The following is a 115,343-nucleotide window of genomic DNA, read 5'->3' on the forward strand; positions in this document are numbered from 1 at the left end:
AGCATCGACCTTATCATCAAAATTAAGCTTACTCACATTACTTAGCATCAATAACCCCACATACATCAGAGCAGGCGCAGTAGCATAAGCTGGGACCAAATAGCTTAATGGCGCTAAGAACATCATCACCAAGAAGAGCAGGCCAACGATAGTCGCGGTTAAACCCGTTTTACCACCAGCGGCAGTTCCCGCAGCGGATTCGATATACACAGCTGCGGGTGCGCCACCCACAACTCCGGCAAAAATACTGCTAACAGAATCTGACGTTAACGCTTTGCCCCCACCCACAATATTATCATCCTTATCTAACAGGTTGGCTTGACCAGCAACTGCCCTAATAGTCCCTGTAGCATCAAATATTGCCGTCATGACTAAGGCCAAAACGATGGGTAATACCACAGGACTAAGGGCTCCCATAATATCCATTTTTCCGATCAGTGACTGCTCAGACATGATATCAGGCCAAGCGAAGAGCCCTTGATATTTCACACTCGGATCGAAAATCAAACCAAACACAGATAAGGCAACGATCACAATCAAAATACCACCCGGAACGCCGCGGCGCTCAAGGCCGATAGTAGCAGCTAGGCCAACAATTGCAGCAATGACAGGTAGACTATGAATATCACCTAGCTTTACAGGCAAGCCCACATCGCTAGCTACGATTAATTGCACGCTATTCGTTGCAATCAACAAGAGAAATAAACCAATCCCTATGCCAGTACCATGTGCAATACCCTTAGGCAAGTTAGTGAGTATCCACTGACGAAGACCTGTCACACTGACAAAGGTAAATACAATACCCATTAAAAAGATGGCGCCCAAGGTCACAGGAATAGAGATCCCTTGCCCGAGTACCATACTAAAAGCGGTAAAAGCCGTTAATGAAATGGCGCAACCGATCGCCATCGGCAGATTGGCCCAAAGCCCCATAATCAATGAGCCAAAGGCCGCTATCATACAGGTGGCAATGAATACTGCGCCGGAGTCAAAGCCTGCTGTGCCAAGCATATTCGGTACCACAATGACCGAATAGACCATGGCAAGGAATGTCGTCAAGCCAGCAATCACTTCTCGCTTGAGAGTGCTGCCTCGTTGAGTAATATTGAAGTAACGATCGAGCATTGAACCCGACGGTAATGAAGTAGATTGCACTGGAGTAGAGCTAGCCTGTTCAGACTGCATAATTATTGACCCTTTTGATCTCTTAAGTTTATAAGGCTGTGGCAGGTGAGAGCCCCGAAATAATATCGGGTGAGAGATCCACTAATACTTAATGTATTTTATAGTGACCTGCGAATATGAAATTCTATGTTTCAATATCATTAGTATATAAACACTAAAACACAGCCTTTTCTGGCGGCGGAGTCTACATCATTCAGTACTTTTGACCTAGTGTCTTTGTAGCAAATTCACAATTGTTCTAAAAAAAGAACAGGTATGACACTTTAGTTATGCTATATCAATTGGTATTAGCCCTGTACCTAGGCTGACAGATTATTATTCAATCCCCTCACCATTGAACTTCCCTCTTCACCGTCCCTCAAACCAAGTCAGTATTTCATTTTAAATTCTTATGTGACTCTAATCATAAGCATTGTTAATATATTGTTTATTAAGCTAGTTATGTTTTTTTACTAAAAAAAAGGATGGGTTAATGTCACTCCCGATACCAGTGCTGAACGTCACCCCTTCAGGTTTGGCCCATGGAAGGTTTATCAAAACAAGCAAGCTAGCTATAGTGCTAATGGCTCTACTCAGTGTTTCAGGAAACGCACAAGCTGGTATGTTCGATGAATTGATTGACCCTAAAGATGGTCAATTAGATGCCAGTAGTTATATCCTTAATAATGCTCATGGATTTATGCCAGTGCCGTTTCTGATCACTGAGCCAGCCGTAGGTACTGGAGGTGGAGCCGCCTTGCTTTTCTTCCATGAAACCGATGAACAAAAAGTAATCAGATTAGAAAACCCAGATAAAGTCTCCGGAATTCCTCCCAGCGTGACTGGAGTCGTTGGTGGTGCAACCAGCAATGGCAGCAAGCTTGCGGGTGTGTTTCACTCCGGTAACTGGAGACAAGACAGTATTCGCTACCTTGGTGGCTTGTTTGGCGGGTCATTTAATCTAAAGTACTATGCTGGTTCGAGTAATATCGCTAACAACTTTAATATTGAGGGCCTGTACTTTCTACAAGATATCGACTTTAGACTGAGCGACTCAAACTTTTTCTTCGGCGCTAATTACGTCAATATGGGTTCAAGTTCTACTTTTCATTTTTCCGGAGACATTCCCGGTATCGACCCGATTGAGTTAGATAGCAGAGATGCTTCGGCCGCACTTAAGTTGACTTATGACAGCCGTGACAATCAGTTTTCTCCCCGAAGTGGCATCAAGGCAGGCATTAAGGCCAGTTTTCACGATAAAAATCTCGGTGGTGATTTTGATTACCATGAGTACACAGGGTTTGTGCACACCTATTCCCGTCTCTCTGAGAAATGGGGACTGGGTTTCAGAGGCGATATAAAGTCAGTCTCAGGTGGCGTCCCCTTCTATGCAAAACCCTTTCTCGATATGCGCGGCATGCCAGCCATGCGTTACCAGGGCGACCGAACAGCGCTAGTCGAAATCCAGCTTAGCTATGATATTGATGAGCGCTGGACGCTAATCGGTTTTACCGGAACCGGTAAAGCCATTGAAGATGGAAATAGCTTTGACGATGCGCACTGGCAAACATCGAAAGGGGCAGGCTTTAGGTATCTAATCGCCAGACAACTTGGCCTAAGAACCGGTATCGATATCGCTAAAGGCCCAGAGGAGTGGACGATGTACATTCAATTCGGTGGTGCTTGGCGGTAAATAGGTCCTAGCCCCCTTGTCCCAGGCCGATACCAGATACTTGACTTGCTCCTCTGTCAGACCTGTCATGATCATTTTAGCGCCTAACTGCATTTGTACTGTCGCAACATTAATAATGTCACCATCAAGTAAAGTCGCCATCTGCTCACCAATATTCTTTGCTGTTTCCCTTGATAAATTAGCTGCGCCCAGCTCAGTCAGCTCTATCCTCACAGTATTCTCAGAGTGAACTTCAAGGCTTAATATATCTTGGTTACTAATGATTTCACTTCCAAGCAGGCGGTATTGCTCACCGCGATACTCAATGACTGGCGTGAAGTTTTTTGCGCTCTCCTCAACACTCTTAAGGCTTTTATCTACCCGTGCAACCCAGACCAAACTCAGTGCTGCCACCTTTACGTTTTCAGCGTTTATATCATCAGTTTTCTTTTCATCATGACTAAAAGCACTAAAAGAAAAAATGCTGAATATCAAAATAAATACATATGTGCCAAAGCCTTTCATCACCAGTCATTACCTTAACGAATTGCAGAATTGAGCTGAAGCTTATCTCAACTTCACAGCTCTCGATAGGCATCCTCGCATCAAAATAATCAATATCCCTATTTAAAGTCAGTCACCGATCGATTTTGTTCATATTCTTTCATATATTGTCAAAACTCATTCATTCATGGTCTGACTCCTGTTCACATCCCTGCTCTATATTAGTGTCATCGAAGATAAGATCACTTAAGAGAGCCCGTTATGACACAGCAAACGTCATCAGAAACAGCCAAGCAAGTTAAAACTAAGGAGCTTAAAGCCCTTGGTTTTATCATTTTTTTGCTATTCCCCATCATCACCATAACGGGTATCAGCGCCTATGGTTTCATCCTCTGGATGTATCAGGCATTTGGTGGTGTCGTCGGGCACTAATTTAGCCTAAGACATCAATCAAGATTAAAGACAAATATAAAACCAATTTAAAGATTTAAAGGATACAGTTATGAAGTGGTTACTTAACATCTGGCGTACACTGACTCAGCCAGCCAAATATCTCACCTTAGGCATGGTCAGCCTATCCGCCTTTTTGATGGGCGTTATCTTTTGGGGTGGGTTTAACACCGCACTTGAACTAACCAACACCGAAGAGTTCTGCATCAGCTGTCACAGCATGGAAAGCATGCCGTACAAAGAACTGCAGGAAACAGTGCATTGGTCAAATCACTCAGGCGTTCGTGCAACCTGTCCAGATTGTCATGTACCTCATGACTGGAGCCGTAAGATAGCGCGAAAAATAGAAGCCTCTCACGATATGTGGGGTTGGATGCTGCAGACGGTCAATACACCGGAGAAGTTTGAAGATAAGCGTCTGGAAATGGCTAGCCGTGAATGGAAACGCTTCGACCGAGATAACTCTCTTGCTTGTAAAAACTGTCACAACTATGACTCAATGAAGTGGGAAGACATGTCTAAGCTGGCTCAAAAGCAGATGAAGCGCGCTGCAGAGCTAGACCAAAGCTGTATCGATTGCCACAAAGGTATCGCACATAAGCTACCCGATATGGGCACCTCTCGTGCACCAGAATTGATTGCACAAGTCGGCTCAGGCGAACGCTCACCTCAAGCAAAGAAAATTTACTTTACAGCCTTAACCAAGCCACTTTTCTACAATGAAAAGACCGATGTTGAAGCGGGCACCTTAAACATAGCAACCAAGGTAAAGGTACTCGAAACTAAAGGTAATCGTGTCAAAGTTGGTATCGATGGCTGGCGTAAGAAGATAGGCGCAGGCCGCGTGATCTACTACGATTTTGGTCTCAATATTCTATCGGCTCAACTGACTAAAGATGCCGCACTCGAAGAGGGCGTGATGCAAGTCTTCGAAGAGAAAGAAGATCCGATGACAGGCCTAACTTGGCAACGTGTTGAAGCTAAGATCTGGACAGAAAAAGACTACCTAGTCACAGACCTACAACCACTTTGGGATTACGCCCGTGAAACCTACACCACCAGCTGTAGCGTCTGTCACACCCAGCCAGAAGAAGCGCATTTTGATGCTAACTCTTGGCCAGGTATGTTCCAGGGCATGATAGCGTTCGTTAACATGGATCAGGATACTCAAGCACTCGTACAGAAGTACCTGCAAGAGCATTCATCAACGTTCGATAAATCAGCCCACTAGCACCGGTAAAGAATCAGAATTAGGATAAGAACTATGAACAGAAGAGACTTTTTAAAAGGCCTAGTTTCAACATCTTATGTTGTGCTAAGTGGTGCATCGGTGCTGGCCCCATTGAACGCTTTAGCCGCTGCAGGCGCTAAATCTAAAGACGGTTGGTTAACCACAGGCACCCATTTCGGCGCCTTTAAAATCAAACGTAAAAATGGGATTATCGATCAGGTTAAGCCATTCGACTCAGATAAGTATCCAACAGATATGATCAATGGCATCAAAGGCTTGGTCTATAACCCTTCTCGTGTTCGTTACCCTATGGTGCGTCTCGACTTTCTACTCAAGGGGCATAAGAGTGACACCACACAGCGCGGAGACTTCCGTTTCGTCCGTGTCACTTGGGATAAGGCATTACACCTGCTAAAAGACTCGCTTGATGAAGTACAGACTAAATACGGCCCATCAGGCTTACACGCAGGTCAAACAGGCTGGCGTGCAACAGGTCAGCTGCATTCGAGTACTAGCCACATGCAACGCGCTATCGGTATGCATGGCAACTTCGTCAAGAAGATTGGAGATTACTCGACAGGTGCCGGTCAAACCATCTTGCCATACATTTTAGGTTCGACCGAAGTGTACGCACAAGGTACCTCTTGGCCATTAATTCTTGAAGAATCTAAGACCATTATTTTATGGTCAAATGATCCTTACAAGAACTTGCAAGTTGGCTGGAATGCAGAGACTCATGAGTCATTCGCTTACCTAGCCGAGCTTAAAGAAAAGGTAAAACAGGGCAAGATCCGCGTGATCAGTATCGACCCAGTGGTGACCAAGACCCAGAAGTATTTAGGCTGTGAGCAGCTTTACGTCAACCCACAAACTGACGTTGCACTGATGCTAGGCATAGCTCATGAAATGGTGACTAAGGGCATGCACGACACTCAATTTATCGATGGCTACAGCTTAGGCTTCGATAGATTCTTACCCTATCTGCTTGGCGAAAGCGACGGCGTGGCAAAAACGCCTGAGTGGGCCAGTGAGATCACGAGTGTCAGCCCAGAGATCATCCGTGACCTTGCAAAAGTCATGACCAAAGACCGTACTCAGCTAATGATGGGCTGGTGTATCCAACGTCAACAACACGGTGAACAGCCTTACTGGATGGCCGCGGTACTTGCGACCATGATAGGTCAAATCGGCCTACCTGGTGGTGGCATAAGCTATGGTCATCACTACTCAAGTATTGGTGTACCTTCATCGGGGGCCGCCGCACCTGGTGCCTTCCCACGTAACTTAGATGAAGATCAGAAACCTTTATTTGATAGCAATGATTTTAAAGGCGCGAGTAGCACTATACCTGTCGCTCGCTGGATTGATGCCATCATGGAGCCAGGAAAAACCATTGACGCTAATGGTTCTAAAGTCACTTTCCCGGATATAAAGATGATGGTGTTCTCAGGCAATAACCCATGGAACCATCATCAAGATAGAAACCGCATGAAGCAAGCCTTCCACAAGCTGGAGTGTGTGGTCACTATCGACATGAACTGGACCGCTACATGTCGTTTCTCAGACATCGTACTGCCAGCTTGTACCACACTCGAGCGAAACGATATCGACGTGTATGGCTCGTATGCCAATCGCGGTATCTTAGCGATGCATAAAATGGTTGAGCCACTGTTTGAAAGTCTGTCTGACTTTGAAATCTTCACTCGCTTTGCCGCTGTCATGGGTAAAGATAAAGAATACACCCGTGATATGGACGAATTTGATTGGCTTAATAAGCTTTACACAGATTGTAAAAAGGCCAATGAAGGTAACTTCGACATGCCTGATTTCGAGACATTTTGGAAAGACGGCTATGTCCACTTTGGCGAAGGTAAGCCATGGACACGTCACGCTGACTTCAGAGACGACCCTGAGATTAATCCACTAGGCACTCCATCGGGCTTGATTGAAATATTTAGCCGTAAGATTGCCCAATATGAATATGATGATTGTCCGGGTCACCCAACCTGGATGGAAAAAACCGAGCGCAGTCATGGTGGACCGGGTTCAAACAAGTTCCCTGTTTGGATGCAGTCTTGTCACCCAGATAAGCGACTTCATTCACAGATGTGTGAGTCTAAAGAGTATCGCGAAACATACACGGTTCAAGGACGTGAGCCTGTATACTTAAGCCCTGAAGATGCTAAAACACGTGGCATTAAAGATGGCGATATAGTGCGTGTATTTAACGACCGCGGTCAGTTACTTGCCGGTGCGGTAGTATCTGATAGCTTCCCGAAAGGGATCATCCGAATCCACGAAGGCGCATGGTATGGCCCCGTTGGCGAAGATGGTAGCAAAGAGGGCGGCGCTGAAATCGGTGCACTCTGTAGTTATGGTGATCCGAATACGCTGACACAAGATATCGGTACCTCTAAACTTGCTCAAGCATGCGCTGCGTACACTTGCTTAGTTGAATTTGAGAAGTATCGCGGTAAAGTACCTGAAGTCAGCTCATTTAATGGCCCAGTTGAGACGCTTATCTAGCAGCTTAAGAACTAAAGATTGAAACTAAGGCCTGCAACGTGTCACTGACGAGTATCAAACATGGCAGCCTTAGTTTCCTCTCTCAAATTTACGGTCTGTAATCAATACGCTAAAAGATGAATACGCTAATAAATGGAGTGTTCAGATATGGATAACAGCATGAGTAACCCAACAATGGCAGAAAAACAGATGAGCACAGATTCAATCAATCAAGCAAGAGGCATGGTCTATGGATTGCTCTCTTCGCTGTTCGCTAAAGAGATAGATCACCAACTACTCCATGAGCTTACCAGTGAAAAGGCTAAAGCCTTCTGGACCCAGTTAGCCAGTGAATCAGCATTCAAGCAAGATGTCGATGCCATGGTTAAGGTACTTGAAAACCTTAAATCTGATAAGGCTCTGATGGAGTTAGCTGCCGATTATTGTGGCCTGTTCCTGGTGGGCACTAAACATAGCGCCTCTCCTTATGCCAGCCTCTATCTTCAAGACACTTCATCTGAGTCCCAAGATGAACCAACCTTATTCGGCGAACAACATCAGCTAATGGTGCAGTTTCTTAAGCAAAGCCAACTTCAGGTGCAAACCAGCTTTCCTGAGCCAGCCGATCATTTAGCAGTGATCTTGGCCTATGTGGAACACTTGTGCAAAACAACTGATGATACAGAGCAGCTTAAGTTTATTGAAAGCTACCTGGCAATCTGGCTTGGCAATTTTGCAGCTAAAGTCACTCAATGTGACAGTGGTGAATTTTACTGCGCCCTCGCCCGCTTAACCCAGAGCTGGGTTGAAGCAGACCTAAAAGGTTTAAGAGAAGAAGTATAAATTTTAGTACCTAGTACCTAGAGCTTAGGTACTAGGTACTAGGTACTAGGTACTAGGTACTAGGTACTAGCTTGATATGACCCCAGTAAAGTGGACACAGGGTTTAAATTCTTGATTCAAATACTATGGGACTCACTCCATTTAGAGTCCCATGTCTTCTCACCATATTATAATAATCATCGATATAAAATCGACACTGTGTTGTCATTTCTTTTCTGCTTAGCTCTTCTAAGTTAGAGAACCATTCTTTCTTTAACTGAGCAAAAAAGCTTTCTGAGCAAGCATTATCCCAGCAATTCCCCTTTCTCGACATACTCACTGTGACCTTACGCTTCGTTAGCCACTTAAGTACTTCAAAGCTTCTGTATTGAGCCCCCTGGTCAGAGTGAAACATCAGCTCACTCCCATTTGGCCTTCGTTCTACCCAAGCTTGTTTGAGTGACTTCATCACCAGTTCGCTCGAATTTATGTAGCTCGTTGCCCAGCCCACCACTTTACGTGAGTACAAATCGATGATGACACATAGATACTGCCAGCCCTCTTTGCACCTAATTTGTGTAATATCTGATACCCAAACAGTATTAGGTTTAGCTACTTCAAACTCTCTGTTTAAGTAATTCGGCGCTCTTGTTTCAATCAACCTAGGCTTCACTACACCGAACTTCCTTTTACATGCTTTAGACCTGTAATCAAACACCTGTAACAAGCTTTGTACTCGCTTTTTATTACAATCGAAACCATTAGCTACAGCATCCAGCCATAACTTCCTATAACCCGCTATGCTCCTGTGCTCAGCTATCTTTTCTTTGAGAAAGTCAGACAGTACTTCGTTATCTTTATCGCGTTGAGAAGGCTTACGAACAAGCCAGCTGTAATAGCCTGAGCGAGATACACCAAAAATATCACAGAGCAATTTTATCGTTCTTCGAGTTGAGCAATAACCTTGGATAAACTGAAACTTTATCCCTGGTGTTTGTCGAAGAACTCCTTCGCCTTTTTTAAGATATCGTTCTCCAACTCTGCACGCTCTAATCGTTTTTTTAGCCCACGGTTTTCACGTTCAAGTTCAGCTAGCCCCTTATTAGGACCGACATTTTTAATAGGTTTAGAAGTGTGTTTCTTCGACGTCAATTGAGCTCTCCATTTACTGAGCAAAGCGGGATGGATACCTAATTTACCAGCTAAAGCCTTTACTGTATCGGGAGAGTTTAAGGATTGTTGAACAGCAGCTAATTTGAAGGCTGCTGTGTGGGTCTTACGAGTTATTATTTTCATGGCACCTTATCGCTTATATAAGGTGTCCACTTTTAGGGGGTCATATCAGCTAGACTAAATCACTTTCAACTTGCCCTTGACTGCAGCAATGCTTGAATATTGCTTAGCGGCCATTAAGCTCTGCAGCTCTTGAGCAATCCTATCGAAGCATTCAACCCCTTCCTTTTCAAAGCAAGTCGCTACCTGAACCGCAGATGCGCCAGCGAGTAGATACTCAAACGCATCCGTGCCCGTTTTTATGCCACCGACGCCGATAATATCTATATTGTCAGGTAACAGCTGTCGAAATGCCCTGACATTAGCCAGCCCAATAGGTTTAATATAATCGCCACACAGACCGCCAAATCCTCCTTTGGGTTTGATGATCGCAGTTTCTGTTTCAGCATCAATCACTAAAGTATTACCCACAGAGTTTATACAGGTGATAAAGCTCACTGGGAACTTTTTGATAATGTCGGCCATAGTGATGAAGTGAGAAAAATCAAAATAGGGCGGCAGTTTCAACCCAATCGGCTTATCCCCTAGCTGACAAATAGCCTCTAATGCTTGCTCTGTTTGCTCAAAATCATACCCTAGCTGAGGCTTACCTTCGATGTTCGGGCAAGAAAAGTTCACTTCGATAAGATCGGCGCAGCTGGATTGAAATGCCTTAACCATAGTCACATTATCAGCAACAGAGAAGCCTGAAACACTCACTACAATAGGTTTATTGCCCGCTTTTTTTAGCCTAGGCAACATCTCCAGATATGCCTGATAGCCTAGATTTGGCAACCCCATAGATTGAATGGAGCCTAACGGCAATGCTTGGTATCTAGGTTCGGCATTGCCCTCTCTTGGTAAGATAGTGCAAGACTTGGTCATAACTGCTGCTGATGCCGAACCCGCTAATCGAATAAGCTCCTCTTCTGAGGTGCAAAGTGGTCCAGAGGCATTAAAAATATAACTGTCTAATGGCAATTGCCCGATATGAGTGTTCAAACAAGGCTGAGACTGAGAGTGCTCTGATGGTGAAACTGATGGTAAAAGAGTATCGAGGTGAGTCTGGCTAGGCATAGATCTGGGCTCCGTATGCTGCGCTAAATAGCGCGGAATGAGTGGTCACAAACGGGACAATAGATTAGCAGCTATCAAAAGCTAAAAACTTGATCTTAAGCTAAGTTTAAACAAGGGCTTGAGATACAGGTTTCAATGAAGATGAAGAGCTCACCCAGCGATATAACATCACCTTAGTATCGTCAACAAAAGGCCTCTCTGTCATCCTCACCTGATCGTGTGAAGTAACCAGCGCTTACTTTCGAGTCTTGCCACCACGATAAGCACGTTGCTTAGCACGCTGTTTTTGCGCGTTTCTGCCACCTTTTTTGGGTGTCTCAATGCTCTTAGTCAGATCAGGCTCAAAACCCTCTAACCACTGTTGAGGCAGACGCTTATCTAGCACCACTTCAACCTCCTCGAGCAGGTGTTCATCTTCACGGCTAAGTAAGGTGATTGCCACGCCCTTATTACCAGCGCGGCCCGTACGACCAATACGGTGAATATAATCTTCTGCTTTGTAGGGCAATTCATAATTAACCACATAGTTAAGGCTGATAATATCGATACCACGTGCAGCAACATCGGTGGCCACCAGCACCCTTAACTCACCTTGCTTGAACGCCTGCAAGACTTTCTCGCGAGCACCTTGTGACAAGTCCCCATGAAAAGCTTGCGCAGTAATATCTGCCTTAGATAAATTAGCCGCGAGTTTATCTGCCGCGATTTTTTTCCGACTGAAGATAAGTACTTGCTGTAACTCTCCAGATTTTATCAGGTGAGTAACGAGTTCAAGCTTCCTGTCACTATCAACCGCATAGACTCGCTGCTCAATCTCAACTGCCGCAGCATTACGCTCACCCACTTCAATCAGTTTAGGATCACGTAATAAAGTTTTGCTCAGGCTGTAGATAGATTCATCGAAGGTGGCAGAAAATAACAAGGTTTGCCGAGTCTTAGGCAGTTGGCTCACTAGCGCATCTATCTCGTCTTTAAAGCCCATATCTAACATGCGGTCGGCTTCATCGAAAACTAAGAAATCAATGCTGTCTAACGTCAGTGAGCCACGCCTTAGATGATCCAGTAAACGGCCAGGTGTCGCAATTAAGATATCAACACCCGCACTTAATACCTTTGCCTGGGCATCGATACTCACTCCGCCATACACTAATGCTGATTTAAGCTGAGTATGCTTACCGTATTTGACGAAACTGCTGTGTACCTGCAGAGCAAGCTCACGAGTTGGCGTTAAGATAAGAGCACGTATGGGGGCTTGCTCACTGAGCGACTCACTGAGTTTCTGTGTGCTTAGCTGATTAAGAATAGGTAAGGCAAACGCTGCAGTCTTACCCGAACCAGTTTGCGCACCGGCCATGATATCTTGCCCGGCTAAAATGGCTGGGATCCCTTGTGCTTGAATCGGCGTCGCATGCTCATAGCCCAGACTTTGCAAGGCTTGCTGTAACTCAGGTAATAAGCCTAGAGAGGCGAAGGTTGTAGCCGTTGAGGTAATGGGTTCTGACATTGGAATACCTGAATAAAGCGTTGCAAGGAAAACTGCCGCGCAGTTTATCATTGTTTTGCGGCATTATGGGCTCAAAGTTGCCTATCTAAGATAACCAGCCAAAGTGTCGACAGAGCGGGTTAACATCAAGCCTAACGCTTGATGTTCCTCAGCTTGATATTCCACAGCTTCCAGGGTTTTGCATAAACCAGATAGTGCCAGTAAGCCCATACTCGCACTACTTCCCTTTAAGGCATGCAATAACTGTTTAATATTGCTTTCTCTGTTGGAGTCTACGCTTTTCTCTAAGCGTTCAAGTTTAGATATTTGAACTTGGCTACTTTCCCTGAACAGCTGCAACATTTCAAGTACCGCCTCTTTACCCAGGTATTCGAGATCTTGATCTATCTGAGTGAGATCTAATAGCTGCGGCTCCACTTGATGACTTTGAGCACTCGGGGCTGTGACCGTTAACACTTGCTCCTGATCTTTCATCGGTGAACTTTGTTTAGCTGGCAGGGCTGCAAGACCAAGCCATTCGGCTAACGACTGCATATTAAGCGGCTTACCTAACACAATATCAAAACCGACCTGCTGATAATGATGCAGATCATCTGATTGTAGCTGGGCGGTAAAGGCGGCAATGGGTAACTGATGTTTGGCGAGATGATTAATGCTCTTAAGTTCATTGAGTAGTTCAAAGCCTGAGCCATCACCTAACTGGATATCCAACATAATGGCATCGAAGCTGTTCGCGCTATCTAGATGATATACATTGCGCGCTTGTTCACAGCTTCCTGCCAACACGGACTCATGGCCTAAGTGTGCAAGGAACCCCTGAGCAACCATGGCATTGACTTTATTATCCTCAATAACTAAAACGCGTTTTTTCGCCACGTTATCTAATTGCTCAGCTTGCTCATCATGCACCTGCTGACACTCTATGAGCGGAACGCTAAAACCAAAACAACTACCAATATTAACCTCACTCTTCAGCCATAAAGGCGATGTTGATTCCGCCTCTGTGCGATTATTTTCATCATAGGGATTTGCGCTTCTATTCATCAATTCAACCAGCTCTTTACAGATAGCAAGTCCGAGTCCGGTACCGCGAGAGCGTCCCTGATTAGGCTGTGAGCTGTAAGCTTTAAAGAGCTGTTGCTTGGCATCATGACTGATCCCGACACCTGTATCGCTGACCTCAAAATTAAGCTGTTCCCCATCAGATGACACCTTAAGTTTTACCTCTCCTTGAGGGGTAAATTTGATGGCATTACCAATTAAATTAAACAATATCTGACGTAACTTGGGTCCATCTAAGTTAACCCAAAGTGGCAGCTGTGGACTCTCGAGTACTAAGCGTAAGCCTGCAAGTCCAGCCCCAGCCAACATTATCGACACCACTTCGTCTAGAAGGTCGTTTATCGCCACTGGTCTTGGCTCATTGGCCAACTTTCCTTGCTCTAGGCGAGAAAAATCTAAAATATCATTGAGTACCGTCTGCAGCAGCGTGCCGCTATATTGTGACAGAGCCAACATCTGTTTTTGCGCAACCGGAAGCTCTGAGTGCCCAAGCAAGGTTAAGGTACCTAGCAACCCATTCAGCGGCGTACGAATTTCATGGCTCATGGTGGCCAAAAACAATGACTTGGCCTGACTGGCTTCTTCAGCCATATTTCTTGCTTGCGCATGACCTTTCGCCTCCGCGTCGAGGCGCTTATTTGCTATAGCCAGCTCTTGTGTTCGTGCCTCAACGGTGATCTCTAGTGCCGCTTTATGCTCTGTTAATTCTGAGGCACTGGATCTTAGTTCAGATTGCAGTTTTTGGTTGTGAGCCGTTTTATCCTTAAAGGCTTTAATCGCATTCGCCATGGCCGTCAATTCATCATCACCATGGGAGTTAATGGTCACATTAGTATCACCGAGACTCAGGCGGGATAAGGCTTCAGAAGCCTCGTTTAATCTTAAGGCTATACCTTTATAAATCACCAGATACATGACAGATAGAATGACTAAAAGCATCAGAACACCTGTGCCCCACAAGCCTGTTTTCGCCCAAAATAGCTGGCGTAAATAGTCAACTCTTGCCAGATCGGCTTGGCCTTGTTGGCTTGCCATTGCATTATCTAATGAACGATTTACCCCGGCTAATTTATCAGAAAGCAGCTGCAGTTGTTTCGCTTGGTCTTTGAGCAATTTAACGTACTGATACTGCACTCTTAATCCTTCAGAGACCTGACGAAGCATACTCAACTCTATAGAAAGTTCTTCTGCTCTGGCTGGATCTCTAATCAAGCCTTTAAGCAGTTCTAAGGGCATCATGTCAATTTGCGGTCCAGCATTATTGAAGCTTGTAGAGTTAGGAGGGCTGAGGTTAGCACCTTGAACTTGATAACGAAGAGGAAAGCTAGCCAAAGGTTGTTGTGACATAGCATTGAGTAAGGTCACTAATGCCCTCTCTTGCTCAGGGGACTGTAACAACTGGCCAATCAAGGCAATATTATGAATCAACTTCAGCGCTCGATTTAGCCTCTCTTGAATGTCTAGGTCTTGCTCTATCACCGCATCCAGCAGTTGAGCGCTACTTTCATTACCTGCGATTTCAGGATATGCCAAGCTCAGCTTAGCGATAATAGCCGAATTAACCACGGCTAATTCAGCCTCAAGCAGCGCTGTGCTATGACTTGAAGAGCTCACCAAGGCAGAGCCTAAGGCTGACAGGTCTCCAGCCACCTTTAAACGCTTACCCACACTTTGGCCTAAGGCTGAAAGTTCATGGATGATCTCTCCTGCCGACCACTCCAATCGATGATCGCTTTGTACACCTATGGCTTTGAGCTGAGCAATAGAACTTAATAGATTTGTACTGTTAATAGACAGCATACGACCAATAAACTGTCGCTGAACTTCTTCCTCTACCGTACCTAGTGACTGTGCATTTTCGGCTAACGCATTAGAAGACTGTACGAGTTCTCTAGCCACTTGAGATGCCGGTAAGGCTTCATCATAAAGATATTTATCGGCTTGTTTCACCCAATATAAGCTCAGGCTACCTAGGGATATGAGCAGTAAAAGTAAAAAACCCAGTAAGCAAAACGCTAGCATTAAACGTCCAACCAAACTTTTACGCGATAATGATAAAGGGCCCATCTTTTTCCTTAAACTGATACAATCTGCTGAGATAACTCACTGCATATGATGACATTTTAGATGATGGCTAAACAATGCAAAATTGCACTCAATATATTCTGGTTAATCTTGCTGGTTAGCAGCACACTCACAGTGGCTGCACCGGGAGAATCGACCTGGTCATTAGAGCAGCGCAGTCCATTCAATGTCAAAGAACAACTCAGCGAGTCACTGGAATATTCCCCCTTACTTGAAGCCAAGCAAGATTGGAAAATTTGCGTCCTAGTTCCCCACCTAAAAGATGCCTATTGGATTGGTATCGATTATGGACTCGTTGAGCGAGCTAACGCACTGAATATTACCTTAGAGCTGTTTGAAGCCGGTAGTTATTATGGACAAAAAAAGCAACTCAAACAGCTATCTCGCTGTATGCAAGAAGATTATGATGCCATCTTACTCGGTAGCGTTCATCCAAAATTATTATCTTCTTTCCATGACCCCATCACCAAACCATTAATCGCCTTAGTCAATAGAATCGATAGCCATAAAGTTGATACCCGAATAGGCGTAAACTGGTACCAAATGGGCTACAATGCCGCTCAGTTTATCAGGCAAGATGTTGAACGTGCCAATCTGCAAGATGCCAATGTTGCTCTACTCACTGGACCGGAGAAACAAGGAGGAAGTGATTGGGTCGAACAAGGGATCACGGCAGCGCTAAACCCTCTAGTCTCAAACAACAAACAGTCAGCAAAGGCGCAGCCCAGTAAAGCGCAAAACAAGATCCACATTTCATCTATCAGACACGCCGATAACAATCGCAATCTCTACCGCGACCAGCTTCATCATCTACTCAATGACCAAACACCCGATTATATTTTAGGTAGCGCAGTGGCCATTGAAGCCGCTATTGGCGAACTCACGCTAAGACATATCAATGATATTAATACACAAGCCGATCAGCCGACGGTAAAGCTGGTTAGCAGCTATCTATCACCCGCCGTATTGCGTGGTCTGTTTAGAGGTAAAGTGGCCTTTAGCAGTGACGACTTAGTGGTATTACAAGGAAAGCTGGCGATTGATGTGACAGTCAGAGAACTTGAAGGTGCCAAGCCATTTGGAGATATAGGGCCAAGAATTCAAGGCTTACAGCGGGATGTATTAAAGAAACATCATCTAGAGGACAGTCTGGCACCCGCAGACTTTTATCCGATATATCGAGTAGGACCTAGCTCCTAGAGCCTAGGTCCTAGAGCCTAGGTCCTAGGAAGATAATTTAATCTTCTACTTTTGCTGAAAATAGATAACCTTCACCATGGATAGTCGCGAAGAGTTCAGGGTTTAACTTGTTTCTGAGTCTTCTGATTATCACATCTATGGTTCTATCATTCACATCTTGATTTCTATGGCTCGTCTGCTGCATCAAACGCTCACGGGTCAGTACTTGCTGAGGATGTAATGCAAACGCAGCTAATAGCTCAAACTCTGCTTTAGTCAGCTTGATTATATCTTCACCATGCTTCAACTTGCGGCTATTAAGCTCTAAAATATAACCATCGAATGCTATCACGTCATCACTCTGCTCAAGCTGCTCGACGACTTCTTTTTTAGCCTTTTGTACCAATGAGATACGCCAAAGTAAGTTTTTAACTCTGACCAGTAGCTCTCGAAGCTCGAAAGGCTTAGTCACATAATCATCGGCGCCCATCTCTAGACCAATGATCTTATCTATCGTTTCATCGCGTCCGGTCACTAAAATAATCCCGACATCCGAGCGACTCCTAAGCTCTCTGGCTAAACTCAAACCATCGACACCCGGCAGATTAATATCGAGCATGACTAAATCAATGTGTTGACGACCAAACTGATACCACATCTGCTCACCATCTTGCGCCTCAATGACACGGTAACCCTCTTTTTCGAAGTAACCTTTCAGACGCGCCCTGATAACGGCTTCGTCATCAACAACCAATACTGTATGAGGCGTAGAGTGTAGAACTGAATTAGCCATAAAGTATGAACCCTGTTGCTATCAATAGATAATGACGAATAGATGGTTATGAGCCAAAGATTATAACGCCTACGTTTAAGCATGCCATATACAGCAAGCTAACGTGACTAAATGTTCATCAAGTCGTCGATGAAAAAAGCGCTGCCATCATTATTCACACTTTTTAATATTTGCATATAAGCAATAGTGAAAATATGAGATATCACCATGATTTTTTGGCCACAGCATCAATAAAACAGGGATAATTTCAGTTAACAGACTTATTTATTGTATAAAGTAATAAGATTTTTTACTCTCATAGTAAGTTGGCATATGCTTATACTAATGCCATGCTGTAGCTGAGCTACTGCATTTAACATTAAAGCCGAAAGCCTACTGGCAAAGGGTAAAAATTAAAGGAAGCATTATGGACGAGAAACGTAAATTTTCAAGGATCTCATTTGCAACTGGCGCTCAGCTGACACAAGCAGATAAGGTCTGGACAACAAATATTCTCGACCTAAGCCTCAACGGTGCCTTAGTAGAAGAGCCTGCCAATTTTTCAGCAGAAAAGTCCCCCATAGTGCTCAGTTTTAGCCTACAAGGTTCCGATATTCAAGTTCAGATGGAAACCAGTCTCATCCATCAAAAATCAGGACACCTAGGCCTTCGATGTCAGCACATTGATGTCGAAAGCATCAGCCACTTACGTCGAATGATAGAGCTCAATGTCGGTGACTCATTATTGCTTAATCGAGAGTTAGAGCTATTTATTGCCGACCACGAAAGCAGCTAATAACGAAAGTACATAGCAACTAAAGTACAGGGTAACTCAAAGATAATTCCCTATTTTAAAAAGACAAAGCACTCCTAAGACGTGTGCTTTGTCTTCATTAAGTGAAGTTTAATCAGCAATCACAGTCTCTAAAGCCAACTCCATCATTTGATTAAAGCTTGTCTGACGCTCTAGCGTACTCATCTCCCCACCTTTAACCACATGGTCAGAAACAGTCAAAATACTCAAGGCTTGCACACGATTTTCTGCGGCAATAGCAAACAGCGCAGCCGATTCCATATCTAACGCCAAGATATTCATCTTAAGTAGAACTGGCAGCAGATTCTCCGGATCACCATAGAAGAAATCATTGGTAAAAATACCACCATAGCGGACCGGTGTTTTTAGGCTGTCAGCCGTTTGCCAGCAAGTCCTAAGTAGCTCAAAATCTGGCACTGCTGCATAATCATAACCGCCAAAACGTAAACGGTTGGTCGCAGACCCAGTCGAAGCGGCATTAACCACTATGATGTCTCTAAGATCGATATCTTCAGCGACACCGCCGCAGCTGCCGACTCTAACCAGCTTCTTCACATCATACTCATGGATAAGCTCGTGAGTATAGATAGACACAGAAGGTATGCCCATACCATGACCCATTACAGAAAGGCGCACACCTTTGTAAAAACCGGTAAAAGCCAACATATTGCGTACATCACTGACTTGTTTAGCATCGGTCAGATAAGTTTCTGCAATATACTTAGCCCTGAGTGGATCGCCTGGCATTAATACTATCTCAGCGATATCATCTTTTGCGGCGTTAATATGTGGCGTCATGGTGAGTCCTCTTAAATCATGTTTTCTAACTAATTTAAGAGATATATTATCTGTGACAGCGTATAAATCTCAGGACAATTGTCTGGGTATAAGATATGTATATGACATTGCTGAAAAATTGAGTAAAAGAGGGAATAAAAGTAAAGATGACAAATATTAATAAATTAGCAATGCAAGGCTTCGACATTTTTTGTCGTGAAATTGAACGGCAACCACTAAAATCCAGAACATTTCAGCCCTTAGAGTATCTACTGCATCAAGGCCAAGATATCCTTGAACTCTACTGGGTAGGATCGGGGGAGTTTACTATCGGCTATACCGCCAACAACGGGAGAAATTACAGCCTAGGCCTTAACCTTGTCGACAATCACCTATTTGGTGAAGTCGAGTACTTAACTAGCAGCCCTTGCCAATTTAATATTCAAGCCAGTGAACTTGCCGAAGCGAAAGTATTGCCCATAAAGGTGATGACTGAAATACTGCAGCTCGATCCTAAAGTTGGAATTTGGATGAGTCAGGCACTGTCAAGCCGTTATCAAACCGGCATGACGATGACCATGAATCGCTTTCTTCACCCGCTCATCTACAACATCGCCTGGGACATGCAACAACGTTGTATCGGTGCAAGGCCCGCAGTTAACTTCTCCCATGTTTACAAAGAAGCTGAACGTTTCGGCTGCTCGGAGCGAGTATACAGCCGAGTGGTGAATCAACTACTCGACATGGATCTTATCGAGAAACGAGACAACCAACTTCACGTCAAGGATTTGCAAAAGCTAGCGCAATTCCTTGAGATGAAATAAGTCATAAACGCTACTACTTACATTACATCTGTCACGATACAAAGGCCTGTAACAGCCTCTTCGCCATAAACTTGTACTGTAGCAAACAACTTGTGGTCAGCTAACGGATATTGGTTGTATGAGAGATAGGTAGGCGTTTCGCTAATATCTTGACCATCAACCCCATCGATTCGATAAATGTTACCCAGTATAGGTGACTTGTACCCACCAACATTAACTACCGACTCATTCGAACGCAGAATAGTAATATTAGTCATAGTGATATCATCACCACCTTTTACCTTGCACGATAGGTCACTTGCCTGCGCTACACCTGTCACTGCGGCTATGCTTAAAGTTGAGGCTAGTAATACTGTATTGAATAGATTCATTGGGTGTTATCTCATTATATAGAATGGTTGGTATGTACTTACACTGGTTAACTCGTTTTTGCCATGAATTTAGCGTCATACAAAAAGGGGGTTAAACAGTGATACCTAAGAATGTGCTTAATATGGCATAAAACCATCACCCTATGTGTTAGGTAGATCAATATTCTTTAGACCGCCTTAGCCAAAACGAGTTAATTTCGCTTTTTTCAGCATATTTAACTGTACAGCTATGATTAACACCTCCTTGTTATCTATCGCTTGCAGCGGGCTTATATGCAGATGCTTCTGCAAAACACTGTAGATATGTCCCTATACGCTCTGCGGCTTAGCCGCTGTCTTTCTCCGTGTGCTCCGTGATCTCCGTAGTGAATAGTTTTGGATTTGATGCTTTACCAAGAAACAGGCTCTCTTACCACGGAGCGCTTCGCTTCCACGAAGAACACGGAGGTAAAGATTGAGCTAAAAGTTGAGAGTTGCAAAAACTTTCGCTGTTGCCTTTCTCCGTGCCCTCAGTGTTCTCCGTGGTGAATCGCTTTTGTTCATTTTTTAAATTTATTTTGAGTTAGTGCGAGTGGTCTAGCTCATTTATGCCCCAAAGTGTGTTTGCCTTCGAATGAAGGCTGATTACATTTTCTCTTGCTTCATTTGGCTGGTTTTATATTTGGAAGTGGGTTTGAAGGTCGACCCTTCATTGCAATCTACCGCCTGCCCGGCGAGGAATGTGCAGATGCTTCTGCGAGACGCTGTAAATATGTCCCTATACGCTCTGCGATTTCATCCCTGAAACCGAAGCTCGCAGCCGCATCCACACTGGGTTATTCAAAGGAAGGTTATTTATTTAACCTTCCTTGTAAACAATTTTGAATCATGAGACCTACCTAATTCGCTATGACCCTTTACTCCTAGTTATATGTTTTACTAAAACTATATTTTTCAATAAAATAACGGTCTTCATATTGAAACCCACAATAAAAGTAGGTTAATGTGTGTGCAGTTAGGGGAACGCAGGCGAGACTCAACTTCATAAGTAAGGGGTAGAAAGTAGCCATTCAGGGATGAAGATAAGCTAGCAGCACTCACTCTTTGCAGAAAAGAAGAAAAGCAGAGAGAACAGCGCAAGCAATTGATTCATATCAATCTTCCCCCCTATTTGTCCACGCTTTGCAACGAAAGCCTTTCCCCAAAAACACCCCATCAGTTAGATTTAACAATGGGTGTCTTAGTTATTCTTTTCTGATGTGCCCACACTCAACGATTCACTGCGAATCTCAACCTACACCAACGTAATAGGGTGGCAAATGCAAGAGCTGCAAATCTCTAATATTCTCCTTGGATTAGCTGTGACGACTGTCATTATTGCGATAATCGCGGTCATTCTTTTCAAGAAGCTACAATCTGCACGTTACGAAATAGCAACTCAAACAGATAAGGTTACCGAGGATCGCCATAATGGAATTGTAGAACTGGACAATCAAACAGCGTCTATGAAGACCGATTATGCGTCTAAGAAAGAAATATACGATTCACTTGTTAGGCAGATCGCTATTTACTCCGATGATATCGAGCTAATAGAGCTGGGTTTCTATGAGCCAATCTTCGATTTTGACGCCTCAGACAAATACAAAGAAGAGATTAATAAGTGTAAAGAACAACAGAAAGGCCTGCTTCGCATAAAAGATACTGCAGGTGCCATCTACTGCACCATTGAGTGGAAAGTCGGAGGTTCTTCTGCTGAAGGCCGTAAGATGACCCAAAGAGGGATTCGTCTTACTGCACGCGCGTTCAACAATGAATGTGACGCAGCCATTGCAAACTGTACATGGAAGAATATGGTCAAGATGCAGGAACGCATCACCAAGGCGTTTGAAGCTATTAATAAGCTTAACGAGTCTAACCACATATTGATCTCTGAAGCGTACCTGCAACTGAAAATAGATGAGATCCGGCTCAATTTTGAGTATAAAGAGAAGAAACAGCGAGAACGCGAAGAGCAAGCAGAAATCAAAGCTCAGATGCGCGAAGAGGCAAAAATTGAGGCTGAGATATTAAAAGCTGAGAAGGAAGCCATCAAAGAAGAGGCACGATATAAGAAAGCACTTGATGAGGCCAAGCACGAACTTGAGACTGCTAACGATGATTCGCGTGCTGAATTAGAGGCTAAGATAGCGGCACTTCAGGCAAATTTAGTTGAAGCGGAGCAAAAACATCAACGAGCTGAAAGCATGGCCCAGCAAACTAAACGTGGGCACGTATACGTGATTAGTAATATAGGTTCCTTTGGTGAAGACGTCTATAAAGTTGGCATGACCCGCAGACTAGAGCCTATGGATCGAGTTAAAGAACTTGGAGATGCGTCGGTACCATTCTCGTTTGACGTGCATGCAATGATTCACACAAAAGATGCTCCAACTCTAGAGAGGGAGCTGCATAACATCTTTGACCAGAAGCGAGTTAACATGGTGAACAGACGCAAAGAGTTCTTTGTGATCAGCTTAGATGAGATTAAGAAAGCCGTCAGCTCAATACTTGGTGATGAAGCGGAGTTTGTTGAGACTGCTGTTGCTCAGGATTACCATGAAACCAAGGCCATGAGACAGCAAGCGCAATTAAAACAAGACATTGCAAATGGCCAAGTCGTAGAAAGCCAACACTCTGCACCTCAATTTGCAGACGCCATTTAGTGTTGTAATGTTGTAGCTCACAGCCGCATCCACACTGGTTTTTTTTACAGAAAGGGGCATCTTCAACTCGAGCATAATATCACCACGGAGCGCTTCGCTTCCACGAAGAACACGGAGGTAAAGATTGAGCTAAAAGTTGAGAGTTGCAAAGACTTTAGCTGTTGCCTTTCTCCGTGCCCTCTGTGTTCTCCGTGGTGAAACGCTTTTGTTCAGTTTTAAAATATCTGTTGAGTTAGGCCGAATGCTCTAACACGCTTTGTCCAGAAGTTAGTTACGAATCGTGAACCCCAATCGAAGAGATGAATAACCTGATGTAGATGCAGCTGTGGGCTTCGGTTTCAGGGTGAGGCTTAACTTAGTGAAGCTCTTCGAACGAGAGGCCAGGATGCCGAACAGGCCTTTAAACATGGAAGTTGTTTAAAAGCGCAGAGCGGCCAGGATGACTCTATATGAAATCAAGAGCCGGCGACCCACAGGAGTAGCTACATATGAGGTCACTCATTCACATCCATGTGATCGTGACATTCGTAAATCCATTTACAGCACCTGCTGCAAGCAATAAACACCAATGAAGCTTTGGTACTTAGCAAGCTGACTAAGTACCAAAACTGCCCAATGAACCAAACAAAAAATGAGTAGAGTTAATTTATTAACTCAAGCAACTCATGGATAGTCCTTACCGGATTGATCTTAGCTCCGAGCCCTTCCATCGACTTGTGATAATTTCTAAACGGGATCAAGATTTCAGTAAATCCGTGTTGAACCGCTTCTTTGACCCGTGGAACACCGCTGTCTATCGGACGCACGTCACCATTTAAGCTGAGTTCGCCCATGATGCAGGTGGTTCTTGGCACCACGAAATCGTTTAAACTGCTTAATAATGCTGCCACTAACGCTAAGTCGATACAGGTTTCAGATTCATCAATTTTCAAACCGCCGACTAAGTTGAAATAAGTATCATGAAAAATTTTGGTTTTGGTATGTTTACGTAATATTCCCGTCAACATTTTAATGCGGTTCATATTAAGGCCCACACACACACGTTGTGGAAACTCACCTTCGGTTTCAGTGGTTAAACACTGGATCTCAATTAATAAATTGCGATTACCTTTTCGAATACAGGTAATTGCAGCCCCAGGGGACTCGGTCGATGAGCCAGACAAAAATATTTCGCTGGGATTATCAACACTAAGCATGCCCCGCTCTGTCATTCTAAAAATGCCAACGGTATCGACATCACCAAAACGGTTTTTATTGGCTCTGAGTGTTCGAATCTGTCCATCGTTACACTCAAGATGGGTCAGACAATCAACAATATGGATTAATGTCTGTGGGCCGGCTGTTTCATTGTTTTTATTAACATGAGCCACTAGAAACATAGTCACATTATTTTGCTTGCAGTACTGCGTTAAAGCCTGAGCACTACTCTTCACTTGTGATGGCGAACCTGGGCTGCCATTCGCCAGCTCAGTCACCACAGCCTGTATCGAATCGATAACGGCAAACTTCACTTGCTTAGCATCAAGCTCTGCAATGATAGCTTCGACGCTGGTTTCAGCCATTAGAAATAAGTTATCTTCGTTGCAGTCCAATTTAAGCCGATTCACACGGTTCTTAAACTGCGACAATGACTCCTCTGCAGTACAGTAGAGTGATGGCATGCTCTGCGACATACGCGAGACTAAATCCGATAATAAGGTTGTCTTACCAGCACCAGGATCACCAGAAATGATATTGACAGAGCCTGTGGTTAAGCCGCCACAAAGTACGCGATCGAGTTCACCTATGCCGGTTAACATTTTCTCGGCTTCAAACTCTTTTATTTCACTGAGTTTTTTTGAACCACCGCCGACAGCGCCAGCATAACCCGATACTGAAGTGCCTACAGACTTGCTGGCACTTAAGCGCACTTCAGTAATGGTATTCCATTCCTGACATGCACTGCATTGCCCCTGCCAACGTGGGAAATCTTGTCCACACTCATTACATACAAACGCTTTTTTAATTTTCGCCATAGCTCTTAATTACATGTGTTGAAATATCGAGTTAATCTGCTGAGCAACTCTTAAGGTAAAACTGAATTAGTTACACTGTAAGCCAATAATGGCTTAAGATAACCTAAAATGAACTTAAAACGATTGGCTATCATTCAATGCCTCAAATATCTTAGAATGATGCGAACGATTAGGTGTTCATGAGTAATAATAAAGACTTAAATATGCTTGTTAGTCAGTTTTCTTATCAAGTAATATCACTTTATGCCGACATGATACTATTAACCGCTTGAGTTTTCAGCCAGCAAGATGACCGATCAAAACATAATATGAATTCTTAGAAGAAGCCAGTAAATGAGTTTAGACGACCACAGTGCCTTAATTGAGCAGCTAAAGCCCCTGTTAATGGAACCCAATTTCCAGGAGCTATTTGAAAATCTAACATCAGATGAATCGAACTCCACTCGTTTTTTACTCAAGATGGAGCTTAATCGCATCTCGTCGCTGTGTACTCGTGTTATAGATCTCCGGGATAAATCAGAACTTCCCTGTGAACAGGTCGTCCATGGCAAGCAGCAGCATTACTTAGATCAACCCGCTAAAGAAAGCTTCATAGAAGCAATCGCGCTATATCAAAACCAATATACTTTAGGCGTCTATGAAAGTGTCCTCGAGGCGCATAAACAAAGAAAGCTAAAATTCAGAGATCGTGGCAAAGGCCAAGATGATAGCTTATTCGATCCCTATATGGCGCAGGGTGTTGTGCTAGGTAGCTACTTTAACCGCAGTGAAGAAAGGATGAATTACAGTATTCGGATTGCTGTTTTACAACCTGGCCGCAACGAAATTCAAGGGATAACTGTCGACCTATCTGTCGGTGGTGCCAGAATACGCCTACCACTGCAACATCATTTCGAGCTCGATAAGCCTATCAGAGTTAAATTACTCGAACTCGGTGAAGAGTATTATTATGAAGACCTGCAGCAAGGCGTCGACTATGAAGTCGTCGATACTCAAACTAACCATGAATATTGCTGGATGCGCCTCAAGCGTGTAGGCGGTTCTGAAGCCCTGTCTCAGATGCTCTCAAACCTAATAAAAGGCTATAAGTTCAGATATAAAGTCGATGTAAATGATATATTAGTAGCAGCAAAAGGCTTAGGCTTCGAGCGACATTACTTGCCTCACCTGCCCCACTTACCCCTGTATTTGGAGCAAAATGACGGACAATTTCAAATAACACATAAGCTGCTTAGCCGCGACAACCAACAGCTGCAGTCCTATTTTCAAGATGAGAGAGATGTCAGTCAGTTATCGGGCATGTTATCGCCATCACGCTTAAACTCCTTAATTAGTGCACCTGATAATAAAGATCACAGCCTGTTTTTTTGTTTTACCTTTCACACTCAAGGACATGTTTATTTCTACTCTGCGACCCTGGCAGAACTGAAACAACATAATTTAATGGCCCTGTTTTTTAGTTTTGGTGCCAATAAGTCATCATGGAAAATATTTAGACTGACTCATCACAAAATAGACCATGAAAAATCTTACAAGGCCTCGATATTGCCTGGTGATGACAGCAACTATAGCGCGCTAACAGAAGCACAACTCAAACAATTTACTCATGTTATGCAGCTAATTGATCTGACTTCAAAAAATGTCCAAGAAGATTATTTAGCTTGGGGGGAACACTGTCAAAACCAGGCCAATGAACTTAAAGTATTTGGCCAGGAAAAAGTGATCTCGAACTCTACTAAACTGCTATCACTACAATTCAGCGAGCGAAGAAATGAAGCCCGCTACTCTTTCAAAACACCGGTTATTTTAGCGCAAGGTAAGCATTCAATAACAGCATCGACCCATGATATTTCAAGTAAAGGTTTGCAACTGACTTTAGCGGAAGCGACACAGTTTGATAAAACTGCCCCTATTCAATTGGGCTTCCCTAAACTGCAGCAGATAGCCGGTAAGGTGCAACTCAACCACTTGCCTTACCACTTAATTAAAAGCAGAAAAAAAGGTACAGCGATACACCTTGCTGCTGTAATGGGACATACCCCCCATGTAGGCGTCGAGTTTATGAACAAACTTATTATTCATAATCGCTCTAAGCTTGAGAAAATCACTGAGGCCAACAGTGAGATGAAAGAGCTCGCAGATGGCCTAAAAAACTTGTTGATGCGTCACTTAGACTCAGTGCCCTATTTTGTAGAAAAGACACCCAAATCGGCGACACTTTCTCTGCTTGGAGTCGGTACACATAAGAATGTTATCACTGATATTTTCGCGGGATCAGCCACGCAATCACTCGAATATAATTTAGCCTCTTTACTCAAAGATGGTCGATTGAAATCGATGTTTATCGAACCCATTCGAGCTTTGAAACCTCAAGATGGACTAGAGTATTTTGAAGTGTACTTGCAAGTTTCGAGACAATCCCAGGGGCAAGTCAAGGTGAAGTGCCAAACTCCCGGCGAAATAGGCGATCTTAATGCGAGACAACACTTTATTCACCAAAGTAATAACTTAGGTAAGTTTATGGCGTTAAGGGTTTATCGCGGTGCCACAGGAAAACCTGATCTGTCCTATATTCGACGTGAAATTGAATACATAGGTATACACGCTCAGCATAAATCTAAAAAACTTGAAGAGCTATTATGGCGCATCGTAGGCACAGGTGAGCTATTAGACATTACCCAAGAGGTACAACTCAGGTACCCAGCATTACATGAAACAGATTCAAATATCACAGCCAATGAGAGTTGAAAAATGATATAAGTTCCTAGGTCCTAAGCACTAGCACTAAGAACTTACAATCCCTGATACCACTGCTTTACCTGACGAAAATGATCATCGGCAGCATCTTTATGGGTTAACATATCAGCATGACCGTAATCATGCTTATAACCTTGCTCCTTAGACAGTAAGGTATATTTAAAATCTGCAAACTGGCATTCCTGCAGCATTCGGAACACATCTTCCGGGTGGCCAAGTACATCATCTCCTTGCCCGGCAATAAACCAAGCTTTAGGCCACTTATCTTGCCTGGCAATATTTGCCGCCGACTTGCCGTAATCAAAACCATCATCATGATCGACCCAATCCCCCCTCACCCAATCGATACTCTGTGACAGTGAAGCACGGCTTTCATTGTCCATCCCCATCCGCCATCGGTCGGCGGCAAGGTAGCCATGTGACCAAGCAATCGCTGGTGCCAACTTATTCCAACCAATATCAACCATTAGCCACTTCTTAAGAGACTTAACCTTTATCTGGCGTTTACTGCCAAAAGTGAGCAAAGAAGCCACACAATCCTGAAACAAAGGATACCTAGAAATAGCGCTCGCCATTAAAACGCCTCCCCATGAGTGCCCACACCAATGTATTTGAGAAACACCAGGATGTAAGGAGATAATGAAATGATGTATCAAGGGAAGTTGGTCACGGATCACCTGGCCCTGCCCAGGCTTAGAGCCACGCTGAAGTTTGGGAGTGCTCAGTCCCCTGCCGTGAATATCGAGCACATACACAACGAAGCCAGATGCCGCCAGGAAACAGGCTAGCCCTTTGCCATTATCACTGTAAAACACTCGACCATTAGACATGGCACCATGCAACATAAAAATGGGCGGCTTAGACATGTCGGCATCGACAGGTCTTATCTGCCTAAGGTGCAACTTGCCATCGAGGTAGGGGATAAATAACGAATCTTGTTCAATAGTCACGGCATACAATCTTATGTAATATTTGACTATTAAACTACTGAGTCAATTGTCAAAAAACAAGAGTGATGACGCTGATATAAACAAGTCAAACAAGGGGGATATGATAATCCCCCATCGAGTAAGGTATATAACAGAGAGTTTTAAACGAAAATTTATATGAGAAATAATACATGAGACAGTCTAAAGCTGGAAGTGAACGACCTCCAGCTTAGATAAAACAACGGTTAGCTTAAGAGCAATAAGAATGGCAGCACCTTGAGATTAAGCTTGCTAATAACCACATCGGCCGCTTGCTCAAGTTTAGGTTTAGCATGATAAGCAATACCGTAATCTGCCACCTCAATCATAGGGATATCGTTAGCACCATCGCCGATAGCGAGACGCTGACCATCTGGAATATTCCACTCTTTAGCACAACGAAGCACAGTGTCGGCTTTAAACTGTGCATCAACAACTTGCCCCGTCACAGTTCCCTTTAGCTTACCATTTTCGACAACCAGTTCATTGGCAAAAGCGGCATCTAACCCGAGTAACTGTTTCAAATGGCCGACAAATGGCGTAAAACCACCAGATGCCACGACTAAGCGCCAGCCATGTTTTTGTAACTCATTAACGGATTCAATCAAGCCTGGCATCAAAGGGAGCTTGTCGCACAAAGTCTGAATAATGCTCGCGTCAGCACCTTGCAGTTTAGCAACACGTGCTCGCAGACTCTCTTCAAAGTCCAATTCACCTTGCATCGCTCGCTCCGTCACCTCGGCAACCGCTTCACCCACGCCAGCCATCACCGCCAGTTCATCAATACACTCTATTTCAATGGCGGTAGAGTCCATATCCATCACAAGTAAACCTGGCTCATTAAGCTTGGCTTGTGTATTGGAGATAGAAAACGTTTCAACACCGCTAACAGAAGAGATAACTTGCAGTTGCGTCAGGCTAAACGGCACGTCAGCACATAACTCAACACAATATAGGCCTGAGTCACGCTCAATAATCGCCAAGCTTAAATCCAGTTCTAGCCTGCCTATCGCGGCTGACAGCTCAGCCTCTTGCACCTTATCTTCATAAACACAACGTAGGCGCGACACGCAATCTGGTGCCAGCGTTTCGTGGTGTTTCGACAAAGTCTTACTTTGGTATTGAAAACGGCTATTTTCACCATTTGATAACCATGAGAACAACAAGGTATGACTCAGACTTTCCATTAGTAATGCTTCTCCAACTACCGGGCAAGACGATAATCAATTATGATTAGCTAAACCCTTCAAAAATTCAGGTATATAGTGTTTTTTCTTAAAGGTCTGAAAAAGAGCCATAGAATTAGCAGGCTAGTGCAGATGGCAATTGCGATCACCTTAGCTGTGGGTCTTATCCAATTATGGGAAACTAGCCTACTACAAGGACAGCAGCTTCTAAAGTCCCAAACACAAAAGATGGCCAGATTACTGGTTCAACAAACGGCATATGGCGCTGCACCTGCGCTACAACTGCAAAATGATGAGCAACTTCAATGGCTCGCCAGTGCATTAGTGTTAGACCCTAAAGTGATGTCCGCAAGCATATTCAGTGAAGACGGCCAACGACTCGCTTTTGCTCAAAGTGTATCAGATGAAGAGTTGGAGCCAGAATCTGAGGAGCTAGAGGCACTGCTGGAACGTTATCCGCCGTATGTAGAAGCGGTGAGCCAAGATGGTAATAACTTAGGTTTTATTGAAGTTAGGCTAGAGCCAAGACTGTTTTTTAATGAAATAAAAGAAGCTCATCAAATCCATATGGAGCAACAGCAGATGATGTTAATCATCGCCGGATTGATAGGTTTACTTTTGTCGCGATCCCTTTCATTTAAACGCGCCGACTTTGATCGACGTAAGACACGTGCAAAGCTAAGAAAGAAACCGAAGAAGTTAAAGAAAACCTAGTTCCTAGGTTCTAGAATCTCGGGGCTGAAGCCCCTCCTACACAGACACAAAAAAGGGCTCTAATGAGCCCTTTTGTACATGGATGTGCTTATCCCCGATCGCAGGATAGCGATGGAGGGGATTATGAACAACTAAAAGCGTAATTACAGAGTAATTGCCGCTTCTAGTGTCATCACGATCATTTCGTTGAAGGTGGTTTGACGCTCTTCAGCAGAGGTCTTTTCACCGGTACGGATGTGATCAGATACAGTACAAACACAAAGTGCTTTAGCACCGAACTCAGCAGCAACACCGTAAAGACCGGCAGCTTCCATTTCGACACCTAAGATATCCATCTTTTCCATAACGTCGAACATTTCTGGATCTGGCGTGTAGAAAAGATCAGCTGAGAATACGTTACCTACGCGGTACTTAATTCCTTTTGCGTCAGCTGCTTTAACGACTGCGCTTAGTAGACCGTAATCAGCGATAGCTGCAAAATCTTGGCCTTTGAAACGTAGACGGTTCACTTGTGAATCAGTACATGCACCCATACCGATCAATACGTCACGAACTTTAACGTCAGTGCTTACTGCGCCACAAGTTCCAACACGGATAAGGTTCTTAACACCGTAGTCTTTGATCAACTCAGTAGCATAGATTGAAGCAGAAGGAATACCCATGCCAGAACCCATTACAGAGATGCGAACACCCTTGTATGTACCAGTAAAACCAAACATGTTACGAACATCAGTAACTTGCTCAACGTTCTCTAGGAAGGTTTCAGCAATGTATTTAGCACGTAGTGGATCGCCTGGAAATAGCACTGTATCTGCGAATGCACCGTCAACAGCATTAATATGTGGTGTAGCCATCTATATAACCCCTTATATATTTGTAACTTAAACTAGTACTAGAATTAGTATTAAGTCTTATTTATGGCGGCCATCATCTAAACCGCCAAACTTAAAAGCAGCACTAAGCTAATCGATATCAGCTTAGTACTAAAATGTATTACTTAACGAACGACTCACCATATTCCATCGGCTCAAGTTTAAAGTAACTCGCGATGGATTGGCCAATATCGGCGAAACTTTTACGACGGCCCAATGAGCCAGCCGCTAGACCTGCGCCAAGTGCTAATACAGGTACACGTTCACGAGTATGATCTGTCCCCTTCCAGCTAGGATCACAGCCATGATCGGCTGTTAATATTAGCAAGTCATCTTCGTTGAGCAGTTCGAGCATCTCAGGCATACGGGAATCGAAATATTCCAGCGCCTTGGCATAACCAGCGATATCGCGGCGATGACCGTAGTGAGAGTCAAAATCGACAAAGTTAGTGAACACTATGGTTCTGTCACCCGCTTGTTTAACTTGCTCAAGCGTGGCATCAAACAAGGCTTCAAGCCCAGTAGCCTTCACCTTCTTGGTAATACCGCAGTGTGCGTAGATATCGGCAATCTTACCGACACTAACCACTTCACCGCCTGCAGCAGCAAGCTTGTCGAGTACCGTCTTTGCTGGTGGCTCAACGGCATAGTCACGACGATTTCCGGTACGTTCGAAATTACTGGCGTCAGTCCCCACGAAAGCACGCGCAATCACGCGGCCAATATTATACGGTTCAAGCTCTTCACGAGCAATAATGCATAAATTGTAAAGGTTTTCTAAGCCAAAGCTCTCTTCATGACAAGCGATTTGAAACACTGAATCAGCCGAAGTATAGAAGATTGGCTGGCCAGTGCGCATATGCTCTTCACCAAGCTCTTCTAAAATAGCCGTACCAGATGCATGACAGTTACCCATATAGCCATCGAGACCAGCTCGAGCCAGAATTTTATCGGTCAGCTCTTTTGGAAAAGAATTAGTCAGATCAGAGAAATATCCCCACTCGTATAAGACTGGCACGCCCGCCATTTCCCAATGACCGCTAGGTGTGTCTTTACCCGTGCTCAGTTCATCTGCATGACCATAGGCACCGATAATTTCAACATTGTCACTGAAACCTGCGGCAAACTCACCCGTACTCTCTTTACCCGCCATGGCCAAACCTAAGCGTGAAAGATTAGGTAGCTTTAGTGGCCCTTCACGGCCAATATCTGCTTTACCTTCGGCACAAGCTTTGGCTATGCTGCCAAAAGTGTCAGACCCGATATCGCCGAAAGACTCTGCATCACTTGCAGCGCCAACACCGAATGAGTCCATCATCATGATGATTGTTCTTTTCATAAAAACCTCTTACGCAGCCTTGTTACAGATCTTCTGCGCGAATATAACGATAAATTTCAGGCGTTTTCTCAGGACGGCTATCGGCGATCTTAATCGCACCTCTAACAGCCGCCGCAGCTTCTTCAAATGCCGAGTCACTCTGTGCGTGGATCATAGCAATCGGTTTGTCAGTCGTGATCTCATCACCCAAAGCACAAACTTCGGTTAGACCTACGCTGTAATCGAGTGCATCTCCAGGTTTGCGGCGACCACCACCTAAGCTAACGACTGCAAGCCCAAGTTCACGGGTATCCATGGATGAGGCGAAACCAGCCTGTTCTGCATATACCGGACGCACTATCTTCGACTCAGGTAAGTATAAACCTGGGTTTTCAACAAAGTCAGTCGGACCACCAAGTCCTGAAATCATCCGGCCAAAAATTTCAGCGGCCTTACCATTATCAAGCACTTGATTAAGCTTTTGTCTGGCTTCAGCTTCGCTTGACGCTATGCCACCTAATTGCAGCATCTCGGCACATAATCCCATGGTCACTTCATACAAACGTGGGTTACGATATTTGCCAGTCAGAAAATCAACAGCCTCTTTCACTTCTACCGCATTGCCGGCACAAGATGCGAGTACTTGATTCATGTCTGTCAGCAATGCAGTGGTTTTAGTCCCAGCACCGTTGGCCACAGCAGTAATACTGCGAGCAAGATCTTCAGAGTCTTTGTAAGTAGGCATAAATGCGCCACTACCCACTTTTACATCCATCGCCAATGCATCTAAACCAGCAGCTAGCTTCTTAGATAATATTGAGGCAACAATTAGCGGAATGGATTCAACGGTAGCGGTGTTATCACGAATAGAATAGAAACGCTTGTCTGCAGGAACTAGATCGCCAGTTTGACCAATAATGGCTACACCAGCTTCTTTAACGACTTTTCTGAATAATGCACTATCTGGTTCAGTTTGATAACCAGGAATGGCATCAAATTTATCTAAAGTGCCACCAGTATGGCCTAGGCCACGTCCAGATATCATTGGCACATAGCCGCCACATGCAGCCGCCATTGGGCCAAGCATGAGACTAATAACATCACCGACACCACCAGTACTGTGCTTGTCGATGATAGGGCCGTCTAGATCTAAGCTCTGCCAGTTAAGTACTGTGCCAGAGTCACGCATGCCAGTAGTGATAGCAATACGCTCATCCATATTCATATCATTGAAGTAAACCGCCATACCAAAGGCTGCTATTTGCCCCTCTGATACACTGCCATCTGTGATGCCATTAACGAAGAACTGGATCTCTTCATTCGATAGAACTTCAGCATTACGCTTTTTACGAATAATCTCTTGTGCTAGAAACATGGTACTGCCTCCGAATTTGTAACTAAAATTCAGTTTTAAGCCACAAACTCTTTTATAAAACACCAAAACTGTAACTTTGCTACATTTGATACTAGCCCAGTTTTGATGTCTTCAATTAGATTTAGATCACACTTAACTAAAAAGATTAGCCTTATTCTGCATATTTAAACAATAAGGCTGTTTGACATAGCTGTTGTGACTTAGTAACCCTGTGGACCTTTAGCGGCATCGCCAAGTTCTAAAGTGTGCAGTAAGTTAACGAGCAAGCTTGAGGCACCAAAACGGAAGGTACGCGGAGTCGCCCAGTCATCACCAAGAAGACGAGCAGCAACAGCCAAGAACTCACCAGCAGCCGCGGCATCACGAACGCCACCGGCAGGCTTAAAGCCAACCTTAGTGTTCTTTTCGCTGATCACTGTCATCATGATCTCAGCCGCTTCTAAAGTGGCATTAACGGCAACTTTACCGGTAGATGTTTTAATAAAATCGGCGCCTGCATCGATACAAAGCTCTGATGCTTTACGAATAAGAGCGGCATCGGCTAATACACCTGATTCGATGATAACTTTTAACAGAACTTCTTCGCCACACGCTTCTTTACAAGCTTTAACAAGTTCGAAACCAACAGTTTCATTACCGGCCATTAGTGCACGGTATGGAAAAACCACATCAACTTCGTCAGCGCCATAAGCAACGGCTGCACGAGTTTCTAATACGGCGATTGCGATATCATCGTTGCCATGTGGGAAGTTAGTCACTGTTGCGATACGAACGCTTTCAGCGCCCATGTCGTTCAATGTCTTACGGGCAATAGGAATGAAGCGAGGATAGATACAGATAGCGGCAGTGTTACCGGCAGCGGTCTGCGCCTTATGACAAAGTTCGATCACTTTCTGATCGGTATCATCGTCATTAAGAGTTGTTAAATCCATCAGTTCAATGGCTTTTTGTGCAGCTTTTTTTAAATCGCTCATAATAGTTCTCCGAAACAATATTCAATGTGTAAAAGTTAAAATAGTAAAATTGAAATAGTAAAATTGAAATAGAAGTCTACTTATGGCAGTGCCAATAGGGGCATTTTTGATTATTTTTATGGCCGGGCCTTCGGGCATTGCCTTAGATATCACCATAGGCGATATCTGATAATTCAGGTATTCAGTTCGCTATATACAATATAGCTATTATCCTGACACAAGGTCACGACTTGAATCCTTGAAGACCGGGAAGGGGAACTGAATCGTTACACTATAGTGTAAGGTTCCTGCCTTTCCGCGAAAAATCCATTTTAGCGCGTAAAACGTGTTTAACATTTACGTAAATATGCCATTGAATCTTGCATGCTTAAGTAAATATTAACACTCAATACCGAACTCGATTCCGCGTATTGAGTGTTAAGTAGAGCCAGTATCTGGCTCTATATCTGCTTACTTATTGCTAAGTACGAGTCTAAGACAAATGTCTATGAATCGATCTTAGAACTTGTAAGTAGCTGTTAGGTAGTGAGCAACACCAGTTGTTTCTAGACCAACGATACCAGCACCATCTTCAAGAAGGTATACATCGTTGTAAGCTTTTAGACCGTAACCTAAAGCGTAGTTGTCTGAATGCCAGTGAGCACCGAAGTACGCAGCGCCACCGCTAGAAGTCATAGGTACGAACTCGTTACCGTATTGATCGTCAGCACCGAACTGGTAATCAACATAACCCTGGAAAGAAACGAATGAACCGTTTTCGAAGAAGTAAAAAGGCTTGAACCAGTTCATTGAGAATTGGTAACCATTCCACTCTTTACCGTTCATGTCGTAATGAGCGTAAAGGTTTACGCCAGTCTTACCTAACCATGGAACCATAACATCAGCACCGACACCCCAGAAAGATGCATTTACATCTTCACCGATTATGCCGCCACCCCAGTTAAATAGAGTCGAGAAGTAAACTTCCTGGATTGGACCAACTGAAAGGTCTAGGCCAGTGATCGCATCGATAGAGAAGCGAGGTGCAAACTTCATGAACATTTTGCTTGAGCCAGAACCAGTCGCCTTGTCGCCTGAATCGCCTGTCGCTAGGTTGAATACATCAACATAACCATACAGGTCAACAACACCAGCGCGGCCGCCAAATTCCATTTCTAGGTAATCATGTCCGCTTTCGCCACCAGATGGAAGCTCGTCAAACGCGTACATTGCGTTGAACTGCATCCAGCTGTAATCGCCAGAACGAATATCTTCGCCGCGATCTGCTGCGAAAGTTGGTGCAGCCATTGCAGCTGTTGCTGCTAGCGCTGTAGCTAGTGCTATAGTTTTAACGTTTTTCATCATCAACCCCATTTATTTATGGTTTGCTGTTTTTATGAAACAGCGTTCTTTTCTTATGGCGCCGCATTTTACCCAAATTTACGTAAATCACAATATAATTTAAGTTAAAATGCGAACACAAAATTCTAACATTAGAACAAACACCTGATTATTCATGCTATTTGAGTCATAGCTTCAGAAAAAATCATATTTTAATCAATGTCTGTCTAACCACATTCCGCTCTGAATGTTAATAAAGAGCGCAGTGTTGTAAATGGTAATACTTCGAAAAATGGTTGAGCTAACTTGAACCCTGCCCCCATGAACAGAGTCCAGTAGTGGGAAGACCCACTGGATTTACCTTAGACATAAAAAGCAGCCCCTAGAGGCTGCCTTGAGATTATAACGCTAAGAATAGACCCGCTAGTGTCGCACTCATCAAGTTTGCAAGTGATGCTGCGATAACCGCACGAACACCAAGCTTAGCAAGGTCATGACGACGGCTTGGAGCCATTGCGCCTAGGCCACCAAGTAGAATTGCGATTGAAGATAGGTTAGCAAATCCACATAGTGCGAATGAGATGATAGCTTTAGTTCTATCAGTCATAGCAACACCAGTTTCAGCAACAACCATACCGCCATCAGCAATATCTTTTAGGTAAGGAGCGAAGTTTAGGTAAGCAACGAATTCGTTAACAATGATCTTCTGACCGATGAAAGAACCAGCAACAAGTGCTTCGCTCCAAGGTACACCGATAAGGAATGCTAGAGGCATGAAGATGTAACCAAGGATAAGTTCCAGAGTTAGGTTTTCAAAACCAACAAGACCACCAAGACCACCGATCATGCCGTTAAGCATGGCGATAAGGCCAACGAAAGCAAGTAGCATAGCACCAACGTTAAGTGCTAAATGCATACCAGAAGCAGCACCAGCAGCAGCAGCGTCAATGACGTTAGCTGGCTTGTCTGCATCTTCAGGCAAGTCGTTCATGTCGTTGTTAGTTTCTTCAGTCTCTGGATGCATAAGCTTAGCCATCATAAGACCGCCAGGAGCCGCCATGAATGATGCAGCAACTAGATACTCAATTTTAACGCCCATACCTGCATAACCAGCAAGTACCGCACCAGCAATTGATGCAAGACCACCAACCATGATAGCGAATAGCTCTGAGTTGGTCATAGTCGCGATAAACGGACGAACAACTAGAGGAGCTTCAGTTTGGCCGACGAAGATGTTTGCAGTAGCAGACATAGATTCTGTACGGCTTGTACCTAGTGCTTTTTGCAATCCACCACCGATGAACTTGATGACAAGTTGCATGATGCCTAGATAGTAAAGTACAGCAATCAAAGAAGAGAAGAAGATAATGACAGGTAGAACGCGGATAGCGAAGACGAAGCCCACACCGTTTGCGAACATTGCGTCAGTACCCAAACCGCCGAAGAGGAAGTTGATACCCGCTTGAGAGTAACCAATGACACTGGCTACACCCATTGAAACGCCACCTAGTACTTCTTGACCAATTGGAACGTAAAGAACGAAGCCACCGAAAGCAGCTTGAATAGCTAACGCACCACCAACGGTACGGTAGTTTATTGACTTCTTACCATTTGAAAGTAAAAAAGCAATTGTAAGTAAGGTGACCACCCCTACTAGACTCATTAAAATATCCATTAACCATCACCCTATATGTTAATACTTTTTAATTATGTTGTTAACCAACCTTTTTCGAGCTCGATTATACCCGAGCAATAGCTCAAAAGCGTCGTTTCGATCATGTTTTTGAAGTTTAATTTCAGTATCTTAGTCACAAACTACGATGCGACTGACACCTGTTTAAATTAATTTTAATTTAAGGTCAAAGAGTTGCACCACATTTCGAAACGCATGTTCTGAAATAAGAACACTCGATTTTTTTTGTAAATTTGCTATTTCGACGATAATTGACTGCAAAATAAGGGGGGTGTTGCGTGTTTCTGCTGAATTACTTGGTGTCATAGCAGGAGAATCTGTCTCAATGAGGAAAGAATCTAAGGGTAAATGAGCGACGCAATTTTTTAATTTCTGAGTATTGTGATTTAAAATTAACCCGCCTATCCCTAGTTTAAAGCCTAGTTTTATATACTCGTTGGCGATCTCCACGCTGCCATAAAAGCCATGTATCACACCCGCTTTTGGTAATGCATGTTTCCTTAATATAGAAAGCATCTCATTATGTGCTTTTACAACATGTAAAATAACTGGCAGTTCTAACTGTTTCGCCATCGTGAGCTGTGCTTCGAGTGACACTATCTGAGCTTGCCAATTTTTATTACGCAGTTTATCTAAGCCACACTCACCGATAGCCACTAATTTTGGATCAAATTGATACTTTTCGAGTTTCAGTTTTAGCTCAGCTAAGCTGACGGTTATTTCTTCATCACAAAACCAGGGATGGATCCCGAGTCCAAATGGACATACATACTCTTTAGCTATAGCTAACTGTTGATCCCAATGTGCGGGAGATACCCCTGGAATAACGGCCGTTTCTATCCCGGCTTGTTTCATTGAGTCAAACAGCTGTTTTCTGTCTGAGTCAAACTCAGCAAAATCTAAATGCGCGTGACTGTCGATTATCCGCATAAACTAGTCTCCCTTCTCATCGCCTCTTACTGTACGTAGAAGGTTTGTTTTTAAAGGCGGGTCTTGTAACCTAGGCGCACAACTGCGGCGGTTCTCAAGTGTTAGCCCCATGCGATCACACCAATTGGTGTAAGCTGTCCAACATTGCTTTATCCATTTCACCCTGCAGTCCTCACATATTGAATTCGATTTCGCCTCACCTCATGATAATCGTTATTCATAAAAAAAGCCCCAATCTCACGAGTGGGGCTTAATGACTAACAAGTCATGCTAACGATTAGTTTTCACGAGTCTTGGCAAACTTGATATCAGGATAACGCTCCATCGATAAGTTCAGATTCACCATAGTCGGTGCGATGTAGGTAAGATTATCACCACCATCGAGCGCTAAATTATTACTACACTTACGTCTAAAGTCTTCCAGTTTGCGTTCATCATCACAATAAACCCAACGAGCCGTTGAAACGCTAATGGCTTCGTAGATGGCCTCAACCTTATATTCTGTCTTTAAGCGTCCAACAACAACTTCAAATTGCAGCACACCCACGGCGCCTACAATCAAGTCATTTGAATCTATAGGTCTGAAAACCTGCACAGCCCCTTCTTCAGAAAGTTGTACTAATCCCTTAAGCAACTGCTTCTGCTTCAGTGGATCTCTCAAACGAATGCGACGGAACATTTCTGGTGCGAAATTAGGGATCCCCGTAAAACGCAGCTTTTCACCTTGAGTAAAGGTATCTCCAATTCGCATCGTGCCGTGGTTATGCAGACCAATAATATCACCAGGATAAGAAACGACAGCGCGATGACGATCGCCGGCCATAAAGGTCAATGCATCACTGACATTAACATCTTTGCCTAGACGCACATGGTGCATCTTCATACCTTGTTCATAGCGACCTGAACAGATCCGCATAAAGGCGACTCTATCTCTGTGCTTAGGATCCATGTTTGCCTGGATCTTAAACACAAAACCACTGAACTTTTCATCTTCAGGCTGAACAGCACGAGCTTCTGTCTCGCGTGGCTGTGGAGTCGGTGCCCACTCAACGATGCCATCCAGAATATGATCGACACCAAAGTTACCCAATGCCGTACCGAAATACACAGGGGTGAGTTCACCAGCAAGAAACATTTCGTGATCGAATTCGTTTGATGCACCACGTACAAGCTCTAGCTCTTCACGTACTTCACTCGCATAAGCGCCAATAACATCATCAAGCGCCGGATTATCTAGGCCTTTAATGACAACTGAATCTTGTATGGTGTGCCCTTGCCCACTCTGATAAAGGATCACTTCATCACGCAGTAAGTGATAAACACCTTTAAATTCCTTACCACTGCCGATTGGCCAAGTGATAGGCGCACAAGCAATATTCAAGACCTGTTCGACTTCATCCATTAATTCAAGCGGATCACGAATATCACGGTCACATTTATTCATGAAAGTCACGATAGGCGTATCACGCAAACGAGTCACTTCCATTAACTTAATCGTTCTTTGTTCAACACCTTTGGCTGAATCGATAACCATTAAGCAAGAATCTACCGCAGTTAGGGTACGATAAGTATCTTCGGAGAAGTCTTCGTGACCCGGTGTATCGAGTAAATTGATTAAGGCATCACTGTAGGGAAACTGCATCACAGACGTAGTAATAGAAATACCACGTTCTTTCTCCATCTCCATCCAGTCAGACTTGGCATGCTGCCCTGACTTCTTACCTTTTACCGTACCAGCCTTTTGTAGGGCGTTTCCGAACAAAAGTACCTTCTCGGTAATAGTGGTTTTACCCGCATCCGGGTGAGAAATGATGGCGAAAGTACGACGCTTGTCGACTTCAACTTTATAGCCTGACATGATTACCTGCAGATTCGTGGAGTGCTAAAAGCCGGCAATTATAGCGCCTAGTGTACAAATTAGCTAGATGACTGACCGTTGAAATATCACTTGTTCAGAACCCAGAGACGATAAAGCTCAGAGCTAACAATTAAAAACTGATAAATACAAAAATGCCACTTAAAAAAGTGGCATTTCTTACTCGACACTTAGACTTATTTATTCAGACTGCTGCTTCATTTTAGCATTAAGCTGCGCTAACTCGACTCTCGCATACCTGTGCTCAACAAAATCATAGATGTTGGTGGCGAGTGTCAAACGGAAATAATTCGCTGCATCACTGTATTGTCCTTGCTGTTGGGCAATTTTGGCAATATAAAAATAAGCTTCACATAAGCGTTCAGCATATTCATTTGGGTGTGACAGCCCCTGTTTTGCTGCAGTAAATACCTGCTCTTTACTGTTTTTACCTAAATAATAGTCAACCAGTATACTAGACCATGCATTGTTGGCTAACTGAGTACGGTTCTCTGCCAGATGTGTCTTGGCGACCTCTATACCTTGCTTGCTTTCGGTTAAGTACAACCATAAGGCGCGATAACCATCCTTAGGCTCTAAAGAATAGAATGATTGCATATCTGCTATAGCCAACTCATCACGCTCGCCATAATAAAGTGCGATACCCCGATTTAAGAAAGCATAATCATATTCTGGAGACAGCTCTAATACAGCATCAAATGCTTCATAAGCACTCTCAAACTCGCCTTCTTGAGTATAGTAAATGCCGATAAAGTTATAAGCATCAGCAAGATTTGGCTGCAGTTTCAGCGCCTGATGAAAGTCTATACGGCTTAAAATTCGTAATCCTACGCTATCGTAGATCACCCCGCGGTCATAATGAAAACGCGCTCTTTGTCCATCAGTTAAATCGACAGCAGATAAAATTTCATTTAACTTGGCTAACGTTATTTCAAGTTTATAGTCAGGAGTAACTGGTGAGACCATCACTTTCCCTAGCTCACTACCGCCAGACTGAGTCGATATACATCCAGTCAGAAAAATACTCATACCAGCCAAAACAGCGACTGCGGTGGTCCGCATTTTTTGATTCATCCATTTAACCCTTTGAGTTCTGCTATGCAGCTAATCATAGCAATCCCCTTTCACTACGGCTATCAGGGATTTAATTTTTTATCAATTCATTCAGCTTATTGCTAGAAATCGGCAAAGCTTTACATTGATAAAGCTTAGACAGTAGGTTTTAACACATAAGAAAACGACCAAGCACAAAAAAGGAGACCCTAAGGTCTCCTTTCAATCGTTTTACGAGTTAACGCTTATTCTGCAGCTGGTGCAGCTTCTGCTTTAGGTTGTGCTTCTTTCATTGAAAGACGTACACGACCCTGGCGATCAACTTCCATCACCTTAACTTTCACTTCTTGACCTGTCTGTAGGTAGTCAGAAACATTAGCAACACGCTCTTCAGCAATCTGAGAGATGTGAACTAGACCATCTTTACCTGGAAGAATTGTCACGAATGCACCGAAATCTACGATTCGTACAACTTTACCGTTATAGATAGTACCGACTTCAACTTCAGCTGTGATCTCTTCGATACGACGGATAGCTTCTTTAGTCGCTTCACCGTTAGACGATGCGATCTTAACAGTACCGTCATCATCAAGTTCGATTGTAGTACCAGTCTCTTCAGTAAGCGCACGAATTGTAGCGCCACCTTTACCAATCACATCACGGATCTTCTCAGGGTTGATCTTGATAGTGGTGATACGTGGTGCGTGATCAGAGATATCATCACGATGTGAACCAATAGCCTGGTCCATCACGTTAAGGATATGAACTCGAGCGCCATAAGCTTGCTGAAGTGCGATCTGCATGATCTCTTGCGTGATACCTTCGATCTTGATATCCATCTGCAATGCAGTGATACCATCACGAGTACCGGCAACTTTAAAGTCCATATCACCCAAGTGATCTTCATCACCTAAGATGTCAGAAAGTACGACGAAATCGTCACCCTCTTTAACTAGGCCCATAGCAATACCAGCAACAGAAGTCTTAATTGGTACACCCGCATCCATAAGAGCAAGAGAAGTACCACATACAGAAGCCATAGAGCTTGAACCGTTTGATTCAGTAATTTCTGAAACGACACGAACGCTGTATGGGAATTCTTCAGCAGAAGGCATAACTGCGTTAATACCACGCCAAGCTAGTTTACCGTGACCAATTTCACGACGCTTAGGTGAACCAACAAAACCTGTCTCGCCCACACAGTAAGGAGGGAAGTTATAATGAAGCATAAAGCGGTTAGTGTACTCGCCCATGATGCTGTCAACTTTCTGTGCATCACGCTCGGTACCAAGAGTACAAGTCACTAGTGCTTGAGTCTCACCACGAGTAAATATTGCGCTACCGTGAGTACGTGGAAGTACACCGGCCATCACATTAAGACCACGAACCATATCAGGCTCACGACCATCAATACGTGGGTTACCCGCTATGATGCGGCCACGTACGACTTTTTTCTCTAAACTTCCAAGCAACTTGCCTACTTCACGTAGATCGATATCGGCATTCTCAGCAACAAGCTTCTCGATAGCATCACTCTTAAGTGCGTTAACCGCATCACGACGCTCGCTCTTATCAGCAATCTGGTATGCAGCGGCAAAATTAGCCTCGGCAAGAACACGGATCTTCTCAACCAAGTCTGCATCGGCAACCGGAGCAGACCAATCCCATGCAGGCTTGCCCGCTTCGGCTTTAAGTTCCTTGATGGCAGTGATAACAACTTGCTGTTGCTCATGACCATAGGCAACACTGCCTAGCATCACTTCTTCTGCCAATGATGCAGCTTCAGACTCAACCATCAATACAGCGCCTTCAGTACCTGCGACGATTAGGTCTAGGTCACTTTCGGCTAACTGACTAACTTCAGGGTTAAGTATATATTCGCCGTTGATATAACCAACGCGTGCTACACCCAGTGGACCATTGAATGGCAGACCAGATATAGCTAGGGCTGCAGAAGTACCTATCATAGAGATGACATCAGGGTTGATTTCAGGATCCACAGAAACCACTGTGATGATGACCTGAACTTCATTCTTGAAGCCGTTAGGGAATAATGGACGAATCGGACGGTCAATAAGACGTGCGATCAGCGTTTCACTCTCAGATGGACGACCTTCACGCTTGAAGAAACCACCCGGGATTTTACCCGCTGCGTAAGTTCTTTCCTGGTAATTCACGGTAAGAGGGAAAAAGTCGCGACCCGGCTCTTCTTCTTTCTTTCCAACTACAGTAACCAATACTGTAGTATCGCCCATGCTTGCTAAAACGGCAGCGTCTGCTTGACGTGCTATTACCCCAGTCTCTAATGTGACTGTGTGCTGACCATACTCAAAACTCTTTACGATTGGATTCACGTGAACCATTCCTTAAATTTAATTATCTTAATTACGCGCGTAAGTATACTTCATCTCTATTCAATAGATAAAGGGCACAGATTGATGACAAAGCCGAAACTTTTCTCTAAAGTGAATACTATCAGGATTATTTTGTTATGGAATGCCTAAATAACTGAATATTTTAGTATCAGTTCACTGATAATGGATGAATTAATGACTGCCAAATTTAAATCGCTTACATGGAAACAGACTAGCCTCGTCGTATTTTCGGCATTATTCATCGCGATTGCCATTTTTATAGTAGAGATCGCCCTTGTTGGTACTTCGGCTCGAGATGAACTAAAAGCCTCTCAAATTGAATTGCTCGACTCTGTCGAGCAGCCAGCCTCTAATGCCGTATGGGCGTTAGATGACAACTTGGCAAAGCAAACCTTAGAAGGTGTTTTAAAAGTTGAGCATGTAGGTTCAGCGGTGATTGAACTTGACGATGGCTCGACATTTGTCAATGTCGCCTCACCGTTAACCAGTCCAAACCTATTTGAGCCGCTCAGTAAAAAACTCTTCGGTGATCTTAGAGAGATCTCTCGCACTCTATATCGCCCTCTGTATTTTGAAGAAGATGAGAAACTCCACCTCATCGGTACTTTAACTATCTTCTATGATACCCAAGAACTCACTGATTCACTTTTTTCTCAATTAAGATTTAGTTTACTCGGCACACTAACCCGTGCTTTGTTAATCACACTAATCTTGTCTATTGTGTTTCATCGTTTTTTGACCCGTCCAATTGCACAGATCAGTGAAGCAATAGATAAAATTGATCCTGAATCACCCGATGAAAACTTATTGCCTGTCTCTAAGGCACATATGGATGATGAGCTAGGCTTGGTAACCTCTAAATTTAATCAAATTTTGATACAATTTAGTCAAACACAGAGCAAACTGAGGAAAATGGCAACCAGAGACCCTTTGACTGGCTTGCCTAATCGAACTTTACTGCTAGAAACTATCGCGGTTACCATTCAAAGGGCCCGAGTCCATAAGCAACAATTTTGTATGCTCTTTATCGATCTTGACAGATTTAAGAACGTCAATGACTCCCTAGGACACGCCATAGGCGATCAGTTTCTCGTTCGTATCGCACAAGTGCTTGAACGTGTAGTCGGCGATAATGGTACGGTCGCTCGATTAGGCGGCGATGAGTTTGTGATCCTTGCCGATGAGATCCAAAGTCCCGATCTCGCTGCCGATTTTGTTGAGCGTCTACTTTTTCAACTCAACACGCCGATGCAACTTAACGAACATACTATCCATCCCGCAGCATCTGTGGGGATCTCTATCTACCCTGATGATGGCATGACCGCTGAAGATCTGATCCGTCACTCGGATATTGCTATGTATAGCGCAAAAGCGGCAGGGTCAAACCAGTGGGCTTTCTTCAAACAACAGATGACTGAACGTGCAGCAGTTCGATTACGCACTGAAGCCTCGCTTCATGACGCGCTTAAAAATAATGAATTTGTTCTGCACTTCCAACCTAAGTTCGATATCAAGACTGGCAAAGTTGTCGCCTGTGAAGCGCTCATTCGTTGGCAAAAAGATGGTCGATTGATCAGCCCTATGTCTTTCATCCCCGTTGCCGAAGAGACCGGGATCATCATTCCAATTGGGCGTTGGGTCATAGAGCAAACTTGTAAGACACTTAAAGAGTGGCAAAATAAATATAACTATGCGATGCCAATCGCTCTCAATGTGGCTTCGCAGCAATTTGAAGACCCAAGCTTGGTTCCTGATATTAAACAGCTGTCACTAAGGTATCAGATTAAACCAGAGCTATTAGAGATAGAGATAACTGAAACCTCTTTAATGAATGACATTGAAAAAGCAATCACCAAACTCCAGCAGCTCAAATCAGCTGGTTTCGGTATTGCGGTAGATGATTTTGGAACGGGCTACTCTTCACTGTCCTACTTACGTCATCTACCTATTACCACAATGAAAATAGATCGCTGTTTCGTCACAGATCTGCCGCAAGAGAGCGCCATTGCATCGACTATTTTGATGCTAGGTAAGCAGCTAAACCTTAATATTGTTGCGGAAGGCATAGAAACCGAGGCACAACTTGCCTGGCTAAATGCTAACAACTGTCAGATGGGACAAGGGTTTTATTTCAGTAAACCGCTCTCTCAACAAGAGTTTGAAGATAAGTATATTAAGACGCAAACGGCAAGGATTAGTCAGATTTGATTACAAGGACATAGGTACTAGGTACTAGGTACTAGGTACTCGTCTTTCTCCCTTCTTTTTTACAGACACAAAAAAGGAGGCCTAAGCCTCCTTTATCTAAATCTAATCGTTAAAATTAACGACGTAGACCTAGCTTCTTGATTAGTTCCTGGTAACGAACATTTTCAGTACGCTTTAGGTATGCAAGAAGTTTACGACGTGTGCTAACCATACGTAGTAGACCACGACGTGAATGGTGATCATGGATGTGCTCTTTGAAATGGCCCTGTAGATGGTTAATCTGAGCAGTCAAAAGAGCTACCTGTACTTCAGAAGAACCAGTATCGTTTTCACAACGACCGAATTCAGCCAGGATTTTTGCAGTTTGTTCAGCATTTAGTGACATTTTGTCTCTCCAAATAATGCATTAAAAAAATCTGTAGCCGATCACTAACTCAGCTAAAGTGAGCGCGGCATTTTACCTATTCTGAGTAAAAGACGCAACATAAAAAGCAAATATACTTATAGATAAACATCCAAAGACGTTATCTTTGAACTATTAGACGCTTAGGCGCTAACAAGCCATCGTCGTTGATACTACCCATACCAACAAATTTATGTGACTCACCAATAGTGATCCGCAGTAACTCACCATCACTAAAATCAGCAGTGTTAGGGGCTTGTACTGGATTGCCATTCATTAAATAAGGTTCGACCGATTCAGGAATGTTAATCTCTTTAAACTTAGTCACAGCCGTATCCATAGGCAGCAATAACTCATCGAGTATCGGCTTTGCATCTAGCTCTTCAGCTTCAGCTTGCTCTACCATCTCATTGAGCTGCGCTAGGCTTACCATCCTATCGTAAGGGTAGCCAGCAACTTGAGTACGTCTCAACATAATGACATGAGCACCACAGCCCAGCATTTCACCAAGATCATCGGTGATCGTTCTGATATAGGTGCCTTTAGAACAATGTATATCTAAGGTCAGCTCATCACCTTCAAGTGAAACAAAATTCAACTCAAATACTGTGATAGGGCGAGCTTCTCTTGGCACTTCGATACCTTCACGGGCATACTTATAAAGCGGCTGCCCCTGATGTTTTAATGCTGAGAACATGGAAGGTACTTGCATGGTTTCACCACGAAAATACTCTAATGACTCCATCAGTAACTCTTGTGTAAAATTCATTGGGCGAGTTTGAACCACTTCCCCATCAGAGTCGCTGGTATCTGTACGTACACCTAACTTAGCAGTCACTAAATAGCGTTTATCGGCATCTAGCAGGTGCTGAGAGAACTTAGTTGCTTCACCTAAACAGATAGGCAGCATACCCGTGGCTAGCGGATCTAGCGCACCAGTATGTCCGGCCTTATTGGCATCAAAAAGTCGCTTGACTCTTTGTAGAGCGAAGTTCGAGCTCATACCTGTGTCTTTATCTAAAAGAACAATGCCATCGATAAAACGACCACGTTGACGACGACCCATTAAGCGTCACCTTCCTGCTCTTTGTCACCATTATCTTTGTCATTACCGGCAGCTTTCTGTTTTGCTTCATCATCACTAATCACACGTGTGACTAGGTTTGACATGCGCATACCTTCAACCAATGATGCATCATAGATAAATCTAAGTTCAGGCATCACTCGTAGCTTCATGCGGCCAGCAACCAAAGAGCGAATATAGCCAGCAGCTGTGCTTAATGCTTCAATTTTCTCTTCGATCAGTTTTTCATCTTCTTCAAAGAAGGTGACAAATACTCTGGCGTAGCTTAAGTCACGTGAAACTTCAACATCATTCACTGTCACCATGCCGATACGTGGATCTTTCATATCACGTTGTAACACTTGAGCAAGCTCTTGCTGGAGTTGCTGACCGATTCGACGTGTACGACTAAATTCTTTTGCCATAATAGTTGGCCTTAATAATTATCTGCTTACGCAGGCATAAACAAAAAGGGCGGCTAACGCCGCCCTATTACGCTTTACTCTTCTAAGGAGCGAGCTATCTCGATGGTTTCGAAGACTTCAATCTGATCGCCAACCCTGACGTCATTATAGTTCTTCACACCGATACCACATTCCATACCGTTACGAACATCGGCAACGTCATCTTTGAAACGACGAAGAGACTCAAGCTCACCTTCGTAGATAACAATGTTTTCACGTAGAACACGAATCGGTGCACTCTTCTTAATTGTACCTTCAGTAACCATACAACCAGCAATTGCGCCAATCTTAGGAGACTTAAATACATCACGAACTTCAGCAAGACCAAGAATGACCTGCTTATATTCAGGAGCAAGAAGACCGCTCATCGCGTTTCGAACTTCGTCAATCAAGTTATAAATCACGCTGTAGTAACGTAGATCTACACTTTCGCTATCGATAACTTTACGCGCCTGCGCATCGGCACGAATGTTAAAGCCGATCATGATTGCGTTTGAAGCCGCTGCTAAGGTCGCATCAGTCTCAGTGAGTCCACCTACGCCACGAGCGATGATGTTAACTTTAACTTCATCAGTTGATAGCTTATTCAATGAATCAGCAATCGCTTCAAGAGAACCTTGTACATCGGCCTTAAGCACGATATTAAGTTCCTCTACTTCACCTTCGGTCATGTTAGCAAACATGTTCTCAAGCTTAGCTTTCTGCTGTCTTGCAAGTTTAATATCGCGGAACTTACCTTGACGGTAAAGTGCAACTTCACGAGCCTTACGCTCATCACGAACTACCGTTGCTTCATCACCAGCTGAAGGCACACCTGAAAGACCTAAGATCTCAACAGGAATTGATGGTCCAGCTTCAGTAATTGCAATACCATTCTCATCACGCATGGCACGAACTTTACCGTACTCAAGACCACACAGAACGATATCACCCTGCTTAAGCGTACCTTCCTGTACTAGAACAGTAGCAACTGGGCCACGGCCTTTATCTAGCTTAGACTCGACAACAACACCAGCAGCCATACCCTGTTTGATAGCTTTAAGCTCTAAGACTTCAGCTTCAAGAAGAATACCCTCTAGTAATTCGTCGATACCTTGACCAGTCTTAGCTGAAACGTTAACAAACATGTTGTTTCCGCCCCAATCTTCGGACATTACGCCATGTTGAGAAAGTTCACTCTTAACACGCTCAGGATCCGCTTCTGGCTTATCCATCTTGTTAACAGCAACAATCAAAGGCACTTTACCGGCCTTGGCATGTTGAATCGCTTCGATAGTCTGTGGCATAACACCATCATCGGCTGCAACAACCAAAATAACGATATCAGTTGCCTTAGCACCACGAGCTCGCATTGCGGTAAACGCAGCGTGACCAGGAGTATCTAGGAAGGTGATCATGCCATTTTCAGTTTCAACATGGTAAGCACCGATATGCTGGGTAATACCACCCGCTTCACCAGATGCTACTTTTGCAGCTCTAATATGATCAAGTAGCGATGTCTTACCATGGTCAACATGACCCATGATAGTCACTACTGGCGCACGAGACTCGGCTTCAATATTCGCGTCACGATCAGCAAGTACTTGATGCTCAAGTTCGTTTTCACGAGTAAGAACAACTTTATGACCCATCTCTTCAGCGACTAGCTGAGCAGTTTCTTGGTCAAGTACCTGGTTGATAGTAACCATAGAGCCCATCTTCATCATCGCCTTGATGATTTCAGTGGCTTTAATTGACATTTTTGATGCCAATTCAGAAACCGAAACCGTTTCACCAATGCTCACATCGGTTTTTACGACGGCTACAGGCTTAGTGAATGCATGGTCCATAGACTCAGGTGCAACACTACGATTGTTACGTGCATTACGGCCACCGCGGCTGTTACGTGAATTGCGGGTATCTCTACCGCCACGACGCTTACCTTTACCTGTAGTAGCAGGCGCTGGAGTCGGTGCTTTACGTGGACGACGGTCACGCTTTTCAGCATTAGCATCCGCAGTATCTTCAGCGGCGCGAGCTTCTGTTGAAGTGGTGATATGATGATCACCAGTCTTCTCAGCCTCTTTACGCGACTTTTCTTCTTCAGCCCAACGCGATGAGTTTTCCTCTGCAAGCTTACGAGCTTCTTCGGCAGCAGCTTTTGCTTCACCATCGACTTTCGCTTTTGTGGCTTGCTCTTGTGCAGTTTGTAACTTATCAGCTTCAGCTTTAGCTGCTTTCTCTTCTGCAGTTTCTACAACTGGCTTAGCTTTTTCTACAGCAGATAATTTAGCTTTTTCTTTCACAGCGTCAGCAGCTTTCGCTTTCTCAGCCGCAGCGGCATCAGCAGCTACTTTGGCTACAGCGTCTGCTTTAGCCTTAACTTCGGCAGCCTCAACCGCTTTAGTTTCAGCTTCTGCAGCAGCTTCTGCTTCTGCTGCTGGATCACGTTTAACAAAAGTGCGTTTTTTACGTACTTCAACTTTCACGTCTTTAGTGTCACGGCCAGAGCCTACACTTAAAGTAGAAACAGATTTACGCTGTAGCGTCATCTTAGTCGGAGTAGCATCTCCGCCATGTTGTTTCTTTAAAAACTCAAGAAGCTGTTGCTTCTCTGATTCTGAAACCGTGTCTGCTTTATTTTTCTTAATGCCAGCTTCTGAAAACTGCTCGACTAATCGATCTGCAGTTTTTCCTACTTCACCAGCCAGTTTTTCTACTGTTGTATCTGTCATGTGTTCAATCCCCTCTGTTGAGCGAGTTATTCTTCGTCGCCAAACCAACAGATATTGCGGGCTGCCATGATGAGCTCACCAGCTTTATCTTCTGTCAATTCTTCAATATCTATCAAATCATCTATGCCTTGTTCGGCCAGATCTTCAAGTGTGATTACGCCTTTGCTAGCGAAAACGAAAGCCAAATGTCTTTCAAGGCCTTCTAGAGCAAGCAAGTCTTCACTCGGCTCTGCACCGTCAAGTGCTTCTTCCGTTGCTAACGCTCTGGTCGAGATAGCCGCTTTAGCACGCTCTCTCAATGCTTCGACGGTATCTTCATCGAAACCATCTATGTCCATCAATTCAGCTGCCGGAACATAAGCAACTTCTTCTAGCGATGTAAACCCTTCATCGGCCAGAATTTGAGCGAAATCTTCGTCGATATCTAGATATTCAACGAATAGACTCACAACTTTTGCACTTTCAGCCTGATGCTTAGCCTGCATATCTGCAACCGTCATCACATTCAGTTCCCAACCAGATAACTGGGTGGCCAAACGAACGTTCTGTCCATTACGGCCAATAGCTTGAGCTAAACTGTCGGCTTCGACAGCGATATCCATTGAGTGGGTATCTTCATCAACGATGATAGAAGCAACATCAGCTGGGGCCATACAGTTAATAACGTATTGCGCTGGGTTATCGTCCCAAAGCACGATATCAACACGCTCGCCATTAAGTTCATTAGAAACAGCCTGTACACGTGCACCACGCATACCAACACAAGCACCAATTGGATCAATTCGCTTGTCGTTTGACTTAACAGCAATCTTAGCGCGAGAGCCTGGGTCACGAGCTGCGCCCATGATCTCAATCATCTCATCAGCAATCTCCGGTACTTCAACACGGAAAAGCTCAATAAGCATTTCAGGTCTAGTACGAGATAAGAAAAGCTGAGCACCACGTGCTTCTGGACGTACTGAAAATAGAAAAGCACGAACACGATCACCTGGGCGGAAGTTTTCACGCGCAATGAGGTCTTCTTTAAATAGAACCGCATCAGCATTACTACCAAGATCGACAACAACGCTTTCACGGTTGCTTTTCTTGACTACGCCAGTGATTAACTCGCCTTCTTTATCCTGAAACTGCTCAACAACTTGAGCACGCTCGGCTTCTCTTACCTTTTGAACGATCACCTGCTTAGCAGTTTGAGTCGTAATACGGTCAAAAGTAACAGACTCCATATCATCTTCGATATAATCGCCAAGCTGGATTTCAGGATCTTCGTACTGAGCAGCCTCTAGCGTTATTTCGCCATAAGGATTTTCTAATGGTTCACCTGTGTCTTCAACAACCATCCAGCGACGGAAAGTTTCATACCCGCCGGTTTTACGATCGATTTCGACACGAACTTCGATCTCACCTTCGTGTTTCTTCTTTGTAGCCGTAGCTAAAGCAATTTCCAGCGCTTCGAAAATCTTTTCGCGAGGAACGCCTTTCTCATTTGAAACCGCCTCAGCGACTAGCAGAATCTCTTTATTCATCCTCTTGCCCCGTTGATTTTTGAATCCATCAAAACTTAGCGATTAAGTTGCCTTTGCGGATATTATCCAAGGCAATAATCAATTCGTTACCATCTACAGCAAGAGTAAGCGTCTGCCCCTCAACCCCTGTAACGGTCCCTTTTAAATTACGACTACCTGCAACAGGCATAGTCAGTTGAATTTTTACTGTCTCGTCGATGTAACTAGCATATTGCTCAACCGTAAATAGCGGTCTGTCCACACCGGGAGAAGAAACTTCTAATGTGTATTCGGTTGAAATGGGATCCTCAACATCGAGCACAGCACTGATCTGTCGACTGCTTTCAGCACAATCTTCAATGAAAATGCCTTTGTCATTATCGATATACACTCTTAACGTTGAGTGCTTACCGGCTTGAATATATTCCAAGCCCCAAAGTCTGTGACCCAATGCCTCAACTGGAGATTTGAGCATCTCTTCCAGTCTTTTTTCTATAGTAGCCAATGTGACCCCCCGAAAAACAAAAAAGGGCTAAATAGCCCCAGTACAACACTGCATAAACAGCATTTTATAAGTTTCAGATAACAAAAAACCCCGTAATAACGAGGTCGTTGAATTTAAAACCTGTAACCAATATTAGCCTAAATTACACTAAATATTGGGAAGCTGGTTGCGGGGACCGGATTTGAACCGATGACCTTCGGGTTATGAGCCCGACGAGCTACCAAACTGCTCCACCCCGCGTCAACTGCTGCAAGTATATTGAGTAATCTCGATACTTGCAATAATAAAGCATCAAACACTTCATTATTTTGATTTCAAACGAAATCAAATTTGGTGCGGATGGGGGGACTTGAACCCCCACGAGCTTGCGCTCACCAGCCCCTCAAGCTGGCGTGTCTACCAATTCCACCACATCCGCATGTGCATCTTTTAAATAAAGAGTCTTAATTTACATCTTAAGAGAGATGACTGCTTTTCCTCTATATACAATTAGCTTGAGAATACTAATCAGAGGGCTGCACAGTAACAGCGAGACTAATAGATAAACTTTATAAAACAGTTTACTACTTAGTCAGGAATCTTGTCTTCAGTAGGTTCTTGCTGCTTAGCGTCTTCAGTAACTTGCTCAGTCACCTGCGCTGCACCAGCACCTAAATTATTCCATGCATCTTCAGACTTAGTATGGTTAGCACTTAGGTTACCAATGATAAGACTAAGAGCAAAAAAACCAACTGCCAATACTGCAGTAGAACGAGTCAAAAAGTTACCTGCACCCGATGACCCAAACAAAGTAGCCGAAGCACCTGCACCAAAAGAGGCACCCATGTCAGCACCTTTACCTTGTTGAATAAGGATTAGACCTACTAGGCCAATCGCAACCAACAAGTAAACAACCATTAAAACTTCATACATATTATGCGCTCATCGCTATTGAACATAAACTTAAAAACTCGGTTGAATTTAAGCTTACGCCGCCAATTAATCCACCGTCTACATCAGGTTGAGCAAATAAATCTGCTGCGTTACTTGGTGTTACGCTTCCACCGTACAAAATCCTGATATTTTCTCCAATATATGGAGACACTTCAGAGAGACGCTTGCGTATAAACGCATGAACTTCTTGCGCCTGCTCTGGCGTAGCACTCTTACCCGTCCCTACTGCCCATAATGGTTCGTAAGCGATAATTGCGTTATCAAAAGCCATGGTGCCATTTTTTTGAATGACAATATCTAGCTCTTCTGCGATGACTTCAAAAGTTCTTCTCGCTTCTCTAGCTGGACCTGATTCACCAACACAAAGTATTGGAGTCAAACCATGTTTCTGAGCTGCAGCAAATTTCTCTGCTACTATATTACTCGTCTCTCCGTACATACGGCGACGTTCGGAGTGACCGATAATAACATATCGACATCCTGAATCTTTTAGCATTTGACCTGATACTTCACCGGTGTATGCACCAAAGTCATGTTGACTTAGGTTCTGTGCACCCATTCTAACTAAGCAACCATTTAAGGCTTCTTTGTTGCTATCTAGTTCCTGCCTGACGCTTTCAAGGTAAATACTCGGTGGACATAACACCACTTCCGCTGAATCATTTTGCAGCTTGGTAGCGAATTTCTTGAATAGCTCTTGTGCAAGCTGTGCACTGCCATTCATTTTCCAATTACCAGCGACCATCGGACGTCTTAGTGCCATTACCATCTCCTCTGAAAGCGGCGTGAATAATAGCGAACCACTTGTTAAGTTACAATAGCTAAATCGCTAATTTTTTAGATTAATGGTCGAAGCGTTGTTTTTTCAATCGCCACGACACATTAATTAAACAATCTCAGCCAGTAGAGCAAGAATCAGCCACGAATAAAGCCCATACAGGTCATCGATGATGTCTAGACTAAATTTCTAACTTTATCGGCAATATAGTTGGCATGAGTTAACACATCGGCTTCAACGTCACCTTCAACCATGACTCGAATCAGAGGCTCTGTACCAGATTTACGCAGTAACACTCGACCACGCTCACCGAGTTTACTCTCAACTTCACGTTGAGCAGCCAATACCTCTTCGGACTCGAGTGGATTGTGCTCGCCTTCAAAGCGAACATTGACTAACACCTGTGGCAGCATCTTAATATTTTTAGTCAGCTCTTCAAGGGTCGCATTGCTTCTCCTCATCGCTGCCAATACTAAGATCCCAGCCACAATACCGTCACCAGTAGTGCCATGGTCTAAATTAAGAATATGACCCGAATTCTCACCGCCTATGCGCCAGTTATTCTCTTTTAATAGCTGCATCACGTAACGGTCGCCCACTTTGGAACGCAGGAAGGGAATATCCAGATCAGTTAAAGCCAATTCAAGCCCTAAATTAGACATTAAGGTGCCGACTACGCCACCCTGAAGCACGCCTCTTGATTTAGCATCACACGCCAAAATATAAAGTATTTCATCACCGTCAATCACTCGGCCATAACGATCAACCATCATGATACGGTCACCGTCACCATCCAGGGCAATACCGAGATCGGCCCCTTCAGCTATTACCGTTTCACAGATTTTAGCCATAGAGGTCGCGCCGACCTCGTGATTAATATTTAACCCATCAGGTTTATCGCCAATAGCAATCACATCGGCGCCCAATTCACGAAAGACATTGGGTGCAATATGATAGGTAGCGCCATGGGCACAATCAACCACTATCTTTAAACCATGAAGCGTCTGATCGGCAGGGAAATTACCCTTACAGTATTCGATATATCGGCCAGGGGCATCGTCAATACGTGACACTTTACCTAAAAGGTGTGACTCAACACAGGTCAGTGGCTTATCTAACTCTTTTTCTATCTCCAACTCGATGGCATCATCAAGCTTACTGCCATCAGTGGAGAAGAATTTGATACCATTATCATAATATGGGTTATGGGAAGCACTGATAACCACTCCCGCTTCGGCCCTAAATGTTCGAGTCAAATAAGCGACTGCGGGTGTAGGCATAGGCCCTAGCAACATAACATTCAGACCTGCAGCTGATAAGCCGGCCTCCATTGCTGACTCAAATAGATAGCCAGATATCCGTGTATCTTTACCAATAATGACTTTTTTAGTTCCGCTTCTTGATAGGACCCGTCCCGCGGCCCATCCAAGTTTTAGTGCCAATTCTGGCGTCATTTTACCTGCGCCGACTTTGCCTCGAATACCGTCAGTTCCGAAAAATTTTCTCACTTCATACCCCATAAATTATCCTGTTCTGAGGATAAAATTTTGTACTAGATTACAAGCCGCTTCCATGACATAAGCTGAATAATTCTTATATGGCAGCTTAGCTATTTGTTATTTGTTATTTACTAAACGGTTTACGTTAAGCCAATTGATTGAACTCTTCTGTAGCTGACATCACTTTCAAAATATCGACCGTTTCAGCGACATCGTGCACCCTGAGTATATTCGCTCCTTGCTGCGCAGCGAGTATTGCACCGGCGAGACTTCCAGCAAGACGTTCTTGGGGGGCACGGTTTAATAAGCTTCCCATCATAGACTTTCTCGATAGACCAATGAGTAAGGGTAGTTCTAAAGCCTTAAGCTCTGCTAATCGGTTAAGTATCTCATAATTATGCACTAACGTTTTACCGAAGCCAAAACCGGGATCAAGTAAAATATGTTCTCGTTTAATGCCAGCTTTTAAACACGATGCAAGTCTTTGCTCAAAGAATACCGCAATATCACCAATAACATCTTGATACTCTGGCGCATGCTGCATCGTTCTAGGCCGCCCTTGCATATGCATTAAGCACACAGGAACATTTAACTTAGCAGCCACTTCTACCGCATCTGGTTCTTGTAACGCTCTCACATCATTAATCATATGTGCGCCAGCAAGGATGGCCTGCTCCATGACTTTGGGCTTGCTGGTATCGATTGATATCCAAACATCGTGATGGCTTGCTACATATTGAATTAAAGGGATCACTCTATTGAGTTCATCTGTAAGTGTCACATCGGCTGCACCAGGCCTTGTAGATTCACCTCCGATATCAATGATCTTGGCGCCCTGCTCAACCATAGCGTCTGCATGTTGACAAGCTAGGTCAAAGCTAGAAAATTGACCACCATCAGAGAATGAATCTGGTGTCACATTTAGAATGCCCATCACCACAGGTGAAGTTAATTCCAGAGTTCTCTGTCCACTGCAAATTTGAAACACATAAACTCCATTAGAAAGTTCACGTTGATTGAAATAATAAAATTATCAATTCACGTAAACAAGAAAACCCCATAACGGGGTTTTCTTTACTTCAATTGATGTAATTACTTAGCTGGTGATTCGTCTGCATCTTTAATATCGGTATCAACGTCTGCTTTTTGCTCGGTTTCTGTGCTTTCTTCAGCACTTTCTTCTGAACTTTCTGACTTAGTTGCATTACCTTTATCATCATTGCTTGAGCCGTTATCATCCATATTCCAATCTGCTGGAGCACGAACTTCACGACGTTCCATCAAGTCTTCAATCATGTTTGAATCTATGGTTTCATATTTCATCAATGCATCTTTCATCGCATGAAGAATATCCATATTGTCATTGAGGAATGTCTGGGCACGTTCATAGTTATTATCGATAAGCATTTTGACTTCAGCATCGATTAGACTAGCCGTTTCATCGGACATATGCTGAGTCTTACCCATGCTACGTCCTAAGAAAACTTCATTCTCATCTTCAGCATAGAGCACTGGACCTAACTTTTCAGAGAAGCCCCACTGAGTCACCATGTTACGAGCAATCGATGTGGCATACTTGATGTCTTGTGACGCACCAGTAGATACTCTTTCACGACCATAAATAATCTCTTCAGCAAGACGTCCACCGTAAGCGACTGAGATTTGGCTCTCTAACTTACGACGACTCTGACTAATTGCATCAGCTTCAGGTAAGAAGAAGGTTACACCTAACGCGCGACCACGAGGAATAATGGTCACCTTGTGTACAGGATCGTGTTCAGGAACGAGACAACCTACAATCGCATGACCAGCTTCGTGATAGGCTGTCATCTCTTTATCTTCTTCAGACATAACCATAGTACGGCGCTCTGCACCCATCATGATTTTGTCTTTTGCACTTTCAAACTCTTCCATGCCTACGACACGACGACTACCACGTGCCGCAAATAAAGCAGCCTCGTTAACTAGGTTAGCCAAATCGGCACCGGAGAAGCCTGGTGTACCACGAGCGATAACGCTTGCTTTTACATCATCGGCTAATGGCACTTTACGCATGTGTACTTTAAGGATCTGTTCACGTCCTCGTACATCCGGTAAACCAACCACTACCTGGCGGTCAAATCGACCTGGACGCAATAACGCAGCATCAAGAACATCTGGTCTGTTTGTCGCAGCAATGACGATAACACCTTCATTGCCTTCGAAACCGTCCATCTCAACCAGCAACTGGTTCAGTGTTTGTTCACGTTCATCATGTCCACCACCGACACCAGCGCCACGTTGGCGACCAACGGCATCGATTTCATCGATAAAGATAATACAAGGTGCTGACTTTTTAGCTTGTTCAAACATGTCACGCACACGAGATGCACCAACACCAACAAACATTTCAACAAAATCAGAACCAGAAATAGTAAAGAATGGGACTTTAGCTTCACCCGCAATGGCTTTAGCAATTAGCGTTTTACCGGTACCTGGTGGACCTACTAACAAAACACCAGTAGGAATTCGACCGCCTAACTTTTGGAAACGCGTCGGTTCTTTTAAGTAATCAACCAATTCTTTAACGTCTTCTTTCGCTTCGTCACAACCAGCAACGTCAGCAAAAGTCGTTTTAATTTGGTCTTCGCTCATCAATTTGGCTTTACTCTTACCAAATGACATCGCGCCTTTGCCACCACCGCCTTGCATCTGACGCATGAAGAATATCCACACTCCGATCAGCAATAACATCGGGAACCAAGAGATAAATATTTGAGTCAAAAACCCAGACTCTTCAGCCTCCTGACCCTTCATGCTTACCCCTTTACGATCGAGATCATTAATTAGATCCTGATCATACATGGGCATGATAGTCGTGAACTGTTCCCCTGTACGTTTAGTACCTTCAATCGTACGTTGATCGCTCATGATTTCGACAGTGTTTATCTGACCACTACGAACATCATCTAAGAACGCGGAATAATCCATCTTCGACGCTGTGGAAGAAGAGGGGGAATAGCCCTGAAATACAGACATCAATACTACAGCGATGACTACCCAGAGAATTAAATTTTTTGCCATATCACTCAAAATTACTAGACCTCATACAGTCTTGCGATAACTGACGCTAGGGTACTACAACTTGTACCCAGTCGCCACAAGATAGACTTCTCGCGAACGTGCTCGCGAAGAATCTGGCTTACGTGTTTTAACCGTTTTAAACGCTTCTTTAACAGATTTCATGTATTCTTCAAAACCCTCCCCCTGAAAGACTTTGACAGCAAAACAACCATTAGGTGCCAAAACTTGATGACACATATCTAAGGCTAGCTCGACTAAATACATAGCGCGAGGTTGATCGACACCACCCGTCCCACTCATATTAGGCGCCATATCCGACAATACAACATCGACTTTAGCATCCCCTACACGAGTCAGCAGTGCATCGAGCACTTTCTCCTCTCTAAAATCTCCTTGCAGAAAGTCTACACCAACTATCGGATCCATTGGTAAAATATCACACGCTATGACTTTACCTTTTTCTCCTGCTAGTTTAACTGCGACTTGAGACCAGCCCCCAGGGGCTGCGCCTAAATCAACCACAGTCATACCCGGGCGAATTAACTTATCTTTCTCTTGAAGCTCCTCCATCTTAAACGCTGCACGAGAACGAAATCCTCGTTTTTGAGCTAATTTAACATAGTGATCATCAAAATGTTCTTGCATCCAGCGGGAGGAACTCGCTGTTCTTTTTTTTCCTGACATTCAAAATCCGCAACAAATGAGAGTTACATAATCCATATATAAGGGTAGAATAGCGGCTTTTCAACAGTAACTCAGCATAAAGTTGGTATAAATGAATTTAACAACCAAACAAAAACAGCACTTAAAAGGCTTAGCGCACGATTTGAAGCCCGTAGTGATGCTTGGTGCCAATGGCCTGACTGAAGGTGTACTGGCGGAAATAGATAATGCACTCACATATCACGAACTGATCAAAGTGAAGGTTGCCTCTGGAGACAGAGAGCTAAAAAATGCAATTGTTGACGCCATCATTCGTGAAACTCAAGCTGTAAAAGTACAGCTAATTGGTCATGTTTTAGTACTATTCCGTCAATCAGAAGAGATGAAAATAGCGATTCCGAAAGCTAAGTAATCATTTTTGAACGGCCATTTTCTATCTAACTTAGCAGTGAGATAGAAAAACCTTTAATAAAAGCGGAGCCACTGATTTTTCAGTGGCTCCGCTTTTTTATTACTTATACCTGTTTATGGTGTGTCGTTTACTGGAACTGCCTTATAGTGCTCAGCGTTAATTCCAAGCACTTCAGGCAAACAAGTTCCTATTGAAATTGAAGACCAGGTACCCGTCAAGATGCCAATAAACATGGCAATTGAAAAACTCTCCAGCGGCCCCCCTCCCATGATCCACAGAGCACTCACCGTCATTAAGGTTGTTCCACTGGTCACTAAAGTACGAGAAAAGGTTGCTTTAACGGCACGTGTACACACATCACTGATCGGCATTTTGGGTTTAAGAGTGAGTAACTCTCTAATTCTATCTGCAATAATAATAGAATCATTGAGTGAATAGCCTAATATGGCTAATACCGCGGCAAGTACCGTCAGGTTAACTTCTATTTGTGTTAACGAAAAAAATGCTAATACAAATACCACATCATGAATCAATGCGAACAATGCTCCACTGGCGAGGCGCCACTCAAACCGAAAACTCAGATATCCCAAGATACATAGCATAGCAACAAACAGCGCTAGCCCACCCTGCTCAGCAAGTTCCTGGCCAATTTGAGGCCCGACAATGCTGGTGTTAAGCACCTCGAGATCACTATTCAATGGCGCCAATACCTGTTGAACATCTAGCATATTCATCGTCGTACTAGACTCGGTATCAGTCTGACTGTATCTCAAAACCCAACGCCCTGGCTCACCCGCGGAAATAACACTCACTTCCTGATGTGATTTCCCTTCTAATAATTGCTCAATTTGTGAAGAATTAATGCTACTGTCGAGACGAATTTCACTGACGACACCACCAGTAAAGTCTAAACCCCAATTAAAGCCATTAACAGAAATCACCATTAAAGAGATAACCATTAGAATTATAGATACAATACTCGAAATATAACGGCACAGAGTCACTCTATTTGCAGGGAGATTTCTAAAATTTAAAAATGTCATATTACACCTTCACTTCGCGACTAAAATTATGTCCATAAACCAAATTAATGATTGCTCTTGAAGCAAAAATACCTGTAAACATACTAGTGAGTAGGCCCAGCCCTAAAGTCAAAGCAAAACCTTGAATAGGACCATTACCGATAGAATAGAGCACTACAGCCGTGATCATGGTGGTAAAGTTAGCATCGAAGATCGTCGTGACCGCACTATCAAATCCTTTGTCGATAGCATGGGCAAAGCCCCTTCCCTCCGCTAACTTATCCCTAATTCGCTCGAAAATGAGCACATTAGTGTCCACAGCCATACCAACTGTGAGTACTAGGCCCGCTATCCCGGGTAAAGTGAGTACAGCCCCAGGAATTAACGCCAATAGTCCAAACAAAATGACCATATTGGCAATCAAAGCCACATTCGCCACCCAGCCCAAGCGGCGATACCATAACCCCATAAACACCAATGTCATTGCCATGCCTAAAGCCAATGCAGAAAAACCATTGGTAATATTCTCAGCCCCTAAACTCGGGCCTATGGTTCGTTCTTCCACAATAGTAACGGGTGCAGTCATAGAGCCAGCTCGAAGTAATAAGGCTAATTGCTGCGCCTCGGCATAATCTCCAGCCCCCGTAATACTGAATCTATCCCCTAATTGAGATTGAATCGTGGCAACACTGATAACTTCAGTCGTTTGGCGTACCTTGCCCTTTGTATCCCGAGTGTATTCACTGTATGAGGTCGCCATTGGCTGCCCAATATTGTCGCGCGAAAAGTCAGACATCATTCTTCCTCCCGCTCTATCGAGGTGGATAACAACTTCGGGCAGTCCCATCTCACCTAATCCGGCTCTAGCATCAATGATGTGCTCACCACCTAACACCGGCCTTCTGGCCACATAAACAGGAGATTCAGAAGGCCCCTTGAGTATCTTAGCGTTAATTGAACCAGGAGATTTTACTTCATAAAAAGCTAAGCTGGCTGTTGCACCTATGACGTTTTTAGCTAACGCAGGATCTTGAACACCCGGTAATTCGATGCGGATCCTATGCTCCCCTTGACGCTGAACTACCGCCTCAGTGATCCCTAACTCCTCAATCCGGGTACGCATGATCTGTAAGTTTTGTTTCACCGTCACATCTCTGATTTTAACCTTCTCATCAGACCGAATATCAGCTTTCAATCCTGAATTATCTAAATTCGATACCTGCCAGCTTGGGTAATTTGTCGCGATAAACTCGCTAATGATGTCTTTATCAGCTCCCTCTGATGGAGTTATGACCACATTTAAATCTGAGTTTTGCCGAACGGTTATACCGGTCATTTTTTGCTGCCGAGCAAACTGTCTAACCCCGTCGATAAAAGCGTCATACTGAAGTTGATATACTGGTTCAATTTCGACATCCAGTAAAAATTGCACACCACCACGTAAATCTAAACCGAGTTTGATCGGTTTTACTCCCAAAGATAGCAACCAATCTGGCGCTGCCGCTGATAATGTCAGAGTCAACTTAGCGCCATCCTCGACATTTTCCAGTAAGAGAGCCTTAGCTTGATTTTGTTGATTCTTGTCATTGAGAATAACTAAGGTTTTATCTTCATTTTGTTCGATAGCTTTAACGTCAATCCCACGCTCAGTTAGCACCTGATGTAACTGTTGTGATGTCAGGCTCAAGCCCGCACTAGCACCTATTTGAATTGCAGCATCTTCGCCATACAAGGTGGGTAATGCACTAAATGCCATGATGATAAATGTCACGACTAGGACAATATACTTCCATGCCGAATAGCGATTTAATTGCTTATTGTTTGCTTGTTTTCTCATTGTTAACTCTATTTTTAATGCTGAAAAATTTCTTTTCCCCACAGATAGAACAGCAAACTTCATCCGTTAATAGAATGAATATCTGTTTAATAGAAAGGAAAATTGACCAGATAACCTGGTAGAAAGTCTTAGCTAAGCAGAGCGTGTTTGAGAAAAGCGATAGAGCAGATTTGATTCTTTCCAACCAGAAAGTCGATTGGTATTTTGATTGACTTGCAGTGCCCAATTGAGTGTCGATGCAAAATCAATTCGATAGCCTATTGCAAATGAAGGGCTAAGTGGTGCTGTAAATTCAAAAGCAAGACGATAGTCAGGCTTACGATTAAGCTGTTCGTGGTGAGCAAAGCTGATTAAACGCTGAGGGATAAGCGGAACAAACTTAGGGATGTCGCTATCTTGAGCAGAAAATGTAGTCTGTTTTAAACCACGACTATCTGATTCAGCTTGAGGCGAAGTAGCCAATGAAATTAATCGTTCGACGCTCCTTGTGTCGCTTTGAGCATCTTGAACTGTGTGATTAACTTTGCTTTGACTAACTTTTACGCCATCTGAAAAGCTCGCAGACACAGGAGAGCTAAATATCCCCCCAATGAAAAACAAGATTAATCCGAAACGTAAATAAGCTAACACCAAATGCCTTTCATAGATAAATTGACAAGTCATTTAGTTTAAAGACTGTCACACAAGGACACAAATTAAATTTTCATCATGTTAAAAATAATAAACGAATACAAAAAAACCGCTAAATAGCGGTTTTTTTTGCAAGTGTTTATAGCTTAAATGTATTTCACTGCAATGATTTCATACTCAGTAATACCACCAGGAGTCTGAATATTAACTTCATCGTCAAGGTTCTTGCCGACTAAACCACGTGCAATCGGTGAGGTCACAGAGATAAGATTCTCTTTGATGTTAGCTTCATCCTCACCAACAATTCGGTAAGTAACCTCTTCTTCCGTCTCAACGTTCAAAATAGTCACTGTAGTACCAAAAATAATACGGCCAGTATTTTCCATCTTGGTCACATCGATAATTTGGACGTTAGACAAATTCCCCTCAATGTAACGAATTCTCGCTTCAGATAAACCCTGTTCTTCACGTGCAGCATGGTACTCGGCATTCTCTTTAAGATCGCCAAGTTCTCTCGCTATACCTATTGCTTCAGCAATTTTAGGACGCTTTTCAAACTTTAAGTAGTCTAGCTCTTTGCGCAGCTGCTCAGCACCGACAACGGTCATTGGAACCTTATTCATAATCCTCTTTCGTCTCCTTTAAAACAAAAGCAGTCTCTGTCGGCGTCAATGGCCAACACAGTAAAGTACATTTGGAATTGTCACATTCTATACGTTGATCGCATCAGATGCTATCCCACTGTCTTCTATCTGCGCTTGCTATCTACATTTTATTTTCAGTATTAGTTAATTTTAATGGTAGAGAAGAAATCAAAAGTGCCGTTCTACCCTGGTGGTACAAAACTAATTGTCCTTAATTAGCAATAAGTTAAATCTACACTACACTTCAGGTGTTCTATCCAAACCATACAATTTCGATTTATCTATCTATCGACTTCCAGCCATTGGAATCGAACAAGCTTATAAATACAAATAAGCACTAAATACAAAATAGGGAATGAATATGAAACATCACATTGGATATGCAATTGCTATATGTTCAACACTTAGCTTTGCCCCCCCAGCATTATCGACAGAAGGCTTATCGGCTAACATAGGGGTCACTAACAACTACATCTGGCGAGGCGTCACTCAAACTGATGACAAACCAGCCGTCTCTGGCGGCATTGATTACGCAATCGACAATGGTATTTATATCGGTACTTGGGCTTCAAATGTCGACTTTGGTGATGAGGCAACCACTGAACTCGATCTCTACTTAGGTTTCGGTAACCAAGTCGGTGAATTTAGCTACGACTTAGGCTATGTCTATTATGGCTACCCGGATGGTGAAGACCTCAATTTTGGCGAAGCATACGCCTCCGTAGGCTGGAGCATTCTCTCTATCGGGGTTTCTACGACGGCACATTCTGATTGGTCATCAGATTTTGGTGATGACATCTATGTTGAGGCAAATGTAGCCTTTGAAATTTTAGGTGATGCAGAACTTGGACTCCATTTCGGTAGTTATGATTTCAACGATGGACTCGATTATCAAGATTATAACGTAAGCCTAAGTAAAAATGGTTTTAGCTTCTTAGTCAGTCAGGTGAGCGAGGATGAGATAGATGACGATTACAAGGTTATTGTTTCTTATACCTATGAAATAGATCTATGATCGGTATAGGTGAACAAAATAGAGGCCCAAATCGGGCCTCTATTTAATTACACTCTTTTCCAATTAAACACTTTCAAATAAGACTAAACCTTAATCTCATAAGCCCGATAGAGACGCTCTGTGCTAAAGCTTAAATTCACTCATTTTCTCTTCTAGATTAGTCACTAGCCCACTCAATTTTTCGACATCATCCTTGCTAAGTTCTGCCTTGCTCGATATTTTTAGAGAAGTATCGGCAATCTCTGTAATGTTCTGATTTATATCACCAACCACTGCGCTCTGCTGCTCGGATGCCGTCGCAATCTGCATATTCATATCACTGAGCTGAGAAACAAGCGCCACCACTTCGGACAATATATTTCTGTTTTCTTCACAGGTACCGATACTGGCATTGGCCATCTCGTTAGACGAGGTCACCATCTTGACGGTTATTTCAGTTTCATGCTGCAGCGAATTAATTTTTTCTCGGATATCTTCAGTAGATTGCTGAGTACGAGATGCTAATGTCCTCACTTCATCGGCGACAACCGCAAACCCCCTTCCCTGCTCGCCCGCCCTAGCCGCTTCGATGGCCGCATTAAGTGCCAATAAATTAGTCTGCTCGGCAATAGCCTGAATGACATCTAGCACTGAACCTATTGATTCACTCTCATGAGCCAATTTTTCTATGGATTCTGATGCCGAAGCCATTTGTGCGTTTAGCTCCGCCATATCATGCTCCAGACGCTCGGCACCTTGGGTACTCTCCAAGCACTTATCATTGGTTTCACGCACTGAGTCAGCGGCACCAGCAGCATTGCGCGCCACCTCTTGGATTGTCGCTAATAGCTGGTTTGTCGCCACCGCCACACTATCTGCACTGTTGGATTGCTGCATCGTTTGGTCTGTCGTTTCCTGAATGTCATTCATCATCTTACTCGTCGACTGCAGCAGAGTCGCCGCCAACTCCTCGACACTATTGAGAATACCCTGTAACTCCTGCAGCAACTGATTGAATGAGCTTGCCAAAGAAAACAGCTCATCTTTACCTTGGTAATCGATCCGGGTGGTGAGGTCTTTATTCTGAGTGACTCGATTAACCTGAGCGATAAAATCATTGATTGGATTAGATATTCCCCGACCGACCATGAAGCCTGCTATTAGAGTAATAGGAATTAAGATCAACATGATGACACTGATAGTCAACCAGATAGCCGAGAGCATATCCTCTTTGTCCTGCATTGCCTCGGCGACATCGATTTCACTCAATATGACCCATTTAACCCCAGGAATTTCCAATGGCGCAAATGCCGACAATACCTCTACATTACGATAATCCATGATATTTTTAATTCCAGACTGTCCAGATAATGCCAGTCGAGCCCCCTCACTCTCGACCGTTTGATAACCGATAGCCGAGCCACTGGCCTCAATCTTGTCCACCACACTCGCGTTCATACCCGAAGCTCTGAGTGCCTTAATATAGCCTTTCTTATCATCATGTAAGAATCGGCTCTGACTACGAAGCAAGTGATCATCACCCACTAGATAGGTTTCACCAGAACTCCCAAGCCCGACTTTGGACCATTCTTGATCATAGGTCATTAAACTATTAATCTCATCGATTGGCATCTGAAACACTAACACGCCCAACTTTTCCCCCTCACCGGAGAACACAGGGGAAGAGATAAATGCAGCAGCGGCTTCATAGGAGGGGAAATAGGGCTTGAAATCGACCAAGAAAGTGGCATTTTTATCTGTAGTTTGACTCGCCAAGCGATATGCTTCAGCAAGCCCTGTGTTTTTATAAGGACCATCTAATAGTGATGTCGCAAAATCTAGCTCTTTAAATACTGAATAGACCACGAAACCTGACTCAGGCTCGATGAGAAAAATATCATAAAATCCAAATGCTTCGAGATATTGATTAAAATGTGGATGATACTTTTTATGAGTCTTACTATAGGGAGTCCCATCGTTAGCAAACTCTAAAGAGTTTTTACTGCCAAGAGGATTAGAATTACCACTAATGTAGGCATGTTGAATGGCTTTAGTATTTCGATTTAGCAACGAGAGTTTACTCGTTGCACTGCCTGTGGCCGATGGATTCTGATTACGGTATTGCTTATCGAATTCATTGGTGTAATAACGCTTCAAGGCTGAATCATCTCTCATGCTGGTCTGCTGAGCATAATCGAAAAACTCTTGAGGCAGATGATGCATCACATCGATCACCATCTCGTCGTTAGACAAGGTGATCATCTCTTTCTCAATTGTTGAGAAATACCTTTCTACCTGAGATTTTTGAATTTCTCGAATAGCTACAAGCTGCTCAAATGCCCTCTTCTCTAATGCAACCGATGCAATAGAAGAAGACTTCCAACCAACCAGCGATCCTGCTGTAAAAATGCCAATCCCTGATAACAACACCGAAGCCAACACGATTTTGCTGGAAATTTTCATGAGCCGCTTACCACCTAAACAAGATTAGTCTTTAAAGTTTAGTAGAAATGCAAAAACTCGCTGAAAAGGGGGTATTTGAGAATTAAAAACAATAAAAAAGGCCGCGAAGCGGCCTTTTTTATTAAGTAAATAGTCTTACTTAATGCGTTTATGTAACTCTTGTATAGAAGTCACTGTGCTTCTGTCATCTGCAGCGTGTGCCATACATGTTGCAAATGCAGCGTTTAGGGTTGTCGTGTAATCAACCTTATAACGCAATGCACCGCGACGCAATTGACGTGAATCTTCAATCGCCTGACGGCCTTCAGTGGTATTCACAATATAGGTGTATTCACCGTTCTTGATGCGGTCAAGAATGTGCGGACGTCCTTCATGTACCTTGTTAACCAAGCGAGGGTTAATGCCCGCTTCACCAAGAATAATTGCAGTGCCGTGAGTGGCATCAATTTCATATCCCAGTGCAATCAGGTTCGAAGCTAAGTCCGCTACTCTTTGCTTATCGCTGTCACGAACAGATAAAAGAGCACGTCCAGACTTAGGTACAGCTGCAGTAGCGCCAAGTTGCGCCTTAGCATACGCTTCAGCGAAAGTATTACCGACACCCATCACCTCACCAGTAGAGCGCATCTCAGGGCCAAGCATAGGATCGACACCCGGGAACTTGTTAAACGGTAACACCACTTCTTTCACCGAGAAGAAAGGTGGAATTACTTCCTTGGTAAAGTTTTGTGACTTAAGGCTTTGACCCGCCATCACACGCGCGGCTATCTTAGCTAAAGGTACGCCAGTCGCCTTAGAGACAAATGGCACGGTACGTGCGGCGCGAGGGTTAACTTCGATCATATAGATCTCATCATCCTTCACGGCAAACTGCACATTCATCAAGCCAATGACCCCAAGTTCTATGGCCAGTTTTCCCACCTGCTCACGCATGCGGTTCTGAACATCTTCACTTAGGCTATAAGGAGGCAATGAACAACCTGAATCACCTGAGTGCACCCCAGCTTGCTCGATATGCTCCATGATAGAGCCGATAACCACAGTCTCACCATCACAGATAGCATCGATATCGATCTCAATGGCATTATCTAAGAAACGGTCAAGCAATACTGGAGAGGAGTTTGACACGCTCACGGCTTCGTTGAAGTAGCGACGTAAATCTTGCTCATCATAGACGATTTCCATCGCCCGACCACCGAGTACATAAGACGGACGTACAACTAACGGATAACCGATACGCTCAGCCGAGATAATGGCACTTTCGACTGTCGTCACGGTATCATTTTCTGGCTGTTTCATGTCCAGACGATGAATAGCCTGCTGGAAACGTTCTCTGTCTTCGGCGCGGTCAATCGCATCCGGGCTAGTACCGATTATCGGTACGCCTGCAGCTTCGAGTTCACGGGCTAACTTAAGCGGTGTTTGGCCACCATATTGTACGATAACGCCTTTGGGCTTCTCGATGCGAACAATCTCAAGCACATCTTCCAGAGTGACAGATTCGAAATAGAGTCTGTCGGACGTATCGTAATCAGTTGATACTGTTTCTGGGTTACAGTTGACCATAATGGTCTCATAACCGTCTTCACGCAAAGCAAGAGCCGCATGCACACAACAGTAATCAAACTCGATACCCTGACCTATTCTGTTTGGACCGCCACCTAAGATCATGATCTTGTCACGATTAGATGGGTTTGACTCACACTCTTCCTCATAGGTAGAGTACATATAAGCAGTATCGGTTGAGAACTCGGCGGCACAAGTATCGACGCGCTTGTACACTGGATGTATCTCATGCTTATGACGTAACTTGCGAACTTCTGACTCGCTGACACCGAGCAAATCTGATAAACGTAAATCAGAGAAGCCTTTACGTTTAAGCTGGCGTAGGAAGACCTCATTCAGGCCCGACATGCCAGTATCTTTAACCTGAGTCTCAAAATTAATCAGATCTTGTATCTGTACCAAGAACCAAGGGTCAACATTAGTCAGCTCGAAGATATCATCGACAGAGAGACCCGCACGGAAAGCATCGCCAATATACCAAATTCTGTCTGCGCCAGGTTCTGTGAGTTCGTGGCGAATTCTTTTCATCGCATCGACACTTTCGATATCGATAATAGGATCTAGGCCATTCTTACCGACTTCGAGTCCACGCAATGCTTTTTGCAGTGATTCTTGGAACGTACGCCCAATGGACATCACTTCACCAACCGACTTCATCTGAGTAGTTAGACGGTCATTTGCACCGGCAAACTTCTCGAAGTTGAAGCGCGGCATTTTGGTAACCACATAATCGATAGCAGGCTCAAACGAAGCGGGTGTATTACCACCAGTAATATCGTTTTTAAGCTCATCTAGAGTAAAACCTACTGCTAACTTGGCCGCTATCTTAGCAATCGGGAAACCTGTTGCCTTAGATGCCAATGCAGAAGAGCGTGATACTCTTGGGTTCATCTCGATGATAACCATACGGCCATCTTTTGGATTGATACCGAACTGTACGTTAGAACCGCCCGTCTCCACACCAATCTCACGCAGAACCGCAATAGAAGCGTTACGCATCAACTGATATTCTTTATCCGTCAATGTCTGAGCAGGAGCTACGGTGATCGAGTCACCTGTATGCACGCCCATTGGATCGAAGTTTTCAATAGCGCAGACGATGATACAGTTATCATTTTTGTCACGCACCACTTCCATCTCGTACTCTTTCCAACCGATAAGCGACTCATCGATTAGCAGCTCGCTAGTAGGCGACAGATCCAGCCCTTGAGTACAGATCTCTTCGAATTCTTCGATGTTATAAGCAATACCGCCGCCGCTGCCACCCATTGTGAAAGACGGGCGAATAATACACGGGAATCCCAAAGTTTCCTGCACCGCGAATGCCTCGGCCATCGTATGGGCAAAACCCGCACGTGGACACTCGAGGCCAATGGCTTTCATCGCCTTATCGAAACGGCCACGATCTTCGGCTTTGTCAATAGCATCGGCTGTGGCGCCAATCATTTCGACATTAAACTCTTTCAGCACACCCTTGCTTTCCAGCTCCAGCGCACAGTTAAGCGCCGTCTGGCCACCCATGGTAGGTAGAATCGCATCAGGACGCTCTTTAGCGATAATGTTACGAACAACTTCCCAGTGAATTGGCTCGATATACGTTGCATCGGCCATCTCGGGATCTGTCATTATGGTGGCAGGGTTAGAGTTAACCAGAATAACTCGATAACCCTCTTCACGTAGCGCCTTACACGCCTGGGCACCGGAGTAATCAAACTCACATGCCTGACCGATAACGATCGGACCCGCACCCAGGATAAGAATACTTTTTATATCTGTACGTTTTGGCATTGCTTAAACCTTCTCCTGACTACTTGGCGTTTTGACGATATAGCTCGATAAGTTCAATAAAGTGATTGAACAAAGGCGCTGCATCGTGTGGACCCGGACTTGCTTCAGGATGACCCTGGAAGCTAAACGCAGGTTTATCTGTCAAATGTATACCTTGCAATGAGCCATCAAACAGTGACTTATGAGTCACCTTTATGTTGGCCGGTAGACTAGTTTCATCAGCAGCAAAACCGTGGTTTTGGCTGGTGATCATCACATTACCTTGCTCAAGGTTGCTCACTGGGTGGTTGGCACCATGATGACCAAACTTCATTTTAAGGGTTTTAGCACCGCAGGCGAGAGCCAATAGTTGATGGCCAAGACAGATACCAAATACCGGAATATCTGTTTTCAAGATCTCTTGAATAGCTGTAATGGCATAATCACATGGCTCAGGATCACCAGGGCCATTAGACAAGAACACACCATCAGGCTTCATTGCTAGCACTTCAGCTGCTGATGTCTGAGCTGGCACGACGGTGACATCACAACCACGGTCAACAAGCATACGTAATATATTACGCTTCACACCATAGTCATAAGCGACTATCTTGTATTTAAGCTCTGATTCAGGCTTATCTTCGGGTAAACCACCGACTAAACGCCAGCTACCACTGCGCCACTGATAAGCTTTATCAGTAGTGACTTCTTTGGCTAAATCCATGCCTTTTAAACCAGGGAACGCCTTGGCTTCAGCTAATGCTTTTTCAGCATCATCACCGACTAAGATACAGCCTGCTTGAGCGCCTTTTTCTCGTAAAATACGAGTCAACTTACGTGTATCAATATCGGCAATACCAACAAGCTTATTGGCTTTTAGATATTCACTCAGACCTTGCTGATTACGGAAGTTACTGGCGATTAAAGGAAGATCTCTGATGATCAGACCACGAGCATGGACTGAATCTGATTCTGTATCTTCATCATTGGTACCTGTGTTACCAATATGAGGATAAGTAAGTGTTACGATCTGGCGAGAATAAGAGGGATCTGTAAGGATCTCTTGGTAACCTGTCATTGAAGTGTTAAAAACCACTTCACCAACAGCATGTCCATCGGCACCAATTGCTGTGCCAGAGAATACAGTTCCATCTTCGAGTACGAGTAAGGCAGACTTTGTCAACGCGACCTCCATAAAAAAAAGAGCCAAGCCACTGAAATATATTGTTTTTGTTTACTTTTAAAATACCAACTTCCGTATAAATACGAAATTTTGACAAATTCGGACAACTATATACGTGTTCTTTAAGCTTGTCTACAGATTAAAAATTTAAATTATCAACACATTTTGATAAAACATAACTCCCCTCCTACACCACTTTGGTGTCCGGGGATAAATACTTCCGTGTATAAAAAAACCGCCTAATTGGCGGTTTTAAAAAATAGTAATTATTTGAGACCTAATACCTGCTGCATATCGTAGAGCCCGACATCTTGATTGACTAACCAGACCGATGCTCTCATGGCACCATTGGCGAAAGTCATACGACTCGATGCCTTATGGGTGATCTCCAACCGCTCACCGATATCGGCAAACATGGCGGTATGCTCACCGACAAGATCCCCTGCACGTATGGTAGAGAAGCCTATCGTGTTGCGATCACGCTCTCCGGTCATTCCCTCACGGCCGTAAACGGCACATTTGTTAAGATCACGACCCAAAGTTTTGGCGATCACTTCGCCCATCTTGAGTGCCGTGCCAGAAGGTGCATCTTTCTTATATCTGTGATGACCCTCGATGATCTCTATATCCGTGTAATCACCCATGACTTCGGCCGCTAACTCGAGTAGCTTCCACATCAAGTTCACTCCGACAGCCATATTAGGTGCCATTACGACTTGGGTCTTAGTAGCAGAAATAGCGATCAGCTCTTTCTGAGCATCATTAAAACCAGTGGTGCCAATCACTATGGCTTTACCATGTCTGGCACACCAATCAGCATGAACAACACTTGCTTCAGGGGATGTAAAATCGATCAACACATCAAAATCATCGACGGTCTTATCAAGTGAATCTGTGATGGGTACGTTCATCGAACCAACGCCAGCGAGTTCACCGGCATCAACGCCTATCAAGGTAGAACCCGCTCTTTCAATCGCAGCACCTAGATAGATAGCAGGATGAATTCGCGCAGCTTCAATAAGAGTACGCCCCATACGACCACTGCCGCCTGTAATAGCCACTCTTACTTGTTCTGTCATCGTATTACTTCCTTAATGCTATCTAGCTAAATTATATAACGAGCAGCTCACCTCTTTATAGTCATAAAAGAGGAACTGTTAATTCTGATTCTAAAAAAATGCCTAAGCGTTAGCTTAGGCATTTAATTGATTCTGAATTAAAGAATGTCGAGTAATTCGACTTCAAATACCAATGCGGAGTATGGCGGGATAGAAGCCCCTGCACCACGCTCACCGTATGCTAGGTGATGAGGAACATATAACTTCCACTTCGAACCTACAGGCATAAGTTGTAGCGCTTCAGTCCAACCAGCGATAACGCCAGAAACTGGGAATTCAGCAGGTTGATCACGTACCACTGAACTATCAAACACATCACCGCTGATAAAAGTACCGTGGTAATGAGTACGAACCGTAGCATCTAAGCTTGGCTTATCACCGTTACCTTCGTTGAGGATCTCATATTGAAGACCAGACTCAAGAATCACTATGCCATCACGCTTAGCGTTCTCACCTAAGAAAGTTTCGCCTTCAGCAGACGCCGCTTCTGCAGCCGCTTCTTGGACTTTCTGAATACGCTGACTGATCTCTGTAAATGCTACTTGAAGATCTTGCATAGCAACCTGGCTCTCTTTACCTTCAAACGCATCAGCTAAACCTAGCTGAACAGCTGAGATATCGATACCTTCGAACGAATTAGCTGCCAACTGCTCGCCAAGTTGACGACCTACGCCGTAACTTGCTTGCGCTTCAATACTAGTGAACTTGTCAGACATAATGATTCTACTCTCAGTAATTCAATTTAATTTCGCGCGATAGTTTACCATAGTTAAAAACTGTGATCTTAATAACCTTCTATTTATTTCAAATTTTGACATTGATTTTGTATTTTACCTTTGCTTAGCATATAAAGTGGCATCACTTGTGCCTGCATTTGGCTTAGGTCATCGATTCTGTGGCTATGTGATGGATGGGTTGATAACAGCTCAGGTCCTTGGCCGCCTCCCGCTTTAGCCATGTTCTTCCAAAGCAGCATACTTTGACTCGGATCGAATCCCGCTCGCGCCATCAACTCTACGCCCATAATATCAGCTTCACTCTCCTGCTCGCGTCCATAGGGCAATATGAAACCCACTTGAGTACCAAGCCCAAGCGCTGCCATATAGAGATCTTTATTGCTCACACCGCCAGCGCCGAGTGCGGCATCGGCTAACTGCATGCCCATCCCAGTCATCTGAGCGCGAGAAACCTGCTCATTACTGTGGTTAGCTAACACATGGGCCACCTCATGACCGATTACAGTGGCAAGTTGATCGGCATTTTCAGCCACCTTTAATAGACCGGTATAAACACCGATATGACCACCAGGTAAAGCAAAAGCATTCACCTGTTCAGACTCAAAGACCACCACATCCCACTTTATTGACTTATTAGGTAGCACCTTAGTTATTCGATTTGCAACACAATCAACGTATGCCACAGTCGCTTTATCTTTACTGATCTTCTCCTGCGTCTTTATCTGCTCGAAAGATTGGTCTCCCATCTGATTAATCTCATTCGCTGAAAACAGCAGAGTCTGCCCACGACCCGTTGGGGATTGATGGGTGGCACAGCCTGAGATAAAAAAGATGGGGAGAATTAATGGGAGTAGGTATTTCATCAATAGAGATTCCTTTGTAATACATGTCCTAGGTTCTAGGTTCTAGGTTCTAGGTTCTAGGTTCTACAAAGATTCTATCAAACTTTGATTAACTTTTAGCTATACATTAATAACACAACTCAGTTTCTTTCGATCAATGATATCTATAGGAATGCTTTTAGTTAAAGAGGGATTTTGCTCTTTCATAAATCCCCTCCATCGCAGTCCCTGCGATCGGGGATAAGCACATCCATGTACAAAAAAGCCCCGCATGCGTTAGCAGTGCGGGGCTTTATCAATTTAATTTCTGCTGTGTGAAATTAAATTAGGTATTTAGATCTTGAAAGAACTTCTTAACGCCATCGAAGAAACCTTCGGCTTTCGGGCTGTGCTTCTTAGATGCACCACATAAATTTTCATCAAATTCACGCAATAACTCTTTCTGACGCTCATTCAAATTGACAGGGGTTTCCATGACAACTTTGCAGAGCAGATCGCCAACCGCATGACTGCGTACAGACTTAACACCCTTACCACGCATGCGGAACATCCGGCCAGTTTGAGTCTCTGCTGGGATCTTCAGATTAACCTTGCCATCGAGTGTTGGTACTTCAATCCCACCGCCTAACGCAGCTTTACCGAATGAAATAGGTACTTCACAATAAAGGTTATTACCATCACGCACGAAGATTGAATGCTCTCGCACGCTAACCTGTACATACAAATCGCCAGGAGGTGCACCAAACTCGCCAGCCTCGCCTTCGCCTGACAGACGAATACGATCGCCGTTATCGACACCAGCAGGGATCTTAACCGATAATGTCTTGCTCTTCTCAACGCGACCTTCACCATGACACTTATTACAAGGGTCTTTAATGATCTTACCGCGGCCATGACAAGTTGGACAGGCTTGCTGAACAGCAAAGAATCCCTGACGCATCTGGACTTGACCTTGACCATGACAAGTGCCACATGTTGTCGGTTTTGATCCTTTCTTAGCACCGGTACCATCACATGGTTCACAAGCTGCTAAAGCTGGGATACGAAGTTCTTTAGTTAAGCCTTTAACCGCTTCTTCCAAAGAAAGTTCAAGATTATAACGCAAGTCACTACCACGAGCAGCCTGACGTTGACCACCACCTCGGCGTCCACCACCAAAAATGTCGCCGAATACATCACCGAATACATCGCCAAAATCAGCATGTCCACCACCGCCGCCACGATTAGGATCGACACCTGCATGACCAAATTGGTCATAGGCTGCTTTCTTATCGCTATCGGTCAGGATTTCGTAGGCTTCTTTCACTTCTTTGAAATTGGCTTCAGCGTCCTTGTCACCTGGGTTGCGATCCGGGTGAAACTTCATGGCTAAACGCTTGTAAGCCTTTTTAATTTCACGTTCGCTGGAGTCACGACCGACACTTAGTACTTCGTAGTAATCTCGCTTTGACATAATCTCACGCTTTGTTTGCTGATATGGTAGCTGGGCAGCTAATCTTGTTGCTCAAGTCACAACTACGGGCGTTAGAGTTTCCTCTAACGCCCGTATTCAATAATTCAGGGGTTAGCCTTTATTATTTCTTGTCATCTTTCACTTCTTCAAACTCTGCATCAACAACATCTTCATCAGGCTTAGCCGCTTGTGCTTCCCCTTCTGGCGCTTGTTGTCCTTGCTCAGCTTGTGCTTTAGCTTGAGCAATTTCCATCAACTTTGAAGACGCTTCCATTAGCTCTTGAGTTGACTTATCGATGGCTTCTTTGTCGTTACCTTTAGTTGCGGTATCGACGGCAGCCATAGCAGCTTCAATCTTTTCTTTTTCGTCAGCTGGTAGTGCTTCGCCAGCTTCTTCAATCTGCTTCTTAGTCGCGTGAACCATGCCATCAGCTTGGTTACGAGCTGTAACTAGCTCTTCAAACTTAGCATCTTCATCGGCATGAGCTTCGGCATCACGAACCATAGCTTCAACTTCTTCTTCACTAAGACCAGAAGAGGCTTTGATGGTGATTTTCTGCTCTTTACCTGTCTTCTTATCAGTTGCAGATACATGCAAGATACCATCGGCATCAATATCGAAACCAACTTCAATCTGTGGTGTGCCACGTGGAGCAGCTCCAATACCTTCTAGATTGAATTGACCTAGAGACTTGTTGCCACTTGATTGCTTACGCTCACCTTGAAGCACGTGAATCGTTACTGCACTCTGATTATCGTCAGCAGTTGAGAATGTCTGGCTAGCCTTAGTCGGGATAGTGGTGTTCTTCTCGATAAGCTTAGTCATTACGCTACCCATAGTCTCAATACCTAGAGACAGAGGTGTAACGTCAAGTAGCAATACGTCTTTCACTTCACCAGAAAGTACACCGGCTTGAACTGCTGCACCAATGGCAACCGCTTCATCAGGGTTAACATCTTGACGAAGTTCTTTACCGAAGAACTCTGACACTTCAGCACGTACTTTAGGCATACGAGTCTGACCACCAACAAGAATCACTTCGTTGATATCAGAGACACTTAGGTCTGCATCCGCAAGAGCAACTTTTAGCGGCTCAAGGGTACGAGTAATTAGGTCTTCAACCAACGACTCAAGCTTAGCACGAGTGATCTTAACCACTAAGTGTTTAGGGCCTGATGCGTCAGCAGTGATGTAAGGCAAGTTAACTTCAGTTTGAGTCGTACTTGAAAGTTCGATCTTAGCTTTTTCAGCGGCTTCTTTTAGACGCTGCATAGCCAATGGATCTTTACGTAAGTTCATGCCTTGCTCTTTTTCGAACTCATCAGCAAGATACTTAATCATACGGTTATCAAAATCTTCACCACCTAAGTGGGTGTCACCGTTAGTCGCTAGAACTTCAAATGTCTGCTCGCCATCAACACTATCGATTTCAATGATAGAGATATCAAATGTACCACCACCTAAATCGTATACTGCAACGATGTTATCGCCTTGCTTCTTATCAATACCGTATGCCAGTGCAGCAGCAGTTGGTTCGTTGATGATACGCTTAACTTCAAGACCTGCGATACGACCAGCATCTTTAGTTGCTTGACGCTGTGAATCGTTAAAGTATGCAGGAACTGTGATTACCGCTTCAGTGACTTCTTCACCGAGGAAGTCTTCAGCAGTCTTCTTCATTTTCTTCAAAATTTCAGCAGACACTTGCGGCGGAGCCATCTTCTTACCATGAGCTTCAACCCATGCATCACCATTATCTGCACCGATGATTTTAAAAGGCATGATATCAACATCACGTTGGACTTCATCATCTTTAAAACGACGACCAATAAGACGCTTAATCGCATAGAAAGTATTTGTCGGATTTGTAACAGCCTGACGCTTTGCAGGTTGACCCACTAAGATCTCTTCGCCAGTGTAGGCGACGATTGAAGGGGTAGTACGATCGCCTTCGGCATTCTCCAATACGCGTGGTGTGTTGCCGTCTAATACAGCTACGCAAGAGTTTGTTGTGCCTAAATCGATACCAATAATTTTACCCATGGGGTGCTCCTGAAATCTTATATAGTGTTGCTAAATTTGTTATCTGATGGAGATATGGGGTTAGTCGAAATCTATTTCAAGCCCGAGTATTAAGTTAATGTGAAATTACTCTTAACTGGGAACACTCAGTAAACCGCTTGTCTATTTCTTTTCGACTGGCGCTAACGCACCCCATAATCTTGCCTTAAACCCTATATTGGGTCGTTTGCATTGATTACAAGTCTTAACAGCTAAAAATTGCACACTTAGATAATTTTTTTGATCTTTGACTCATCTTTGCAATAAGACTAAGTGTATAATGGATACAATCTTAGAGTGCGGTGATTTATTGATTATAAATACATCGTGTCGTTATCTCTGTTGTAAAGAGTAAAGTCATTGAAACAATCAAATCAGGCCTATCTATATGGCATTGGGGCTATCTGCCTTTGGTCAACTGTTGCCACAGCATTTAAGCTTGCGCTCGCTCATTTTAGCCCTCTGCAACTGGTATTTGTCGCAACCATCACCTCTATCGCAGCCCTAAGTCTGCTTTTATTAGCACAAAGAAAGCTAGGTTTGATAAAAGCGCAATTTAAAGCTAAGCCATGGTTTTACCTGCAAACGGGTCTGTTAAACCCATTCCTTTATTACCTAGTATTATTTAAAGCTTATGATCTACTGCCAGCCCAGCAGGCACTGTCCCTCAATTACACCTGGGCTATTTTACTGCCATTATTATCAGTACCACTACTTTCTCAAAAACTCAGAAAGAGTGATATGACCGCTGCCATCGTGGCGTATTTTGGCGTATTTGTTATTGCCACCAATGGCAATTTGACCAGCTTTTCTTTTGAAAGTGGCACAGGGGTTATGCTTGCACTCACCAGCACACTGCTTTGGTCTCTGTACTGGATTATAAATACTAAAGATAAAGGCGATCCGGTCGTCAGCTTATTATTGAGCTTTCTAGTTGGCTTTCCCTTTATTTTAGTCACACTATTATGGACTCAAGAGCTACCTAGCTGGAATACTCAGGCATTTTCAGCTGGGATTTATGTTGGCCTGTTTGAAATGGGTGTCACCTTTGTTCTTTGGTTAATAGCCTTGAAGAAAGCGGACCGCACCGCCAGTATCAGCACTATGGTCTTTATGTCACCGGTTATGTCAATCGGCTTTATCGCCTGGATTTTACAAGAGCAAATAGCCAGATCGACATATGTAGGACTCGCCTTAATTCTAACTGCATTAGCCCTGCAGCAACTGCTGCCATACCTCAATAAGCTGAAAACGAGGAGCCCAAGGGAAACAGGCGAGTCCGCGTAAACGCATTCTTCATTAAAAAGCCCACCTTTGTCGATAGGTGGGCTTTTTCGTGTCAGTGCTCATATATTTTCTTTTCAATACTTATTGAGAGAGCTGTTTACGCTGTTAAATAGCACTAACAAAGGTTTGCGTCATAATCTATTGCTAGTTTATAGCTTATGATGAACATCGATTTGACCAACACCCACATTAACATTCAATTGACCAAAGCCTGTCTGCTCCTCATTGTGATAACTCTGCATAACAAAGCTTCTGCTTACCTCGACACTTTGCCCCTGGAGGTTTACCTCAACCTCGCCAACACCAGACTCTAATGATACTGAGCGATATAAGATTTCATGATTAATCTCTGCATGACCGACGCCCAAGTCGATATCAATATTGTTTTCCATATTGGATACTTCAATTTGCCCTATACCAACATTGAGGTTTAACGCAGCTTGCCGAGGAAGGTACACCACCCACTCCTGCTTAACATCATCTTGCTCTGTCACCTTAAGTTCAATCTCAGATGATGACTCAACCACATCAAGCTCAATATCTTCAACATCAGCACTACCCCATAAAGAGAACCAGTTACTTTCACTCGGTGTTACGAGCACCTCAATACGGATCTCTTGCTCATCAGTGGCAATGAACTTCGCCGAACCGATATCCATGTCGAGTAACACCTCTTGACCTGTATAGGCAAAAGTCTGACTTAAGGTCTTTGTGGTATCGGCTGATGCCGCGGTGACAGCCAAAGAGGAGAAGGCAGCTGAAACAACCATGATGCTGCTCAGGGTTGCTGTAAGAAGTTTTTTAATTAACGGGTTCATTTGTGCCATCCTGTCATTGGGTTCCTTTGAATATGCCTACATACAAGCAAGACCCAGACCAAGTTTGTTTTCTATTTAATTTCAATCGATTAGAAATTTAAATATGGAGTAGAGGGTGGGACCATTTTAGTTTATTAGTAGGATGGACTAATGGTTGGTGATTTTTACTATAGGGCTTGAGGACTTGTCGAGGTGCCGTGCAAGGATGCCTCAATGTCGTGATCACAAGATGTAACTGAACGACCTTACATGCAAGCACTTATATGACACGCCGCTAGCACCGTCTCTACTTGGGTATTGAAAATATTACGCATAATGATGAGAGAAAACTTAACACCACTTTTACTCAACCAGCATCTCTTTTAAGTAGAACGGGCATAGCTCTTTTGCTAGAATCCCCCCTAATTTTTATGGTGGCAATCCTGACATAGGGGATTACTGCCACACTTTGTTTAGTACTGACGGTTTCGTCATCGTAATTTTCATACAAAGTATTCAGGTTTTACTATTTAAAGGCAGGCTATGACCGTTCTTCTAATGACTCCCCCTATGACCCAGCTGAATACGCCCTATCCAGCAACAGCGTATTTAACTGGTTTTTTACGCTCTCGAGGCTATGAGGCGGTTCAGCGAGATCCTGCTATTGAGCTTTTTCTAGAGATGATGACAGCGCCTGCTCTGGAGATTATTCGTCAGCATGTGGAAGAAAACTTCGAGCACTTGGAAGATGATGAGCTACCCGATGTGATCTTTAATTTTCTGGCTGAGTTTGACCGTTACCACCAGACAGTTGAAAGCGCGATTCGTTTTTTACAGGGCAAAGATCCAAGCCTTGCACTGCGTATTAACTCCCGTCGTTTTTTACCTGAAGGTCCAGCGTTTGACGCGATTGCTCAGATGGAAGCGGTATCCGGCGATGTGTTGCAGGCAGCCTTTGGCAATCTAGGCGTACAAGATAAAGCCAAATATCTAGCAACCCTGTTTATTAATGATCTCTCAACCGTCATTACTCAGGGGGTTGATCCCTACTTTGAAGTGAGCCGTTATGGCGAGAAATTAGCGGCGGCCAATCCAAGTTTTGACAATCTCTACGATACCTTGATGGGCGAACCTAGTTTCAGCTCGGAAATTTTGGAACAATTGGTCGAGCAGTATCTAGAAGAAGCTCAGCCTAGCGTAGTAGCATTAACCGTGCCTTTTCCCGGTAATATGCTAGGCGCTCTGCGTATTGCGCAAACCTGTAAAGCCATCAATCCTGATATTCCCATCGTTATGGGCGGTGGTTTTATCAATACCGAGCTGCGCGCGCTAAAGGACCCTCGAGTATTTGAGTTTGTCGACTTTATCTGTCTGGACGACGGCGAGCGTCCTTTTATCACCCTGCTAGAGTTCTTTGAAGGAAAGCGTGAGATAGACTCACTGATGCGAACTTACTTCCTCGCTGAGGATGAAAATGGCCAAGCCTGCGTACACTTCAATGAAAATTCAGAGCTCCACGATATTCCGCAAACAGATGTCGGTGCACCGGTATACGACGGTCTGCCACTAGGGGAATACCTCTCTTTGTGTGAAATGCTCAACCCAATGCACCGCATCTGGAGCGATGGACGCTGGAATAAACTGACCATCGCCCATGGCTGTTACTGGCGCAAATGCAGCTTTTGCGATGTCAGTCTGGACTATATCGACCGTTTTGATGCCGCTGGAGCCGATGTTCTGGTGGATAGAATCGAAGAACTCATCGAAGAAACCGGACAGACAGGTTTCCACTTCGTCGATGAAGCCCTACCGCCAAAGCTTTTATTTACCATGGCAAAACGACTCATTGAGCGCAATGTGGTGATCAGCTGGTGGGGCAATATCCGTTTTGAGAGGACGTTTAGCCAAGCACGTTGCCAGTTGCTGGCAGACTCTGGTTGTATCGCTGTTAGCGGTGGTCTAGAGGTGGCGTCAGATCGTTTATTGAAACTGATGAAAAAGGGCGTGAGTGTTGAGCGTGTTGCCCAAGTAACCAAGTCCTTCAGTGATGCGGGGATATTGGTTCACGCCTATTTGATGTATGGCTTTCCGACACAAACCGAGCAAGAAACTGTTGATTCGCTGGAGATGGTGCGTCAGATGATGAAGCAAGGTTGTTTCCAATCCGCCTACTGGCACCGTTTTGTGGCCACTATTCACAGTCCTATTGGCATAAACCCTGAGAAGTTTGGTATCACGCTTGCTGAGCGCCCAGAGATCTTATTCGCTGAAAACGATGTCGACTTCACCGACCCAACCGGCACAGATCATGAGATGCTGGGCGAAGGGCTGCGTAAGGCGATTTACAACTATATGCACGGTATTGGCTTTGATCAGCCAATGAGTTTCTGGTTTAGCCAACCTGTTGTACGCACTAAGATGAAAAAAGACATGGTATCAAAAGCGATTAACAATCTTATCGCCAGCAATGAAGAGTGAACAGTCACTGCCAACAGCTGTTAAGAGTCATTAACGCCAGGTGAATATCAATAGATTTAATCTATAAAAAGGCCGCTTTCTTGTTCCAGAAGAAAGTGGTCTTATACCGATTAGTATTAAATATTGTTAGCGATAAAAGGCCATTTGTTGGCTGATATTTGTCTCCACCTACGACAAACTTACGAATATACTGAAACATTTTAAAGACGAGTAGCATCAGATGTCTAAGATTTTTATTATTGGCCTGCCCAGAACTGGCACCACCAGCATTAGCGTTGCGCTACTGGAATTGGGACTATCGGTGGCTCACACTGCGTTTACCAAACGTGCTTTTGAAGTGGCAGATGCGATATCAGACGCCCCCTGCTTTAGCGATTATCAACATTTAGATGGGCTATTCCCTAATGCTAAATTTATCTATTTAACCAGAGATATGGATAAGTGGCTGCCTTCGATGACAATGTTACTTGAAAAAATGGCCCCCCACCTAGAGCCAGAAACAGGACGATTCCATCCTATTTTAAAGCGCAGTTTTCATCATACATTCTCCTCTGTACTTCCCTTAACCCACAGCACATTAATTGACTGCTATGCACGACACCAACGAGAAGTTTTGTCATATTTTAAGCATCGAGATAACTTGTTATCAATTGATGTTAGCGAACAGGGGAGTTTGCAGAAACTGAAACAGTTTTTAGGGATAGAAATAGAGGGAAGCCTAGATTTTCCAAGATTAAATGTAGGACGTAATGTTGCCAGCTGGAAAGACTATAAACACCCGAATAAAATCAACTCCAACTTAGCGGGTATAGAACATAGGAAATACTTTGATTATTGTTTAACTCCAGCCAGAAGCTAAATCACAAAGGTGTCATCTAGCTTCATTCAAAGTCTAAATTAGAATCGATAACTCATGCCAATACTGAAGTTTTGCACTATAAGCTCTTGAATTGGTACATATTGGTATTCCACGTTAAGACCCAGCCCTGATTGGAAACGTATTCCCCAACCGACTGCACCATAGAAATCGGTTCCGTCTGTCTCAATACTCTCAATAGTGTCACTACCGAAACCACCTGAAATATCATAGTTGAGCTGATTGGCGCTGGCACCTAATTTGGCATATATGCTATTGCTTTCTGACAGAGACAGTTGACCATAAATTGCCGCGCGCACGCCCTTATAGCGAATATTATCGGCATTAGCAAATATGCCAGTAAATACGCTAACAACACCGCCACTGCCACTAAATAGACTACCCTCGATACCGAAATTGTCATTCAGCATATATCGATAATATGCATCAATACCAACACTATCCCCACCACCGTATTTATCACTATTGTCGACTTCGAAATCTTGGCTACCATAGCCAAGATTACCACCAATGATATGATTAGACTCGGCCGCTATTGCGCCAAAACTCAAAATAGATGCAATCACTATCGATAACAATTTCATAAAAATCCTTCTTCCCTAAAAATGGTTCTGTACGCTAAAGTAAGTAACTAGAACCAGAAAAAAAACAAAGCAGCAACACTGCTCTAACGGACGCTATACAAGGCGCCTAAACTGTACCTGAGATCAACGAAGGGATGATAAGTCATATATGTGTAAATTAGCAGTGATCGAAATCATCTTTATCTTTTGTATCGGTTAAATAAGTTGGATATGAGTACTTTCAATAGCTTGAGTCTGTATAGAGGGCCTGTTGTAGCAGGTTTTAAGGAAAGCCATTGAGTCGTATATCAATGGCTTTTATATCGATTGGCATTACAACTAATGATTAAGGCTCATCATTGTCACGTGGCGGCAATAACAGATGCCCTAAGCGGGTCTTCAATGTTAGCCCTGGCGAAAATGCTTCACTGAACATAGATTTCCATTCGCTGAAAGTGACCACTAGCGGGTTAAAGCTATTTATCGGCTTAGTAATACCGTACTCCACCGTTTCCTCCTCTTTGACATAAGTACCAAATAAGCGATCCCAGATGATCAGCACGCCAGCATAGTTCTTATCTATGTATTGCGGATTGCGACCATGGTGCACTCTGTGGTGCGAAGGCGTATTAAATATCCACTCGATGGGGCCTAAGGTTTTAATTGCCTGAGTATGCACAAAGAACTGCAGACCAAGATTGAGTAAGACTACAAATATCACCCAATTAGGATCGAAACCTAGCACCACCAGAGGTAGCCAGAAAATCCACATACCTGCGAGCGGATACATGAGGGATTGCCTGAATGCGGTACTGAAATTCATACTTTCCGAACTATGATGGGCTACATGGGCCGCCCACATCCAACGCACTCTGTGACTCGCACGATGGAACCAATAGTAACAAAAGTCCTGGGCTATCATGAGCAGTACAAAAGTGATGGCATTCATCTCGATATCAAATAAACGCCAGCCAAAAAACATCAGATAGAGTTTAGCTATCAGTAAACCCGTTAGGATATCCGCCCCTTGATGCATTCCAGCCAAGCCAAAGTTACACAGCACTTCAGGCAGATGATAGCGGGCATTAGCTGGCAGTTTTTTTCTTCTGTCACCCAGATACCATTCAAGTAAAATACAGATAAAAAATATCGGTGCTAATGCAATAAGCAGCATTTCCGGGTGAGCTATAAGTACACTAAATTCCATCTGGATCCCAATTCCTTTTTATCGCTATTGGTATAGTTATGGTTATTTCTACTTCAAGTTGAGTCATTTGCTTTTGAGACGATTGATGAGTGATCATTAATTACAAGTACATTACCAGCGAGCAAAGTGGTCTTCGGTCAATCCCAATACGTTATCTAGCTTATGCTTATGACCGAAGTTATCGATTATATGGCCACTATACTCCCCGATATATTGCCTAAAGTTGCTTTTGAGCAATATAAGATTCAACTTTTCCGAGCGACAATTTTTAGGTTGAAAAGTGAGATCGACTTGACCGTCATATGAGTATATTCGCCAAGCAGCTTCAATATCCAAAGCGTTTCCACCGCCCCTTAAAAAATCAAAGTGAACCGGCCCTAAAAGGTGGCGCTCGCCATTAATCCAAAATACATTTTCACTGCCACCCGTTTCATTAACACCGGCCGCCAAGTTCAGCCCCATCACCCCATCAGGGGTATGAGCATTAATACTGGCCCAACGCCAGCTGGTTTCCCTACGCATAAAACCAGCAGAGAAGTCATAACCCGCTAATGCCTGATTTAAAGGCTGCGCTTCACCATGGATAGTCAGACTTCCCTTAGGCTTCAAGCCATTATGTTTTTGGGTATAGGTCCAACCGCTGTAACCTGTTGGCGTGCAGAGTGATATAGGAAGACTTAAGGGCAGCGTGTCGAGTGTCAATTCTGCATTTATCGTTGCCGTTGATATAATCAGCTGCCACTCGCCATTAACCAACTTAAACTGAACACTGCCTTTTGAACTCTTGATATGAGCATCACCGGACATTGGCGATGGCGTTAGCTGATAACCCATACCAAGTGGTTTAAGCCATGAGGTCTCGGTAATGGTATTTTTACTCACATCATACAAATAACAAAATGCGCTACCAACATAGCGTATATCTGCAATAGCGACCCCAATAATAAACCGAGGAGTCACCAGACTCACAAATTGAAACTGTTTGAAATCGAAATATTTCTTTAAAGATGAAGCAGGCTTATCCATTTCATTGAGGTAGTTAAACTTATCCAGTGCTAGGGATGAGATCGGACCATCAAAGTAACCAAAAATGGGCTTACCTTGGCTATCAATAATCTCCTTAGGCGCGGCTACAGTCTGTATTTGTCCTGGCCTAGTTTGTGTGATTCCCATCAAGCGCTTCCTGCGTAGAATTTGAACATTTGCTCTAACCTGATGGGATTTAGGAGTAAAGTCAATTATTGCTTCGATTTAAGCTTAATTTATAGACTCCGAAATAGGGTCAATAGCAAGTTTAAATAGTCGTTAACTCTTAGCGAAGAAGACGCCACTAAAAAGCGTAATTAACCCCCACGTTGTAACTTTTCAGCGTCAAGTTACTCATAGGTACATATTGGTATTCAGCGTTTAAACCTAAGCCATTATTAAATCTGAACTCCCAACCTATCGCACCATAAAAGCCACTGTCAGTTTCGCTCACACCTAACCTGTCCTTATCTTGAGTGATATCATAATCAATCCATTGATGAGTGGCGCCCGCTTTGGCGTATAAGCTATTACTGGCACTCAGAGGTAATTTTCCGTATGCACTGGTTCGAACGCCACGATAGCTTAGGCTTTTAACATCGTGCCAAATATCAGAAAAAATGCTAAATGCCCCACCCGAACCGGACATGCCGCCAACTTCGACACCAAAGTTATCGTTAACCATATAACGGTAATAGATGTCCGCAGTAATGCTGTCACTGAAGTTAGCTGTACCATGCTCTTTAGTTTCAAAATCATGGAAACCATAGCCTAATGTTCCGCCAATGTAGTGACGAGATTCATCTGCACCCACAAACTGACTAAAGGTGAGGGCTGGCACTGCAAGTGTTAACCAAGTAAAAACAGGCTTAAGCATCAAAGGTTTCCTAGGGGATTAAGATCTGGAAGTTTATGCCGATACTTTAACAAAGCAAACTGTATGTAAACTTAACCAAGTGAGTGTATTGACTAGCTGTGGAATCGAGCATCAATTCTGGTATGCTGATGCCACCGACTTCTATACGACGACTAAAGATAATCAACATAATGAAACATCTTCCTTTACTATTGGCAGCCTCCGTTTTTCTCTCTGCTTGTGCGAGTCAAGCTCCTAGTCATATCGCATTAAATCCACAAGTTCCTGAAGTGCAAACTCAGACTCGTTCGATGCTTCCTCTTGCCATAGAAACGATTGATACCCGCTCGGCAAACTTCATCGTAAGATTTAACAACGCTGATAAAGCCGCAAAGTTGGTCAGTCCCTCTGAAGCGCCTAGAAAACAGATGGATCAAGTCTTTCGTGAAGGGTTTACCAAAGCCGGATACCAAATCGATCCGAGCTCAGTTAAACATATGCAGATACAGATAGAGCAACTGCTGACCGATGTGAATGAGTCAACGTTCGGTTTCGAAGCTAAGAGCAATATCATCATCAATATTATTGCTAAAAATAGTACTCAAGAGCTGACTAAGCGTTATTCTGCTCGCGGTACCTTATCGGGCCCTTTCAGTGCGGATTTTGCCACTCTCGAGTTAGAGATGAATAAACTTCTCGGCCAGCTCAGTGGCGATATACTCAATGATCCTGAACTGAACAATTTCATTCAACAATGATGGCAGCTGATTAAACACAGCTATTTAAATACAGCCCATTCAATTACCGTCCATAGCAGGGAAGATTTATGTTCAGCAAAATATTCACCATTGTCATATTTAGCATTTGCATGAGTGTCAGCCCTATCGCAACGGCCATCGATATCCAACCCAATACGCTTTATCCTCAAGTAGAACTTGATACCAGTATGGGTAAGATTGTCATTGAGCTAGATAGAACAAGAGCGCCTATAACCGTCGATAATTTTCTGACTTATGTCGTTAGTGGGCATTATGACAACACCCTTTTTCACCGTGTTATTGCTGACTTTGTGGTTCAAGGAGGCGGACTAGACCTTAAACAGGAAGAGAAGCCTTATGAAGCCCCTATCATCAACGAATCAGGTAACGGGCTATCAAATAGCTTTGGTACCATCGCAATGGCCCGAGAGAATGATCCTCACTCAGCGACCAGTCAGTTCTACTTTAATGTTGCAGATAATGAGCGCTTAGACCCATCATCAAGGCGCTGGGGGTATGCAGTATTTGGTGAGATCACCCAAGGCGAAGAAGTGCTTAACGCCATGGCTGCTGTTGTGACTGAACACAACAATAAGCTCGATTGGCCTGACTTTCCGGTAAAAGATGTCATTTTAAAGAAAGCGACACTAATACCTCGTAAATAGAAATTAAGTAGACAGTTCACATCTAACAGGTAGTGAAAGTAAACACTTAAAAAGTATAACAAAAATCATTCCCATTCATAAATGTTCAATATTTTTCACAAAAATTGTTCAGGATACTTTATTTAGTCCTATACTGATTAGGTTGTAATAAGGAGGCGATTTGATGACACCCAATGAGTTCATCGATAATAAAGCGCCCCAGCTGGCCCAATATGGAAAAGCGTTTTTGAGAGATCAGCTCGACTTTAATGAGGTTCAGCTATACCTATGGGACACCCTAGAAGAGTGGCAACAGTTCAATCATCAGGGTGACGCGCAGTCAGATATGGAGAAAGTGTTCTGGCATCTACTGCATGCCTTTGACAAATGGCCCGACTGGATGATCCGTGGCAATCAATACTTGCGAAATCAAGTTGATGAATGCTGTGATTATCTGAATCTTGGGGGCCAAGTGCCAAATGGCTGCTTAGGGATCAGACCCAACTCCTAATGTTCTATACTTTTTAAAAGAAAGTAAGTGTAAAACCCAAGCCCAGACTTCGCGTTTGGGCTTTTTTATGCCTTGAATAATAATATTAAACAGCCAAGTGACTCAATAGACCGCTTAGGGATCAGGCCCAACTCCTAATGTTCTATACTTTTAAAAGAAAGTAAGTGTAAAACCCAAGCCCAGACCTCACGTTTGGGCTTTTTTATGGCTTGAATAATGAAACTCAACTTCCAAGTGACTAAGGCAGCCAAGTGACTCAATAGACCGCTTAGGGATCAGACCCAACTCCTAATGTTCTATACTTTTAAAAGAAAGTAAGTGTAAAACCCAAGCCCAGACTTCGTGTTTGGGCTTTTTTATGCCTTGAATAATAATATTAAACAGCCAAGTGACTCAATAGACCGCTTAGGGATCAGGCCCAACTCCTAATGTTCTATACTTTTAAAAGATAGTAAGTGTAAAACCCAAGCCCAGACCTCACGTTTGGGCTTTTTTATGGCTTGAATAATGAAACTCAACTTCCAAGTGACTAAGGCAGCCAAGTGACTCAATAGACCGCTTAGGGATCAGGCCCAACTCCTAAAGTTCTATACTTTTTAAAAGAAAGTAAGTGTAAAACCCAAGCCCAGACTTCGTGTTTGGGCTTTTTTATGGCTTGAATTTCACACGACTAAAATCTGGATTAGGTCAAAGCTAAAAATAATTAATTTACAGAGACTAAGTGGCTATAGTCATTCAATGAGATACATATTAAGCTAGGGTATCGTCAATAAGAACTCTTTATATGTCATTAGCTATTCAATCTACATCTTCCCGCATTAAAGACGCACTATCGATATATATGCACAAGCGCGTACTGATCCTGCTACTGCTTGGCTTCTCTGCTGGCTTACCACTCATGCTGGTGTTCTCGACGCTGTCATTCTGGTTAAGAGAGGCTGGTGTTGATCGAGCAGCTATAGGTTACTTTAGCTGGATTGCACTCACCTATGCCTTTAAATGGGCATGGTCACCACTCGTGGATCGCATGTCTTTACCCATATTTACCCGCTTATTTGGACGCCGAAGAGGCTGGATGGTCTTCGCCCAATTATGTCTAGTCGGCGCCATTATTGGAATGTCCTATAGTGATCCCTTGGTCGACTTAGAACGATTAGCAATATGCGCTTTTTTATTAGCTTTAGCGTCCGCGACCCAAGATATTGTCATCGATGCCTTTCGAATTGAGTCAGCACCAGAAAAAATGCAAGCCGCATTAGCGGCGGCATATCAAGTGGGCTATCGCGGGGCGATGATTGTCGCCACCGCAGGCGCGTTAACCATTGCCGCTTGGGTTGATCCTGGTAACGATGGATACAATCTCGAGTCATGGCAAACAGCTTACTTTGTGATGGCATTACTGATGTCGGTCGGTATTATTACGACTCTTTTCAGTAAAGAGCCAACAGTTGATACTAAAAGCGCTGACGAAAATGAGTTACAACTTAAGCTGAAATTTGCACAGAAATACCCTGCAACAATAGCAACACCACTCGCCTGGCTATACAGTGCCAGTGTATTGCCTTTTATCGATTTTTTTAAGCGGTACGGTAAAAGTGCTATCCTGATTTTATTACTGATTTCATGTTATCGCATTTCAGATATCGTCATGGGTATTATGGCCAATGTGTTCTATGTCGACATGGGGTTCAGTAAAGAAGAAATTGCATTTGTTAGCAAAGTTTATGGCCTGATTATGACCTTAGTTGGTGCAGCATTTGGAGGGCTATTGATCGTTCGCTACGGGACAATGAAAATTCTATTTCTTGGAGCATTATTAGTCGCTGTCACGAATCTTCTTTTCGCATGGCAGGCTCATATTGGCTACAATATGTCCTTTTTAACCTTTGCCATTTCAGTCGATAACTTCAGTGCCGGAATTGCTACTGCGGCATTCATTGCTTATTTATCTAGCCTCACAAGCAGCGGATACAGTGCAACACAATATGCCTTGCTGTCTTCGATAATGATACTCTTCCCCAAGTTTATAGCTGGATTTTCAGGTGTCTACGTCGATGCATTTGGTTATGTAAACTTCTTTATTGCAGCCAGTTTAATTGGTTTCCCCGTATTGATTCTGGTCTATATTGTCGATAAGCGCACACGCCATGATGACGATATTACAGACGAATCAAATGAGGTTTCGGTCACTAAACCTTAGCGTTTCAGTTAAAGGCTGTTGATATTGGTAAAATGAAAAAAGACGCTTAAAGAGCTGCTCCTTAAGCGTCTTTCATCTTGATTTTTCGCAGAAAACGTAAGTTTACCTAGTCTCTGAAATTATTAAACTGAAAAGGCTGACCTAAATCTGCTTCACGTGCCAATGCCATCACGGCTTGCAAGTCATCACGCTTCTTACCTGTAACACGAACCGAGTCACCCTGAATCGCCGACTGTACTTTAAGTTTGCTGTCTTTGATCTTCTTGACTAGCTTCTTCGCGATTAAGCTTTCAATACCCTCTTTAAACCTAACTTTCAAAGAGAAGGTTTTTCCGCTGTGAATGGCTTTTTCATCAACATCCATTGATCCTGGATCAACATTACGTTTACTCATCTGCATACGCAATATGTCCACCAGCTGATTGCACTGAAAATCATCTTCGGCAGAAAGAGTGACTATGTGATCTTTATATTCAATACTCGCTTCTTTCCCACGAAAATCAAAACGAGTCTTAAGCTCACGTACCGAGTTATCTACGGCGTTACGCAGCTCCACTTCATCGACTTCAGAAACTATATCCATTGATGGCATTTCAAGTGTCCTATTAATAATATTTTTAGTGGCCCTAGTTTAACGTATTTAGGTTATTTTTGTAGAAGGCGTTAATATCATTGTGGATATTAATTCTGCTTAATAATACCATTCCATATAAGTATGTGGTCAGTTCAGATACTCTCAGCTTTTTCAATTCAAGGCACATTGATGACGAAATGGTTATTCCCTTTAGAGTCAGTGTAACGCAGAAGTGGAAACACTGAGAGCCTCACGTAGTGCGGGGTTCAACGCACTTTATGCTACGTTGAATGTTCTCGATATAGAATAACTATTAGCTTCAAACATCCGCCTTGCCTACAGCACATTGAACTCCCGCTGAATGCTCAGATACTTATTAGGAATGGTATAAAACTCAATAACTCTGAGTTATATAGTGACAATCGCGTTTCATTTTTTTATGATAAAAAAAACGGCAAAGAACTCAACAAACATTGATATCAAGACGACTAATTTTTAAATTAATTCTGGCTTTAGCGCTGATAGTGATCAGTTACTTGGTTTTCTCACGGCCTAATTATCCCCAGCTAATACCCAATATGGACAAAGTTGGCCATCTTGGTAGTTTCTTCTGCCTATCACTACTCACCTACCTGGCGTTCCGGCCTAAATGGTACCTACTGACTACAACATTGGCGATCTATGCAGTGTTCATAGAGCTAGTTCAATCGAGACTGCCCTATCGAAGCGCTTCATTAGCCGACTTTATTGCCGATATGGCAGGCGTGCTACTCTTCTATTTCTGTCTCTGGAGTTACCTGCGTTACTTTAAAGCTGCAAAACTTACCGACTCCAGCTAACACTTCCCATAAGAGTAAAGTATGCCTGCAGATAAACCAGCGATGAGCAACAAATCAACACACATAGCCATACTTGGCGCTGGAGCCATTGGCCAACTGATTTTTCACCAGCTAGCCCCTGCTAAACAAATACCCTACTTTTTTGTCAGAGGTGAATCTAGAGACGAACAGGTATTATCTTTCTGTGCGCTATCGGGCAAAAAAAGCCAGACAATAGCCAGGCTGGTTAATCTAACTGAGGATAAAAAGCAATGTTCAGAGAGATCCGGTGAAGATAGTGTTTACTCACTCGCCGTGCAAACTCGGCTATTAATCGTTTGCGTAAAGGCATACCAGGTCAAAGCAGCACTAAAAAACCTGCTGCCACAACTGCCTACCTCCTGTCATATCCTACTGCTGCACAATGGTATGGGACCACACCTTGAAATAGCCCCTATGCTTTCGGGTCGAGGCTTGAGTTTAGGCACGACCTCTCAAGGTGCGCTCAGAACCGAAAGCTGGTCAGTGAAACAAACAGGGGAAGGTGTCACGCAAATAGGTAGCTTAAGTGGACCATCAATGACGCCGGACTTAAAGCAGTTGTTAATAAGTGCAATTCCAAATATTGAATGGTGTGAGCCAATTTTGCCTTTTCTTTGGCAAAAGCTGGCGATTAATGCGGCGATAAACCCGTTAACAGCCATTGAAAACTGTTCGAATGGGGCACTAGCCGCAGAAAAATATCGACAGCAGATCTGCGATATTGTCGAAGAAATCGTTGATGTGGCATTGGCAACTGGCGTTCATTTGGACAAGATATCACTCACCAAGCGGGTGTTCAATGTTATTGGGCTTACCCGTGCTAACTTCTCGTCGATGCACCAAGATGTTGTTAATCAGCGACGAACTGAAATAGACAATATCAATGGCTATGTGGTCGAAAGAGCCAAGGAGTATGGATTAACAGCTGAAGTTAATGAAACCTTACTCAAGCAAGTTCAGCAGCTTGAATCTGGCTATTTAACGTAACCTAAGCGAATAGTCATTTCCAAACATCTAGCGCCATACATTAAATCACAACATCCTAATACTAACTTAACTACAGTCTCATCGGCGGCTCTAGTTTCGATATTCATAGGCAGCATTTGACTTTTATGTCTACTATTAGTTGAACGGCAGCTGACTGAAAACAATGGATTAGTTATGCAAAGAGAGCAGTGGAACTCGCGAGTTGGCTTTATCCTCGCAGCGGTAGGCTCAGCGATCGGTTTAGGTAATATCTGGCGCTTTCCCTATATGGCCTATGAAAATGGCGGTGGCGCTTTTTTTATTCCTTATCTGTTTGCCATGCTCTCTGCTGGTATTCCTTTTATGATCATGGAGTTTAGTTTAGGCCATAGGCTCAGGGGCGCAGCACCAAAAGTCTTCTCCAAGCTTGGACAAAATTACGGGCTTAGGCTGGAGTGGTTAGGCTGGTTTCAGGTCTTTATTGCAGCCATTATTGCTATTTATTATGTTGCGATTATCGGCTGGGCGATATCATTTTTTAGCTTTTCCTTCACTCAAAGTTGGGGCACGGATACCAATGCCTTCTTTTTCAAAGAGTATCTACAACTTGGCGAGCACTCACCAACAAATTTAGGCCTGTTCCAAATGCATATTGCCATCCCAATGGCTATTGCTTGGTCAATCACTTCCCTTGCCATTTTCACCGGGGTTAAGGGAGGTATTGAGCGTGCAAGCAAGATAATGATGCCTTTACTCTTTATTATGGTCTTGGCACTGATTGGTCGAATTATCTTTCTTCCAGGAGCCTTAGAAGGCCTGAATTATCTATTTGAACCAGATTTCAGCAAGATTTTTGATGCAAAAGTATGGTCAGCAGCCTACGGACAAATTTTCTTCAGCTTAAGCGTCGGCTTCGCCATCATGCTCGCTTATTCGAGTTACCTACCAGATAAATCAGACATTAATAACAATGCCTTTATGACTGTGCTGATAAATTGCGGCTTCTCCATTTTATCCGGAATACTCATCTTTGGCGTGCTCGGTTACATGGCCATGGAGCAAGGTAAGGCATTAACCGATGTCGTATCATCTGGGGTCGGGCTGGCTTTTGTGACCATTCCTGCTGCGATCAATTTGCTGCCAGCACCTTATATATTAGGACCGCTTTTCTTTCTAGCGCTCGTCGTTGCAGGCTTAAGCTCACATATTTCAATTATTGAAGCTGTTACATCTGCAGTGATGGATAAACTACATTTATCTCGAAAACGAGCAGCTAGTTTAGTCTGTGGCATCGGTTTTATTGTATCTATGGCCTTTGCTACCAGTGGTGGGCTATTGCTGCTCGACTTAGTTGATTATTTTATTAATAACGTCGCCTTATTGGCTAGTTGCTTTGTCGAACTGCTCATACTCGCCTGGCTATTTAAAATTGCAGATATCAGAGATTACGCGAATCGAATATCTGAATTCACAGTAGGCCATTGGTTCGACCTCTGTTTACGATTTATCAGCCCCACTATGCTCGCCATTATTTTGGTAAAAAACTTAGTTAACACAATATCTGAAGGCTACGGCGGTTACCCTATGCGTGATCAGCTAATTCTTGGTTGGGGGCTTATTGCTTGCATGCTTGTGTTGTCACTATTCATTAACCTGTTTAGCAAAAATAACGATGAAGTCTAGATCTAAGCATGCTTAGGTATGGGCACTTTAGACTAGCCTCCTAGTTATGAAACAGCACTTAAGAGAGATAAATATATGAGTATTTCTGCCATTATCATGATGAGCTTAGCCCTGTTGATCACATGGGGAGGCGCAGCCCTTTGTATAAAAATAGCCATGAAAAAAAACAAGAAAAATAAGCACGAATAAAACAATTCTGTTCGTTAATACTTAGCCTTTAACGACATTTCGTTTTTAATCACACTCAACTTGTTGCAGTAATGCCTCAACTCTAGCTATCGCCTCCATAGAGACCGCATTCTTACGGTAATTGATATAGATAGGCCTTTGCCATAACTCTGCTCCTTCAACGATAAACAGCTGCTTTGTAGCAAGCTGAGACGAAACTAAAGTTGAGGGTAAGTAAGCAGCACCTGTGTTATCCAAAATAAAATCCAGTGCAATTCTTCCCGTTGATGTCCTCAAGAAAGGTGCCGGAGCTTTATTGTGACGACTAGCGTGCTCAGATGCGAAGCGTGTTCCCCAATCAATATATACATAGTTATCTGATAGTGCCGTCATTACATCGCAATCTTGTGTAGAAACTAGCAGCAGCGACATCTCAGTCACCACTTTACTTTGTAACTCATCGGACTTTAACGGATCGAACGAGAAAGCAATATCTAAGGTACGCTCTATCAAGTTACGATTTAATTGCTCACGACTCAGCGCCTCGGCTTGAAAACCACAACCGGAAAATGCATTCGTTATCAGACTTAAACTACGCTGCAGGTACGCATCCCAAATATTAGGTGTTCCCGCCAGAATGAGCTGCATTGACTTAGTATCGCTCAAAGCCAGTTCATTCTTAGCTTGCTCGAGTGTATTAACCATAATGTCGGCGTAAGCAACTAAACGCTCGCCAGAACTGGTCAATTTGATGTTATTTCTATCTCGAATAAACAGACTTGTGCCGAAGAAAGATTCAAGCTGTTTAATTCTGGCACTCGTCGCAGCTTGGGTGATATAGAGGTTTTCAGCAGCACGGCCAAAATGTCGGGTTTTAGCCACCTCTAAAAACGTTTTAAATACTTTTACGTCCATCTTGAGATCTCTTAATTGTTCAAAAGGAGAATATCAAGGAATCGTTATGGTGACGATAAAAATCATTTGTTTCTCTTTTTATGACAAAACACCTACCTTCACAATCAGTGGATCTGTTTCACGATTAATCATTTAAGGCTATAGAGGTCGTTATGTCTGAAGAATCATTTCGCTTTGGTCAAAAGTCATTTACTGATGATATTAACTTTTCAAGAGGTTTTAGAAAGTCGGGGGATTTCACTCTGCTAGAAGCTGAGGTGCTAAGCCTATACGGCGAGACCATGCTTTCCCTTGAAGCCGGTATTTTAGAGCCATTAACCCTAGAGGAAAACAACTTTGTAAGAATGCTTAAACAGCCTCAAAAGGCAAAGACAAAATTGGAATTGGTTTGGATTAAGTACATAAAACTGACTCGTGAACCTAGACGCTTTCATAGCTTACATAGCTTACATAGCTTACATAGCACTAGCCATAAGCCTAAAGCAGAGAAAACTCCAGTACCAGTACTGGCAGTAGAAAGCCTTCAATTGCTGCACGCTTAAGTTATCATTCAAAGTGGGTTCAATAAAAAACAATGATTGAATCCACGTATCTACCGAGCGGAAATCATTTGCTGCAATGGCATCTTTTTCACGGTAAATTAGCAGCACCTTTTTATCTCAGCGTTTGGTATAGAACCTTTTGCATCAATCCTTTCATCTGCAATCTAAAAATTGGCGTTTACCCATGCTTGGCTATGGTCTGATGTTAGTCTTGATTATTATCAGTGTAAACTTCTGGGATCGAGTCATTGCAGACATGATGCATGCTCAAAACTATTCTGGCACCTTGCTAAAGCTTCTCAGTCAAGTCCCTGCTTTACTCGAAGTGATAGCCGCCGCCTTTATCCTTAGCCTGTTAATAAAATCTTATCGTGACCGATTTACTCAGTTATGCATCGACTTGATAGCGATATTGCTCATTGCCAGCTTAGTGAGAATTGGCGCTAAAGCCATTTTTGGCCGAACTTGGCCTGAAACTTGGATTTACACCGAATCGGGCAATAATCCATCCTGGATAGCTAATGGTGTGGAAGGCTTCCATCCCTTTGCGTCAGGATTGGCCTATAACTCTTTCCCTTCTGGTCATGCCCTGTTTACTTTCGCACTCGCCACTGTTTTTTGGAGCTATTTTCCCCGCTTAGGACTTTTTTGGCTTGCCTGTATGGTCGGTGTTTTTATCGGACAGCTTGGTCAGAATTATCACTTTTTTGGCGATTTACTCGCCGGATCAACATTAGGAGTATTTATTGCCCATATGGTAATTATTACAACTCAAAAACTGCGAACTGCAGAGCACAATGCTTCCAAAGCAGATTAAAGAAGGCTCTTATACCGATTGATATTAACCCCACATCACTAAGATTGCCGCGACTGCGATTAATACCAAAGCCAACAGATCTTTTATTTTTACCTTCTGTTTAAGCCAGAACATGGCAATCAACAAGGTGAAAAAGACTTCTATCTGACCTAAGGTTTTGACGTATGGCACCGTTTGTAACGACATGGCTGTGAACCAGCCTATTGAACCTAAACAACTCGTCGTACTGGTTAGCAGTGTCAGCTTAGGTCGCTCAAGCAAGGCGCTTATAGTCGGTTTATCCGTTATAACGAGATAAGCTAGCAGGGCAATAGTTTGTACAGTGATGACAAAGAGCAACACCCAAGCTGCCCCATGTGGAAAGGGTAAATCGAGTATTAAGCTAGCCTCTCGAACCCACAGAGAGGTTAACGCGAAACCTGTTCCACAAGCTAAACCAATAACGGCGGTTTTTAATGAGATCTCTCTAAACCCCTTAGCGCTACTCATCATGAAAACAGCAATTCCTCCGATGAATACACCAAGCCAGCCTAAAACGCTTAGATAAGTGCCGAAAAATATCACTCCGAGTACCGCAGCAGCCAAGGCTTCACTTTTAGCTAGTCCGGCCCCTACAGCAAAGTTTTTAAGCTTAAACAGTTTAACCATTAATGCTGTGGCCAGTATCTGCACTGCAGCAGCACCTAATACATAAAGGCAAAATTGTGTTGTGAATTCCGGCATAGCGACAGGCCACCACAAATATAAACCACACAAGTAGAGTGCAGCTATAGGTCCAGCCCATATGAACCGCGCTAATGTCACACCTGAAACCTTGATATCTTGGCTAAGTTGGCTCTGAAATGCATTGCGCCAAGCCTGCATAGACGCGGCAAGCAAGGTAAATAAAATCCACATAAATTACTGCTACTTCTTAAATGCTTAAGTCAGATCTTAAGGGTATCCTATCGGCTTGATGCAAACGAGCCTGTGTTCATCAAAGTTAAATATACTCATTATCACCAGAATAAATACAATAGAAAAAGCCCCGAAAAATCCGAGGCTTTATTCATATTTATACATTAGCTAAAGCTGATTATCGCTTAATAGGTGTAACTCGCGCCTAAGCCTAGCGGCATGCCGATTGACCAATATATCAATAGCCAGCTACTCCAGAGTGCGAGTAAACACAGACTAAATGGCAACATCATAGAGATTAAGGTACCAATACCGATATTCTTCACGTAGCGCTGACAGTAAACTACCACGAGTGGAAAGTAAGGCATCAATGGGGTAATGATATTGGAGCTGGAATCACCGACACGATAGGCCGCTTGCGAAAGATCTGGGCTGATATTGAGCTGCATCAACATAGGCACGAGTACCGGACCAATCAAGGCCCACTTAGCCGACGAGGAGCCGACAAACAGGTTTACAAATGCCACTAAGATGATCATACCGACTACGGTAACTTCGGCCGGAAGGTTCATCGCTTGAAGGCCACTCGCTCCTTCTACTGCAATCAGTGCGCCTAGGTTTGAGGCCGAAAATGCCGCAACAAACTGAGCACAGAAGAACGCCATCACGATGTAGTGTGCCATACCAGACATAGATTTAGACATGGCTTGCACCACATCACTGGAGTTCTTAAAGGTGCCAGTCATATACCCGTAAATGACACCAGGAATAACGAAGAAGATGAAAATTAATGGCACTATTGATTGCATTAAAGGCGCACTGAAGCTAGTGAGCGATCCATTGGCATCACGCAGTGTTGAGGTTTCAGAAATCGTCAACGAGAAGAAACCGATCATTGCCGCCAGCATAACTAAACTTGCAATAAGGAATGCCTTCTCCTCTTTAGGCGTGCTCTCCTCCATTGAAGGCACATCGACCTCATCATGATTAACCTTATGAGTTCGATTTAATCTTGGCTCGAGTACCTTATCAGTTAAGTACCAGATAATTAACACGATTGGGATACAGGAACTTGCAGCAAAAAACCAGTTATTCAACGGGTTAATCTGAATATCAGGGTCTACAATTTGTGCCGCTGACTGGGTAAAACTTTGCAGTAGAGGGTCGATTCCCGACGGAATAAAGTTAGCACAAAAGCCACCCGATACACCGGCAAACGCCGCTGCAATACCCGCTAACGGATGGCGTCCAACAGTGAAGAAAATCACCCCAGCTAAGGGGATAACTACTACATAGCCAGCATCGGTGGCGGTGTGAGAGATAATGCCTACCAATACCACTGCTGGCGTTAGAAACTTAAGGGGAGTGACTTTAAGCATCTTCTTAAGCGCGGTATTGATAAAGCCTGAGTGCTCGGCAACGCCTACACCTAGCATAGCGACGAGTACCACGCCCAAAGGTGCAAAGGCGGTAAACGTGCTTACCATACTAGTCAGGAAATGAGTCAATGCCTCAGCGCTGAGCAAATTTTTAACTTCAATAGGGGAGCTGGTTCTAGGATCAATCGCTTCAAAGCTGACACCAGATAGCAGCGCCGACAGTCCCCACACAGCAAAGAGTAAAATAAGGAATAGCATCGCTGGATCTGGCAGTTTATTACCCACCCGTTCAATACCATCTAATATCCGCCCAAGCTTCCCTGGAGCACTTTGTTCATTTGCCATCATTCATCACCTTCAAGTTAGTCTTGTCTTGCTCTTTCACTATCGAATAATGATATATGAAAGGCGCAACTTTTTTAATATAGCAGCACAATACAGACACACTCTGTAATCAAGCTTAATCATCATTAAAAATTGACAATAAAAAGCCCCGGCATTGGCCGAGGCTTGATTCACTCTTTAAGCTAGATATTACTTACTGGTATCGATCGCATCAAACGACTTAACCAAGTCATCAACGGCCTTCATCTGAGTCAGGTAATTCTCTAGTTGATTTAGCGGTAATGCACACGGTCCATCACATTTTGCATTATCAGGATCTGGATGCGCTTCGATAAACAAGCCCGCTATACCTAATGCCATACCACTTCGAGCAAGTTCTGTCGCTTGGGCGCGGCGTCCGCCAGCACTGTCAGTACGGCCACCAGGGCGCTGAAGTGCATGGGTGGCATCGAAGATAACTGGGTAACCCGTTTGCTTCATCTCATCCATACCCAGCATGTCTACGACCAAGTTGTTATAACCAAAGCTAGAACCACGTTCGCAAAGAATGATCTCATCATTACCCGCTTCATTAAACTTGGTGACGATATGACGCATCTCATGAGGCGCTAGAAACTGAGGTTTCTTCACATTGATGATGGCGCCTGTTTTAGCCATTGCAACAACGAGATCAGTTTGACGTGCAAGGAAGGCTGGCAGTTGAATAATATCAACCACTTCAGCAACGGGTGCACATTGATGGATCTCATGTACATCGGTTATCAGAGGCAAGTTAAAGGTCTTCTTGATCTCTTCAAAGATCTTAAGTCCCTCTTCCATTCCCGGACCGCGATAAGAATTCACCGATGAACGGTTTGCTTTATCGAAAGAGGCTTTAAACACATAAGGAATGCCAAGTTTCTGAGTGATTTCTGCATAGGTTTCAGCAATCTTCATTGCTAAATCACGAGACTCAAGCACATTCATGCCACCGAATAACACAAAAGGTTTATCGTTAGCTATCTCGATTGAACCTAGACTTATGACTTTATTACTCATCTGTACTTCTCTCTAAAAGAGCCAAGGCCAGCGCCTCGGCATGAATCAAAAAACGTTGTTTATATAAAATACTCAGCTCTAGCCAGGCATATATCTACCACATAAAAGCTTAAACACAGCATGCAGTGTTTAAGCTTATAGGCCTTGAGTCGCTATTATCTGTAATAACTGACCGCACATCCAAGCCAAGTATTTACCACAAAAGCTTCCTACAGCGTGCTGTGTTTAAAGCTTATAGGCCTTGAGTCGCTATTATCTGTAGTAACTGACCGCACATCCAAGCCAAGTATTTACCACAAAAGCTTCCTACAGCGTGCTTTTTTTAAAACTATAAGCCCTGAGTCGCTATTATCTGTAGTAACTGACCACACATCCAAGCCAAGTATTTACCACAAAAGCTTCCTACAGCGTGCTGTTTTTAAAACTATAAGCCCTGAGTCGCTATTATCTGTAGTAACTGACCGCACATCCAAGCCAAGTATTTACCACAAAAGCTTCCTACAGCGTGCTGTTTTTAAAACTATAAGCCCTGAGTCGCTATTATCTGTAGTAACTGACCGCACATCCAAGCCAAGTATTTACCACAAAAGCTTCCTACAGCGTGCTGTTTTTAAAACTATAAGCCCTGAGTCGCTATTATCTGTAGTAACTGGCCACACATCCAAGCCAAGTATTTACCACAAAAGCTTCCTACAGCGTGCTGTTTTTAAAACTATAAGCCCTGAGTCGCTATTATCTGTAGTAACTGACCGCACATCCAAGCCAAGTATTTACCACAAAAGCTTCCTACAGCGTGCTGTTTTTAAAACTATAAGCCCTGAGTCGCTATTATCTGTAGTAACTGGCCACACATCCAAGCCATATACGTTCCTACAGCATAGCCCAATACTGCTAGCAGTACGCCAACCGGTGCTAATGCAGGATGGAAAGCCGCTGCAACCACTGGCGCTGATGCAGCGCCGCCAACGTTGGCCTGACTGCCTACTGCCATATAAAACAGTGGAGCCTTAATTATCTTAGCCACTATTAACATAAAGCTTGCGTGAATGAGCATCCAGATAATACCGATAGCAAAATACCAAAGATTATCAGGATCTGCCAGTTTTGACACATCCATATGTAAACCGATTGTCGCGACTAGAATATACAGAAATACGGTTGCCACTTTAGATGCACCGGCTGCTTCTATGTGACGTACGGGACTAAATGACATCGCAAGACCGATTGTCGTTACTGTCACGATCAACCAGAAAAACTTAGACGTTAAACTGTAATCACGCGTCCAGGGATAGTTTGCTTCGAAAAATGGACCAAGAAAATCAGCGATGAGATGAGCAAGGCCTGTCACACCAAAACCAATTGCAACAATCAGCATCAGGTCGTTCAGGCTTGGTATACGCGCATTTTCCGCATGATACTTTTCAACTTTAGCCTTAAGCTCTTCAATAGCTGTGGTATCAGCGCCCGTTTTAGCATCGATCTGTTTTGCCTTAGATGCCATAAACAACAGAACGGCCATCCAAATATTGGCGACAATCACATCTACCGTCACCATGATAGAGAAGATATCTCCGCCAGCCTCGTAAATCTCCTTCATCGCAGCTTGGTTTGCACCGCCGCCAATCCAGCTACCCGCGAGCGTCGTCATACCACGCCATACGGCTTCAGGCCCAGTGACGCCTAACACGTCAGGGTTGATAGCAGAGATGATCAGTAACGCAATAGGTCCGCCGATCACGATCCCCACGGTACCGGTTAAGAACATGATAATAGCTTTGGGCCCTAAAGACAGAATGGCCTTAAGATCGACGCTCAATATTAGTAACACTAAACAGGCTGGTAACAAATATCTTGATGCCACGAAGTAAAGCTGAGACGTGTCGCCATCGATAATATTAAATGTGTTTAGCAAGGAAGGTAGGAAGTAGCACATAAGTAGTGCAGGGATAAACTTATAGAACTTGGTCCAGAATGGATGCTTACTATTACTGGTATAAAATACAAAACCTAAAACGACGGCCAACAGGCCTAGCGCTGTGGCATCATTTGTCACTATGGCTGTACTACTCATGCTGAGTTATCTCCCCTACGATAGCATTATTGTTATTTTAATTTTTATTATTTATGTAGATTGTTATTTTCTATTTTTGGTTGAACGTTTAATTCTGATATGAGTGTCGAAACTTGATTCAGGCGATTATTTACTTAAATTGGCAAGCTCAAATAGGTAAACACAAAAGAGGCAAGTCTAATGACTTGCCTCTTAATATTTAGTGATAAACTTCTCGTTCATCCGAGAGCTCTTTGAGCTGCATCTTAACCAACTCAATCACAGGGTCATGAGGGCTGTTATCGACAAAGTGCTTCAAGTCAGCAGCGGCAACACTAATGCAGCCTAATTGCTGGGCGATGAAAGCACGTTCACGATTGAGGTTTAAGTCATCAGGATGCCATTGTAAGAGCAAGTTACAGCATTCCATCGCTGGCTCAAACTGATGAGAAACAATACTGCCAGCTTTTAGCTCATGGATCATTCGAGAGACTAATCGCTTCAACGTAACAGGCTTGAGATAGCTAGGCTTAAAACCGACACCATTCCCCAATTCACCACGAACAAGCACATGTAGCTCATGCCGAGTTAAATCTTTGCCCGTTAATGGGTCAATGTAACGTATCTCGGCATCAATACGACTGCAAAGCACTGTCGTACCTGGGAGCAACAAAGGTTCTAATTTTAGGTCCAACTGCTTAGCGAGTAACATCAACACTGTTGCTAATGTCGTGCTATTGCCTTGACGAGTGGTGATACAAGCAGCAAGGTCTGCCGCTTCTACACTAAAGTAAGATTCACGAACACAGAATCCTAAGTCTTTATAAAACCAGTTGAGTAAGCCATCAAGCCTTTGCTGACGATCAACGACGTAGTGACTCAATACAGAGCCAGCGATTTCAAGCCAAGCCCACTTTGCAGCTTCTACCTTAGAAAAACCTAAGTGCTGTGAAATTTCAAAAGCTTGTTCAGGCAATTGAATACTGTCATTTAGAGTCAAAGTCGTCATTATCCCATCAATACCGCTTGCTTAAACATGGCTAACTTTGCCGCATAAACCACCCAAGCTATCGCACCTAGAGCTGCAAACACTTTAAACAACTTACCTTTATTGGCTTTCAGTGAAATGGTAGCCAGAATGATATAGGCAATAACAGCTGTAAACTTCTCGGTTAACCAAGGGTCGATAAATGGATATTGCTTAATAATAAAACAAAGTGTCAAACCAGACAGTAGTAAGAGAGTATCAATCACATGAGGGGCAATTTTGACTAGCTTTTTATCCATAATTGGAGATTGACGCATGTGTAAAACAAAGCGAACTAGGAAAAACAGAACACTAGCGGCAATGAAGGTTAAATGAACATGCTTGATAGCAGGATAAAGGCTGTTGAGGGTTTCCATTTAAAACTCTTATGTGGCTGACAAAGGCGGTAGTGTACCTGATCCCAGTCTTCATCACCAATATCACTCTCTCTATTGAGCAAGTTTAAGATAAAAACACTCAACTTTTTCTACTTTCACTTTTATGTCATAAAAAGCAGTCTCAACTGAGCTAGCATCCAACGGTTCTCAGTACTCGCTTGGGTGGGGGTATAACTAAATACTTTAAGCTGATATTTTGGCATAGTAAACGGCACATCAAACAAGCGAATAGGCAGCAATCCCTGTAGTTCAATCGCCGCTAATTTCGGCAAAGTGATCAATAAATCAGACCCTGCAACAAGAAAAGGTGCGTTCATAACATTGGGCAGTTGAATAGCTATGTCTCGACTATGACCTAACAAACACAGCTGCTTATCTACTACACCACTCCTCTCCCCCCATGGAGAGACCAAAATGTGCTTTCGCTGAAGAAAAGTTTGCAGGTCTAAGCTAACCAAATCATTACTTGCAAGTGTGCAATAGCTGTCCTCCAACCAAACCCACTCATCGATTAAGCGAGTCGATTCAACTTCACCGTGGGCGTAACCAAGAGAGAAATCGATCTCTGCTTCCTCAAAAGCACTAATGGGCAACTTAGCATCATGATTAGTTAGATTGATTCTCACCTCTGGTGCTACTCGCTCCAGATGAGCAATTAGCTTAGGCATCATTAACAAGGTGGTAAAATCAGTCACAGCAAAATTAAACTCATGCTTACTCTTTGTGGGAGCAAACTCTAATTTCTGCCCAAAACACGTATTAAGTGTCACCAACACTTGGGTGATAGGAGAATGGATGCTAATAGCATATTCGGTAGGGATCATCTTGGTATGACTTCGAATAAAAAGCTCATCATCGAGTTGGTCCCGCAATCTAGCTAACGCATGACTAAATGCCGATTGACTCAGATGAACCGAACTCGCCGCTCTCGATACATGTCGATGTAAATAAAGAGCATTAAAAACTTTAAGTAAGTTTAAATCTAATCGCTGCAAGTTATTATGCACAGTTTTCATCTCCACATGCAGATTATGCACTTATCACATAACTAGCCTTAGTTTATGCTCTAAGCTTAATATTACAAGATGAGAAATTCACATGAGCCTCAACTTCACTTTCGATGATACAAAAGAATTTGCCAATACAGTCGAGCAAAAGATCGCTGAATTTAACTGGCAGCGCTGGGAAGTATCTGAGCGCCTACCTCTTGGGCTCAAGCTTGAAGATGATAACGGAGATTTACTCGCGGGTTTCTCAGCAAGAACATTTGGCAACTGGCTACAAATAGACAACCTTTGGGTTAGTGAAACACTCAGGGGGCAAAGCATAGGAGATCAATTATTGGCTCAAGCCGAAGCCATCGCTATTGAACGAGGCTGTATCTACGCCATCCTCGACACTCTAAATTTCCAGGCCCGCCCCTTCTATGAAGCCAGAGGCTATACCCTACAATGGACTCAAGAAGCCTACCCAAAAACCGGTTGTAAATATTTTATGGTTAAAAATTTAGTGCCTTAGTGATGAACATAGCCACCCACTTTACCTCCCCATAATTTATCGCTTAATAAAACGGCAAAAATTATGGGTGGCTATGTTAAAGGGGAGCTCGAAGAGAAAACCTTGCTGCTGAATTCCAAGTGTAGATGCCGCTGCGAGCTTCGACGACATGGCGCTTTATGACATCCAGCCACCGCGGTATTTTAAAAAAACATTAACATCAGACACTGCCACAGAGACTACAGGGACCATATTTTCAGCGTCTCGCAGGAGTATCTGTACATGCCTCGCCAGCCTGTAGGTAGGTGACCATAGAAGTATGACCTGCTGGAACCATCAAACCAGTGACCCCCTAAAATGTAATCAGTCTTCATTCAAAGGCTAGCAAGCTTTGTTAGATAAACAAAAACGCCATTAGTATATAAATACCAATGGCGTTCAAATTTATTCAGCTGACAAGCTCTGTAGGCTTACTCAAAAATGAGCCCCGAGTATCTACCTTGGGAATCTACCGAGTGTGCAACGGTCATTGCTACCGAAATCTCGTACTGTGGCGACATTTTCATAACCAAGCTCAATCATCTTAGCCCTTAATTGCAGTGCTTGACCAAAGCCATGCTCTAACAGCAAGTAGCCACCTGGAGCCAAGTAATCACGCGCACAATCGGCAATATGATATAGATCGGCAAATCCATGCTCAGATGCCGTCAGTGCACTGTGGGGCTCAAACCTAACATCACCTTGATCAAGATGAACATCAGTTTCGTCAATATATGGAGGATTAGAAACAATCAGGTTAAAGTCATAGCAGTCTATGCTGTCAAACCAATCACTCTGAATGATCTCCACCTGCGGTAACTTTAACTGAGCTCGGTTAGCCTTAGCCAATGCCACTGCTTCAATAATTTTATCAACTGCAGTGATCTGCCACTGACTCTTTTCATAGGCCAGAGACAAGGCTATAGCCCCTGTTCCGGTCCCAAGATCCAGCACCCTAGCATTTTCTGCAAGTGGCAAGTTCAAGGCGGTTTCCACTAAAATTTCAGTGTCAGGACGTGGAATGAGTGTCGTTGGATTAACCATAAAAGGTAATGACCAAAACTCTCTTTCACCGACGATATGCGCGATAGGCGTCCCTAACAGACGTCGCTCAACCATCATTGTGTATTCAATAACCTGATCAGACGTTAAACGCTCATCGGGCCAAGTATAAAGATAGCCACGTTGTTTATGAATAATATGCAGCAGCATCACCTCAGCATCAAGCTTAGGTGTATCGGATATATCAAGCAATTGGGGCGAAGCCCAATTGAGAGCTTCAGCTAACGTCTGATACAAGGGAATTCCTTAATATGACACCATAAGTGTATGACTGAATTCAAAACCTAAAGTGGAGTATAGGCGTATTGCCTACTCTTCACCGAGCGCCGCTAGCATATCGGCCTGGTTTTCTTGCATCAAAGGAAAGATCAACACATCTAACTCACCTTCCATCACTTCATTTAAGCGATATAGGGTCAAGTTGATACGATGATCACTGACGCGCCCTTGAGGGAAATTATAAGTACGAACACGCTCTGAACGATCACCACTACCCACTAAGTTACGGCGGGTACTTTCTTCTGAGCTACGACGCTTTTCATCTTCTACAGCTTGGATACGCGCTGTAAGCACACTCATCGCTTGAGCACGGTTCTTATGCTGCGAGCGCTGATCTTGACACTCGACCACAATACCTGATGGGATATGCGTAAGACGGATCGCTGAATCTGTTTTGTTGACGTGCTGTCCACCGGCACCCGATGCTCTAAAAGTATCGACTTTCAGATCGCCCTTATTTATTTCAATGGCTTCTGCTTCAGGAACTTCAGGCAAAATAACAACGGTACATGCTGAGGTATGAACACGGCCTTGTGATTCTGTTTCTGGTACGCGCTGAACTCGATGTCCGCCGGACTCGAACTTCAACTTACCGTATACACCTTCACCACTGACTTTGATGATGATCTCTTTGAAGCCACCATGCTCACCTTCGTTAGAGTTCATGATCTCTGACTGCCAGCGGTTAGACTCTATGTACTTGCTGTACATGCGAAACAAATCACCAGCGAAAATAGCCGCTTCATCACCACCTGCACCAGCGCGGATCTCGACAAAAGCATTGTTATCGTCTTTCGGATCTTTAGGAAGCAGTAAGATTTGAATTTCATCTTCAAGCTTTTCAATAACAGCTTTTGTTTCTTTGAACTCTTCTTGAGCCATCTCTTTGAGCTCAGGATCATTCTCTGCCAACATCTCTTTGGCACCTTCATGATCTTCACTCGCCTGTTGAAATGCTTTAAAAGCAGCAACGATATCTTCTAACTGAGAGTACTCTTTTGAGAGCGCACGAAAGCGCTCTTGATCAGCAATAACACCTGGGTCGCTCAATAGAGCCAATACTTCTTCGTTACGCTCAAGCAAGCCTTCAAGCTTGCGGATCACACTGTCCTTCATTACTACGCTAACCTTAGTTTTTATCTAGTCCGAGCGCGGTTCTTAGCTGGCCAATGCTATTCAGATCACCTTGGCGACTTGCTGCAGTCAAGGCTTGTGTTGGAGCATGGATCAATTTATTGGTTAGCTTGTTGGCGAGTTCAAGCAGCAATTTCTCGCTGTCTCCGCCTTGGGCTAACTTATTGATCGCTCTCTCAACTAGCTCATCTTTTATCGCCATACTTTGGGTGCGATATTCACGAATACTGTCTACCGACTCTAATGAGCGGATCCACTCCATGAAAAGATGTGACTCTTCTTCAGCAATTATCTCAGCTTGCTCGGCAGCCTCTCTTCGTGAGGCCATATTCTGTTCTATGATGCTTTGCAGGTCATCCACTGTGTAGAGGAAGGCATCGTCAAGATCAGCAACCTCGGCTTCGATATCTCGAGGAACTGCTATATCAACCAACAACATAGGCTGATGACGACGCTGCTTAAGCGCTTTTTCTACCATGCCTTTACCGAGTATCGGTAATGGGCTAGCGGTAGATGATATCACGATATCGGCCTGAGGGAGATAATCTGGTATCTGTTCAAGCGTAATCGCTGTCGCACCAAACTCTTCACACATACCTTCGGCACGTGAAAGTGTTCGGTTAGCCACCACCATTGAATCGACACCATTATCTTTTAAGTGGCGTGCTACCAGCTCAATGGTCTCACCAGCACCAATCAAAAGCACTTTAGTGGCACTTAACGCTGAGAAGATATGTTTAGCCATACTCACTGCAGCAAATGCTACAGATACAGCAGCAGCACCAATCTCTGTTTCTGTTCTAACTCTTTTAGCGACAGAGAACGTATTTTGAAACATACGTTCCATGGTTATTGCGACTGTGCCAGCCTCTTTCGCCTTAACGAAAGACTGTTTCACTTGTCCCAGGATCTGCGGTTCACCCAGAATAAGTGAATCTAAACCCGATGAAACACGCATCAAATGCTTCGCTACCTCTCGACCTTCATAGCGATAAAGACAAGGTTCAACATCTTCATGGGAAACTTGATGATAATTTTCTAACCAACGAATAACCGCCGCTTCATCAGCAGTATTAGTATACAGCTCAGTACGGTTACAAGTTGAAATGATGACAGCTTCGCCGGTTTGGGTTTCCTTGGCCAGACTCTTCATAGCGTCATGAATTTTATCTGGTGAAAACGCGACCTTCTCTCGAAGATCTACCGTGGCTGTTTTATGATTAATACCGATTGCTACAAGGGTCATCTGACTCGTTCTGGTCTCTTGGTATCTCATTTATTGTTGGACATTCTACTTAATTGAATGAACTAAAAACAGAATATGCTTAACAAAACCGAATAATAATCACAGTTCTTACTCATTTTCCCAATTAAGTTTAGCTATTTTGCCTCAATCAATACCAATACTGCCTTAGCTTGATAACCATATGCTAAGAGAGTTACAGCGTTTTTTGCATTTAATTCTGGCATTATCTGGCGGCCTTCGTATCATAGAGAACTTCACTATCAGTTATAGATGAATAATTTGAGCTATCTCACAAAATACTCTCTCTTAGCGACACTTCTATGCCTAAGTTTTCTTTCGGGTTGTACAACAACGCCTATAAACTTAGTGCCCATAAACGTTGATAAGGTATCGCAAGCCAAAGCTTGGGAGATGAAAGGCAAACTCGCAGTCAGGACTCAGAACGAGAATTTCAGTACCAATCTCTATTGGCTACACACTCAATTTAGAGATGAGTTGAGGCTCACCACCATGTTAGGCACAACGATATTGTCGCTAACGACCGAACAAGGCCTGACACGACTAGAGGTTGATGGCAAAGTTTATCAACACAATGACGCGCAGCAGTTACTTACTAATGTGACTGGTTGGTCAATTCCCGTTCAAGCCTTACCATTATGGATCACCGGACAAGCGTCTGCAGATGACCTCATAGATTCATTTGATGAAAAGAATAGACCAGTAATTTTAACCACGCCATTACAAAGCCCGTCTTGGCACGTAGAGTTTCAACAATGGCAACAACAGAGTGGCGCAGAGTTACCTCGGATGTTACAGCTTAAAAGGGCCGATCTTCGTCTCAAGATCCAAGTCAGTCAGTGGCAAGCGTTAGCAAATCAAAATGTAAGCACAAATAAACAAGATCTTGGCTTAATGCCAGATGAGAGCAAAAAATAAATGAAGGACACACGCTTATCTTTAGCTTGGCCGGCGCCAGCAAAACTAAACCTATTCTTGCATATCAATAATCAACGCGAAGATGGATATCATGAATTACAGACTTTATTTCAATTTATCGAACACTGCGACTACCTAGATTTTAAAGTAACTGCATCTTCTCAGCTTAAGCTGCACTCAAATATTTCAGATTCTGTTGCTGATAGCGATAACTTAATTCTGTTAGCCGCAAAATCTTTGCAGAAATATACTCATTGCCAAAGGGGTGCCGAGATTTGGCTGGACAAGCGCCTGCCTATGGGCGGCGGAATTGGTGGTGGCTCATCGGATGCTGCAACGACATTAGTGGCATTAAATTATCTTTGGGATACGCAATTATCTAAAGAGCAACTCATGGAGATAGGACTTGAACTCGGCGCCGATGTCCCTGTTTTTATTAATGGTTTATCAGCATTCGCTGAAGGTGTAGGTGAGAAGTTAATAACTGTTTCACCTAAGGAGTATTGGTATCTTGTTCTCATCCCGAATGTGCATGTATCTACTGCCGAAATATTCCAAGATCCCTCATTGACTCGTAATACGCCAAAACTAGACCTTGACTCATTAATGAACAGTTCTTGGCAAAATGATTGCCAAGAACTGGTTGTTAGGCGTCAGCCCAAAGTTGCCAAAGCCTTAGACTGGCTGATAGAATATGCGCCGTCTAGAATGACTGGAACCGGAGCGTGCGTTTTCGGTCAATTCGAACAGCAGCAAGACGCACTAGAGGTCGCGGATAAGTTATCCGTAGATATGAAAGGCTTTGTTGCAAAAGGAACAAATATATCTCCTTTAGCTATGAGATTAGCTAAAGGCTAAAAAACTCTAAAGTAGTTTCTCATTACTTTAGCCACTAAAAATGAAGCATACGCCTGAGGTTCACACAGTGCCTGACATTAAACTTTTTGCCGGTAACGCCACACCTGGTCTAGCTAAGAAGATAGCCGATCGTCTATTTTGTAAACTTGGAGACGCAGATGTAGGCGTATTCAGTGACGGTGAAATCAGTGTCCAGATCAACGAAAATGTACGTGGTGCGGATGTATTCATCATTCAATCTACGTGTGCACCAACTAACGATAATTTAATGGAACTTATCGTTATGGTAGATGCATTACGTCGTGCTTCTGCTGGACGTATTACTGCCGTGATCCCTTACTTCGGTTACGCCCGTCAAGATCGCCGCGTGCGTAGTGCTCGCGTACCGATCACAGCCAAAGTAGTTGCTGATTTCCTATCAAGTGTTGGCGTAGACCGCGTATTGACTTGTGACCTGCACGCTGAGCAAATTCAAGGTTTCTTCGATGTTCCCGTTGATAACGTTTTCGGTAGCCCTGTGCTGCTTGAAGATATGTTAGCTAAGAACCTAGACAACCCTGTTGTTGTTTCACCCGATATCGGTGGCGTTGTACGTGCTCGTGCAATCGCGAAGTTATTAGATGATTCAGATCTTGCTATTATCGATAAGCGTCGTCCAAAAGCAAACGTCTCGCAAGTAATGCATATCATTGGTGATGTTCAAGGCCGTGACTGTATCATTGTCGATGATATGATTGATACGGGTGGTACACTCTGTAAAGCAGCTGAAGCGCTTAAAGAACATGGTGCTAACCGTGTATTTGCCTACGCAACTCACCCAGTCTTCTCAGGTAATGCGGCAAAGAATATCGCTGAATCAGTAATCGATGAAGTGATTGTGACCGATACTATTCCATTGAAGCCAGAAATTGCGGCACTTGAAAAAGTATCACAGCTATCAATGTCTACTGTTATGGCTGAAGCTATTCGTCGCGTTAGCAACGAAGAGTCAATCTCTGCGATGTTTAAGCACTAATTAAGCCCTCGGCTTAATGATTAAAGGCACTCAATGAGTGCCTTTTTTATATTTTGTAATTAAGAACAAATATTCTGACAGATAGCGTTCAACATCGATGGATTTCACATTAATCGGCATAAGCCCTTTCATCAAATCAGCTGGTCTTCTCTAAAAGGCTTAGAGAACAGATATCCTTAAAAATGGATACAGCCTTATTCATTAGGAATTACACGCTAAAATTCGCTTTCAGCGCCTTCAGTGACAGAAGTAAGGCTTAGTTGTACAGATCTTCTGGCATTTCATCTATCTTGATCCGATTCTCTTCACAGTAAGCCAGTTAGATTTCCAACAATAAAATCACATTACCTTTCTAGAGTTCACTGCTTTATATCGATTGATATTACCAGCAGAAAATAGTGCTCTTATTAGAGCTTGAAAGTTTCACATCCTGATGTAGATAGCAGCCAATAATCGACTCAGTAAACTCCAGACACAAAGCCTATTTCAATCCTTGACCTTCAGGACGAAGAGAAGGTCATGAAGATGTCTGGAACATCTATGACCCATGGGAAATAGCCATAAATGTTCCAGACACAAAAAAGCCCGTCATAAAGACAGGCTTTTTCATTTTAATAAATGGTACGGGAAGAGAGACTCCACTTTGTTTCAAAATAGGTCTCACACCTTACGGCACCAGAACCTAAATCTGGCGTGTCTACCCTATTTCCTAACTAAGAGTACCACTCCCGCACTGCACAGTTTTACACCTTGAAGGTAAGGTATTGATATTACAATTCAAAAGTAAAACCCATAAATTTTAGACACAAAAAAGCCCGTCATAGAGACAGGCTTTTTCATTTGAATAAATGGTACGGGAAGAGAGACTTGAACTCTCACACCTTACGGCACCAGAACCTAAATCTGGCGTGTCTACCAATTCCACCACTCCCGCACTGCATCTAGTTTTACATCTTGAAGAGATGGTCCTAGTTTTACATCTTATTAGGATGAAACTTAAACTTATCTAAGAAGTGATTCTCAAAAAAGTTTAAGTTTAAAAATGGTACGGGAAGAGAGACTTGAACTCTCACACCTTACGGCACCAGAACCTAAATCTGGCGTGTCTACCAATTCCACCACTCCCGCACTGCATCACTTTTACATCTTGACAAGATGATTTAGCACAAAACCGACTGTTATCAAGTAAATATAACAACTGCTTAATACTGGCTCTAGTTTTTCATCTTGAGCAGATGTAAAAAGTGGCTGGGGTACCAGGATTCGAACCTGGGGATGCCGAGATCAAAACCCGGTGCCTTACCGCTTGGCGATACCCCAACAAATTTCTTGCTAAGTTACTGACTCAGTTAAACTAAGCCTGTATCTTTAATAATGGTACGGGAAGAGAGACTTGAACTCTCACACCTTACGGCACCAGAACCTAAATCTGGCGTGTCTACCAATTCCACCACTCCCGCACTGCATCTAGTTTTACATCCTGATAAGGATGATGCAGAAGGTAAATCTGGCGTGCCTAACATCAACACCACCACTCCCGCACATATCTCAAGTTTTACATCTAGAGAAAGATGGTAGTGAATAAACGAGACTTGAACCTAAGCTCTTAGAATCAATAATTCACAACATCTCAAATTTTACATCTAAGAGAAAGATGGTAGCAATAGCGGGACTTGAACCTGCGACCCCAGCA

General features: G+C 43.6%; 94 protein-coding genes and 7 tRNA genes (2 of these 101 cut by a window edge). 31 read left to right on the forward strand and 70 right to left on the reverse strand.

Annotated features, from left to right (window positions below):
- A protein-coding gene (locus FM038_RS18455; RefSeq protein WP_142874765.1) for an NCS2 family permease crosses the window boundary here: on the reverse strand, positions 1-1,185 show its 5' portion. It extends 186 nt beyond the left edge of the window; 1,185 of the gene's 1,371 nt are visible here — the first part of the coding sequence; the start codon lies at positions 1,183-1,185; the stop codon falls past the left edge of the window.
- Between the two features lie 472 nt (positions 1,186-1,657).
- Here FM038_RS18455 and FM038_RS18460 point away from each other — a divergent pair, with 472 nt between their 5' ends.
- Complete coding sequence (locus tag FM038_RS18460; protein ID WP_199242704.1) at positions 1,658-2,857, forward strand: BamA/TamA family outer membrane protein; 1,200 nt, start codon at positions 1,658-1,660, stop codon at positions 2,855-2,857.
- Here FM038_RS18460 and FM038_RS18465 read toward each other — a convergent pair.
- The gene (locus FM038_RS18465; protein ID WP_419555651.1) at positions 2,780-3,361 is read right to left on the reverse strand and encodes a SecDF P1 head subdomain-containing protein; all 582 of its coding nucleotides are present in this window, start codon (positions 3,359-3,361) and stop codon (positions 2,780-2,782) included. The genes FM038_RS18460 and FM038_RS18465 overlap by 78 nt on opposite strands.
- 240 nt (positions 3,362-3,601) lie before the next feature.
- On the opposite strand from FM038_RS18465, the gene FM038_RS18470 reads away from it, so the two are divergent.
- From FM038_RS18470 to torD, 4 genes are all read left to right on the forward strand, one after another.
- Complete coding sequence (locus tag FM038_RS18470; RefSeq protein ID WP_142874767.1) at positions 3,602-3,772, forward strand: periplasmic nitrate reductase, NapE protein; 171 nt, start codon at positions 3,602-3,604, stop codon at positions 3,770-3,772.
- A 70-nt stretch (positions 3,773-3,842) separates the two neighbouring features.
- Positions 3,843-5,021, forward strand: a complete 1,179-nt coding sequence (gene torC, locus FM038_RS18475) for a pentaheme c-type cytochrome TorC (protein ID WP_142874768.1) — start codon at positions 3,843-3,845, stop codon at positions 5,019-5,021.
- Positions 5,022-5,054: 33 nt separating this feature from the next.
- A complete protein-coding gene (gene torA / locus FM038_RS18480) occupies positions 5,055-7,547 on the forward strand; it encodes a trimethylamine-N-oxide reductase TorA (protein ID WP_142874769.1) in 2,493 nt (830 codons plus the stop codon).
- A gap of 189 nt (positions 7,548-7,736) precedes the next feature.
- A complete protein-coding gene (gene torD / locus FM038_RS18485; RefSeq protein ID WP_142874842.1) occupies positions 7,737-8,369 on the forward strand; it encodes a molecular chaperone TorD in 633 nt (210 codons plus the stop codon).
- Between the two features lie 103 nt (positions 8,370-8,472).
- Here torD and FM038_RS18490 read toward each other — a convergent pair.
- From FM038_RS18490 to torS, 4 genes are all read right to left on the reverse strand, one after another.
- A protein-coding gene (locus FM038_RS18490) for an IS3 family transposase (protein ID WP_142872721.1) occupies positions 8,473-9,644 on the reverse strand; the annotation gives its coding sequence in 2 pieces (ribosomal slippage) (positions 8,473-9,374 and positions 9,374-9,644; 1,173 coding nt in all).
- A gap of 54 nt (positions 9,645-9,698) precedes the next feature.
- Positions 9,699-10,697, reverse strand: a complete 999-nt coding sequence (locus FM038_RS18495; protein ID WP_142874770.1) for a dihydroorotate oxidase — start codon at positions 10,695-10,697, stop codon at positions 9,699-9,701.
- 235 nt (positions 10,698-10,932) lie between these two features.
- Positions 10,933-12,201, reverse strand: a complete 1,269-nt coding sequence (locus FM038_RS18500; RefSeq protein WP_195873117.1) for a DEAD/DEAH box helicase — start codon at positions 12,199-12,201, stop codon at positions 10,933-10,935.
- 81 nt (positions 12,202-12,282) lie between these two features.
- The gene (gene torS / locus FM038_RS18505; protein WP_142874771.1) at positions 12,283-15,330 is read right to left on the reverse strand and encodes a TMAO reductase system sensor histidine kinase/response regulator TorS; all 3,048 of its coding nucleotides are present in this window, start codon (positions 15,328-15,330) and stop codon (positions 12,283-12,285) included.
- A gap of 60 nt (positions 15,331-15,390) precedes the next feature.
- Between torS and torT the strand changes: the two genes are divergently transcribed.
- Positions 15,391-16,548 (forward strand): TMAO reductase system periplasmic protein TorT, encoded by a 1,158-nt coding sequence (torT, locus tag FM038_RS18510; protein ID WP_142874772.1) that lies wholly within the window; start codon positions 15,391-15,393, stop codon positions 16,546-16,548.
- A 37-nt stretch (positions 16,549-16,585) separates the two neighbouring features.
- On the opposite strand, the gene torR is transcribed toward torT, so the two are convergent.
- A complete protein-coding gene (gene torR, locus FM038_RS18515; protein ID WP_142874773.1) occupies positions 16,586-17,320 on the reverse strand; it encodes a two-component system response regulator TorR in 735 nt (244 codons plus the stop codon).
- Between the two features lie 406 nt (positions 17,321-17,726).
- Between torR and FM038_RS18520 the strand changes: the two genes are divergently transcribed.
- Complete coding sequence (locus tag FM038_RS18520) at positions 17,727-18,095, forward strand: PilZ domain-containing protein (protein ID WP_142874774.1); 369 nt, start codon at positions 17,727-17,729, stop codon at positions 18,093-18,095.
- 108 nt (positions 18,096-18,203) lie between these two features.
- Here FM038_RS18520 and deoD (FM038_RS18525) read toward each other — a convergent pair whose 3' ends face one another.
- Positions 18,204-18,911: a purine-nucleoside phosphorylase gene (gene deoD / locus FM038_RS18525; RefSeq protein WP_142874775.1), complete on the reverse strand. Its 708-nt coding sequence runs from the start codon at positions 18,909-18,911 to the stop codon at positions 18,204-18,206.
- Positions 18,912-19,057: 146 nt separating this feature from the next.
- On the opposite strand from deoD (FM038_RS18525), the gene FM038_RS18530 reads away from it, so the two are divergent.
- Positions 19,058-19,714 carry a Crp/Fnr family transcriptional regulator gene (locus tag FM038_RS18530; protein ID WP_142874776.1) on the forward strand — a complete coding sequence of 219 codons (657 nt, stop codon included), beginning with the start codon at positions 19,058-19,060 and terminating at the stop codon, positions 19,712-19,714.
- 17 nt (positions 19,715-19,731) lie between these two features.
- On the opposite strand, the gene FM038_RS18535 is transcribed toward FM038_RS18530, so the two are convergent.
- On the reverse strand, positions 19,732-20,085 hold the full coding sequence (locus tag FM038_RS18535) for a hypothetical protein (protein WP_142874777.1): 354 nt from the start codon (positions 20,083-20,085) through the stop codon (positions 19,732-19,734).
- 1,298 nt (positions 20,086-21,383) lie between these two features.
- Between FM038_RS18535 and FM038_RS18540 the strand changes: the two genes are divergently transcribed.
- Positions 21,384-22,766, forward strand: coding sequence for an SNIPE associated domain-containing protein (locus FM038_RS18540; RefSeq protein ID WP_142874778.1), 1,383 nt, complete (start codon positions 21,384-21,386; stop codon positions 22,764-22,766).
- A gap of 641 nt (positions 22,767-23,407) precedes the next feature.
- On the opposite strand, the gene radA is transcribed toward FM038_RS18540, so the two are convergent.
- A complete protein-coding gene (radA, locus tag FM038_RS18545) occupies positions 23,408-24,781 on the reverse strand; it encodes a DNA repair protein RadA (protein ID WP_142874779.1) in 1,374 nt (457 codons plus the stop codon).
- A gap of 333 nt (positions 24,782-25,114) precedes the next feature.
- Here radA and FM038_RS18550 point away from each other — a divergent pair, with 333 nt between their 5' ends.
- Positions 25,115-27,529: a PilZ domain-containing protein gene (locus FM038_RS18550; protein WP_195873118.1), complete on the forward strand. Its 2,415-nt coding sequence runs from the start codon at positions 25,115-25,117 to the stop codon at positions 27,527-27,529.
- 44 nt (positions 27,530-27,573) lie between these two features.
- On the opposite strand, the gene FM038_RS18555 is transcribed toward FM038_RS18550, so the two are convergent.
- Both FM038_RS18555 and serB read right to left on the reverse strand, forming a co-directional pair.
- Positions 27,574-28,488, reverse strand: coding sequence for an alpha/beta fold hydrolase (locus FM038_RS18555; RefSeq protein WP_142874780.1), 915 nt, complete (start codon positions 28,486-28,488; stop codon positions 27,574-27,576).
- A 224-nt stretch (positions 28,489-28,712) separates the two neighbouring features.
- Entirely contained in the window at positions 28,713-29,693 is a 981-nt protein-coding gene (serB, locus tag FM038_RS18560; RefSeq protein WP_142874781.1) for a phosphoserine phosphatase SerB, read from the reverse strand.
- A gap of 78 nt (positions 29,694-29,771) precedes the next feature.
- On the opposite strand from serB, the gene FM038_RS18565 reads away from it, so the two are divergent.
- A complete protein-coding gene (locus tag FM038_RS18565) occupies positions 29,772-30,407 on the forward strand; it encodes an AhpA/YtjB family protein (RefSeq protein WP_142874782.1) in 636 nt (211 codons plus the stop codon).
- Positions 30,408-30,550: 143 nt separating this feature from the next.
- Here FM038_RS18565 and deoD (FM038_RS18570) read toward each other — a convergent pair whose 3' ends face one another.
- The 10 genes from deoD (FM038_RS18570) to pnp all read right to left on the reverse strand — a co-directional run bounded on the left by deoD (FM038_RS18570) (position 30,551) and on the right by pnp (position 44,172).
- The gene (gene deoD / locus FM038_RS18570; RefSeq protein WP_142870515.1) at positions 30,551-31,261 is read right to left on the reverse strand and encodes a purine-nucleoside phosphorylase; all 711 of its coding nucleotides are present in this window, start codon (positions 31,259-31,261) and stop codon (positions 30,551-30,553) included.
- Between the two features lie 139 nt (positions 31,262-31,400).
- Entirely contained in the window at positions 31,401-32,618 is a 1,218-nt protein-coding gene (locus FM038_RS18575; protein ID WP_142870516.1) for a phosphopentomutase, read from the reverse strand.
- A 22-nt stretch (positions 32,619-32,640) separates the two neighbouring features.
- A complete protein-coding gene (gene deoA / locus FM038_RS18580; RefSeq protein ID WP_142870517.1) occupies positions 32,641-33,972 on the reverse strand; it encodes a thymidine phosphorylase in 1,332 nt (443 codons plus the stop codon).
- A gap of 200 nt (positions 33,973-34,172) precedes the next feature.
- A complete protein-coding gene (gene deoC / locus FM038_RS18585; RefSeq protein ID WP_142870518.1) occupies positions 34,173-34,946 on the reverse strand; it encodes a deoxyribose-phosphate aldolase in 774 nt (257 codons plus the stop codon).
- Between the two features lie 498 nt (positions 34,947-35,444).
- Complete coding sequence (locus tag FM038_RS18590) at positions 35,445-36,287, reverse strand: nucleoside-specific channel-forming Tsx family protein (protein ID WP_142870519.1); 843 nt, start codon at positions 36,285-36,287, stop codon at positions 35,445-35,447.
- A gap of 379 nt (positions 36,288-36,666) precedes the next feature.
- Positions 36,667-37,941, reverse strand: a complete 1,275-nt coding sequence (locus FM038_RS18595) for a NupC/NupG family nucleoside CNT transporter (protein WP_142870520.1) — start codon at positions 37,939-37,941, stop codon at positions 36,667-36,669.
- Between the two features lie 162 nt (positions 37,942-38,103).
- Positions 38,104-38,883: a TatD family hydrolase gene (locus tag FM038_RS18600; RefSeq protein WP_185965668.1), complete on the reverse strand. Its 780-nt coding sequence runs from the start codon at positions 38,881-38,883 to the stop codon at positions 38,104-38,106.
- A 283-nt stretch (positions 38,884-39,166) separates the two neighbouring features.
- Entirely contained in the window at positions 39,167-40,747 is a 1,581-nt protein-coding gene (gene prfC / locus FM038_RS18605; protein ID WP_142870522.1) for a peptide chain release factor 3, read from the reverse strand.
- A 198-nt stretch (positions 40,748-40,945) separates the two neighbouring features.
- Positions 40,946-41,839 (reverse strand): lipoprotein NlpI, encoded by an 894-nt coding sequence (nlpI, locus tag FM038_RS18610; RefSeq protein WP_142870523.1) that lies wholly within the window; start codon positions 41,837-41,839, stop codon positions 40,946-40,948.
- Between the two features lie 224 nt (positions 41,840-42,063).
- Positions 42,064-44,172: a polyribonucleotide nucleotidyltransferase gene (gene pnp, locus FM038_RS18615; protein WP_142870524.1), complete on the reverse strand. Its 2,109-nt coding sequence runs from the start codon at positions 44,170-44,172 to the stop codon at positions 42,064-42,066.
- 195 nt (positions 44,173-44,367) lie between these two features.
- Here pnp and FM038_RS18620 point away from each other — a divergent pair, with 195 nt between their 5' ends.
- Complete coding sequence (locus FM038_RS18620; RefSeq protein WP_142870525.1) at positions 44,368-46,401, forward strand: putative bifunctional diguanylate cyclase/phosphodiesterase; 2,034 nt, start codon at positions 44,368-44,370, stop codon at positions 46,399-46,401.
- 115 nt (positions 46,402-46,516) lie between these two features.
- Here FM038_RS18620 and rpsO read toward each other — a convergent pair whose 3' ends face one another.
- The 14 genes from rpsO to rlmE form a co-directional block, all read right to left on the reverse strand.
- Positions 46,517-46,786 (reverse strand): 30S ribosomal protein S15, encoded by a 270-nt coding sequence (gene rpsO, locus FM038_RS18625; RefSeq protein WP_142870526.1) that lies wholly within the window; start codon positions 46,784-46,786, stop codon positions 46,517-46,519.
- 139 nt (positions 46,787-46,925) lie between these two features.
- Positions 46,926-47,870 carry a tRNA pseudouridine(55) synthase TruB gene (truB, locus tag FM038_RS18630; protein ID WP_142870527.1) on the reverse strand — a complete coding sequence of 315 codons (945 nt, stop codon included), beginning with the start codon at positions 47,868-47,870 and terminating at the stop codon, positions 46,926-46,928.
- Complete coding sequence (rbfA, locus tag FM038_RS18635) at positions 47,870-48,292, reverse strand: 30S ribosome-binding factor RbfA (RefSeq protein WP_142870528.1); 423 nt, start codon at positions 48,290-48,292, stop codon at positions 47,870-47,872. The genes truB and rbfA overlap by 1 nt, the downstream gene beginning before the upstream one ends.
- A gap of 74 nt (positions 48,293-48,366) precedes the next feature.
- Positions 48,367-51,045, reverse strand: a complete 2,679-nt coding sequence (gene infB, locus FM038_RS18640) for a translation initiation factor IF-2 (RefSeq protein WP_142870529.1) — start codon at positions 51,043-51,045, stop codon at positions 48,367-48,369.
- A gap of 26 nt (positions 51,046-51,071) precedes the next feature.
- The gene (gene nusA / locus FM038_RS18645) at positions 51,072-52,571 is read right to left on the reverse strand and encodes a transcription termination factor NusA (RefSeq protein WP_142870530.1); all 1,500 of its coding nucleotides are present in this window, start codon (positions 52,569-52,571) and stop codon (positions 51,072-51,074) included.
- Positions 52,572-52,599: 28 nt separating this feature from the next.
- A complete protein-coding gene (rimP, locus tag FM038_RS18650) occupies positions 52,600-53,055 on the reverse strand; it encodes a ribosome maturation factor RimP (protein ID WP_142870531.1) in 456 nt (151 codons plus the stop codon).
- Positions 53,056-53,218: 163 nt separating this feature from the next.
- Positions 53,219-53,295 (reverse strand) — tRNA-Met (locus FM038_RS18655).
- Positions 53,296-53,386: 91 nt separating this feature from the next.
- Positions 53,387-53,473: transfer RNA gene (locus tag FM038_RS18660), tRNA-Leu, on the reverse strand.
- Positions 53,474-53,622: 149 nt separating this feature from the next.
- Positions 53,623-53,967 carry a preprotein translocase subunit SecG gene (gene secG, locus FM038_RS18665; protein ID WP_142870532.1) on the reverse strand — a complete coding sequence of 115 codons (345 nt, stop codon included), beginning with the start codon at positions 53,965-53,967 and terminating at the stop codon, positions 53,623-53,625.
- A 1-nt stretch (position 53,968) separates the two neighbouring features.
- Positions 53,969-54,751, reverse strand: a complete 783-nt coding sequence (tpiA, locus tag FM038_RS18670; protein ID WP_142870533.1) for a triose-phosphate isomerase — start codon at positions 54,749-54,751, stop codon at positions 53,969-53,971.
- A 191-nt stretch (positions 54,752-54,942) separates the two neighbouring features.
- On the reverse strand, positions 54,943-56,274 hold the full coding sequence (gene glmM / locus FM038_RS18675; protein ID WP_142870534.1) for a phosphoglucosamine mutase: 1,332 nt from the start codon (positions 56,272-56,274) through the stop codon (positions 54,943-54,945).
- Positions 56,275-56,410: 136 nt separating this feature from the next.
- Positions 56,411-57,253, reverse strand: a complete 843-nt coding sequence (gene folP / locus FM038_RS18680; protein WP_142870535.1) for a dihydropteroate synthase — start codon at positions 57,251-57,253, stop codon at positions 56,411-56,413.
- Between the two features lie 104 nt (positions 57,254-57,357).
- Positions 57,358-59,328 (reverse strand): ATP-dependent zinc metalloprotease FtsH, encoded by a 1,971-nt coding sequence (gene ftsH, locus FM038_RS18685; protein WP_185965662.1) that lies wholly within the window; start codon positions 59,326-59,328, stop codon positions 57,358-57,360.
- 54 nt (positions 59,329-59,382) lie between these two features.
- Positions 59,383-60,012, reverse strand: coding sequence for a 23S rRNA (uridine(2552)-2'-O)-methyltransferase RlmE (gene rlmE / locus FM038_RS18690; RefSeq protein ID WP_142870537.1), 630 nt, complete (start codon positions 60,010-60,012; stop codon positions 59,383-59,385).
- Positions 60,013-60,103: 91 nt separating this feature from the next.
- Between rlmE and yhbY the strand changes: the two genes are divergently transcribed.
- Positions 60,104-60,403 (forward strand): ribosome assembly RNA-binding protein YhbY, encoded by a 300-nt coding sequence (yhbY, locus tag FM038_RS18695; RefSeq protein WP_142870538.1) that lies wholly within the window; start codon positions 60,104-60,106, stop codon positions 60,401-60,403.
- A 113-nt stretch (positions 60,404-60,516) separates the two neighbouring features.
- Here yhbY and secF read toward each other — a convergent pair whose 3' ends face one another.
- From secF to greA, 4 genes are all read right to left on the reverse strand, one after another.
- Positions 60,517-61,446 carry a protein translocase subunit SecF gene (secF, locus tag FM038_RS18700; protein WP_195873119.1) on the reverse strand — a complete coding sequence of 310 codons (930 nt, stop codon included), beginning with the start codon at positions 61,444-61,446 and terminating at the stop codon, positions 60,517-60,519.
- A gap of 1 nt (position 61,447) precedes the next feature.
- Positions 61,448-63,262 carry a protein translocase subunit SecD gene (secD, locus tag FM038_RS18705; RefSeq protein WP_142870539.1) on the reverse strand — a complete coding sequence of 605 codons (1,815 nt, stop codon included), beginning with the start codon at positions 63,260-63,262 and terminating at the stop codon, positions 61,448-61,450.
- A gap of 132 nt (positions 63,263-63,394) precedes the next feature.
- Positions 63,395-63,892 (reverse strand): hypothetical protein, encoded by a 498-nt coding sequence (locus FM038_RS18710; RefSeq protein ID WP_142870540.1) that lies wholly within the window; start codon positions 63,890-63,892, stop codon positions 63,395-63,397.
- A 146-nt stretch (positions 63,893-64,038) separates the two neighbouring features.
- Entirely contained in the window at positions 64,039-64,515 is a 477-nt protein-coding gene (gene greA / locus FM038_RS18715; protein ID WP_142870541.1) for a transcription elongation factor GreA, read from the reverse strand.
- Positions 64,516-64,897: 382 nt separating this feature from the next.
- On the opposite strand from greA, the gene FM038_RS18720 reads away from it, so the two are divergent.
- Positions 64,898-65,551 carry a TorF family putative porin gene (locus FM038_RS18720; RefSeq protein ID WP_223292902.1) on the forward strand — a complete coding sequence of 218 codons (654 nt, stop codon included), beginning with the start codon at positions 64,898-64,900 and terminating at the stop codon, positions 65,549-65,551.
- Positions 65,552-65,674: 123 nt separating this feature from the next.
- On the opposite strand, the gene FM038_RS18725 is transcribed toward FM038_RS18720, so the two are convergent.
- The 8 genes from FM038_RS18725 to dnaK all read right to left on the reverse strand — a co-directional run bounded on the left by FM038_RS18725 (position 65,675) and on the right by dnaK (position 78,703).
- Positions 65,675-67,993: a methyl-accepting chemotaxis protein gene (locus FM038_RS18725; RefSeq protein ID WP_142870543.1), complete on the reverse strand. Its 2,319-nt coding sequence runs from the start codon at positions 67,991-67,993 to the stop codon at positions 65,675-65,677.
- Between the two features lie 135 nt (positions 67,994-68,128).
- Positions 68,129-71,347 carry a carbamoyl-phosphate synthase large subunit gene (gene carB / locus FM038_RS18730; RefSeq protein ID WP_142870544.1) on the reverse strand — a complete coding sequence of 1,073 codons (3,219 nt, stop codon included), beginning with the start codon at positions 71,345-71,347 and terminating at the stop codon, positions 68,129-68,131.
- A 19-nt stretch (positions 71,348-71,366) separates the two neighbouring features.
- Positions 71,367-72,521, reverse strand: a complete 1,155-nt coding sequence (gene carA, locus FM038_RS18735) for a glutamine-hydrolyzing carbamoyl-phosphate synthase small subunit (RefSeq protein WP_142870545.1) — start codon at positions 72,519-72,521, stop codon at positions 71,367-71,369.
- 254 nt (positions 72,522-72,775) lie between these two features.
- Positions 72,776-73,588: a 4-hydroxy-tetrahydrodipicolinate reductase gene (gene dapB, locus FM038_RS18740; protein WP_142870546.1), complete on the reverse strand. Its 813-nt coding sequence runs from the start codon at positions 73,586-73,588 to the stop codon at positions 72,776-72,778.
- Positions 73,589-73,725: 137 nt separating this feature from the next.
- Entirely contained in the window at positions 73,726-74,343 is a 618-nt protein-coding gene (locus FM038_RS18745) for a BamJ family beta-barrel-assembly machinery protein (RefSeq protein ID WP_142870547.1), read from the reverse strand.
- Positions 74,344-74,426: 83 nt separating this feature from the next.
- Positions 74,427-75,227, reverse strand: coding sequence for a M48 family metallopeptidase (locus FM038_RS18750; protein ID WP_142870548.1), 801 nt, complete (start codon positions 75,225-75,227; stop codon positions 74,427-74,429).
- A 304-nt stretch (positions 75,228-75,531) separates the two neighbouring features.
- Positions 75,532-76,659 (reverse strand): molecular chaperone DnaJ, encoded by a 1,128-nt coding sequence (gene dnaJ, locus FM038_RS18755; RefSeq protein ID WP_142870549.1) that lies wholly within the window; start codon positions 76,657-76,659, stop codon positions 75,532-75,534.
- 121 nt (positions 76,660-76,780) lie between these two features.
- Positions 76,781-78,703: a molecular chaperone DnaK gene (gene dnaK / locus FM038_RS18760; protein ID WP_142870550.1), complete on the reverse strand. Its 1,923-nt coding sequence runs from the start codon at positions 78,701-78,703 to the stop codon at positions 76,781-76,783.
- 378 nt (positions 78,704-79,081) lie between these two features.
- Between dnaK and FM038_RS18765 the strand changes: the two genes are divergently transcribed.
- The gene (locus FM038_RS18765) at positions 79,082-80,008 is read left to right on the forward strand and encodes a DMT family transporter (protein ID WP_142870551.1); all 927 of its coding nucleotides are present in this window, start codon (positions 79,082-79,084) and stop codon (positions 80,006-80,008) included.
- Positions 80,009-80,157: 149 nt separating this feature from the next.
- Here the strand turns inward: FM038_RS18765 and FM038_RS18770 are convergent, their stop codons facing one another.
- A complete protein-coding gene (locus FM038_RS18770; protein ID WP_142870552.1) occupies positions 80,158-80,826 on the reverse strand; it encodes a hypothetical protein in 669 nt (222 codons plus the stop codon).
- A 522-nt stretch (positions 80,827-81,348) separates the two neighbouring features.
- Between FM038_RS18770 and FM038_RS18775 the strand changes: the two genes are divergently transcribed.
- Together FM038_RS18775 and FM038_RS18780 are read left to right on the forward strand one after the other, a co-directional pair.
- Positions 81,349-83,283 (forward strand): B12-binding domain-containing radical SAM protein, encoded by a 1,935-nt coding sequence (locus tag FM038_RS18775; RefSeq protein WP_142870553.1) that lies wholly within the window; start codon positions 81,349-81,351, stop codon positions 83,281-83,283.
- Positions 83,284-83,503: 220 nt separating this feature from the next.
- Positions 83,504-84,142, forward strand: a complete 639-nt coding sequence (locus FM038_RS18780) for a sulfotransferase family protein (RefSeq protein ID WP_142870554.1) — start codon at positions 83,504-83,506, stop codon at positions 84,140-84,142.
- Between the two features lie 38 nt (positions 84,143-84,180).
- On the opposite strand, the gene FM038_RS18785 is transcribed toward FM038_RS18780, so the two are convergent.
- The 4 genes from FM038_RS18785 to FM038_RS18800 all read right to left on the reverse strand — a co-directional run bounded on the left by FM038_RS18785 (position 84,181) and on the right by FM038_RS18800 (position 87,833).
- Complete coding sequence (locus FM038_RS18785) at positions 84,181-84,744, reverse strand: porin family protein (RefSeq protein ID WP_142870555.1); 564 nt, start codon at positions 84,742-84,744, stop codon at positions 84,181-84,183.
- Positions 84,745-85,069: 325 nt separating this feature from the next.
- Positions 85,070-85,930, reverse strand: coding sequence for a sterol desaturase family protein (locus FM038_RS18790; protein WP_142870556.1), 861 nt, complete (start codon positions 85,928-85,930; stop codon positions 85,070-85,072).
- Positions 85,931-86,041: 111 nt separating this feature from the next.
- The gene (locus tag FM038_RS18795; protein WP_142870557.1) at positions 86,042-87,103 is read right to left on the reverse strand and encodes a DUF2804 domain-containing protein; all 1,062 of its coding nucleotides are present in this window, start codon (positions 87,101-87,103) and stop codon (positions 86,042-86,044) included.
- 157 nt (positions 87,104-87,260) lie between these two features.
- Positions 87,261-87,833, reverse strand: a complete 573-nt coding sequence (locus FM038_RS18800) for a porin family protein (RefSeq protein ID WP_142870558.1) — start codon at positions 87,831-87,833, stop codon at positions 87,261-87,263.
- Between the two features lie 170 nt (positions 87,834-88,003).
- Between FM038_RS18800 and FM038_RS18805 the strand changes: the two genes are divergently transcribed.
- The 4 genes from FM038_RS18805 (at position 88,004) to FM038_RS18820 (ending at position 91,925) form a co-directional block, all read left to right on the forward strand.
- Positions 88,004-88,570: a YajG family lipoprotein gene (locus tag FM038_RS18805; protein WP_142870559.1), complete on the forward strand. Its 567-nt coding sequence runs from the start codon at positions 88,004-88,006 to the stop codon at positions 88,568-88,570.
- A 68-nt stretch (positions 88,571-88,638) separates the two neighbouring features.
- On the forward strand, positions 88,639-89,235 hold the full coding sequence (locus FM038_RS18810; protein ID WP_142870560.1) for a peptidylprolyl isomerase: 597 nt from the start codon (positions 88,639-88,641) through the stop codon (positions 89,233-89,235).
- A gap of 163 nt (positions 89,236-89,398) precedes the next feature.
- The gene (locus tag FM038_RS18815; protein WP_142870628.1) at positions 89,399-89,725 is read left to right on the forward strand and encodes a hypothetical protein; all 327 of its coding nucleotides are present in this window, start codon (positions 89,399-89,401) and stop codon (positions 89,723-89,725) included.
- A 784-nt stretch (positions 89,726-90,509) separates the two neighbouring features.
- On the forward strand, positions 90,510-91,925 hold the full coding sequence (locus FM038_RS18820; protein ID WP_142870561.1) for an AmpG family muropeptide MFS transporter: 1,416 nt from the start codon (positions 90,510-90,512) through the stop codon (positions 91,923-91,925).
- 106 nt (positions 91,926-92,031) lie between these two features.
- Here the strand turns inward: FM038_RS18820 and FM038_RS18825 are convergent, their stop codons facing one another.
- On the reverse strand, positions 92,032-92,517 hold the full coding sequence (locus tag FM038_RS18825) for a YajQ family cyclic di-GMP-binding protein (RefSeq protein ID WP_142870562.1): 486 nt from the start codon (positions 92,515-92,517) through the stop codon (positions 92,032-92,034).
- Between the two features lie 455 nt (positions 92,518-92,972).
- Here FM038_RS18825 and FM038_RS18830 point away from each other — a divergent pair, with 455 nt between their 5' ends.
- The 4 genes from FM038_RS18830 (at position 92,973) to FM038_RS18845 (ending at position 96,197) form a co-directional block, all read left to right on the forward strand.
- Entirely contained in the window at positions 92,973-93,338 is a 366-nt protein-coding gene (locus tag FM038_RS18830) for a VanZ family protein (protein WP_142870563.1), read from the forward strand.
- 21 nt (positions 93,339-93,359) lie between these two features.
- Positions 93,360-94,346 (forward strand): ketopantoate reductase family protein, encoded by a 987-nt coding sequence (locus FM038_RS18835; protein WP_223292903.1) that lies wholly within the window; start codon positions 93,360-93,362, stop codon positions 94,344-94,346.
- Positions 94,347-94,520: 174 nt separating this feature from the next.
- Entirely contained in the window at positions 94,521-96,008 is a 1,488-nt protein-coding gene (locus FM038_RS18840; RefSeq protein ID WP_142870564.1) for a sodium-dependent transporter, read from the forward strand.
- Positions 96,009-96,083: 75 nt separating this feature from the next.
- Positions 96,084-96,197, forward strand: coding sequence for a methionine/alanine import family NSS transporter small subunit (locus FM038_RS18845; protein WP_142870565.1), 114 nt, complete (start codon positions 96,084-96,086; stop codon positions 96,195-96,197).
- Positions 96,198-96,242: 45 nt separating this feature from the next.
- Here FM038_RS18845 and FM038_RS18850 read toward each other — a convergent pair whose 3' ends face one another.
- Positions 96,243-97,091 (reverse strand): LysR family transcriptional regulator, encoded by an 849-nt coding sequence (locus FM038_RS18850; RefSeq protein WP_142870566.1) that lies wholly within the window; start codon positions 97,089-97,091, stop codon positions 96,243-96,245.
- A 152-nt stretch (positions 97,092-97,243) separates the two neighbouring features.
- Here FM038_RS18850 and FM038_RS18855 point away from each other — a divergent pair, with 152 nt between their 5' ends.
- Positions 97,244-97,633, forward strand: a complete 390-nt coding sequence (locus FM038_RS18855) for a MaoP family protein (RefSeq protein ID WP_142870567.1) — start codon at positions 97,244-97,246, stop codon at positions 97,631-97,633.
- A gap of 139 nt (positions 97,634-97,772) precedes the next feature.
- Positions 97,773-98,450, forward strand: a complete 678-nt coding sequence (locus tag FM038_RS18860) for a phosphatase PAP2 family protein (protein ID WP_223292904.1) — start codon at positions 97,773-97,775, stop codon at positions 98,448-98,450.
- A 24-nt stretch (positions 98,451-98,474) separates the two neighbouring features.
- Here FM038_RS18860 and FM038_RS18865 read toward each other — a convergent pair whose 3' ends face one another.
- From FM038_RS18865 to FM038_RS18895, 7 genes are all read right to left on the reverse strand, one after another.
- Positions 98,475-99,347, reverse strand: a complete 873-nt coding sequence (locus FM038_RS18865) for a DMT family transporter (protein WP_142870568.1) — start codon at positions 99,345-99,347, stop codon at positions 98,475-98,477.
- Positions 99,348-99,532: 185 nt separating this feature from the next.
- Positions 99,533-101,071, reverse strand: a complete 1,539-nt coding sequence (locus FM038_RS18870) for an AbgT family transporter (RefSeq protein WP_142870631.1) — start codon at positions 101,069-101,071, stop codon at positions 99,533-99,535.
- A 189-nt stretch (positions 101,072-101,260) separates the two neighbouring features.
- On the reverse strand, positions 101,261-102,109 hold the full coding sequence (gene kdsA / locus FM038_RS18875; RefSeq protein ID WP_142870569.1) for a 3-deoxy-8-phosphooctulonate synthase: 849 nt from the start codon (positions 102,107-102,109) through the stop codon (positions 101,261-101,263).
- Positions 102,110-102,917: 808 nt separating this feature from the next.
- Positions 102,918-104,180: a DUF819 family protein gene (locus FM038_RS18880; RefSeq protein ID WP_142870570.1), complete on the reverse strand. Its 1,263-nt coding sequence runs from the start codon at positions 104,178-104,180 to the stop codon at positions 102,918-102,920.
- A 199-nt stretch (positions 104,181-104,379) separates the two neighbouring features.
- On the reverse strand, positions 104,380-105,168 hold the full coding sequence (locus FM038_RS18885; RefSeq protein ID WP_142870571.1) for a transglutaminase family protein: 789 nt from the start codon (positions 105,166-105,168) through the stop codon (positions 104,380-104,382).
- Complete coding sequence (locus FM038_RS18890; RefSeq protein WP_142870572.1) at positions 105,168-105,563, reverse strand: SirB2 family protein; 396 nt, start codon at positions 105,561-105,563, stop codon at positions 105,168-105,170. The genes FM038_RS18885 and FM038_RS18890 overlap by 1 nt, the downstream gene beginning before the upstream one ends.
- A 122-nt stretch (positions 105,564-105,685) precedes the next feature.
- Positions 105,686-106,600, reverse strand: a complete 915-nt coding sequence (locus FM038_RS18895; RefSeq protein WP_223292905.1) for a LysR family transcriptional regulator — start codon at positions 106,598-106,600, stop codon at positions 105,686-105,688.
- An 82-nt stretch (positions 106,601-106,682) separates the two neighbouring features.
- Here FM038_RS18895 and FM038_RS18900 point away from each other — a divergent pair, with 82 nt between their 5' ends.
- Positions 106,683-107,102, forward strand: a complete 420-nt coding sequence (locus tag FM038_RS18900; RefSeq protein ID WP_142870574.1) for a GNAT family N-acetyltransferase — start codon at positions 106,683-106,685, stop codon at positions 107,100-107,102.
- 474 nt (positions 107,103-107,576) lie between these two features.
- On the opposite strand, the gene prmC is transcribed toward FM038_RS18900, so the two are convergent.
- The 3 genes from prmC to hemA form a co-directional block, all read right to left on the reverse strand.
- Entirely contained in the window at positions 107,577-108,419 is an 843-nt protein-coding gene (gene prmC / locus FM038_RS18905; protein ID WP_142870575.1) for a peptide chain release factor N(5)-glutamine methyltransferase, read from the reverse strand.
- A gap of 72 nt (positions 108,420-108,491) precedes the next feature.
- On the reverse strand, positions 108,492-109,577 hold the full coding sequence (gene prfA, locus FM038_RS18910; protein WP_142870576.1) for a peptide chain release factor 1: 1,086 nt from the start codon (positions 109,575-109,577) through the stop codon (positions 108,492-108,494).
- A gap of 13 nt (positions 109,578-109,590) precedes the next feature.
- Positions 109,591-110,841, reverse strand: coding sequence for a glutamyl-tRNA reductase (gene hemA / locus FM038_RS18915; RefSeq protein WP_142870577.1), 1,251 nt, complete (start codon positions 110,839-110,841; stop codon positions 109,591-109,593).
- Between the two features lie 270 nt (positions 110,842-111,111).
- Here hemA and lolB point away from each other — a divergent pair, with 270 nt between their 5' ends.
- The 3 genes from lolB (at position 111,112) to FM038_RS18930 (ending at position 113,650) form a co-directional block, all read left to right on the forward strand.
- Complete coding sequence (gene lolB / locus FM038_RS18920; RefSeq protein WP_142870578.1) at positions 111,112-111,777, forward strand: lipoprotein insertase outer membrane protein LolB; 666 nt, start codon at positions 111,112-111,114, stop codon at positions 111,775-111,777.
- The gene (ispE, locus tag FM038_RS18925) at positions 111,778-112,635 is read left to right on the forward strand and encodes a 4-(cytidine 5'-diphospho)-2-C-methyl-D-erythritol kinase (RefSeq protein ID WP_142870579.1); all 858 of its coding nucleotides are present in this window, start codon (positions 111,778-111,780) and stop codon (positions 112,633-112,635) included.
- A gap of 67 nt (positions 112,636-112,702) precedes the next feature.
- Positions 112,703-113,650 carry a ribose-phosphate pyrophosphokinase gene (locus FM038_RS18930; protein WP_142870580.1) on the forward strand — a complete coding sequence of 316 codons (948 nt, stop codon included), beginning with the start codon at positions 112,703-112,705 and terminating at the stop codon, positions 113,648-113,650.
- An 849-nt stretch (positions 113,651-114,499) separates the two neighbouring features.
- On the opposite strand, the gene FM038_RS18935 is transcribed toward FM038_RS18930, so the two are convergent.
- The 5 genes from FM038_RS18935 to FM038_RS18955 form a co-directional block, all read right to left on the reverse strand.
- Positions 114,500-114,584: transfer RNA gene (locus FM038_RS18935), tRNA-Leu, on the reverse strand.
- Positions 114,585-114,693: 109 nt separating this feature from the next.
- Positions 114,694-114,778, reverse strand: a tRNA-Leu gene (locus FM038_RS18940).
- A gap of 117 nt (positions 114,779-114,895) precedes the next feature.
- Positions 114,896-114,970: transfer RNA gene (locus tag FM038_RS18945), tRNA-Gln, on the reverse strand.
- A gap of 55 nt (positions 114,971-115,025) precedes the next feature.
- Positions 115,026-115,110 (reverse strand) — tRNA-Leu (locus FM038_RS18950).
- Positions 115,111-115,305: 195 nt separating this feature from the next.
- Positions 115,306-115,343: transfer RNA gene (locus tag FM038_RS18955), tRNA-Met, on the reverse strand (it continues 39 nt past the right edge of the window).

This window comes from Shewanella eurypsychrophilus (assembly GCF_007004545.3).
GTDB lineage: Bacteria > Pseudomonadota > Gammaproteobacteria > Enterobacterales > Shewanellaceae > Shewanella > Shewanella eurypsychrophilus.

Excerpts from the sequence above, each read along its gene's own strand:
- FM038_RS18460 (WP_199242704.1), top strand. The coding sequence starts at position 1,658 with ATGTCACTCCCGATACCAGTGCTGAACGTCACCCCTTCAGGTTTGGCC.
- FM038_RS18465 (WP_419555651.1), bottom strand. The coding sequence starts at position 3,361 with ATGAAAGGCTTTGGCACATATGTATTTATTTTGATATTCAGCATTTTT.
- FM038_RS18470 (WP_142874767.1), top strand. The coding sequence starts at position 3,602 with ATGACACAGCAAACGTCATCAGAAACAGCCAAGCAAGTTAAAACTAAG.
- torC (WP_142874768.1), top strand. The coding sequence starts at position 3,843 with ATGAAGTGGTTACTTAACATCTGGCGTACACTGACTCAGCCAGCCAAA.
- torA (WP_142874769.1), top strand. The coding sequence starts at position 5,055 with ATGAACAGAAGAGACTTTTTAAAAGGCCTAGTTTCAACATCTTATGTT.
- torD (WP_142874842.1), top strand. The coding sequence starts at position 7,737 with ATGAGCACAGATTCAATCAATCAAGCAAGAGGCATGGTCTATGGATTG.
- FM038_RS18495 (WP_142874770.1), bottom strand. The coding sequence starts at position 10,697 with ATGCCTAGCCAGACTCACCTCGATACTCTTTTACCATCAGTTTCACCA.
- FM038_RS18500 (WP_195873117.1), bottom strand. The coding sequence starts at position 12,201 with ATGTCAGAACCCATTACCTCAACGGCTACAACCTTCGCCTCTCTAGGC.
- torS (WP_142874771.1), bottom strand. The coding sequence starts at position 15,330 with ATGGGCCCTTTATCATTATCGCGTAAAAGTTTGGTTGGACGTTTAATG.
- torT (WP_142874772.1), top strand. The coding sequence starts at position 15,391 with ATGATGGCTAAACAATGCAAAATTGCACTCAATATATTCTGGTTAATC.
- torR (WP_142874773.1), bottom strand. The coding sequence starts at position 17,320 with ATGGCTAATTCAGTTCTACACTCTACGCCTCATACAGTATTGGTTGTT.
- FM038_RS18520 (WP_142874774.1), top strand. The coding sequence starts at position 17,727 with ATGGACGAGAAACGTAAATTTTCAAGGATCTCATTTGCAACTGGCGCT.
- deoD (WP_142874775.1), bottom strand. The coding sequence starts at position 18,911 with ATGACGCCACATATTAACGCCGCAAAAGATGATATCGCTGAGATAGTA.
- FM038_RS18530 (WP_142874776.1), top strand. The coding sequence starts at position 19,058 with ATGACAAATATTAATAAATTAGCAATGCAAGGCTTCGACATTTTTTGT.
- FM038_RS18535 (WP_142874777.1), bottom strand. The coding sequence starts at position 20,085 with ATGAATCTATTCAATACAGTATTACTAGCCTCAACTTTAAGCATAGCC.
- FM038_RS18540 (WP_142874778.1), top strand. The coding sequence starts at position 21,384 with ATGCAAGAGCTGCAAATCTCTAATATTCTCCTTGGATTAGCTGTGACG.
- radA (WP_142874779.1), bottom strand. The coding sequence starts at position 24,781 with ATGGCGAAAATTAAAAAAGCGTTTGTATGTAATGAGTGTGGACAAGAT.
- FM038_RS18550 (WP_195873118.1), top strand. The coding sequence starts at position 25,115 with ATGAGTTTAGACGACCACAGTGCCTTAATTGAGCAGCTAAAGCCCCTG.
- serB (WP_142874781.1), bottom strand. The coding sequence starts at position 29,693 with ATGGAAAGTCTGAGTCATACCTTGTTGTTCTCATGGTTATCAAATGGT.
- deoD (WP_142870515.1), bottom strand. The coding sequence starts at position 31,261 with ATGGCTACACCACATATTAATGCTGTTGACGGTGCATTCGCAGATACA.
- FM038_RS18575 (WP_142870516.1), bottom strand. The coding sequence starts at position 32,618 with ATGAAAAGAACAATCATCATGATGATGGACTCATTCGGTGTTGGCGCT.
- deoA (WP_142870517.1), bottom strand. The coding sequence starts at position 33,972 with ATGTTTCTAGCACAAGAGATTATTCGTAAAAAGCGTAATGCTGAAGTT.
- deoC (WP_142870518.1), bottom strand. The coding sequence starts at position 34,946 with ATGAGCGATTTAAAAAAAGCTGCACAAAAAGCCATTGAACTGATGGAT.
- FM038_RS18590 (WP_142870519.1), bottom strand. The coding sequence starts at position 36,287 with ATGAAAAACGTTAAAACTATAGCACTAGCTACAGCGCTAGCAGCAACA.
- FM038_RS18595 (WP_142870520.1), bottom strand. The coding sequence starts at position 37,941 with ATGGATATTTTAATGAGTCTAGTAGGGGTGGTCACCTTACTTACAATT.
- prfC (WP_142870522.1), bottom strand. The coding sequence starts at position 40,747 with ATGTCAGGCTATAAAGTTGAAGTCGACAAGCGTCGTACTTTCGCCATC.
- nlpI (WP_142870523.1), bottom strand. The coding sequence starts at position 41,839 with ATGAATCAAAAAATGCGGACCACCGCAGTCGCTGTTTTGGCTGGTATG.
- FM038_RS18620 (WP_142870525.1), top strand. The coding sequence starts at position 44,368 with ATGACTGCCAAATTTAAATCGCTTACATGGAAACAGACTAGCCTCGTC.
- rpsO (WP_142870526.1), bottom strand. The coding sequence starts at position 46,786 with ATGTCACTAAATGCTGAACAAACTGCAAAAATCCTGGCTGAATTCGGT.
- truB (WP_142870527.1), bottom strand. The coding sequence starts at position 47,870 with ATGGGTCGTCGTCAACGTGGTCGTTTTATCGATGGCATTGTTCTTTTA.
- rbfA (WP_142870528.1), bottom strand. The coding sequence starts at position 48,292 with ATGGCAAAAGAATTTAGTCGTACACGTCGAATCGGTCAGCAACTCCAG.
- infB (WP_142870529.1), bottom strand. The coding sequence starts at position 51,045 with ATGACAGATACAACAGTAGAAAAACTGGCTGGTGAAGTAGGAAAAACT.
- nusA (WP_142870530.1), bottom strand. The coding sequence starts at position 52,571 with ATGAATAAAGAGATTCTGCTAGTCGCTGAGGCGGTTTCAAATGAGAAA.
- secG (WP_142870532.1), bottom strand. The coding sequence starts at position 53,967 with ATGTATGAAGTTTTAATGGTTGTTTACTTGTTGGTTGCGATTGGCCTA.
- tpiA (WP_142870533.1), bottom strand. The coding sequence starts at position 54,751 with ATGGCACTAAGACGTCCGATGGTCGCTGGTAATTGGAAAATGAATGGC.
- ftsH (WP_185965662.1), bottom strand. The coding sequence starts at position 59,328 with ATGGCAAAAAATTTAATTCTCTGGGTAGTCATCGCTGTAGTATTGATG.
- rlmE (WP_142870537.1), bottom strand. The coding sequence starts at position 60,012 with ATGTCAGGAAAAAAAAGAACAGCGAGTTCCTCCCGCTGGATGCAAGAA.
- yhbY (WP_142870538.1), top strand. The coding sequence starts at position 60,104 with ATGAATTTAACAACCAAACAAAAACAGCACTTAAAAGGCTTAGCGCAC.
- secF (WP_195873119.1), bottom strand. The coding sequence starts at position 61,446 with ATGACATTTTTAAATTTTAGAAATCTCCCTGCAAATAGAGTGACTCTG.
- secD (WP_142870539.1), bottom strand. The coding sequence starts at position 63,262 with ATGAGAAAACAAGCAAACAATAAGCAATTAAATCGCTATTCGGCATGG.
- greA (WP_142870541.1), bottom strand. The coding sequence starts at position 64,515 with ATGAATAAGGTTCCAATGACCGTTGTCGGTGCTGAGCAGCTGCGCAAA.
- FM038_RS18720 (WP_223292902.1), top strand. The coding sequence starts at position 64,898 with ATGAAACATCACATTGGATATGCAATTGCTATATGTTCAACACTTAGC.
- FM038_RS18725 (WP_142870543.1), bottom strand. The coding sequence starts at position 67,993 with ATGAAAATTTCCAGCAAAATCGTGTTGGCTTCGGTGTTGTTATCAGGG.
- carB (WP_142870544.1), bottom strand. The coding sequence starts at position 71,347 with ATGCCAAAACGTACAGATATAAAAAGTATTCTTATCCTGGGTGCGGGT.
- carA (WP_142870545.1), bottom strand. The coding sequence starts at position 72,521 with ATGGAGGTCGCGTTGACAAAGTCTGCCTTACTCGTACTCGAAGATGGA.
- dapB (WP_142870546.1), bottom strand. The coding sequence starts at position 73,588 with ATGACAGAACAAGTAAGAGTGGCTATTACAGGCGGCAGTGGTCGTATG.
- FM038_RS18745 (WP_142870547.1), bottom strand. The coding sequence starts at position 74,343 with ATGTCTGACAAGTTCACTAGTATTGAAGCGCAAGCAAGTTACGGCGTA.
- FM038_RS18750 (WP_142870548.1), bottom strand. The coding sequence starts at position 75,227 with ATGAAATACCTACTCCCATTAATTCTCCCCATCTTTTTTATCTCAGGC.
- dnaJ (WP_142870549.1), bottom strand. The coding sequence starts at position 76,659 with ATGTCAAAGCGAGATTACTACGAAGTACTAAGTGTCGGTCGTGACTCC.
- dnaK (WP_142870550.1), bottom strand. The coding sequence starts at position 78,703 with ATGGGTAAAATTATTGGTATCGATTTAGGCACAACAAACTCTTGCGTA.
- FM038_RS18770 (WP_142870552.1), bottom strand. The coding sequence starts at position 80,826 with ATGAACCCGTTAATTAAAAAACTTCTTACAGCAACCCTGAGCAGCATC.
- FM038_RS18775 (WP_142870553.1), top strand. The coding sequence starts at position 81,349 with ATGACCGTTCTTCTAATGACTCCCCCTATGACCCAGCTGAATACGCCC.
- FM038_RS18780 (WP_142870554.1), top strand. The coding sequence starts at position 83,504 with ATGTCTAAGATTTTTATTATTGGCCTGCCCAGAACTGGCACCACCAGC.
- FM038_RS18785 (WP_142870555.1), bottom strand. The coding sequence starts at position 84,744 with ATGAAATTGTTATCGATAGTGATTGCATCTATTTTGAGTTTTGGCGCA.
- FM038_RS18790 (WP_142870556.1), bottom strand. The coding sequence starts at position 85,930 with ATGGAATTTAGTGTACTTATAGCTCACCCGGAAATGCTGCTTATTGCA.
- FM038_RS18795 (WP_142870557.1), bottom strand. The coding sequence starts at position 87,103 with ATGGGAATCACACAAACTAGGCCAGGACAAATACAGACTGTAGCCGCG.
- FM038_RS18800 (WP_142870558.1), bottom strand. The coding sequence starts at position 87,833 with ATGCTTAAGCCTGTTTTTACTTGGTTAACACTTGCAGTGCCAGCCCTC.
- FM038_RS18805 (WP_142870559.1), top strand. The coding sequence starts at position 88,004 with ATGAAACATCTTCCTTTACTATTGGCAGCCTCCGTTTTTCTCTCTGCT.
- FM038_RS18810 (WP_142870560.1), top strand. The coding sequence starts at position 88,639 with ATGTTCAGCAAAATATTCACCATTGTCATATTTAGCATTTGCATGAGT.
- FM038_RS18815 (WP_142870628.1), top strand. The coding sequence starts at position 89,399 with ATGACACCCAATGAGTTCATCGATAATAAAGCGCCCCAGCTGGCCCAA.
- FM038_RS18820 (WP_142870561.1), top strand. The coding sequence starts at position 90,510 with ATGTCATTAGCTATTCAATCTACATCTTCCCGCATTAAAGACGCACTA.
- FM038_RS18825 (WP_142870562.1), bottom strand. The coding sequence starts at position 92,517 with ATGCCATCAATGGATATAGTTTCTGAAGTCGATGAAGTGGAGCTGCGT.
- FM038_RS18835 (WP_223292903.1), top strand. The coding sequence starts at position 93,360 with ATGCCTGCAGATAAACCAGCGATGAGCAACAAATCAACACACATAGCC.
- FM038_RS18840 (WP_142870564.1), top strand. The coding sequence starts at position 94,521 with ATGCAAAGAGAGCAGTGGAACTCGCGAGTTGGCTTTATCCTCGCAGCG.
- FM038_RS18845 (WP_142870565.1), top strand. The coding sequence starts at position 96,084 with ATGAGTATTTCTGCCATTATCATGATGAGCTTAGCCCTGTTGATCACA.
- FM038_RS18850 (WP_142870566.1), bottom strand. The coding sequence starts at position 97,091 with ATGGACGTAAAAGTATTTAAAACGTTTTTAGAGGTGGCTAAAACCCGA.
- FM038_RS18855 (WP_142870567.1), top strand. The coding sequence starts at position 97,244 with ATGTCTGAAGAATCATTTCGCTTTGGTCAAAAGTCATTTACTGATGAT.
- FM038_RS18865 (WP_142870568.1), bottom strand. The coding sequence starts at position 99,347 with ATGTGGATTTTATTTACCTTGCTTGCCGCGTCTATGCAGGCTTGGCGC.
- FM038_RS18870 (WP_142870631.1), bottom strand. The coding sequence starts at position 101,071 with ATGGCAAATGAACAAAGTGCTCCAGGGAAGCTTGGGCGGATATTAGAT.
- kdsA (WP_142870569.1), bottom strand. The coding sequence starts at position 102,109 with ATGAGTAATAAAGTCATAAGTCTAGGTTCAATCGAGATAGCTAACGAT.
- FM038_RS18880 (WP_142870570.1), bottom strand. The coding sequence starts at position 104,180 with ATGAGTAGTACAGCCATAGTGACAAATGATGCCACAGCGCTAGGCCTG.
- FM038_RS18885 (WP_142870571.1), bottom strand. The coding sequence starts at position 105,168 with ATGACGACTTTGACTCTAAATGACAGTATTCAATTGCCTGAACAAGCT.
- FM038_RS18890 (WP_142870572.1), bottom strand. The coding sequence starts at position 105,563 with ATGGAAACCCTCAACAGCCTTTATCCTGCTATCAAGCATGTTCATTTA.
- FM038_RS18895 (WP_223292905.1), bottom strand. The coding sequence starts at position 106,600 with ATGAAAACTGTGCATAATAACTTGCAGCGATTAGATTTAAACTTACTT.
- FM038_RS18900 (WP_142870574.1), top strand. The coding sequence starts at position 106,683 with ATGAGCCTCAACTTCACTTTCGATGATACAAAAGAATTTGCCAATACA.
- prfA (WP_142870576.1), bottom strand. The coding sequence starts at position 109,577 with ATGAAGGACAGTGTGATCCGCAAGCTTGAAGGCTTGCTTGAGCGTAAC.
- hemA (WP_142870577.1), bottom strand. The coding sequence starts at position 110,841 with ATGACCCTTGTAGCAATCGGTATTAATCATAAAACAGCCACGGTAGAT.
- lolB (WP_142870578.1), top strand. The coding sequence starts at position 111,112 with ATGAATAATTTGAGCTATCTCACAAAATACTCTCTCTTAGCGACACTT.
- ispE (WP_142870579.1), top strand. The coding sequence starts at position 111,778 with ATGAAGGACACACGCTTATCTTTAGCTTGGCCGGCGCCAGCAAAACTA.